The sequence below is a fragment of the Gimesia sp. genome (assembly GCF_040219335.1).
In the GTDB taxonomy this organism is placed as follows: domain Bacteria; phylum Planctomycetota; class Planctomycetia; order Planctomycetales; family Planctomycetaceae; genus Gimesia.
In genome coordinates, this window is record NZ_JAVJSQ010000026.1 from 1 (window position 1) to 115,343 (window position 115,343).

Here is a 115,343-nt window from a genome sequence, read left to right on the forward strand (position 1 = left end):
GCCTGCCTGATGCGCTACAGATTGGCTCAATAATTTTAAATTGACCTGAATCGTTCTGTGACCATCCCGAAGGACAATCACATAACATTCTGGCATCCACTCTTAAAATTTGGGGCCACCAACCATTTTGTCAAAGATCATTCATCAAAGCTGTCAGCTCTTAAGTGTCCATTTTTCATCGACAATTAAGTGCCTGAACTTCAATGGGGACGCGGAGTTTATCGTGGATTTTCAGAACTGTCAACGGAGTGGCAAAAGTTTTTTTAATATTGTTCGAATTCAAGAATTCCATTCGTAGCCCTGCGATTTTTAAACGGTTACGGTACTATCTGGTAATCAACTTTGATGCGTTCAGAGACCTTTTGGATTTTAGGAATTTTCATGACTCAGTCTGTTATTGGATCACATAAGTTCGACCTCGACACTCCTGTACTCTGCATCGACCTGGATATTATGGAATCAAATATTCAGAAGATGTCCGACTATATTCTCAGCCGCGGCAAGACCTGGCGGCCCCATGAAAAATGTCATAAAACCCCCGCCATTGCCCTCGCCCAGATGGAAGCCGGTGCCATCGGCGTGACCTGCGCCAAGGTCTCCGAAGCCGAAGTCATGGCTGCCGCCGGCGTCAAAGACATCCTCATCGCCAACATGATTGTCGGCAAAACCAAATGGGAACGCGTCGTCTCTCTCTGTCGTCATGCCCGCCCCATCATCGCCTGCGACCACTTCGCTCAGATCGAACCGCTGGCGAAAATGTGTGCCGATGCCGGCGTCGTCTGCCGCATGATGCCTGAAGTGAATATCGGCCTCAACCGCGTCGGCTCACGTCCAGGGCAGGACACTCTCGACCTCGCCATGGCCATCGATAAACTCGCAGGTGTCGAACTCGCCGGCATCATGGGCTATGAAGGGCACCTGCTGCAGGTTCAGGATCCGGAAGAAAAACAACAGAAAATCGAAGAAGCGATGCGAACGCTCGTCGGCTGTAAAACCGCCATCGAAGCCAAAGGCATTCAATGCGAAATCGTCAGTGCCGGCGGTACCGGTTCCTACCAGATCACCTCGAACTGCGAAGGCATCACCGAACTGCAGGCAGGCGGCGGCATCTTTGCGGACCCGATGTACGTCAACAAATGCAGCCTGACCGGCCTCGACTACTCCTTAAGCGTCCTGGCGACCGTCGTCAGTCGCCCGGAAAAGGGACGCATGGTGCTCGACTGTGGTCGTAAGACAATGCACCCCGACTTCCAGCTTCCCCTGGTCAAAGCCTGGCCGGACGCCGAAGTCACCGCGCTGAGTGCAGAACACTGTGCCGTCAACCTGGGACCCGAATCACAGGACCTCAAGATTGGCGACAAGATCGAGCTGATCCCCGGCTACGCCGACTTCACCACGATCCTGCACGAAAACTTCTACGGTTTCCGCAACGATCGCCTCGAAGTCGTCTGGCCGATCCAGGGGCGGGGCAAAATTCAGTAAGTTCCCCACCTGACCAACATGATCTAAATCTGAGCCTCGCACCGTCGAGGCTCAGTGGATCATGGTCTGCAGGTGCCTGACCACATAGATCAGCACCGCCCCTCCGAGGAAGGCCAGATTACAGAAGGTCGAGGTGACCGCCGCTTTCTTCAGCGTCGCGGGTAACACGAGCGCGAACAGAAACGTACCAGTCAGAATCATTCCCGGACAAAGTATGGCCTGCTCGACAACGTGGGGTACGTCCCATTTCTGCACATGCCAGATGATATTCAGAAAGAAGACCCCCGCCATATTGAACAGCGAGAGAAAGCCCATGATGGAAAATGCTTTCATTCGCGATGGTTTCTCAATCGGGTCGTCTACGATCAGCCCGTTCGTCTTGTCTACGTAGGCCCGCAGCAGCATCCCTCCAACGCCCCCCCAGATCAGGATGGCCAGGAAGATATTGACGAGAAAGCGTTCCATAAAATCTGCTACCTGTTATGTAAAACTCATTTCTTTCCTGTCCCCGGCAAGCATCACTGCAGAAATGCGTCTGGCTCCATGCTTGCGCCGCAGAACAGTTCAGCACCTTTTTCAGAATACAAAAACACACTGAATAAAAACACATTTCCGGTGTGCATTTTCAGGGAATGCCGGTAGTATTTCAGTAAAGAGAACGGTTCAGACAAAACTCCACAGTCGGCCCCTGCCCGCTCGTGATTCCCCTTGCACATCCAGTAAAGGAACTCGAAATTGAATCAGCCTGACGCTGATCATCAGCTCGAATACGCACGCCAGATGCTGCTGTTGAATCCCCTGGAAGAAGCCGATCAGATTCTGCACCGGCGGCTGCGCCTGATCAAACCAGCAACCTCAAAACAACAATTCGCGGCCGAACCTGACTCAGATCTCACACAGAAAGAGCGGGTCAGCGAACAACTTGACAAGCTGAGAAGTTCGTTCTGGTCATTCGATGACAGAAAACTTCAGCAACGACTCAATGCCATCGACACCAGACCATTTCCCCAACTGGCGATCTTTCACAGCAAACTCAAATCCGTTGCAGAATGCAGGCCCCTGTTCCAACAACTCAAAGCGCACCCCCGTTGTTTCCCGGAGTTTTATGACAAGTTCTGTAAACTGGTTATTGCCCCACCCGCCAAAGCGGTCGCGCTCCGCATGAAATTCCTCGAAGAATCCCGCCGCGGACTGTTGAGCCCCCGCTTCCCCAAGCCCAAAAAATACCGTCAGCTGGCTCAGATCATCAAAAAAGAGTTTCCCCAACTATACGAGCTGGAGAAAGTCTGGATCAATCAGCTGCTGGCCAAACGGAATCGGATTTCGACGCTGGACAACTTCTTCTGGTCAGTCAACAAAGTGGCCTATGGAATCACCTATCTGTTTGTGATGTTAATCCTGGGATTCATCATCGTTTATGCAGCAGACTTTCTCAGCATGCTTTTGAGTTTTCTCGGCTGAGCCTAACCTTGCAGAGGAGCCGAATATGAGTGGCCCCGATGAGCCACAATGGGAATTATTGCCTGACCGACCGGAAGATTTTTTCGGTCTGGAGGGAGATTACGATGTCCTCGATCTGAAACGGAAATACAATTCCTTTATTCGGAAATTCAAACCGGAAAAATTCCCGGAGGAATTCCAGAAAATCCGCGCCGCGTTCGAATCCCTGAACGACGCCCTCCGCTATGGCGAGCCCCTGCCGAGTTCACAACACCTGCAGTTTGACTGGTCCAGTGATACGGAACAGTCCGATTCCGAACTTCAGACAGAGTTGACAGGCTCACCCGCTGCAGATCCGCTCTACAATTCGTCCAGCGAAGCAACTGATAAAGGCCAGAAAACAGGTCTGCTGGAGCGACTCAAAGACGAACCGATCGACGTGCTGTATGCGGAATTGAAACAGCAGACCTCAAAATCTCCCTACGATTATTACGCGCTGGCCGTCTTTGCGGATCTGCTGCCCGAGACGAAAGGTAATTTTGCAGGCTGGATCCTGGAAGGCCTCAAGGTTCACCAGGAAGAGCCCGGACTGTTCGAATTACTGAAACAGTACTTCTCTCAGGAAATTCCACTGAAGGAACTCGCGTCCCTGTTGCTCAAAACGTCCCGCATCGTCAACTCAGACCGCTTTTATTATCTGACCGAAAAAGGCTGGGATCGCTTGATCCGCAACGCGCCTTTCAAGATTTTTCGCAAGACACTCTCCAGCTGCGAAGCAAATTTACGCGACCATCGTGTCGACAACCTGCTGGTCTTCTATCTGCACATTCTGAAACCGGCCATCTGGAAAGCCAGTCAGAAGTGGATCGACCAGATCTTTGCTGAAGTCGACTCCCACTACGATGAACTGCCTTACTGGCTGGAACGCGAATATTACCTGCTGGACCTGCTCCGTCAGTACCGTGAGCAGCGGGACACGTTTATCCAGGAGAGTGCCATCCGCGAGACCATCGACAGGGCCATCAGAAATTACAGTGTGCTTCCCGAAAGCGAAGCCGATCTGGCCTTCCTCGAATGCCAGCTTCTGCTGATCTCCTATGAAGACGATCTCCTGACGGAATTCCCCAAGCTGGACAAACAGCTGCTCAATCTGCGAATCCTCTGGGAACTCATCGCCGATGATGTCTATGAGCGCGTGGAAGTCTATGTTGAATATAGCGAGAGTGAGCAGAGAGACTCGCAAATTCAGAAACTGGCCGATCAACTGTTTCACGAAAATTATGGCCGTCGCTATCAGAACATCACCGAAATGACATCAACCACATACGTCCTGCTGTTTCTGGCTTCGATCATTTCCATTATCTATCTGATCTTTCGGATGTTTTCCTCTTTCTGGTCCTCGCTGCTCTACATCGGCCTCATCGTACTGACCAACTTTATTTTCTTTATCCTCGCGGCCCTCTCCTCAAACTGGCTCAGAGACCGCTACTATCGCGCCGGCTGGCGGTTTGAGATCATGCGTTTCTTCCAGACCTGCTGGCTCCCCCTGGATGAAGTCGCCGAGGGCCTGGAAGCCCTGAACGGCACCAAAAAAGACGATATCGAATACGAAGAACTGGACGAAATCGCCAACCTCATGCGGCTCGACCCTGGGCTGTTTATCTACGTCACAGCCCAGCGATTACTGCATGCGAGTCACTGAACGTCATCTCCTGGAACACCGCTGTAAACGCTCTGGCTGAAGCCGCGAAATCAGTGTTTTTTAATTCAATTCACTCGAAATACTGTGAAAAAACTTTTTCCCTTGGCACTTCTCACACATCCCGATAACATAAACGTGCGCTGATGTTTAATGTTTCCCTCCCACCGGAGTCAGAAGTCCATGAGTTTTCGCCAATCCCAGACAGGCTGCTCAGAGTTCCGGAAGTCTTTGAATCTGCAGCGACGTGATTTTCTCAAAGCCGGCGGACTCGGGCTGACCGGTTTGACGCTCGCAGGACTGTTAGAGCACGAAGCACACGCTGGACCGGCAGCGAAGACGGAAAACTCGGTCATCATTCTCTGGATGCGGGGTGGTCCTTCACAACATGAAACCTGGGATCCCAAACCCCTGGCTCCCGCCGATTACCGCGGCGCGTTCGGCGCGATTAAAACCTCGGTCCCCGGTATTGAGATTGTCGATCTGATGCCCCGCTGTGCCAGCATCATGGACAAGTGGTCGATCATTCGCAGCCTGCACCATTCCAACGCCGGACATTCCGCCGGTGACCAGATCCTGTTTACCGGCTATCCCCCCGGAACGGATCCCACCACCAACGTCCATCCCAGCTGTGGCGCCGTGGTCTCAGAGCAACTGGGGCACCTGACTCCTGAGCTCCCTCCCTATGTCATGATCCCCCGCCAGGTACCGGGCACTGATTCCGCCTACCTGGGTGTCGCACACAAACCCTTCGAAACCCTGGCCGACCCGGCTAACGCAGGTCCTTTCACCCTGCAAAACTTCTCGCTGGTCGAAGGCATGAGTCAGAATCGTTTTTCCCGCCGCAAGGATTTACTGAAAGGGTTCGACCAGTTCCGCACCGACCTGGACCGCTCCGGTCAACTGGATGCGATCAATGAGTTCCAACAGCAGGCGTTCGGCATCCTGAGTTCCGACAAAGCCCGCAAGGCCTTTGACCTGGACGCAGAACGGGACAGTACCCGCGACCGCTATGGCTTCACAGCCCGTTACGATCCGATGGATCCCCGGCGCTGCAGTGCGAGTGCCTTCTCACAACGGCTCCTGCTGGGACGCCGCCTGGTGGAAGCTGGAGTGCGTCTGGTCACTGTCGACTGCCGCTGGTGGGATACGCACGTTGAAGGTTTTGACTCGATGAAGAACGGCTTCCTCCCCCGCTGGGATCAGGCCTATTCGGCGTTGATCGAAGACCTCGATCAGCGGGGACTGCTGGAATCGACACTCGTCATCGCCTGGGGCGAATTCGGACGCACCCCGCGGGTCAATAAGAATTCGGGCCGCGACCATTATCCGAATGTGTTCAGCGCCGCAATCGCCGGCGGCCCCGTCAAAGGGGGACGCGTCGTTGGCTCTTCCGATTCGAAAGGGGCTTTCCCCAAGGACAACCCGAAAACACCCCAGGACGTCCTCGCCACGATTTACCAGCACCTGGGCGTCAACACCGAGAAACACTACCTGGATCATTCCGGACGCCCGATAGTGACGCTCCCCTTCGGTGAGCCGTTACACGAGCTGGCATGAACATAAATAACAGACAGGTTACTCGTCGTCCACGCGTTTAATCAACGCGTTGTAGTCTTTCATGCAGCGTTTCACCAGATCCTTGAGTTCCTGAAACTCGGCCTGGTTAGCCTGCGAAGAATTGAGCAGAGGCTGCATCCAGCCCTGCATCAGGTCGAACTGCGTTTCCAGCACATTCAACAATGAGCGGGGAATCTTATTGACCACGGTAATCCGGTCGTCGGGTTCCACAGCCGGTTTCTCAGCAGCCGCCTGCTGTGTTTCACGAGTCTGCAGTGACTTCTCAAACAGTGTCGTCACATCTTTCGTCCCCGAGCTCAGAGCTGCCTGGATGGCGCGCAGGCTCTCGGAGAGATTCTGGAACCGTTCCGCGAATTCGCGGGCATATTGATCCAGGTTAGTCTCTGTTTTCTCTTCTGTCAGTCTGCCGATGCCGGCGTTCATGGCTTCGCGGATATCCTGTAGTCCTTCGCCTACATTCGCCAACTGTAGAATCGCCTGTGCCATGCGATCTTCACCGCCCACACTCTTTAACTGCTGATTCTTACGGAATGACTTTTTGATGTCGTTCCAGCGCTGCAGCTCGGCTTCCTTCAGGATGCCCATCAGTTCCTTGAACTTCAACAGGTTGGCTTCAGTATCCGAGGTCAGGGTCTGGGCATCGTTTTCGTAGTTGGAAACAATCAGCGTTTCCAGTTCCCTGTCATTCATCACCGCAAATACCTTCTCAGCAATGCGGTTCATGTTTCGGTAGGACCCCTGCAGTTTGAACGCCGGTTCGGTCCGGTATTCGTCTGACTGGGCCGCCGAGCGGATGTATTCGCGGTTCACACTCAAAATCACATCGCGAACCCGAATCAGTTTCTTCATCGTGGAAACCATCTCGTTCAGTTCTTCGACGGAATAGTTGCCTTCCAGGTCGCCGCGTTCGCCGGTTCCATCTTCGGCCATCTGAATGATCGTGTAAATGTCTTTCTGACTGCGTGACGTGAGCGGATTCAAAACCGGGTTGGAGGTAATACAGTTTTCCAGGTAGCTCATTTCGAACGCATCCGCGTGTTCGCCAATCACTTCACCCAGGTTATAAATGTCGGCCCGGTTTGAAAGCATGTCGGGGATCTGGAACTTTTCCCCACTCTCGGTATACGGGTTCCCAGCCATGACGACCGCTACTTTGCGTCCCCGCAGGTCGTAGGTCCGTGTCTCCCCTTCGTAGACCCCTTCGATCTTCCGCTGGGCGTCACACAGAGAGATGAATTTCTGCAGGAATTCGGGATTACAGTGCTGAATATCGTCCAGGTAGATCATCACGTTGTCGCCCATTTCCAGCGACAGGTTCAGCTTCTTCACTTCTTCCCGGGCCCCCGCATTCGGTGCGGATGCGGGATCGAGCGAAGTCACCTGGTGCCCCAGGGCCGGCCCGTTGATCTTCATGAAGATGATCCCCAGGCGATTGGCGATGTATTCCATCAGCGTGGTCTTACCATAACCCGGCGGAGACACCAGCATCAGCAGTCCCATCCGGTCGGTTCGTTTATTCTCGCCCGCTTCCCCCATCTGCTTGGCCAGGTTATCGCCAATCACAGGCAGATAAACTTCATCCAGGAGACGGTTCCGGACAAACGAAGTCAGCACCCGCGGACGAAACTCTTCCAGTCGCATCGCATGCCGGGCTTCGTCGACGATTTCTTTCTTGAGCGTGACATAGGATTCGAAGCGGGGCACTTTCACCTGCTGGAATTCATTCAACCGCTGCATGAACCGGTTATAGTGCAGGTGATATTCGCCCTGCTGAATCCGGGCATGCGAACCCGAGAGCCCACTGATCTGATCGGTCACCCGGGCATCGATCAGTCGCTGACGATCCAGTTTGCCCGCCAGCAGCAGTAAGGCAATTTCATCCCGGTAATCTCTGTCTTCATCGGAATTCAGATGATCCAGGTAAGCGCCGACCCAGTCCCGGGCCAGCAGAAACCAGTTCAGCGGATTGGCATGAGTCGCTTCGAGACTCTCCTGGAATCGTTCCAGTGCGTTATTGTGTTTTAAGTACTTCTCAAATTCCTGGAACAGCTCTCCCGCCCGCTGACTGACCACGAATTGATTGCCGTGCACGAGTTCCTGGAACAGGTACTCTGCAGACTCGGGAACCAGCGCCGGTTCGAAACAATGCAATCGTTGTACGAACTCCGTCAGCTGTTGTTGAAGTTCGCTGATATAGTACTGCTGTTTTCCGGTCTGTGGGAAGACCTGCATGATGCGACCAAAACCAGAGAGCTGCGATTCAAACAGCGTTTTCAGCTCCGGGGCACAGAAGTAATTCCAATAGAGATTAGACAGAGATCGGGCCGCAGGCTGGTATCGCAACAGTCCCAGGGCCGGCTTAATCTTGAGTAGCGATTTGACGAGCAGCAGCGCATCCTGATCGTGCACTCCCTTCACGTAGCCTTCGCTGTAGCGGGGCCCCATAAACTTCTGAATGAATGCCAGCAGTTCTTCATCGGTCAGTTTCACCACCGATTCCAGCGATGTTTCCGGATCGGAATCCAGTGAATTCAACAGCGTATAGGCCAGGTATTCAACGCGATAAACGTCCCTGTTTTCGGAGACCAGTTCCTGGTTCCAGACATCACGGGTCGCCAACAGCCGTTCGTCTTCAATTTCAGAAAAGAAATTAGTCCCCGTCAGATGCAGTTGCAGCACATCGTCCCGCATGACCGTGGTCAGATCCAGGGCCTGACGATTGACGGTAAAATTACGATTGCCCAGCCGGATGATATTTTCGCCATCAACAAACAGTTCCTGCTTGTCTTTCAACTGCCGGACCGCGTCTTCGCGAATACTCTTCAATCGGCTCTGGATGTCGTCGACCTTGACCGTGTCTTCCAGCTCACCCAGTTGCCGTACGATATCCCGCACTTTGTCGATCATCAGATCCGAGGCAAAGTAACCGTTGATCTCGTTGATCGATTCGAGCTGCTCTGCCCGACTGCGAATGCCGGTCAGAATCCGTTCGGCCGATTTCGTCAGCGAATTGGCCCGTTTATTTCGGCTTTCCACAATCGCCAGTTTGCGCGATTCAAACGCCGCGTAGATCTCTTCCCGCTTCTCTGTCAACTGCTCGACGAACTCATCGAATTCAGCGAACCGGCCTTCCAGCTCTTCAACCTGAATCATCAGTTTCGTCAGGAAGTCATCACACTTCTCGGGGGAATCACTGACATCCAGGTAGTTAACGACTCCCTGGTTCAGCAGCTTGATCTGGGCATTGAACTCAGCGACGCCTTCGACCGACATCAGATCCTTGATGCGATTCTTCAGCGCAGCCCGACTCTGATTGATGCGTGAGAAATTGGCAGAGATATTGTCGATGATCGCAGTCCGCTGCGTGGTGTCTTCCACTTTCAGATTACTGACAATATCGATCAGCATCTCCAGCTCACCGGAACTGGCTTCGATCTCTTCTTCCACCTTCCGCGCGTCGGCTACTTTCTCGACCGTTTTAATCTTCTCGGAGGCAGCAGAGATCCGGTCGGCGTACGGTTTCAGGGCATCTTTTCGCAGCAGGAACTCAACACAGCGTCCAGCCAGTTTTTCGGTTCGTTCGCTGACTTTCGCTTCCAGTTGATCGACCAGCGTCACATCGACATACCGCAAATCTCGCAGGGAGATGACATCCCCCCGCAGACTCCGCAGGCTGGCCAGGCTCTGTACGAAATCATCGATCTGATCGAACCGGCGATGATCGATGGCGACCAGGGTTTCGCGGGTCTGCGTCTCGACTTCGGCGGTCTTCTTCCTGGTATTCTGCCTGAGCTGCAGCACCTTTTCATACTCGGTGACCGCAGCTTCCGCCGCTTTCTTGATTTCCAGGACCACTTCACCCAGGGCATACGTATCCTGATGATTGATCCAGAAATAGGAATCCAGCACGTCCGTTGACTGTTTCACCAGATCGACATACAGATTTTCGTAAGCATCTCTGCGGTAAATCAGCCCAAGGAGTTCATGGCACTCTGCCATCCCGCGGACAATGTCCTTATTGCCGATTTTATTGAGATAGGAATCGGTCTTGTGGGGAACTTCAAAAGATTCGCTGACGTAGGGCGTTTTCCAAAGCTGAATCGTGTGATGTTTCTGTGGCTCTCCCTGTCCCGAGAAACAGATCAGCTCGCCCCCTTCGAACAGCGTAAACCCATGGCAGATCATCGGGGTATCAAGTTTCTGTTCGATCACATTGTACTGCAGAAGCACGTGCACACCCTGTTCGGGCTGATAGAAGACGTAGAGAAAGTCTTCCCCGTTCGGTGCCGCGATCCGTTCCTGGTAGAGCATGTCCTGCAGGTCGGTTTCAAACGTTTTCGAATCCCCATTCTGCAGATAATAGCCGTTGGAAAACACGAGGCCATGATCATCGGGCAGCAGAATACAGGCATCCTTGATCGAATCCAGCCGCCGGGCCTGCTGCAGCTTTTCATTGTAAATGAAATAACGGAATTTCGATTCTTTGTAAGGACGAATCTTGAGCAGAATCAGTGAGCCGATCAATGCATAGAAAATCTCGGCATCATCGAGCGTCTGATCCGGGTCATCCACGGGTTCCGCGTAGATACCCTCACCGGTATCGGTGTTGTTCTCGATCTTGATGGTCAGGTCGCCGCCAATGGTCTCCACAAACAGACGGTCATCAATCGAGATATGAGGATGCACGCCCGAATAATGCAGATCGCGGTGTGTCCGCACCCACTCGAATTCCTGCTGGGGTGGATACTGCACTTCGTGATCGCTGCGGTTATCCACGTAGACCAGTTGATCTTCCTGGAAGGCCCATTTAAATGTTTTAAAATCGCGGGCTCCCTGCCCCACCTTGAACAGCATGTATAAAAAAGGTCCTTTGACAAAAAACTTGGCAAAGGTCGCATTCTTATAGTAGCGGTAGATGTCCTTGAAATCTTTTTCGAACGCTGGGTCCTGAATCAGATCCAGGGGGAGGTTGTGATAAGTTCCGTCTTTGAATTCGTAGACTGAAAACACATCACTCAGCTGGATTTCTGTTTTCAGCCCGAAACGCACATTGTAGCCAAACAGAAACCGGTTCCCGACCGCCAGCATATCACGGGGCACGCAGTTGTGCTCGGTCGTAATCCGATCGCTGCCCAGCAAGCGGGTTTCAATCGAACCAAAGACTTCCTTGCGACGTTCATTCAGTTGCGACAGGCGGGACTGCAGTTCCTTACCACGACTCTGCAGACGGTTCTGAATGATTTCATACGTACTGCTCTCCAGCGCAATGGCGTCCGCATTGTCGGCTGCAGTCTCGGATGTATGATTTTCTGAATCCGCCATTTGTTCGTGAATCCCGTGGCTCACTGTTTCAGTTGATTGAGTGAAGCATCCGTCTGAGGTAACTGTCTGCTCTCACGGCCGGTTCAACCGGGCACAGGAGAGCAGACCAGACCTCTTATCCGTCCAGCTAGAGCATGACTCGCAGCTCTATTTTACGATTGCACCTTGGCTTTCATAAAGGAGGACACTTTCTGGTCGGAGATTCCGAGATTTTTGACGGTTGCCAGCAGGCGGTTCAGGGTCGAACGGTCTTCATCGCTCTCGGCCTGAACGAGCAGCTGTGAGATCAAAGCGGCAATCGACAGGTTCTTGGCATCTTCGAAGGACATGCCAAACCGGGAGATAAAGGTCTGGAGCTGGTCTTCAAAGTAGTCCGGATTTCCGTTGAAGAACGTGTTCTTGATATCCGTCAGGGTTTCGCTGTTGTGCACGAAACGATCGATGGATTTACCACTCTTGATCGAATCCACAATCTTATCGAAGAAGGTGGTTTCGCCACCCACGATGTCGATCCGGGCCGATTTGAGTGCCTCGCCGACAATACCGGCCTGAGCCTCGGCGATCTCCTGCTGAGCCGAAATCGCTGCCAGTTCGATATCTTTTTCCTTGTTGATTTTGATCTTGAATTCTTCGTGATCGCGGCCGACTTCGTCGAAGAGCTTCATCGCATTGGCTTTCTCTTCGATACCATTGGCTTCTGAGCTGAACTTCAGCTTCATCACGTTCGCTTCCGCGGTTCCGGTCTTTTCGGTCGCTTCGGCTTTGGCCATCATCACGTTGGCTTCGGCCTGACCGGTCTTCTCGGTGGCGGTTGCCTTGGCAATCATGACCTGGGCATCGGCCAGACCTTCTGCGGCACCGTCGGCCGTTTTGGCTTCCGCCATGACTTTGATCGCATCCGATTTCTTTTCGGTTGCCGTCTTTTCGGCTTCGGCTTCGATGACCATTTTTTCGGCCAGCAGTTCGGCAGATGACTTCTGTGCTTCGGCCGCTTTGACTTCCTTGACCAGGTTTTCCTGAGCTTCCATTTCCGCTTTGGTCACGGTGACCTGTTTCAAACGGTCTGCAGTCGCGAATTCGTGCGTATCCTTGATGCGTTCTTCTTCTTCGACCACGGCTCGTTCGACAATCACCCGCTCGCGGATCACTTCCTGAATGTTCCGTTTTTCTACTTCAATCGCTTTATCTTTCTCGATATCAGCAATGCCGACAACCCGTTCACGTTCCGTGACTTCCAGCAAGCGATCTTTTTCAACCCGTTCGGTCTCAACCGCGTCGGTCCGTTCTTTATTCTTCTGAGCCACAATGATCTGGCGAAGTTTGTTTTCTTCAGCGATCGACAGTTCTTCGTCGGTGCGAATCCGCGCGGATTCCGCTTTCAGACGCTCTTGATGTTCTACCTGTCGAGCTTCGGCTTCTTCACGAGCCGTCAACGATGCGATTTCCCGCTTCTGTTTCTCAACCGCTTCGACCCGCTGACGTTCCAGTTCCAGAATCGTTTCCTGGGCTTCCACGTCCTGCTTCTTGATCGTCTTTTCTTTTTCCCGCGTAATATTGTTCGACAGCACGTGTTCCCGGGCGGTGAGGTCGGTAATCTTCTTGATCCCTTCCGCATCCAGAATGTTGGTCGGGCTCAACTTCTCAAGCGGTGTCTGTTCCAGGAAGTCGATCGCACAGTCATCCAGAATGTACCCGTTCAGATCGGTGCCGATGATTTTGAGGATTTCTTCCTTGAACTTGTCCCGCTCGTTGTAGAGCTCAACAAAGTCAAAATGCTTACCGACCGTCTTCAAAGCTTCTGAGAACTTGGCATCAAACAGTTCAATCAGGGCATCCCGGCTGGAAGCACGTTTACAACCCAGTGATTGCGCCACGTTGCGAATGTCATTCGAAGTATTGTTGACTCTCACGAAGAAAGCCACTTCGATATCAGCCCGGATATTATCCCGACAAATCAGCCCCGCTTCCCCTTTGCGGGCAATTTCGATCCGCTTGACCGAGAGGTCCATCTGGTCGGCACGGTGCAGGATCGGAATGACAAAGATCCCTTCCCCGTTGGCAACTTTAAGGTTCCCGACCCCGGTTCGTACCAGAGCCTCTTCCGGTCCAACCTTGCGATAGAAACGGGAAAGTGCCATCGCAAAACCAGCCAGCACGACCCCGATCACGACAATTGCGGTGACAATGGACCCACTGAATAAATCGACCCCCAACAGTTGAGCTGTGGGTAACTGAAGTACCGATATGGACATGTTCTTAGGACTCCTGGTTAATTTTAACGACGTAAAAGGCCTGTGTTTCCTGGTTATAATCCGTCAGACGCACCAGATCTCCCTTCTGGATTGTTTCGTCTTCCGAACGAATATGCAGCTTGAGAGGGGCTCCTTCCGTCTCCAGTTCGGCCTGGCCGAACTTCTCTGTGACCGAACTGCTGGTCACACGACATGATTTGCCTAACAATGTTTCGATTTGATTGGGGGGAGTAAACTGAAAATATCCCTTGAATGGCTGCGTAATCAACTTTGTAACCACCAGACTGATCCCCAGATTTCTCAGGAACAGCGGGAGATAGTCCATCGCAGATTGAATCTCGACCCCGGCATCGAAGTTGATGGAGAGCATCCACATACTGAGCGAGAAAATACTCATCCAGACCATGACGGGCACTTCACCGAGATTCAGGAACTTCAAACCGATGAAGCCAAAATCCAGTATGGACGGGCCATGACCGCCGACTTCAAAGTCCAGATCAAAATCCAGCAGATCAAAGTCCAACACCCCGATAATCACAAACAGCCAATACAGCACGCAGATGGCGACCAGTACCGTTGCCGGCAGGGTGGGCCAGTTCAGAGCTGCGTGCAGTAATTCAGTCACGGCGGGCTTTCAGCTTTAAAGGATATAAAATCAGCTCACACCTCCCGGACAGCAGGGAAGTGCGAAATCCTCACGTACCTCGCTGGAAAGAGAATCCAACGAGTATGGTTCTTTCAGTATGAACCATAAATCAGATTTGGCAGACTAAAGAACGTAAAAATCAGTCCAGGGATCACGAAAACCGGGCAATCCGGCAGATTTTTTCCCGATAGAGGAATCGCGCCTAAAAAGGGAGTTGTTCAGCACACACCCCCTGTAGGGAAATCAGAATCAAAAACGGGGAAATCTTCTGTGAAGAAATAAAAACGACTCAAGTAATGACTCCTCGCCTCCGAAGTGCACCGCGCATGAAAAAACCACCTGTTGCAACGATTCTGTGCAACAGGTGGTTCAACAGGATTATGCTGATTGCCAGCAGGGAGCAGGCTTAGCCTTCCATCTGCTGTAATTCGATTGGCGGAGCACCCATGATGTGGTAACCCGAATCGACATGGTGATTCTCACCGGAAACACCACTCGAGAGATCGCTCAACAGGTACATGCCTGCTTTGCCGACGTCATCCGGGGTAATGTTCTTCCGCAGGGGTGACATGGTGGAGTAGAGCTTCATCATCACATCGAACTCACCCACGGCTGAGGAGCTGAGTGTTTTCAGCGGACCAGCGCTCAGGCTGTTCACGCGAATGCCTTCAGGGCCCAGTTCATTCGCCAGGTACATTACGGTGTTTTCCAGTGCAGACTTGCAGATCCCCATGACGTTGTAACCGGGAATCACTTTCTCACCGCCGAGGTAGCTCAACGTGAGCATGCTGCCGCCCGGCTTGAGAATTTCGCGGGCACGACGGGCAATGGTGATCAGGCTGTAAACGCTGATTTCCATCGAGAGCTTGAATCCATCCCGGCTGACGTTATAAACCGGTCCCTTGAGGTCGTCCATGGGAGCATAGGCGATTGAGTGCAGCAGAAAATCAATTTGTCCGTACTCAGCCTTAACCTTTTCGAACACCTTATCCAGGTCTTCTTCCTTGGTCACATCGCAGGGAATCATGATCTCTGCCCCACGTGGCTCTACCAGCTTCCTCAGCCGACGCTCCATACGGGGACGCTCGGGGTCTTTATCGGGAAGGTGTGTGAAAGCCATCTCGGCTCCCTCATCATACAGCTTCTCTGTAATCGCCCAGGCGATGGAATGGTCATTCGCAATGCCAAATACAAGACCTTTTTTACCTTCAAAAAGCCCCATGCTGTGATACTCCGTAAATTTTTAAAAATCCAGATAGATTGAAGTGACGGGGATATTCAATCTGCTACTGTAAATTGCGTCTTAATACAGCGTATAAACTATTCGAATTGCCGCCAATAGAAAAGCCAAAGGCGGCCTGTTGTTCGTGAAAACAACAAACCGCCTTGAATCTAAGGAGTATCAATTTCAGATCAGAGCTGGTTTATTCCAGTGCTCCGACCATGCTGGAGGATTCCTGTTCTGACTGAACACCCTCTTCTGTCTGATTTTCCTCATCTTCCTTATTGGGGAAGATGGCATCCACGAACCCACGCAGGTGCGCACTTCGCGTCTGGTGCTGCAGTTTCCGCAGGGCCTTGGATTCGATCTGACGGATACGTTCGCGGGTCACCTTGAAGATACGACCGGTTTCTTCGAGGGTGTAGCTGTAACCGTCACCCAGACCATAACGCAGACGAATGATTTCCCGTTCGCGATAGGTCAGACTTTTAAGCACGTGCTCGATTTTGTCTTTGAGCATTTCCCGCATTGCGGCGTCGGCAGGTGAAGATTCGTGTCCGTCTTCCAGGAAATCGCCGAAGCTGCTGTCTTCGCTTTCTCCGACGGGTGTATCCAGACTGATCGGATGCTTCCAGGTCTTCATGATCCGCTCGGTCTCTTCCACACCCAGTCCGACGGAATCAGCCAGTTCTTCCATGGTCGGTTCGCGACCGGTTTCCTGGCGAATCTGTTCGCTGCGGGCTTTGAGGGTCGAGATGCTCTGGAACATGTGGACGGGAATACGAATCGTCCGGGCATGGTCCGCAACGGCACGGGTAATTGCCTGACGAATCCACCAGGTAGCGTAAGTTGAGAACTTATAACCACGGCGGTATTCGTATTTCTCAACGCCCCGCATCAGGCCGGCATTTCCTTCCTGGATCAGATCCAGGAAGCTCAGGCCACGGTTACGATATTTCTTGGCGATCGAAACAACCAGTCGCAGGTTACCGCCGGAAAGTTGCTGTTTCGCTTCCGTCCAGTCATCGAAGCGACGTTTGATTTCACGTGAACGACTCTGAAAGTCATCGGACGATTCAACAACCATGGTTGTCAGTTCTGCCAGTTCGCGTTCCAGCAGACGTGTGTCCGTTGTCTTGTGACGCAGTTGCCGAAAGTCTTCCAGCTGTTCCTGTACTTCACGCATCCGACCGGCAATCTGGTGAATACGTTTCAGGACAGGCTGTAGACGCTGAGTTCGCAGACAGAGTTCTTCACAGAGGGTCGCCATTTTCTGGCGACGAATTCTCATGCGTCTGCGAATTTCGCGCTGTTCGACTTTGCCGGCTTCACCCGATTCGAGTTTTTCAAAATCGTCGCGATTTTTCTCCATTAACGCCTGCAAAGTGGCGATATTAAAAGGCATCCGGCCCATGATCTGATCTTTGGTGGCATCCTCAGTATCAGAAGTTCGCAGTGTGCGTTCGAAGGGCAGTTCACCCGCGTAAACTTTCTCCAGAGTATCGATGGCAATCTTCAGTGCAAAGTCAGATTCGAGCACAGTGCGGCGGAACCGCTTGCGCGTAATCTCGATTTTCTTTGCCAGAAAAATTTCACGCGAACGACTCAACAGAGGAATGTTACCCATCTGGCTGAGATACATGCGAATGGGATCGCGTGAAGAGAGAGAAGTATCAGCCTCCACCATCGACGAACTGGAATCGTCGTCATCGTCTGAATTGGCTGAGGCTTCCGGGTCCGTTTCGGCAGATGTATCCATGGCAGATACTTCTTCCTCATCGATATCTGCATTCGGATCATCAATCAGGTCCAGGGCACGCTCTTCCAGACCGACGACGATGTACTCGATCAGAGACGGATCGCCACCTTCATCAGGCAGGAACGTATGAACCTGTTGAAATGTTAGAAAACCTTGTTCTTCCGCTTCCTGAAATAATGAATTCAGATTGGCATCGAAACGGTGCACGGGTCACTCCCTTTATTATGTATTATCAAATCTGTCGGTCACACGTCCGTGCGTAACCACGGCGTTTTTGTTTATGAGAATAAAAGGGAAGCCTGATATGAAGCGTCAAAGCTGACCATCTGACATCCCTTTTCCTGTTGTTATATCTGTATTAATCGAGCGGACATGTTCTAATTCCACTCTACTCATACCTGTCTGCTTCCTATAGAGTCAGACAGTGAAATAATCATAAAACTCATCAAAACCTGAAGACGTTCTCTGAGCCCGGCGAAATAGTCCTTCAGTAACATCAACTGCGAGGAGAAAGGCTCAATGCAGAACCTGGTCTTTTGAGGTAGATTGGGCGTCGCGTAGAACAAACTGCCGCTGGCATTGCTCAAATACGCACTCGTGCTCTTAGTCGGAGCATCCGGTTCGCCAACATCATTCTTCAAGAGGGTTCTCTCCCAAGGCATCCTTACAACTCCCGAGAACCTGAAAAAGCCAATAAGCCTCCAGCTCATATAGCCCCATACTACCACAACTTTCTGTAACGTCTACGGAAATCCCCATCACGAATTAAAAAATTGTAAAAAACCTCTCAAGCTTTACCTGTCAATAACTTACGACTAAATCCTGCCTGCACTTGCAGAGCCAGACCCACCTCCGTCCACAGGCATGTTCATGGGATTTAAATCTCAATTGTGCAGCAATTTAAGGGCTCCACACCGAGACAGCTTCCCCAAGACGTTCCCTCGCATACTGTTATTTTCACACCATACCCTAAATAGTCAATCCCCCGATTTAGATCCTCTGCTGAACATTTAGGGGATCTTCCAGCTTTGACAGTTTTTCTGAAACCGACCCGACAGTTCTGGAGATGTCCTCCGGGAAACAATTGGTCTTGATTGAACTTATACCCGGGCTTGATATACTGGTTGTCGAGGCGTTTTCAATACATTGTTTAAAAACAATTGAGGCGGGTAACCGCCGGACCAGAGCCTTCGTTTACGTGATAGCTACCCTTTACTGTAAATTTATTGGCTGTAGATGAGAAAGTGAAATCAGTTCAAATGAGTGCAGACACAGAGAAAACATCAAACGAAGCTGTCAAGGGTCTCAAAGGAATCATTGCAGCCGACAGTTCCATCTGTTTAGTCAACGGTACTGAAGGGAAGCTGCTGTATCGTGGTTACAACATCGATGACCTGGCGGAAAACGCAACCTTCGAGGAAGTTTCATTCCTGCTGCTGAATGGCGAACTTCCTAACGAATCTCAACTGGCAGACTACCAGAACGAGTTGAAGAAACATCGCAGCATCCCCGCAGAACTGATCGACACCCTGAAGAACTTGCCAGAGTCAGCACCACCAATGGCGCTGCTGCGGTCACTGACCTCTCTGGCTGGTGTTTACGATCCGGATGCCGAAGAAGAGTCTTACGAAAAACGGTTGGAGATCTCGATCAAACTGATTTCTCAAATCCCCACAATGGTTGCCGCCATCCATCGGATTCGCAAAGGCCTGGAGCCTGTTGAACCCGATTCCAGTCTCTGCCACGCGGGCAACTTCATGTATATGCTCAACGGTGAGAAACCGAGCGAAGACGCCACCCGCGCCATGGACCTGATTCTCACCCTGCACGCAGAACACGGTTTGAACGCCAGTACGTTCACCAGCCGGGTGATCATCGCCACACTCCCCGATATTTACTCCGCAATCACCGGAGCCATCGGTGCTCTGAAAGGGAAACTGCACGGCGGTGCCAACACCGAAGTTCTCAAGACCCTGTTCGAAATCGGTTCCCTTGAGAACATTACTCCCTACATCAAGAATGTGCGGGAAAACAAAGGCAAATTCATGGGCTTTGGCCACGCGGTTTACCAGGTGGAAGACCCGCGTGCCAAGCACCTCAAAGAATTGTCTCGTCGACTGGGAGAAGAGACCGGCGAACCCAAGTGGTACGAAATGTCGATCGAAATGGAAAAGCAGGTCTACGCGGAAATCAAGCGGAACTGCAACGTCGACTTCTACTCGGCCAGCCTGCAGCACTACATGGGCATCCCCGGCGATCTCTTCACCTGTATCTTCGCATCCAGCCGGATCGCGGGATGGTGTGCTCACATTCTGGAACAGCTGGATGGCAATAAAATCATCCGCCCCAAGGCGAACTACATCGGCTACGAAGAACGTTCTTACGTTCCGGTCAGCCAGCGTTAAAACGACGTTTTCAACTCGCACTCCAAAAACCCCGGCCAGCTTGCCGGGGTTTTTTCTGCATTTTGTAACTACACAACCAAACGCTTAATCAGTTCAATCTGGCGACAGAAATCAGTCAGGGAGCCCGCAATGCCAAATGCCAGCCGAAGTGTCCGATTTCAGATCCGGTGCCTGTGCCTGCTGCTTGTCCTGTCTGGCTGGCATATCACAGCAGAATGCGGCGTAATCTATGTCGACAATCGCGCGGGCAATAATTCCTTTAACGGCATCGCCCTCAAAACGACCAATGGCAAGAACGGCCCCGTCAAAACGATCCAGCGGGCCCTCGAATATGCCCGCCCCGGAGACAAGATCATTCTGGTCAACAACGAGCAGCCTTACCAGGAAGCATTGACGCTGTCCGGCAAACGGCATAGCGGGCTGGGTAAGGAAAAATTCACGATCCTCGGGAATGGGGCTACCATCAGCGGAGCCATCCCGGTCCCGCAAAATGGCTGGCGCAAGCTCGACAACGGGCTCTGGAAAGTCACTCCCTATCGCAAAGGCTATTTTAATCTGTATCTGAATGGAAAACCGGTGCCCGAATTTGAACCAGCCGCGGGTGAAACATTGAAACTCTCAGAGATCCCCGCAGGGAAATGGGCGGTTCACCATGGATCCATCATCTATCGCGAACAGAAAAACCAGCAGCCGTGGATGGAATCCTTCTCATTGGCCGGAAAATCAGTTGGGCTCTCGCTGATCGATGTTTCGGGAGTACAGATTTCAGACGTGACGTTTGAAAATTTCCGCCTGGATGGCATCAATGTTCATGATCGCTGCAAAGAAATCGTCCTGGATAAAGTCACCTGCACCGGAAACGGACGCTGTGGATTGTCCGTCAATGGGACCAGCCAGGTCGAAGTCATCGATTCCAAACTGATCGACAACCGCGTAGAAGACCTGCTCATCACAGAACAGGGTGTAGCCAATGTGAAGCAGACACAACTGGGCAAAGAAGTAGAAGTGAAACCCTGAGCTTCGCTTCACCCCCCCGATTCTGCAATCGTCTAGCGTTCGCCGTCCTGCCCTTCCAGATCTTCGAGCTCTTTCTCCGCTTCCCGCTCGGCATCGCTCAGCTTCAGGCCAGTCCGATTCGAGTAATACAGGCCTACCAGTGTCACGGGTATATACTGCACCAGGTGATAGTAAATGGAAGCGGCAAATGCTTTCGCTTCAGGCACGCCAAACGGTTGCAGACTGATCTTGAAACAGAACTGAACCACTCCGAAAAAACCAGGCGTCGCGGGGACAGTCACCCCGAATGCAGTTACTCCCAGCACCACAAAAGCCGCCAGGGGAGTAATCTCGATCTGGAAACTCCAGAGTGCCACCAGAATACTCAGACCATTGATAAACCACTGTGCAAATGAGGTCCAGATGATCCCAAATGCCAGTCGCCCGCTTTTCATCGAAGCCATTCCCTCCGCTCCCGCACGCATCATTTCCAATACGAGGTGCGTCAGTTTTTCAGGCAGAAAGGGAATCAGACTGAACAGTTTCTGAAACAGGCGAATCACTGCTTCCGTCCAGATCAGATACGCGGCCAGCACCAGGATGATCACAGGCATAATACCTGCCAGAAACAGGCTTGCTGTCTGATAATCTTTCGAAAGACCAGGTGCGAAATAAATACCGCACCAGAGGTAACAGAGAATCGCCACAATATCGAACAACCGCTCCAGAACCACGGTTGAGAGTACGGTTGTTTTGGGAATCTGAAACTGCCGCCCAAGGACATAGACTCGCAAAAACTCACCCAGATGCGCAGGCAGAATGTTATTCCCCATGAAGCCAATCATCATCGCCGGGGCCACTTCGGAGATCTTCAACTTCCGGACCGGTTCCAGCAGCATCCGCCAGCGATAGGCTTTCAACCAGAAGAAGAGAAACAGCAAGCCCAGCATCACGGGCAGCGTCCAGTAATTTGCCTGGCGGAAACTTTCTTTAATCTGCTGCAGATTGACTCCCCAGAGTGCCGCCACCAGGCAGGCAATCGTGATGATGACACCCAGCATCAGCTTGATCAGTTTCGATTTATTAATGGGAATCTCTCCAAAACACAGTCAGCGAACAAAGCAGAATACTTCAACAGAATGGAAAATCTTTTATCGCATCAACTTTATTTTTCAAAGGGGAATCCATTCGGCCGTGGCATCCACAGCATATTTAGAACTCCATGTTTATCTATTTTCACAGAGATCGCACTGCTGACGCAGGAATTTTTTACAATGTTCCTACCTTTAGGTTAAAACCTCTTGCCAACTTAATAAGAGAATTTTATCCTTCTTTCCTCTTCGCACGTATTGGCATACTTTCCCAATCTCAAATTGCGTGCAGGGACTCTACCCCATAAAGATTCCAGTTCGGATTTACAGGAATATTTTATCAAGGGATTGAACGTAAGGAGCTCATGGATGAGCGTTTTAAAAATCTATTACCCCGAAGAAACTACCACCGAAACCCCCGTCACACAGACAGAATCTCAACCAACGATTCTGCCATTCCGTCGGGCACTTAACCGTCAGCCTCGGTTCGAACGACAGACTGACTGGGTTCTGAACCGCGCACGAATCCTGTTTCAAAATCAGCAGTGCCCGGCATGCAACAGTTCCTCAGTTGAGAAACTGGAACTGAGAGACGGCTTGCTCAACCGCAGGAACCGGATGATTCCGGGAACGTCTACGGTTGTAGGCTTCCGTTGTGAATGCTGTGATACGGAATGGCCCGCCTGAAACAGCTGCGATCCTTTCCAGGATAACGGTAGTTCGAGGACTTACATCACAGAGAAGTAGTTTTCGACAGCAAAGTCGAATGCCTCCGCGCTGAGTTTGCGCGGCAGTTCCTTGTAGGTGCAGAAGTTCTTGACCTGCAACAGGAGGTCGCGCGGCTGACAGGCGCGGAACGGTCGATCTACGGCCTTGTAATGCGTATCGACCAGGTGCTGGTAAGCCTCCTCGTCAAACTGGAAGCCCATGATCGGCGCCATCAACTCAAACAAGGCCCGGAATTCCTCCTCGGAGGGATCGAGGGCCTCGATTTTGTAAGGAATACGACGCAGAAACGCAGCGTCGACCAGATCCTTCGGCTCCAGGTTCGTTGAAAAGATAATCAACTGGTCGAAGGGCACCTGAATCTTTTTCCCGCTGGGCAGGTTCAGGAAGTCGTAGCGTTTTTCCAGCGGAACAATCCAGCGGTTGAGTAACTCATCCACGGGCATCCGCTGACGTCCAAAGTCGTCGATCACAAACGTCCCGCAGTTACTCTTCAACTGCAGAGGGGCTTCACAGATCTTGGTCTGCTGATTCTGCGTAATTTCCAGTTCCTTCATGGTGAGTTCCCCCCCGGCGATCACCGTAGGACGCACAATCTGCACCCACCGCTGATCAATGCCGGACAGGTCAAACAACCCCTCGGCTGTCTCTTCCTGAACAACCTCTTCGTGCAGTCCCGGGTCGAAAATTCGTATGATATCCCCATCGATGCCCAGGCAGCGGGGAATCCAGATCGTTGAACCAAAGGCTTTGGTAATTCGCTCTGCAATACTCGTCTTCCCGTTCCCTGCTTCACCGAAGAGGAACATCCCCCGGCCCGAGTTGACGGCAGGCCCCAGGCGATCCAGCATCTTGGGATTAATAATCAGATCGGAAAAGGCTTCTTTCAGATCCGCTTGTGTGGCTTCCTGCTTGGCGATACTCTGCAGTTCCATCGCCTTAAGGTAGTCTTTAAAACAGACGGGGGCCGCTCCGAAATAGGTACACTCCTGCGCATACCGTCGTGCGCGTTCCCGACCGAGTTCGGTAATCATGAATTCATAGTCGCCCATCTCGGCAGTACTGCCATAGGCAACCAGTTGATCCTGCTTGGCACGTTTCAGAATGGCATCCACAATTCCAAAGGGCAACTTGACCTGCTTGCAGATCTGGCGTCCCGTTTGAGTCCCTTTCGCCAGCAGATACTTGAGGATCAATCTCTCGATTTCATCCTGGGTCAATCCGGTATCTTCCAGCGTTTCCGGACACTGAGGAACGAATTTCCCCTGCGATTCTTCGGCACTCCCTTTCAGCAGGGACTGTACGCGATTAAACAACTGGCTCAGATGCTGATCCTTGCCAATCACCCGCATGGGTTCGCTTAATTCGGGAAGTGCAGAGGTCGACACCCCATCGGCGTCGTCTTCAGCATACGAGTCCGAATCGTCAGAAACCTCCGCGGCAGCCAGCTCCAGCATGCTCAAAGAGGCCAGAAGCTCTTCGGTATTCACCGTATTCGATGCGGTTTTCCCTGTGGCTTCTTTTTCATCATGATGGGATTGAAGATTGGACACGTCGGAAGTAGTTTCATGAGCTGACATATTCGGTTCACATTCCATCTAATGCGTTGAATGGAAAAGCCGCATCATCCGGTCGTATCTTTTCCGGCCAGGCCCGCTTTGATGTAAGTGAGAGGAAGTGCAACCTGCTTTCACACGCTGCAACGCAAACATAGCTCGGGTAATGTGAGAGTCAAATTTGTTTTTCAACTCTGATTGATCATCGCCCGCTTCAGGCAAATTGACTTGATCCACCACGGTTTGGTCCCCCCCATCTCATCAGTGACCAGAAGTTCCCTGCAACAGCTGGACCGATCGCAGGAGTTGCACCAGTTAATCATCAAAATAGTCAATACCCTGTTTATTTTTCTAAACAGCCAGGCGAACACACAGGGAAAATTTGACTTGGTACCCCCTCGACCTAGATTCCCTCTGTAAGAGTATTCTCTTGCAGACAGGCAACTTCCATCTCTTCTTACTTGAACTGGATGCTTCTATGTGTGGAATTGCGGGCTTCATCCGCACTGATCGACGCCCCGTCGAACAGGCAGAACTGAAAAAAATGATTGCCACTCTGAATCACCGCGGTCCTGATGCCTCAGGCACACAGGTCTCGGATTCAGTCGGACTCGCCCACAGTCGACTCAGCATTGTCGACCTGGCCGGTGGCCTGCAGCCCATGCAGACTCCCGATGGCATGCTCAGCGTCACATTCAACGGAGAGATTTTCAACCACATCGAACTGCGTGCCCAGCTTCAGCAGAAAGGCTACCAGTTCCAGACCCACTCCGATACAGAAGTCATCCTGCTGATGTACGCCGAATATGGTCCTGAATGCGTACATCACTTTAACGGACAGTGGGCCTTCGCAATCCATGATCGACGCAAACAGGAAGTCTTTCTGTCCCGCGACTGGATGGGAATCCGACCACTGGTCTATACGCAGACTCCCAGTCGCTTTTGCTTTGCCTCAGAAATCAAAGCCCTGTTTGCCCTGCCGGATGTCGAACGACGCGTCGATCACACAGCATTGAACCAGCTGTTTACCTTCTGGTCTCCTCTGCCTCCCCGTACATTTTTTGCCGGTGTCTCTGAACTGCCCCCCGGTCATTCCATGATCGTGAAAGACGGTAACGTCAAAATCTGGCAATACTGGAATCTCGACTATTCACCCAACGAAGACAACCGCTCACTGGACGACTGGGCAGACGAACTGCGGTCGCTGCTGATCAACGCCACCCAGCTCCGGCTGCGGGCTGATGTGTCCGTCGGCGCCTACCTGAGCGGCGGACTCGACTCATCAATCACAGCCGCCATCATTCGCAATTACACCAACGCCCCGCTGAACACCTTCTCGGTCAACTTCAATGACAAAGATTTTGACGAAAGCCAGTTCCAGCAGGAAATGATCACCGAACTGGGCACCGACCATCAGACAGTCTGCTGCTCTTATGACGATATCGGACGCATCTTCCCGACGGTAATTCAGCACACAGAAAAACCGGTTTTACGCACAGCACCTGCCCCCATGTTTCTCCTGTCGAAACTGGTCCGGGAAAGTCAGTTCAAAGTCGTCATGACGGGAGAGGGTGCCGATGAAGTCTTCGGTGGCTACGACCTGTTTAAAGAAACAAAAATCCGTCGCTTCTGGAGTCGGCAACCGGATTCCAAAATCCGTCCGCTGCTGCTCAAGCGTCTCTACCCTTACATGAAAAATCTGCAGGCCCAGTCCCCCGACTACCTGAAGGCGTTCTTCAAGATTCGTGAAGACGAACTCGACAGCCCCTTCTTCTCGCATCTCCCGCGCTGGGACCTGACAGCCAAACTCAAAACATTCTTCAGTGATGACCTCAAACAGGAACTGCAAACACAGGATCCACCGGCTGAGTTCCAGCAACAGCTGCCCGCTCAGTTTTCGGAGTGGCCTTCCTTCTGTCAGGCACAGTACCTGGAAGCCATCAATCTGATGCCCGGTTATATTCTGTCTTCCCAGGGAGACCGGATGGCGATGGGCAATTCAGTCGAAGGCAGGTTCCCGTTCCTGGATTACCGGGTGGTCGAGTTCGCTTCCCGCGTTCCCGTACGCTTCAAGATGAACGGTCTCAACGAAAAATTCCTGCTGAAATACGCCTTGAGAGACCTGATTCCCGACAGCATACGCCAACGTCCCAAACAACCGTATCGTGCTCCGGACGCACACAGCTTCATCGACTCAAACAGCCAGCGGGCACGGTTTGCTTATGTCAACGAACTGCTGTCACCGGAACGCCTGGAGGCGCATGGACTGTTCCAGCCCACCGCAGTCCAGCGACTGGTCAAAAAGATGGAACAGGGACGCGCCATCGGCACGCGAGACAACATGGCTCTGGTCGGAATCCTTTCGACCCAGATTCTGGTCGAACAGATGATCAACGGCCAGACAGTCACAGCCGGAAAAGAAACAACAGCTCCCGCCACCATTACGAGTTAACACAATCCCTTAATAACATCTCCACTCAGTACAGCTAAGAGGTTAATAACATGAATCCCATTCAATCAGAGATCCGTAACTTTGTCGCCGAAAACTTCCTGTTCGGAGAAGATCCGGAATCTTTGCAGAACGACGACTCATTCCTGGAAACAGGCATCATCGATTCCACAGGCGTGCTCGAACTGGTTGCCTTTATCGAAGACCAGTATCACGTTGAAGTCGATGACGATGAACTTGTCCCGGAAAACCTGGACTCCATCAATCGTCTGATCGATTTCATCGACTCCAAAATCAAAGAACTGGCCTAATTTCAAAGGAGCGGGCTGTTGTTACTACAATCATTTCTGGAACAGAGCGCCAGTCATCATCCTGACAAAGTCGCCTTGATCATCAATCAGTCGCGGTACACCTACCGGGAACTGGAACAGCAGAGCAACCGGCTGGCACATGCCCTGCTGGAACGGGGGCTGCAAAGAGGAGACCGGGTGGCCATCCATCTGGAAAACTCACTCGAAGCCGTCGTCGCGATCTTTGCGACCATCAAAGCGGGTGGTGTGTTCGTAATGGTCAATCCCACTACGAAAATCGATAAGCTGACCTACGTGCTCAACAACTGCCGGGCCAGCGTACTGATCATCCCCGGGAAGAAACGGACCTCGATCCTCGAACATTCCGATCTGCTGCCACACCTGAAAACCGTGGTGACCGTGGGTCCTGCCACCGGACATCCGGAGCAGTCCGATCTGCAGATGCCCCGCTTCGCCGAGTGGGATCAACTGCAGTCTGATTTCGCGGACCAGAATACCCCGCCACACATCCAGACGATCAGCATCGATCTGGCGGCCCTGGTCTACACCTCAGGCTCAACCGGAAATCCCAAGGGGGTCATGCTGACTCATTTAAACATGACTTCAGCCGCCCGCTCGATTACCACCTACCTGATGAATGTCCCCGAAGACATCATCCTCAATGTACTCCCGCTGTCGTTCGACTACGGTCTGTATCAGCTGCTGATGGCATTCCGCGTCGGTGCGACACTGGTTCTCGAAAAATCCTTTACCTATCCACATGCAGTGCTGCAGAAGATCATTGATGAAAAAGTGACCGGATTTCCGCTGGTCCCGACGATGTCTGCCATTCTGCTGAAAATGGATCTCTCCAAGTATGACTTCTCGCAGCTGCGCTATATCACCAACACCGGTGCCGCGCTGCCCACAGAGCATATCCTGACATTCCGCAAACGGCTGCCTCACCTGCAGATCTTCTCGATGTACGGTCTGACCGAGTGCAAGCGGGTTTCGTATCTGCCCCTCGATCAGGTCGATATCAGAACCGGTTCGGTGGGTATCGCCATGCCGGACACGGAAGTCTTCATCGTCGACGACGAAGGTCATCGCCTGCCCCCCGAACATGTCGGCGAACTGGTAGTACGTGGTGCCAATGTCATGAAAGGTTACTGGGAAGCCCCCGAACGTACCGCCGAACGTCTGAAAGCGGGAGAACTGCCGGGAGAAATGTTCCTGTATACCGGCGACCTGTTCCGCATGGACCGCGCAGGCTACCTGTACTTCGTAGGCCGACGAGATGACATCATTAAAAGTCGCGGTGAAAAAGTCAGCCCGAAGGAAGTGGAAAATGTACTGTTTGCCCATCCGGCAATTTCGGAAGCCGCCATCGTGGGTGATCCCGATCCAGTCCTGGGACAATCAATCCGTGCCATCGTCACCATGATGCCCGGAGAGGAACTGACCGAAAAAGAGGTCCTTTCCTACTGTCGCAAGCACCTGGAAGATTTCATGGTTCCACAGAAAGTGGAATTCCGTGACGAGCTTCCGAAATCACCCAACGGCAAAGTCGATAAAAAACAGCTGGCTCTGCCCTGATACGGCGATCCACAAAGCGATTTCATACACAATACATACTTATTACCAACGCCTGCTGAATCGTTCTCAGTGGGCAACAGGAGAACCATAAATGTCGACCACAACTTCCACCCGTACTTTCAGTCCTGCTTTGTTAGATCTCGATTGTGCTGCAGAAACCGAACGCATCGTCCGCTGGATGCAGGAAACTGTCCGCAAAGATATGCGTAAAAAAGGCGCCGTTCTGGGTCTTTCCGGAGGGATCGACAGCAGCGTCGTGACCGCACTTTGTGTCCACGCCTTCGGTTCTGACCGGGTGCTGGGAATCATGATGCCCGAACACGACACAAAAGACGAAAGCCTGATCTACGGCCAGTTACTCGCCGATCATTACCATGTCGAGTCACTCGTCGAAAACATCTCCCCCATGCTGCAGGGAGCGGGCTGTTACGAACGCCGTGATGCTGCTATCAAAAAGGTCATCCCGGAATACGAACCTCACTGGAAATCCAAAATCGTGCTGCCCGACCTGCTCCAGGAAGGGGGCTACCGTGTCTTTTCCGTAGTCGTGCAGACTCCGGACGGGGAACTGATCAAGAAACGACTCCCTCTCTCGGCCTATCAGACCATTGTCGCAGCAACGAACTTCAAACAGCGCTGTCGAAAAATGATGGAATACTATCATGCAGACCGCCTGAACTACGCAGTGCCGGGTACACCGAATCGCCTCGAATACGACCAAGGCTTCTTCGTCAAAAACGGCGATGGTGCTGCAGACCTGAAACCGATCGCGCACCTTTACAAGACGCAGGTCTATCAGCTGGCAGCTTACCTGAATGTTCCGGAACTGATCCAGATGCGTCCTCCGACTACCGACACCTATTCTCTGGAACAGTCCCAGGAAGAATTCTTCTTTGCCGTCTCTTACGACAAACTGGACTGCTGCCTGTATGGCTTAAACCACGGTTATTCCGCAGCCGAAGTGGCAGAAGGCATCGGACTGCCCGCTGAACAGGTTGCACTGGTTTACAGCGACATCGAATCAAAACGCAAAGCAGGTCATTACCTGCACATGTCACCACAATTGATTGAACGTGTCGCTAACTGAGACCGTTGCTGGAGAGGCAACTGTGATGGAAAGGATATGGGGTATGAGTAAAAAAGAACTGCTGGCCAGAGCGCTCGACTGGACAGGAATGAATCTGCTCGCGCGAAATACGCCAGTCTGGAATGGTCTGGTTGTTCTGAATTACCATCGAATTGGAGACAGGCAGAACTCACTGTTCGATCACGATCTCTGGAGTGCATCTGCAGAAGATTTTGAACAACAAGTGCGATTCCTGACTCTGAATTTCGATCTGATCCGCATTCAGGATCTGGACCATATCTGGAAAAGCCCGCGAGGACGATACGTCCTCATTACATTCGATGATGGATACCTCGATAATTATGAATGGGCCTTTCCCCTGCTCCGTGCCTACAATTCACCAGCCACGTTTTTCCTGACCACCGGCTTTCTGGACGAGCGCAAGATCGCCTGGTGGGACGAAATCTCCTGGATGGTTCGCAGCTCGTCACAGAGCAATTTGAAACTGGCCCCCTGGAGTGAGCAGCAACTCTCTCTGGAACCTACTCAGCAATGTCAGACGATTAAAATACTCTTACAGATCTACAAGGGGCTGTCCGGGGAACAGACAGAGGACTTTATGACTGCCCTCGCAGACGCGACCGGCACCGGTCGCTGTCCCGCAGAAATCGCAGATCGGGTCTGGATGGACTGGGACATGATCCGCGAAATGAGTGAAGCGGGCATGGATATCGGCGGTCATACCGTCAATCACCCCATCCTGGCCAATCATCCGGAAGAAACTCAGAAATTCGAAGTCCAACACTGCAAGCAGCGCATCGAAACCGAACTCAATCAGTCGATCTCGGCGTTCAGTTATCCCGTGGGTGCCCAAAATTCGTTTGACCATCTCACGCGCAACTGTCTGGAGGAATCCGGATATCGCTGGGGATTCAGCTATTACGGCGGTTACTCGTCCCTGGGTGAGCATGATCCCTGGGACCTGCCTCGCATCGCCATTGAATCCGAAAATCCCGCGGCCCTGTTCCGGTCGTCGGTCTCTTTCCCGCAGGTCTTCAGCCAGAAGAAGGTGTACACTAACACAGACACCAATCCTGCAGTCTCAGCCGAATAATTCGACTCAGGGGGACTGTTTCTGATATTTTCTCAGAATTTGTGATCCGTCTCCCCAGTTGGTTGACGATTCCTTAAGAATTTGCGATAACAACGGACCGCTTTGCAGGTTGTGGTACGCGCGACTACGTGCTGTTTCCCACAATTTCAACTGCTCTATCTGGTTTGATTTACCTGATATTCAGCCGCTAAGCTGTTATACAGGAATAGTTTATTTCGATCAAACCCTAATAATATTTCTTTGCCGTGTGTTACTGGAACCAAGCGGCAGCTGATGATTAATGTGGGAGAAAGACTGAATGGGTCGTTACACAGGACCAAAAGGACGGGTTAACCGCCGTTTAGGAGCTTTGGTTTTCGAAGACGCAGGTGCAACACGTGCACTGGACCAGCGGAGCATGCCGCCGGGAATGTCACAGCGTCGGCGGAAGCCCTCAAACTACGGTCTCGCATTAATCGAAAAGCAGAAGATCAAATTCTACTACGGTCTGCGTGAACGTCAGCTGCGTCGGTACTTCGACAAAGCCAAACGCACCAAAGGCAACACCGGGGAAGCTCTGCTGATCCTCTGCGAGCGTCGTCTCGACAATGTTGTCTGTCGGGCTGGATTTGCTCAGACTCGTCCGCAGGCGCGTCAGGGTATCGTTCACTCACACTTCCAGCTGAACGGCCAGACGGTTAACAAGCCTTCTATCTGGGTCAAACCAGGTGATGTTATTACCGTCCGCAACCGTCCCAACCTGAAGAAACTCTACGGCGAACTGGTTGAATCCGGTCGCCCCGGATGTGCCTGGTTGTCTCTGGACAAAAAAGAGCTGGCAGCAACCGTTGTCACAGCTCCCGGTTCAGAAGATGTCAGCCTGCCGGTTGACGTGGGTCAGGTCGTGGCGTTGATCTCTCGCTAAAGATCAATTCGAGTACAATTCAACACTCCGAAAAATCGTTCTGGTTTTTCGGAGTGTTTTTATTTACATTCGTTATAAAATCCCCTTCAGGGGTGAGAATTCTGTTGGAACACGTTATTGTGATTAACAGAATTGTTTTAATACTTGATGTACTACCCGCCGTGATCGCAACGACCTTCTACGGCCTTGAGAGAGAGAGGCATAACTATGGCAACGGACCGTCGAAAAGCCGTCCTGTTGTTTGGTGCTCCTGGAGTTGGTAAAGGAACTCAGGGGAGAATTTTAGGTCAGATCCCGGGCTTTTTCCATCTCTCCAGTGGAGACGTCTTTCGCTCGATCGATATCGAGTCTCCCGAAGGTCAGGAAATTTATAAATACAGTTCGCGCGGCGAACTGGTTCCTGATGAACTCAGTATCCGCATCTGGAAACAGGGACTCGATGCCCGGGCTACCCTCTCCATGTATAAGCCTCGTAAAGACATCCTCATCCTGGATGGAATTCCTCGAAATGTGGAACAGGCGAAAATCCTGGAACAATACATCGATGTACTCAAGGTGCTCCACTTAACCTGTAGTGACGAAGAAGAGATGATCCACCGCATCCGGCACCGCGCGATCCGCGAGAACCGGGCCGACGATGCCAACGAAAGTGTCATCCGTCGTCGCTTCGAAGTCTATCGTGAAGAATCAGCACAGGTTCTCAGCTGTTATCCAGAAGATATCGTCGCACACATCGATGCGATTGGTTCTCCTGCCGGCGTCTTACTCGCCTGCCTCGAACAGCTCGTCCCCGTGCAGGATGCTCACTTCCGGGGTGAACACACTTCCTGAGTCAGAAAGAATCGTACCCGCCAGTAAATAAATCAGATTAGACAGAAAGGCGCGCTCATGGCCGGTTTGAACTGGGGTTTTTCTTTACTGCGAACGAAACTCTCAAATACCGGCTGGGCCCTGCTGCTCTGCCTGATCACATTGCTGAGCCTGTCGCCCGCAAAAGCACAGGCGCGGCCGGCCCGCCAGCATCCGAACTTTGTGATCATCTTTACCGACGATCAGGGCTACCAGGATGTCGGCGTCTTCGGCTCCCCGAACATTAAAACTCCCAATCTTGACCAGATGGCCCAGGAGGGAGTTCGCTTTACCGACTTCTACGCTGCCCAGGCCGTCTGTTCCGCCTCACGGGTTGCCCTGCTCACCGGATGTTATCCCAATCGCGTCGGCATTCGCGGCGCACTGGGACCACAGTCCAAGATCGGCATCAACTCAGAAGAAACCACAATCGCGGAAGTCGTCAAGCCACAAGGCTACGCCACCGCAATCTACGGCAAATGGCACCTGGGACATCTCCCCGAATTCCTGCCAACCCGCCACGGCTTCGACGAGTATTTCGGACTCCCCTACTCAAACGATATGTGGCCGTTCCACCCGACAGCGGGAAAGCGGTTCCCTGACCTGCCCCTGATCGAAAATGAAACCGTCATCAACCCCAAAGTGACCGGCAAAGAACAGGCTCAGCTCACGACCTGGTACACGGAACGTGCCGTCTCGTTTATCAACAAACACCATGACCAGCCCTTCTTCCTGTACGTCCCGCAGTCCATGCCTCACGTGCCCCTGTATGTCAGCGACAAGTTCAAAGGCAAATCAGAACAGGGCCTGTATGGCGACGTGATCATGGAAATCGACTGGTCCGTCGGCCAGATCCGTCAGGCACTCAAAGAAAACGGCATCGCAGAAAACACCCTGGTGATCTTCACCTCCGATAACGGTCCCTGGCTCTCCTATGGAGACCATGCTGGCTCGGCGCTCCCCCTGCGGGAAGGTAAAGGCACCGCCTGGGATGGCGGCCAACGCGAACCCTGCATCATGGCCTGGCCCGGACAGATTCCGGCAGGCACTGTCTGTCACGAGATGGCAATGACCATCGATCTTCTGCCCACCATCGCCTACCTCTCCGGCGGCAAGGTGCCTCAAGACCGCATCATCGACGGCAAAAACATCTGGCCCCTCATGAGTGGAGAATCAGGAGCTAAATCCCCCCACGAGGTGCTCTACTTCTACTGGGGCGATCACCTGAATGCGGTTCGCAGCGGCAAATGGAAACTGCACTTCCCGCATCCTTACCGCAGCCTGAAAGACAAACCCGGCTCCGGCGGTACACCCGGCCCCTACATTCAGAAGAAAACCGGCCTGGCACTCTATAACCTGAAAGACGACATCAGCGAAAGCAAAAACGTCGCTGATCAGCATCCTGAAGTCGTCAAACGCCTCACTGCTCTGGGAGAACAGGCCCGCGAAGACCTCGGCGACTCCGGCACAAAACGCAAAGGCAAAAACAACCGCCAGCCCGGCCGGGTTGATTGAAGATAGTTCCAGAGATCATTTCAGATCTTTGGCGTGAGGAAAATACTCTCGATAGAGATCGGTCAGCTCTTTCTGATCGCTGCTCCACAATGGACGATACACCTCACCCCGATAACCGGTCCAGACATAGCCGGGCCGAAACGCTTTGCAATACTTTGGTCTCCCCAGTTGCTCATAGCGTGCTTCAGTGAAGACGCATTCAAGCCCCAGCCTACTCTCTCCCGGATCTCCCAACGGTTCCAGCCAGTCTTCCAGTTCCCATCCACCAATAAAAGTGGCCTCCCAGGCCACACGTGCAAACTGAAAATCAGGTCCCTGCTGCAAATGACGATAGAGCCTCACCCCAGCCTCTGTACATTCAATTGCATCTGTGACCGTTCTCACTGCACAGTCACTTAATTGCCGAGACCATAAGCTGCAGGCATACACGCCCTCAATATCTTCTGGCGAAAACTGCCAGTGGGTCGTTTTACCCGTCTGTAGCTCAAAGGTGAGCCCTTCGAAATGGGACTTGATCTCCCCTAGTTCTTCCGGCGTGTGGCACTCGACGTAAAGATCAAAGATGATGGCCAAAAATCAGTTCCGCAATCGATAAAGATATGTCACCAAGATGACACTTGAATTAACTAAGAGAAATCTTAATTTTCAGACATCTCGGCTTCAATCACATTTTTCGCGAAGCTCTCGTAAGCAGCTCCCATCTCTTTCGCCAGCGAATCAGGAAAGACATGAAACTCACCAGCTTGTAAAGCAGCAACCACTCCATCGGCCACCAGTTCCGGAGGCTCGGCGATTTCATCAAAGCCGGCAGTATGCCCCATATCCGTGGCGATCGGTCCCGGATGCACGCTGACGACCAGGGTCCCCTGCTCCTTCAACTGGTCTTTCAAACCCTGAGTAACCGCATACGCAGCAGCCTTGGAGGCACAGTAAGTCGTGAATTCAGGAAATGTTTTTATGGATGCTACGGAATTCAGCTGCACCAGCGCGCCGCCCCCATTGGCTTTCAGTACCGGAGCGAATGCCTGTGCGACACGGATCAAACCGTAAACGTTGGCATTCATTTCGAATTCAAGTGATTCCAGTGCATTCTCAGACAGAGCGGAAGCCGTTTTCAACACCCCCGCATTATTCACGACCAGTGAGACATCACTGGCAGTCTGGGCCGCAGTCTTGATCGTTTCCGGTTTCGTCAGATCCAGCTCCAGGGGAACCACCTTATCCCCATATGCCTCGGTCAACCCGGAAACCGAAGCCGGATCACGCACCGCAGCATAGACTTTCGCCGCACCAGCTTTCAGTAATGCTTCCAGAATCGCTTTCCCAATCCCCCGATTCGCACCGGTTACCAGTCCCACCTGACCACTGATCTCATAGCCCATCTCAGATCCCTTTTTTAAAACAGAAATTTCTCCCACTGGCATCACCAGCAGTCGTCCAGGAGCGTCACACGCATTCTACGCCGCGGTTTCGCTGAGACAAGACTTGAGTTCGAGGACAGGAAGATTGCTGTATCGTACATGAAATATCTCATATAGGACTGCATCGACAGTTAGAAGTCCGTTCCCCCCTCACTTCCAGAACTGCCACCACTTCTTTGTCAGTCGGCGTTCACAGCGCTTGCAGATCGTCAGCGGCCGGCCTTCTACGGTAATCATCACTCCCTGCTCATAGTCCTTCCCACAGATGGCGCAGCTCGACAGATCGGGGCCCGTCGTTTCGACCGATTCGAAGTCTTCTACCATCGGTCCGCCCTGACGCAGGTGCGCGATATACTTCAACTCGCTGAGTGCGATTTCGCTTTCGGGGTCCAGTTCCAGCGAAGCATGAAAGGCGGCTTCCGCATCATCCAGTTTCCCCATTTCAATCAATACGAATCCCCGCCCGCGACGTGCCATTGCCAGTTCAGCCTGACTGACATGCGGTCCGGTCTCCACCACCTGATCATACAATGCGAGGGCCCCCTCTTTATTCCCGAGGTGAATCAGCGCCTGCGCCTTCTCGAACAGAAACTTCGGATTCTCCGGCTCCAGGCTGCGCCCCTTGTCGAGATACTCTATCGCCTGGGCATACTGCTGCTGTTTCACACACAGGAACCCCAGGTAGTAATAAGCCCGCGGATAGGCATTCCCGATCCACTTCACCGCCCGCTCCGTTCCCTGGTCCTGCATCCAGCTCACGTATTGCATGAACTCATTCATGCTCCAGAACTTGATCGCCACTCCCTCCCCGTCTGCCTCTTCATTTTCATAGGTCTCCGGCGTATTGGCAATCACTTCCTGAAGCAGCCGCTCCCCCTGTTGCAGCTTACCCGCCGTCAACGCTTCCAGAGCCGCTTCAACTTTAGTCACGTCCTCTATTTCGACTTCACTTGCCACTGGCTCAGCCTCAATTCATGCTAAGTAAAAACACATTACTCATTGTATTGGATTATGACTGTGATCGACGGACATCCACACCGCCAGATCACGAAATGTCTGTAATTCGGGCGGTAAGGGATCGGAATGGTGATGGTACAGGCAATACAACTTCCAGCACGCATAGAGAGAAACACACGGCGCTAATAGATAAAGAATGTTGGCTGTGGCAATTGAAAGCGGGATACCAATTAGAAATCCCAGTACAGCCAGCAGACACCCCGACAGGAACAGGGAATCCCATTTTCTGGAAATGTCGGGAATCTTCTGCCTGTTACGCCAGCAGAGTTCACTCCAGAATTGATCCAGAGTATCTCCTCGAAAGGCGTCAATGATTCTGGTCGAAGGTGTGATCTGACAGGCAGTTGGAACAAGCAGGTTCGACAACTCAGTAATCCCGTAAAAAGCGCCAGCAGGTCCACACTCACGATCGATCACCTGCACAGGTTGAAATGAGATATAGGTTGTACGTTCTGCAATAAAATCGACCAGTTTCCGGAATGTCAGATACTGTCCTACCTGCTCAACCCATTCTGCCTCGGTTCGATAATGTGAGCCGACACCAAATAGTTGTTCCCACACCTCAGGGGCACAGTTAATCTGAAAGACTCGTTCAAAACGAAATCTGAAATCGGTGAAATCAATATCGTCCCAGACTTTGACTGCTTTAAAATACAGATCAATTCTGAGATCAATATCTTGGACCGGATCAGGTGCTTCATCATCATCCAGACCGTACATATCCACCAGCAGCTCTGCGATAAGTGGCATAATCTCTTTTTCAGTATATCGCATTTCCTGCATCACCGTCCCCTTTCCGGATGCAACACTGTAATGACAGCGAACACAGCTGTTTTCCTGCCTCCAGCATAAGACATCTGCATCCTACCTGACAGAATATCTTTCCTTTTCCTCTCCGAATCTTCATTTTTTGTTTTCCTGCTGGGAATGACATTGCACAATATGAAGATTTGATGCAGGTTTCGTGCAGGCACCTCTGCTGACTTGAGGTTCTCAAAACCGAAACCCAAAATGTCCTCAGAATTTAGATTCTGGACGGAATCATCTTTAAGAGACTTCTGGTTCTTCATAGAAGGTCTGACACGACATGGCTCGAAACGTGACTTCACTGCTGCGAATGCTACTGCTGCTGGTTCTGATTTCAGGAACATGGTCTGCTTCCTCCCGCGCCTGCACGACCGCTGTCATCAGTGGCAAAGCAACCGCTGACGGCCGACCACTGCTCTGGAAAAACCGGGACACCTCAAATATCCATAATGAAGTGGTCCTCTTCAAAGAGGGTCCGCTCCGCGCCATCGCCGTGGTCAATGCAGGCAGCCGAAAATCCGCATTCATGGGCGTCAACGAAGCCGGCTTCTGCCTGGAAAACTCGTTGAGCAAAGATCTCGGTACTCCCGGTAAAAAGTCTGGCATGGGCAATGGACGTTTCATCAAACATGCCCTGGAAACCTGTGAAACAGTCGAGGACTTCCGCAAACTGCTCGACGAAACCAACAAAACGGGCCGTCGCACTGTTGCCAACTTTGGTGTCATTGATGCCCGGGGTGGAGCTGCTCTCTTCGAAACCGGACCCGACAGCTACGCAATGTTTGACGCCAACGATCCCCAGACAGCCCCCAACGGCTACATCGTACGCTCAAACTTCGCCACCACCGCCCAGGGACTGCCGGCCCTTCCCGAGCAGCGTCATCTGGGAAAGATTTACTCCGCCGAACGCTATTCCCAGGCGTGCTCCCGACTCGAACAACAGCGGGGAGCTGGCATCACCGTGGAGTACCTGCTCCGCAACCTGACACGCGACCTGTCCAACCAGCAAGGCACTCCTCACCCCGGCACCGTCAACGGTACCCAGGGAAAGCTGCCTGAAATCATCCAGACCGCAAACACCATCAGCCGATCCACCACCGTGTCTGCAGCCGTCTTTCATGGCGTCAAACCCGGAGAAAATCCCGGCCTGACAACCATGTGGACCATTCTGGGCAATCCCAGTTTTTCACTGGCCGTTCCCTGTTGGGTCGATATGAAACAGGTCGCGGACCCGCTGGAAGATCGCAAGGGAGCCGAGTTGGGAGAGATCGCGATTTCCCTGCGTGCCTGGAGTAAATCAGCCGAGGGTGACGGCATCGACACCCAGGCCCTCCCCGGTATCTGGGAAGACCTCTGGAAAACAGAAGACAAAATCCTCAAGCTCACGCAAGTTTTTCAGACCAGCCGCAGACAGCACGGCTATTCACAAGGGGCCGTCACCCGCTTTCATCAGAAGATGGCGACACTCGCCATGCAGGCGATGCAACAGGAACTGCAGGAAATGAAGCAGGCCGCGATCGACCTGCCTGCTCCTCCGCCTCCCCGGTTCGCACCGGTCAAGAAAACAATCGTGATCCCCTGAACCATCTGACGAAACCAAGGATAGCTTCCATGCGTTCTACTATTAAATTCCGTTGTGCGAATTTCTTCATCCTGTGTCTGGCCTGTCTGCCGATCACAGTTCAGGCAGAAGAACAGACAGCTGAAACGAAACTGGTTCGTGTTGCCGTGTTTGACTATCCGGACAAGGAATCAAACGGCCCGCGTAATCTGAAACAGTTCCTCACGCCGGCCAATGGTTTCAAGTATCAGGTCGTCCGGCCTGCCAAAATTCGCAGCGGCGTACTCAAAGACTTCGACGTCCTCATCATGCCCGGCGGCAGTGGCAGTAAACAGTCGAAAGCCCTGGCACCAGAAGGTCGCAAAGCCGTCCGCCAGTTTGTCCAGAACGGCGGTGGTTATGTGGGGATCTGCGCCGGGGCCTACCTCGCCTCATCGCATTACCAATGGTCGCTGGGAGTGATCAATGCCCGCGTCTGGGATCGTCAGCACTGGGCCCGCGGCGCTGAAACCGTTGAAATCGGTCTGACACCCGCCGGACAACAGGTCCTCGCCCGCGGTCCGAAAAGTTACAAAGTACGCTACCAGAACGGGCCACTGCTGGTCCCCGACAACCAGCAGCACCTCCCGGGCTACGAAGTTCTGGCGCGTTTCGAAACTGAAGTCGCCCGCAACGGCGCCCCCGCCGGTGCAATGGTGGGCACTCATGCCATCATCCGTTCCAAATACGGTGCCGGCCGTGTGATCTGTTACAGTCCTCACCCGGAAGCTCAGGATGGTCCGAAATCACTGGTCGCCTCTGGAGTCTACTGGGCAGCCCAGGTGGACTGAACGATTCCCCCGCTCAGCTAAAGTGAGACTTCATAAATCCCAGCGGGAATACCAGACCCGATTCTGCACAGGATCCAGCAGCAGGATCTCTCCATTGTTCCAGGAGTTCTTTGCCCGCTGTCGTGCGGCGTAGCGAACCTCTGGAGAATCCAACAGGCTTTCTATCTGCGACGCTTCGATCGGGCCCGCAGCTTCAGTTTCCAGAACGGGAGCACTCATCTCCGAGACCCCGAATCCAAATAACCGGGGAATCTCAGCTGGCACCGGTCCCTGTTGCCAGTCAGTTTCTCCCCACGGGGTAGGTTGCTTTAACCAGTGTAATATGGTCTCCGCATCGGTATCGAAGACCAGGTAGTATTCACCATCCCCCAGGAATTCGAGCCTCACTTCACCCGCAGAGACAACCCGGGCCAACCCCGGCCAGTCGAAACCGGTATAGTGCTTAAAGTCACTTTCCGGGTCGTTCACTTCAGAGTAGTGTGGCTCTTGTGAAAATTTCGCAGGAGGCAACAGGAACAGAGCCGCCAGCAACCCCACAGGCACGCCCACAAACAGGACCGCCAGCACTAACAACAGGATGACATACCGCTTTCGCAGAGGGATGTCCGGATCCGCGGAGGCGTCCACATCACTGGGAACATCTTTAGTATCACCAGCAATACGAAACTCCTCCGGAATCCCATTCATCGACAGACTCCTGTTGAGGCAGGATCAGCTCTTCCCTTACTTCACCCGCACCAGCTTCATCAGTCGGCCGGAAACGTTCCAGTCCTGCACGTAGAGATTGCCCTCTTTGTCCCAGTAGGAACCGTGAGTACCGCTGAAGATGCCTTCGCGCCACTGATCCTGAGGGACGTTGAAGTTGCGATGTGTTTTCGGATCTTCGTTGTTACCCAGTACGGCGATGATGGTGTTGGTCTTGTCCAGAATGACCAGCCGGCCGTGCAGGTCCGGAACCGAAACGTAATCTCCCTGGATCGCGACTGAAGTCGGCATGCCCAGTCCGGTGATTACTTCTTCGATGTAGTTCCCATCCAGATCATAATGCACCAGGCGGCCCTTGGGCTGATGGTTACGGTCGCAGATCAACAGGCGGGGCGGATTGTATCGCGTATCCAACGTCATCCCGTGTGCAGTGTTGAATTCCTTCAAGCCGTTCCCCTTCTTACCGAAGTGGGATTTGTATTTACCATCTTTATCAAACTTGAAGATGTAATTACTGGCGTAACCGTCTGAGAGAATAATGTCTCCATTGGGGGCGACGGTAATCGCGGTCGGGGCAAACTTCTTGAGGTTCAGTTCGGACTCTTTCGGGAAAGGCAGTTTGAGAACGATGTCTCCCGTCTCGGCGTGAAACTTGATCCCTTCCCCGGCCACGTTGCGGGCACCGTAAATGAATTCCCCTTCGGGCTCATCCCGGATTTCGATATCGTGAATGTTAGAGTACTCATCTCCCAGAAAACGGCGTACCACTTTCCCGTCGGGCGAGAAGACGAACACGCCCAGCCTGGCACTCGTGTAGATATTTCCCTCTTTGTCGACAACCACGCCGCCATGGGTGGGTCCCAAAACGGAACGCCCCTGTTCGTCAAACCCCCAGCCGGGCACCGTATCAAAAGTCATGATACCGCTGCCCATCCGTACCGGTTCGACCTTCTCCGCCGCCATCACCGGCACTGCCAGACAACAGACCACAGCTACCGCAATTGAACGCAAGCACTTCTTCATCATCCGGATTCCTGTCCATAAAATATTCAGATTAATAAGTCAGTCGAAATAAGACGTTCCCCTGTTCAGAGGCGAACCATTCCAGTATCCGCGGACCATCAATTGATTGCAACCTGCACATCAAAAAACCTGCATACGTGACATTCCCACGCGTCAGGCAACGCGTCAAACAACTGTTATTTAACAAGTTAGAACTTTTCTCATTTTTCCTGTAACAGTTTTTCCCAATTCACGCTGAGTAAGTCAGACAGGCATGGGACCTGTCAAACAAAAAAACACAATCGTGGAATCTGATACGAAACCAAGGGAACAGGACAATGAAACGCTTCACACTCAGTTTGGTGATATTGGGCATGGTTATGGGAACAATGGCTCTGGACGTTTACGCCGGTGGTAGAGGACGCTCAGGTGGTAACTTTGGCAAATCCCGCGGTAACTTCTCTGGTTCAAAAAGAAACTTCCAGTCGTCTTCTTCAAAGAGAAACTTCCAGTCATCTTCGTTCAAGAAAAAGTTCAACTCGCCGAGCATGAAGTCGACTCCCAAATTCAATCACAATTTTTCCAACAAACAAATCAACCACAACAAGTTTTCTAACGTGCATTCGAAAAATACGCACTTCAAGCCGCATACCAACATGAAACAGATTCAGCCCATCAAGAAAGTGCATTCTGGTTTCAATCATAAGAAACCGGGCAGTGGCTTTACACGCCCCAACCAGAAGCCCTTCAATGGCAAGAACACACTGAAGCCCAAGCCATTCCCCAAACCCATCGATCCCGGATTCGGTAATGGCCAATCTGGCAAGAAACCTTTCGATAACATCAAACCTCGTCCCCGTCCCAGTAAACCGTTCCCCGGCAAACCAATTCTCCCTAAACCAGGTAAAGGACATGGACCGCATGGCGGAAAGCTCGCTGGTAAACATCATGGTCACCACAATGGACACCATCACGGTCACAACCACTGGCACAACCATCGTCCTCGCTTCTCCTGGTGGTGGTACAACTACTGCACACCACTGCGAAACTGCGTGCCCGGCAACTACCAGTACTGCAACTACGTGTATCCAACTTGTGACTATGTCGCCCCCAGCGGAGTGGTTGTGGAAGACGTTCGCTGGTTCCTCGGTTTGAAAGGAATGATGCTGCCCGGCAAAGGGATTGGTGTGGAAACAGTCGCAGAAAATTCACCTGCCGCTGCTGTTGGCCTGCAACCGGGAATGGTGATCACGAAGTGTAACGGTGTTGTCATCACCGACAACGAAGTCTTCGGCCAGGTCATCGCTCAGTCAGGTGGCGTACTGGAAATGGAACTGCTGGAATCCATCGAAGGCGAGCCCCTCCAGGCAACCGTTCAGATGACCCAGTTGCCCGCAGCCAGCTTCTAGGAGTAAGCAATACATGACACTGCAGGCAACCCGTAAAACGTCCGATGAGGTGTGAACCTTGTCGGGCGTTTTTTTGTCTTGTACGATTAGTCGCGAACTTCTTTCAACAGCTCAACTTCCGGGACCGACACTCCATGCTTCGTGAACTAACCGCCTCAGATCAACAGCTCATTCTGGACTATACTTACCAGCACGAACTGGAAAACATGTTCGTGATCGGCAGCTTTGAATTCTCTGACAATCCCTTCGAGTTCAACACTTATTTGGGCTATTTCGAAAATGATGTAATGACGGGGCTGGGCGTCTACTTTGGCCTCTGGGATGACATCACACTGCACGCTGAGAGTTCCACTGTCATCGATACCTTTGTCGATGAGTTCGTGAAACAGAACCGGCCTGTGAAATATGTCGTCGCCTTCCAGCGGCATGCACTCCCGACCCTCGACCGTCTCCAGCAGCATGGCATCACCCCCATCAAAGTTCGGGAGCAGACCCTGTACCTGCTGGAGCAGGAGAATTTCCATGACTGTTCTACAGGAGCAGAAGTCCAGGGGACGTCAGGCGACATAGACGGCATCATTCGCCTGGGAAACATCATGGATGATCAGCCCCCAGACAGAGTGGTGCCTGAAAACGAGCGGGCGCGCATTGTCCCCGAGTATGAATGGCTACTGAAACAGGCAGGTGAGATCATCGCTAAAGCCAATGTACACGGGCTATCTCGACACTACGCCCAGGTAGGCGGCGTGATGACACATCCCGCCCATCAGGGAAAAGGCTACGCGAAACAGACCGTCAGCGCCACCTGCAGACACTGGTTCGCCCGGGGCAAACAACTCACCCTGTTCGTCAACAACGATAACACCCCCGCCATTCGAGCCTACACCAGACTCGGATTCCAGCCAATCGGGGAATACATTCATGCAGAATTTGCTTGAAGTATCCGATCAGCGCGGTTCATCAACTGTCTGGGAATTCACCTGTTTTCAACATGCGCAGCTGAAAACAGGCATTGTTGAACTCTGCTCCTTCCAGCCGGGCCCCTTGAAAAGAAGTGTCGCTCAGCACGCTTCCGACAAACCTGGCACCGCGTAAATCGGTATAAGAGAAGTCAGAGCCCTTTAGCTCCGAGTCCCAGAAATCAGCACCTCGCAGTGACGCCCGCTGAAACGAGAGCTTCACATAAGCGTTGCGGAGCACCAGACCATTCAGAGTACAACCCGCCAGTATTCCACTTTCGTCGGTCTCAATCCGGCTGCCATTGAAAACACGTTCTCCCGCCTGATAACGTTCCAGCAACTCTTCTGCGGAGCGGGCCGGTCGAATGCGACGCTGGGCAATCTCATAGGCAGTCAGCAGTCGCGAGGCGATCACCTTGTCCCTCTCAGGATCAGGCGGACTGATCCACAGCGAGTTTTCCTGAATTCGCAGCAGATGCTCTGCAACGCGCCGTTCATCCGCCCCTCTCTTGAGTAATTGGAGAAGCACAACATCGTACCTGGAATACTCACTGAAGGCGGCTTCATCTGCATTCACACCCAGCGGGTCCCACTCACGAAACAAAATGTCATGCACCAGACGAACCAGATGAGAGTCAACGTTCATGATGGTTCTCTAAATACAGGAGCAGGAACTATTCAGAATATTTATACTTCAGAATCCCACGACGGATTAACTCATCGATACTTTTCACCAATCTACCGTCTGTCAATCGCACGAGATCTTCATTGTCATTGATTGGTAAAAAGTCTCTGTTCGAACTCAGAATTCTCTGATTGTGAATATGCACCAGTTTTTCAAAAGGAACTTTGGGATAGTATGCATTTTCACCTCCCGGATCTGAATAACACATAAATCGACCGTTACTGGTTGTGATATCACCAGGAGGGTCTGAAATAAATGTAAAAATAAAATTGGGCCGCCGTGTTACACGACCGTCATGATAATCAATAATAAAAGATACTGCTGAATTTCCATTCTTATGACGTGAAAGCAAACAGACTCCCGTTTGTCTTAGTTCTTTTAAACTGGAACCAGAGATGACACCAGACAGAAGGGGATCCACAAAGTCATACCTGAATAACAGGTTCAGTTCTTCAGAAATTGCAGCACGATATTTTTCAGGTACCTGATTCAACTCAATTTGATTAGTTCGAACAGAGCGAAAGACGGGAAAGGGTTTTCTATTCAGTCGCTTTAAATTGAGCTTAAGCAAAATCCAGTAAATAACAGCTTTGGGAATATTCGGATGCCACATTCCAATATATTCTCGCAAACAATATCGCTCGTAGTGCTGTTCATAAAAATGCATTCGATTTGTTTCCCAGACAGAATTTACTACTATCTGATTACCGCCGTCATTCAAACCAGGTCTTACAGTTTATCATAATCAGAAAAATCACTGTCTCCAGTTGAAAATCATCTCTCCAATGAATCGGTTATATTTCATCAATTGCTGAAATTCCTCAAAAAAAAGACTAACGCCACATTCCTTCACTTCCTGACATGCACAATCTCATCATCGACACCCCACTGGGGGAAATCAATTTTTTCGTCTTTGGCGTCACACCAGGGGTGCAGGTGCAGCTTGATCAGGTGCCGCTCTCACCCCGGTTGCCGGCTGGGATGTCGCTAGAAAACTGCCTCGGTATTCTGCTGCATATTAACTGTCGCGAACCGGTAGAAGACCTGATTTTCGAATGCCGACTGCGGGGCCATGAGTACAACTCCTGCTCTTATGAAGGGGGCCAGCATCTGTTTGCAATGTCTTGGGAGAATGCTCAGACGCAGCTTATGATCGGCACTGAAGATGAAGAGTCCCTCAATGCCCGTCTGCCGGAAGATCAGAAATATGAATTCTGCCCGCTGGGACATGACGAAAAAGGGATCTCGCTGACACTGCCTGACCTGGAAAAAGGGAGCCGATGCAGTTTCCACTTCATTGTCGCCTGGCAGGATTTCCCCGCAGCAGATTCGGGAGCCTGCTGGTACGCCGTCGACGTCAGACACGCGGATCTTTGGAAAGCGTTCAACCATTCTTGAACTCAGAGAGACTTATTAAGAATGAATCGCCCAACGACTACTGCACCTTGCCTCCCTGCTCAAAAAAGACGTCTAATACAATTTTCATCTGCTCCCTCTGAGCGGCAGAGACTGTAAACTTCTGCCCCGGAACGCTCGCGTGATGGACTGTCACATTATCCGATGAGATGATATCCCGCAGCAGTTTCAACTGCTGCTGATTCACAGGCGCGTCATACCATTTCCAGCCTTGGCTGGCTCTTTTCAATTTGATTTCCCACTTAGCGAATCCCGTTTCTTCCAGTTGCAACAGACCAGCTTCATTGAGAAATGCAGGAGTTCTGTGAGATACAACCGATTTTCTGACGATCTCCTGCTGCTCTGGCGTGAGCCCCGTGTAAAGAGCTCGAATCGCCTTTCGCGATTGATCTGTCAGTTGCCTCGAATTTCGGCCTGAGATACTCGCTGGATTCGCCAACTGTTCCTGACGACGCAGGAGACGCTGATGGTTTTGTTCGACTCGCATCAGCTCGGCATTGATCCGTTCCATCGCGGCAATCTGTTTTAATCGCTCTTTATTCCGTTCCTGGTATGCTTTGTCGGTCCGCTTTTCATCGAATTTAAAATCTTTGAATTCGCGCTCATACGCTTCTTCTGCAACCCGGAATTCCTCTTTGATTTTCCGCTGACCTTCTTCAGACAGCAACAGTTGCAGTTCAACCTGAATCGGCTCCCACTCCGGACTTTTCGATCGCCGAAAAATACTCGGTTTGTGATCTCTGTCAAAGCCACCCTCGGTCTCGAAAGCAGTTTGACCATCTTCGGTCGCGATGATGAATGTTCCGCCGACTGTCTTACCTGGAAGTAATTGAGCCATTCTCAGATGGAGTTGAGCGGGACGTGAATTCGTTTCCGTAAAGTAGAGCTGGAAATTATCCGGAGCAAAAATCGTAGCCGGAGATTCCCGATGGCTGACTTTGACCACAGGCAGCAGCTCGGAATCGAGACCTGGAGTTTTCCTCAATTTCAGTCTGAGTGCCGCTTCATCTGAGATCGCAGGCAGCACGACGGAGATTCGATTCCATCGATTTTCCTCCCGTCGGATAATGCCCAGTTTCAACTCATCCTGACTGGTGATCCGACTGAGTTTCTTATCTCCCGCGCGGGGAGCACGCAGGTGGCTTCCGTTGACTATATGAATCAGATCATTTTCCTGAAGTCCTGCCATCGAGGCTCGTGATTTGTCCGCAACGGTCCTCACAATCAAAGCATTACTGGTGCGTGACGGAAAAATTGGAATCGGCTGATTCGATTCACGAAGCGACTTGATATATTCAAAGACTTCAACTGTCTCAAACCCCATCTCGTACTGTTTAACAGGCGGTTGTGCTTGAACCTGAGACGACAGCAGAAACAAAACCACAAAACCACAAAGCACTCTCATCCGATCGACCTCGATTCAACAGATAGCCCAAAGCGAGTGAAATCTAACCTTAAATCCACACTCGCCCACCATATGATCGCATGAACACAAAATCAACCCAGGCATAAAAAAACAGTCCCTGAGGACTGCTTTTTTATTTTCTGTTTCCACAGTGGCGGCTTTACAGCTTCCACCCCTCCTCTAAAACGGTGCCCTTCGGTACGACAATAATGCCGTCGCGAATCATCACATCGCTCTGGTCAAAGTCAGTCTCAGTATGACCGTTGAGTTCAATGCGGGCGCCTTTGCCGACGCGGCAGTTCTTGTCCACAATCGCGCCGTCAATATAGGCACCATCACCAATGCCGATCGGCGGACGGTCGTCCTGATCCAGTTCTTTACACTGGTCCTGGTAGTAGTCGGCCCCCATAATGACCGAGTTGCGAATGGTCACATTCTTACCAATCCGACACCGCAGGCCAATGACGCTGTTTTCAATCACAGAGCCTTCATCAATCTCACAACCATCGGCGATCAGGCTGCGGGTGATCTGTGTTCCTTCGCAGCGCGTCGGGGGCAGGAAGCGGGGACGTGAGTAAATCGGCGCCTTCTCCACGACGAAATCAAATGGCGGCTGGGGATGGGCCAGAGCCAGGTTCGCTTCGTAGAAAGAACGGATCGTCCCGATATCTTCCCAGTAACCGTCGAACAGGTGCGCGTGCACTTTGTGAGTCCGGATGGACATCGGAAAGATTTCTTTACCGAAATCTTCGTAATCGGTCGCCTTCAACAGATCAACGAGCAGATCGCGATTGAACAGATAAATGCCCATGCTGGCCAGGCAGTCCCGACCACGGCTTTCGATGCCCTGCTGATCAATCCACTCGGGAGAAGTCCGCACCATCGACAGGTCTTCTTCGGTCTGTGGTTTTTCCAGGAAGCCTTTCACGCGGCCCGTGTCATCAACCCGCATGATCCCAAACGCCGAGGCCTGTTCGCTGGAGAGTGGCACCGTCGCGATCGAAACGTCGGCCTTGGACTCGATATGATTGGTCAACATTTCCGAATAGTCCATGCGATACAACTGATCGCCGGAGAGAATCAGCACGTAATCGATGTCCGACTGTTCGATACAGCGGATGTTCTTACGGACTGCATCTGCTGTTCCCTGGTACCAGTCGGTTCCTTCCATCGTCTGCTGGGCTGCCAGAATTTCGACAAAACCGCCGCCGAAGGAATCAAATTTATATGTCTGTCGGATGTGACGGTGCAGACTGACCGAGTTAAACTGCGTGAGCAGATAGATACGATTCAGTTCACTGTTGATACAGTTTGAGATCGGAATATCGATCAAGCGATACTTGCCGGCCAGGGGAACAGCGGGTTTGGAACGGAGCTGTGTAAGTGGAAACAGACGAGTTCCTTTGCCCCCTCCCAGGATGAGGCTGACAACATTTTTCATGGATTAACCTGATTCTAGTGCGTTGCGCACACTCTAGACGAATGACACTCTCTTTTATAAGCAAACTTAATGAACGGCTTGCCTCTCAGTGACACTGTATTGTATTTAGTTCATGTTACTGAGATTCTACCCTGCAAACCAGTTGAGAATGAACTGTACTCTCACAGCTCTGGAAAAATTCCGATTCGGGTTCAAATCTGTATTGATCAGCGAATATAGGAGAAACTCAGTCTGTGAACCGCTTCTACAGGCGGTTAAGATAGTAGTGATTTTCCGACCTGAATTCATACAAATTTCATCCGCAGCATCCCGCCGCTCACCCCAAGGAGTGTTACTTTGTTTCCTGCCCACTGTCTGCAACTCCCGTTTCGTTTACGTCTCCTGCTGGCCTGTTCGGTCAGTCTGATTCCCTTTCTGAACCCTCACAAAGCTTTCAGCGAGACACCCTATACACCTGCGATTGCCGAGGCATCGCAGGAAGGGGAACAGGCAATTTCGGGCTTTCGCGTTCCTGAAGGAATGCATGTCAGCCTGTTTGCTGCGGAACCGCTGATGGCCAATCCGGTCGCCTTCTGCATTGATGAACAGGGACGTTTTTACGTAGCAGAAACCTACCGGCAGTCTAAGGGTGTGGAAGACAACCGGAGTCATATGGACTGGTTGCATGATGACCTCTCCGCAGAAACCGTGGCCGACCGCGTCGCTTACTTCAAGAAGCATCTCAAGGAAAACGTCAAAGACTACACGCTCGAACACGATCGGATCCGCCTGGTCGAGGATCGGGATCACGACGGCAAAGCCGACCATGCCAGCGTCTTCGCGGACGGCTTCAATAACATTGAAGACGGCACCGGGGCCGGCGTACTGGCCCGCGGTGGATACGTCTATTACACGTGCATTCCCCATCTCTGGCGTCTCAAAGACACGGCCGGTGAAGGGAAAGCCACCCTGCGGGAAAAACTGAGCAGCGGTTACGGGGTCAGGGTCGCCTTCCGCGGACACGACCTGCACGGACTCAAGCTCGGTCCCGACGGTCGGCTCTACTTCAGCATCGGCGACCGGGGTTACAATATCAAAACCAAAGAAGGCAAACACCTGTTTCGCCCTGATACGGGAGCCGTCTTCCGCTGCAACCTGGACGGGACCGAGCTCGAAGAATTCGCTTATGGTCTGCGTAACCCGCAGGAACTGGCGTTTGACGATTACGGCAACCTGTTCACGGGCGACAACAACTCAGATAGCGGCGACAAGGCCCGCTGGGTCTATGTTGTCGAAGGGGGAGATACCGGCTGGCGGATGTACTACCAGTACCTGGCCGACCGTGGCCCTTTCAATCGGGAAAAGATCTGGCACCCCGCTCACGAAGGTCAGCCGGCTTACATGGTTCCCCCGATCGTAAATTTGTCTGACGGTCCTTCCGGACTGGTCCACTACCCGGGAGTGGGTCTCTCTGATCGTTATAAAGGTCACTTCTTCCTGGCCGACTTTCGGGGTACGCCCTCACGCAGCGGTATCCGTTCGTTTGCCGTCAAACCGAAGGGAGCTTCATTTGAGCTGACCGACTCCCACGAATTTATCTGGCAGATCCTGGCGACCGACGTCGACTTTGGCTATGACGGCAGTATGTATGTCTCTGACTGGGTCAACGGCTGGAACGGACTGGGCAAAGGCCGCATCTATCAGTTCACTGATACCAAACATGCAGGGGAAGCGAAAAAAGTTCACTCTGCAGAACTCATGAAAGCAGGCTTTTCAGAACGTTCCACTGAGGAACTGGTCGGTCTGCTCGCGCATCCGGATCAGCGAATCCGCATGGAAGCCCAGTTTGCCCTGGTCAATCGGAGTGCCCTGGACTCTCTACAGAAGGTTGCCCTGAATGGGAAAGATCTGTTTGCCCGCCTGCATGCCATCTGGGGCATCGGACAGTTGGGGCGTCAGACAAGTTCTGCAGTCGCCGGCATTCAAAGTCTGCTCAACGATCAGGACAGCGAAGTCAGAGCTCAGGCTGCCAAAGTGATCGGGGAAGCCGGATTTACTTCTGCAACTCCGACCCTGATTGAACTGCTCAAAGATTCGAATGCCCGCGTACAATACTTCGCTGCAGTTGCCCTGGGGCACTTTAAGTCACAGGCGGCTGTTCCTGCATTGTTCGAGTTGCTCAAACAGAATAACAATGCCGACCCGATGCTGCGTCACTCGGCGATTCTGGCACTGTCCCGCATCGGGGCTGCAGACCAGTTAGTTGCCGCGGCCAACAACGAATCGGCGGCAGTTCGCCTGGCTGCGATTGTCGCTCTGCGTCGTCTGCAGCGTAAGGAAGTTGGTCTGTTCCTGCAGGATTCCGATCCCCAGGTCGTGCTCGAAGCGGCCCGGGCGATTAACGATGCTCCCATTCCGGCAGCGGTACCAGATCTCGCAGCTGTTTCCCTGAGTCATGATATGGCTGATCCCCTACTCCGCCGGGTGATGAATGCGAACTTCCGACTGGGAGGTGCTGAAAACGCTGCCCTCGTGGCAAAGATCGCCGCCGATAAAAATGTCCCTGAAACGCTCCGCCTGGAAGCGATTCAAGAACTGAGCCAGTGGAATGAGCCGGAGCCCCTGGATCGGGTTCTTGGACGCTGGCAGCCCATCGAAAACCGGCAACCGGTCGAACTGGCGGAAATCGTCGGTCCCATCGTCCCCAACCTGTTCAGCAGCTCGGAGAAGATCAAGGAAGCAGGCACCGGACTGGCAGCGAAATATGGTATCAAGGAAGCCGCCCCCATGCTGGCTAAAATGGTGGAAGATGCGAAACGTCCCGTTGATGTGCGCGTCGCATCGCTCAAGGCTCTGGACAAACTCGGCTACCCGGGAATCTCAGAGATCGCGAAAACCGCAATACGGGACAAGCATGCCGCATTGAGGGTCGCAGGTCGCAATGTACTGGCTCGCCACGAACCAGAAGCCGCCCTGCAGCCCCTGGAACAGGCCATTGAATCGGGACAAACGTCAGAAAAACAGGGCGCCATCGCCACCCTGGCTGAAATGCAGATCCCGGAAGCGACTACCATCCTGACCAAATGGATGCAGCGACTGGTCATGCAGGAGGTTCCCGCGGAAATCCAACTGGATCTGCTCAAGGCAGCCGCACAGAAGAAATCTCCCGAACTGGACCGACTCCGTGATCAGTTTGAAGCACAGCGTCCCGAAGGAGATGCGTTAGCGAACTATCTCGAATCGCTGTCCGGCGGAAATGCCGCCCGGGGACGTGAAATCTTTTTTGGTCGTAGCGACACATCCTGTCGGCGCTGCCATCAAATCCGCAATAACGGCGGCGAAGTCGGCCCCGATCTTTCGGGAATCGGCCGTGATAAAGACCGCCGTTATCTGCTCGAAGCAATCGTCGCACCGAACAAAGCGATCGCGAAAGGATTCGAAACTGCCGTGCTGGCTTTGCTGGACGGCAAGGTGGTCGTCGGTATCATCCGCAATGAAACCGATGATACCCTGGAGGTTATGGATGCCAAAGGGACCGTGATTCGTGTTCCCAAGGACGAAATCGACGAACGGGCGACCGGGAAATCGGCAATGCCTGAAGAAATCGTCAAGCAGCTCAGTAAAGACGATCTGCGGGACCTCGTTGAATTTCTCATTCAACAGAAACAGAAACCAAAAGGTCCATCGGCTAAGCACGAAGGCTGATCTGGTTGTTTTTGAAGAATATTATTTCTAAAATCGGCTCCTTGTTTTACAAAGGGTAGCCGGTTAAAATGAGAACATACGAAACAGAGAAACAAGCCTCTGTCATGTTGATTCAAAATCGTGAGTTGACCCTACAAATATTTCTAGGGGGACCCACGAGATTCGGCCGCGTGTAAATCCGGTATATCCGGCTCACACAACCCGAGTTATCAGGTTCCCACTTTGCAATCACGGGTTCTAATAACACCCGCGAACGAATCACTTGGCGGAGGTTTTTTACATGGGCTTGTTCGATCAGCAGGAATCGCAGCACCTCGAAAAGGCGAAACCGCTGGCAGCCCGCATGCGTCCGCGCTCCCTGGAAGAGTTTGTCGGACAGCAGCATTTTCTGGGCGAGGGAAAACTTCTGCGACGCATCCTCGCCGCCGACCGGATTGGCTCGCTCATCTTCTTCGGCTCCCCCGGCACCGGTAAAACCTCTCTCGCAGAATTAATTGCCCGTCAATCCAACCGCCGCTTTGAAGCACTGAATGCCGCCTCTGCTGGCATCAAGGAAGTCCGGGCCGCCCTGGACCGGGCCCGCGATGAACTGGCCTCGGGGGGCAAGCAGACCATTCTCTTCATTGATGAGCTACATCACTTCAGCAAAGTTCAGCAGGACGTCTTGTTACCGGATGTGGAATCGGGGGTTGTCTCCCTGATCGGTGCGACGACTTCGAACCCGTTTTTCTCGCTCGTCTCGGCTCTCATCAGTCGCAGTCAGATCTTTGAATTCCAGGCACTGACAGCAGACGAAATCCGTACGCTGATGCACCGGGCCCTGCAGGATGAAAAACGGGGACTGGCCCGCTACAGCGTTGAAGTCGAAGCCGAGGCTCTCGACTTTCTGATTGAAGTCTGCGATGGAGATGCCCGACGCTCTCTGAATGCACTGGAAATCGGGGTCCTCTCCCTCTACGGTCAGGATCGAGTATTCGATCTGGAAGTCGCCCAGGAATCGATTCAGAAAAAAGCGATTCAATACGACCAGGATGGCGATGCTCACTATGATTCCGCTTCTGCCTTGATTAAAAGTATGCGCGGCAGTGATCCGGACGCCGCCCTGTACTGGCTGGCCCGTATGATTGAAGCGGGCGAAGACCCGCGTTTCCTGGCCCGCCGCATCGTGATCGCTGCCTCGGAAGACGTAGGCAATGCAGACCCGATGGCACTCCTGATCGCGAATTCCGCCTTTGCGGCGGTCGAGAAGATCGGCATGCCCGAAGGTCGGATCCTGCTGGCACAGGCGGTGACCTATATTGCCACTGCACCGAAATCGAATGCTTCCTATGTCGCCATTGATGAAGCACTCTCTGATGTGCGAAACAAGTCCCTGCTGCCTGTCCCCGTGCATTTGAAAGACACGCATTACCGCGGGGCCAGTCAACTGGGACACGGCGAAGGTTACCAGTACGCCCATGCTTCAGAAGAGGGCTGGGTCGACCAGGATTACCTGGGCGTGGAACGCGAATACTATCGCCCCGTCGAGCGCGGCTTTGAAGCCACAATCCGCAAGCGGCTGGAGGTCTTCAAGGAACGGCGCGAAAAAAAATCAGGAACGGATGATAACAACCGTTCCTGATCCCCCTCGTTGCATCTCGTCAGTCAAAGCCGGACCGTGCTGATTCAGCACAGTGGCTGCTGTTTCAGACCGACGATTGTGATCGCCCGGGCGACTTCCCGTTCCTGCAGCAACCCTTCCAGGTTGGGCATGAAGTCAACCGACATGTACCATTGCATCAACACGTCGAACATGGGTTCAATTTCTTCTTCCTGAATCCCAAATTCTTCTTTCATCGGCAGAGCCTCTTCAGGAGACATGTCCTGGAACTGGCTGATCAGCAGAAAATCGCCTTCGTTAGACAGATTCAGGTGCAGATTGCGAACTTCCGATGAAAGGAAATGATCAATGGCGATATGCACGTCAAGTGGTCCCCCCTCAAGGTAACGACGTGCTTCGTCAGGTTGTTCGTCGATGATGCGGGCAGCCGTTTCACAGACTGCGTATACAACGCTTTCATCAACGAGGTCGCCTTCCACGTTTTCACTGGCCAGATGCTTGGCCCAGGTGACTGACAGCAGATCCAGTTGCACGTGTGGCGGCACACTTCTCAGGAACGGGACCTCAGTCAGATATCCGAATGATTCGAACGGATCGTCTCCAACCTGCTTTGCCAGAGCAATGCGTTCCAGAGTGTCCATGAATGCAATCCGGAAGGCGATGTAGCTCAGAAAAGTCTGTGGCAGGATGTCTTTTGAAATTGTAAGCATGATGATAATCGCTTGGCAAAAGTGGGTAGATCTCAGATGCTTCATACAGTCTTTAATCAAAGTTGGTGAGACCGTCATGAAATCAGAATCACGCGGTCACTGACAGGTATTACTTTGCCAGAGCAGTATCCCAAACACAATAAAAAAGTTTTCAATTTACAGCGAAAAACGCTGGATTGATTCAAGTGCATGACTCTCTGTCAGTACTATAAAACAGGGCCCAATTTACTCATCAAGCCTGATTTCATGCATCTCGCGTAACCGGTATTCTGGCTCCGATTGTTATAACCGTTACAGTCCTCTGGAACGGCTACCAGTTATACATATCAGCACAATTTTGAAGCGGGTTTATACCGGTTATGACTTCAGATGTGATTCAGAGACGAGGCCTGCGACAGCACTCGGCAACACTTTCATCCAGCGTCCGGGCAACGGGCTCCCAATGATAGCGAAGACAGATTTTTTTCAGCCGCTCCCACATGTCTGTGTTTACCAGGTCCGATTGCAGCAGTTGTGAATACTCCACGACCTTCTCAACCAGAACTGCAGTCGAACCGTCATAGAAACATTCGGGAGCCTCAGCAAATATCTCAGGGTAAGAGAGACGGTCCGGCAGCACAGGCAGACAACCGGCTTCGACCGCTTCCAGGATCGAAATCCCGAAGAATTCATGCCAGGCGGTTGAGATCACAATATCCGACGCCTGCAGGGCACGCTGATAGTCGGATCGAGTTTCGAGAAAGCCCCAATGATCGATCCGGTCTGCAAATTGTGATTTCAATTCCAGAAAGCAGTCGGGGATTTCCGGAGTGGACTGGCCCAGTACGCTCAGTCGGAAATCAACACCATGCGCATCCAGTTGCGTTATCGCGTCACAGAACTGCTCCGGATTCTTATCATATTCCCAGCGGGCCACCCACAGAATCTGAAGCAAACCAGACTTTCGTTTCCGGGTATTTTCTGTCAGCGATGAGATTCCCGGAGGTCGCACGGACGACTTTTGCTGCAGTGGTTTCAGCACGTCTACCGAAGCATAGTCCGGCATATGTTGCAGGAACTCAGCGGAACCCTGAAAAAACTCCCGTCGATGAAAATCGGAATTGAACCAGAGTGCGTCCGCGGAAATAGCGGATTTCAGATTGATAAATCCGTAGGTCAGATCACGAACTTCGTTTTCAGGAACCGGATACGTCCACTGGTTCTCATGAAAATAGACGATGCGGGGCAAGTCCGTAATCTCTTTACGGACCAGCCCCAGAAACGTCGTCAGATCGAACATGTCGGTCACAAACAGCACATCCCAGCGGGCGCCGGATGCGAAGCGCTGCTCAACCTCGGTAGCGAGGGTTAAAGCAGCGTGCTGCATTCTCCACTTCCAGTGCCGCGGAGGTAATGTCAGGACAGTGAATTCATGGCAACTATGCGAGACCCAATGCTGCAGGAAATCACGATGACTCCCACCATGATACGCATTGATTGCCAGTATTCGCATTAAACCCTGCTTACGTCTTCGTACTCAAGCTGATGTTCTGTGTTCGACTGCCGGCTTTCCAGTTCCTGAATCCGCAGAATGGCGTCATTGAAGGTCGCCAGGCAGTTCTCTTCAGACACCTTTTCGATGACCTTCAAGCGGTTCAAGGTTCGCTCCACCTGGGGGCGTAAACCGGTAAAGAACACGGTTGCCCCCTGGTCATGCGCTTTGTCGATGATATCTTCCAGGAGATACGCCCCCGACATATCCACCATGGGCACCCGTGCCATGCGGACGATCAGATACTTGTAATCGACCAGCGCTGAGGAAGTCCGGTAGATTGTATCAGAAACACCAAAGAACAGCGGACCATCCAGTCGCAGTTTGAGAACTTTTTCTTTGAGGTCCTCCGGCATGGAGACATCAGCGGGCAGTGGCCGGCTGATTTCATTCAGATTGACCACATTCTGCTCATATGCTTGCCCCAGTTCCTGCACAATCCGCACAAAAGCGATCGTAATACCGACTCCCATCGCCACGAGCAGGTCGACCGAGATCGTCAGAATCAAAACTGCCCAGAAGCAGATCGAATCCGTAAACGGCATACGATGCAGGACCGGCAGCACCCGGTAGTCAATAATATCCATGCCGACTTTCAACAGGATTCCTGCCAGACAGGCCATGGGGATGTAACTGGCATAAGGCGCCAGCCCGAGCATGAGTGCCAGCAGCACCAGGCCATGCGTGATCGAAGCCAGGCCGGTCTTTCCGCCACACTTGATATTCGCCACGGTCCGCATGGTAGCGGTTGCAGTGGTCACGCCCCCGACAATCCCGCAGCCCATGTTGGCAATTCCCTGACCGAAGATTTCCCGGTCGCTGTTATGCCGTTCGTTGGTCATATTATCTGCCACCAGACAGGTCAGCAGCGAGTCAAAAATACACAGTCCGGCCAGAGCGAACGCGCCGCCGACCATATCACCAAAACGGGAGAAATCGGGCCAGTAGAGATGAGGCACGCCTACCGGCATCGAAGCGATATATTCTATGTCCTTGAATTGCAGCAGATGCGCAAGGCTGGTTCCCACGATCAGCCCCATCAACGGGGCAGGCAGCCACTGTTTCTTAGTCAGTCGCGGCCAGATGAGAATCGTCGCAAATGTCGCCAGGGACACAATCAGGGCATGCGGCTTTTCGTGCATGATGTCATACGGAATCTGTTTGATGGCACTCATCACGGAATTGGGAGTAGCAAAACCGAGCATGGGTGGAATCTCAAGCAGGATGATGATCACGCCGATCCCGCACATGAATCCGGAGACAACCGAATAAGGAGTGTAATAAATAAACCGTCCAATCTTCATCAATGCCAGAGCAACACAAATCAGACCGCTCAGAAAGACCATTGACATCGCAAAGACAATATCGGGTTCTCCACTGGCCAGTTTGGTTGCCGCGATAATCGCAGCCAGCTGAACGACTTTGGGCCCCGTTGGACCACTGACTCCGGTGTTGGATCCACCGAAGATACCGACCAGAATCCCGCCGCAGATTGCGGCCCACATCCCGGCTTCCGCGCCCAGCCCGGAAGCGACCCCGAACGCCAGCGCCAGCGGCATCGCGATAACCGCCACCGTGATCCCCGCCAGAATGTCGTTGGGGACGTTGGTGTGCATCACTTTAATATTATGCCAGGGGTTAAATTCGTTGAGATAGCTTTTAAGGTTGAACCTGGATTGATCGTATTGATTTTGCGACATTGAATGAATCCATGACCGATAGACCTGAATCATTACAGCTCAGGCGGAGTGAACTTGAAGATATCCTCTATCCCGGGAACAACAACCAGACTGGTTATGTACCAAAACGGAATTGATTGCGCGCAGCAGACTCAACATTGGGACACAGGAGTAACTTTAGTGAGCGCGACGGAGAATATCGAAAAAACAGGCGTGAACTCAGCTAAGCGCTGGCGGCCCCCGCGAAACATGAGTTTCGTCTCGATCGGATTCGTTGATGTGAAATTCAACATCAAAGAGGGGTGAGCACAAGTGGGAAACTTCAATGAGCAGTTCCACATCCTGGATCAGCGGTTCTTCTTCACCGGATTCTTCGTTTTCTTCAAACTCAAATTCAGAGCAGAACCAGTCCTGATTCTCACCTTCAGACTGCACAAGAGCAGGTCCGCCCAGAAACAATACGATGTCGAGTGCAACAATGGCACAGCAGAGAAACATCAGGGCGTGGCGGGCAGTCTGAAACATGCATCAAAGGTATTTTACCCGATTCGATTTGTCAATTATTTCTTGACAAATTTATCTGAATTCAGGGAAGCCCCCGCAGGGTAATAAAGTTCAGAATTTAACCCTAAGTGCTTTGCGAGTCATGATTAAATCACATTTTCCTCGGTCTGTGGTATTCACATTCACCTCTTATCATGTGAGAATATGAATAACTTCAACAAAATGTAACCTATATTAAAGTGTGGTCTTATAGAGAAAGCTTAACGATCATGCTTAATTAAGTGTGATCCGGGAGCCCGATAACTCGACACGACCCACCTGCCCGCTGAATTCCAAAACATAATCATTTTACAGGACCTAGTGTCCTGATGCTCGAAAGCTTGAGGGACGGATGAACTTTTTCAATTTATCTCGATTGTCGAAATACACCCTGATCCTGACCATCATGGCCGCTGGTTTCAACCAGTTTGCTGCCCCGGCTGACGCCCAGCTGAAAGAAGAACTCTGCGACTGCTCGCCGGAGTTGACTGTATTGCTGCGGGTAAACGACGTCCGACGCACCGCAGATCTGGTCAAGAAAGCGGGTGGAAAAATTGTCTACGACCCTAACCTGGGAATCGGCAATGATATCCCCTTCCTGGTGGTCAACCTCCCCCCGAGCAAATTGAACGACAAGAAGTTTATTGATTCTCTGAAGCTCCCCTCAGGAGTCATGGAAGAGATTCTGCCTCATAAAAACACACCTCAGGGTGTACTGGAACCAACGTCGGAACAGCCCAAGGTCCCTGAACTGCAGGAAGTCCCTGAAGCCGACTTCGATTCCCTCTATGTCCCGCTGGACGACATCAAAGTCCCCGCACTGCGGAAACGCGTCGCCGGTAAAGGTCTGGGCGAGGGTACGATTGTAGCGATCATTGATACCGGCATCGATACGAGCCACCCCGTCTTTCAGGATCGCGTGATCTTCTGGGATGATGCCACCCGCGAAGGTCGTTCTCCCCTGAACCGCGTCCGTCAACTGGATGGCAAATTTGAAATCGCAGACCGTAAATTCGTCGCCCTGCCGGAGCTGATCAAAGAAAATGAAACGGTCTTCTTCGGTTATATTGATGAAAAGAAGCTCGGTTTTCAGCAGGGAGACCTCTGGACTACCCTGGGTCGTGAAGGGGTTGATATCAACCGTAACGGCACCAAGGATGACAAAATGCTGGTTGTTGTCGGAATGATCCCTAACCCCATCCTGAAAAAAATCGAAGAGGAAAAGAAGGCAGAAGCAGAAAAACGAGCCAAAGACCCCGAAGCCCCCGCGGTCGCCCGTAAGCCGGATCCGACCATCCATGACCTACCCAAAGAGTACGCACTGGCATTCGTCGACGTGGACATGGACGGCAAATTCACTGGGGAAGAAGCAAAAACAGCAATTATCGATTTCAACACCGCCCGTAAAATGCAGAAAGACGGGTTGAAAGTGCCTTACCAGAGTATGCTGGAATTTCCGTCACGTACGAAACGGATCGCCTATCCGCTGTTATTCCGTCCTGATTCCAAAAAGCAGATCACTGAAATTACCGTGGCCTTCGATCAGCAGTCACACGGAACCCATGTGGCCGGTATCGTTGCCGGTAGCGGACTCCAGATTGAAGGAGCCGCCCCAAAAGCAGAACTGATGGCAATCAAGGTCTGTTCGGGACGCAGTTGTACCGACCAGGCAATCCTGCGGGGCATCATCTCGGCCTTCTTTAATCCACAAGGGTATGTCCCCGACGTGGTCAACATTTCCCTGGGTAGTCATGAAGGTTATCTGAAGCGTCCCTTGAGCATCCTGTTGCAGGACCTCTCGGCGAAATTCGGAACCACCTTCTTTGTATCCGCCTCAAATGATGGCCCCGGCTATCGTACGATTAACGGTCTGGGAGGCTCCAGCCCTGCTGTATTTGTGGGTGCCCATGTGTCGGCCAACACTCTGATGGAACATTATCGCCTGGCCGATGGTGTCAAAGCGCCCGAACACGGTCTGCTTTACTTTTCCTCATTAGGACCTTCCTACACAGGTGAAATGCGACCTAACGTCGTAGCCCCTGGTTCAGCCCTGTCTTCGACACCGTTGAACTCGGATGGTTCCAGCATGTTCAACGGGACCAGTATGTCGTCTCCCATTGCCGCCGGTGCCGCTGCAGCCATGCTCTCTCTGATCAAGGCTGACAAAGAATATGCAGAGGTGCTGGAACGACAGCAGAAGAAAATTGAGTCTATCCGTAAGAAATCATCTGACAGTCGCTATTCCCTGACTTCGCTTGCGTTGAGCATGCGTATCGCACTGGAAAATACAGCGCAGCGGATGACTGGATTTACTTATGCTCAGCAGGGAGCCGGCTTGATCGATATCGATAAAGCCTATACCGAATTCCTGCGACTGGCGAAAGAGACCCTGGATCCCAAGAAACAGTCTGCGGAATTCAGTATCAATCATTATTCCAAATTCAACCGTCTGTACGACCGGGCCAATAACATCGCCGCTCACAAGCGGGTCGACCTGGACTTGAATATTGACGGGGAAGTTTCCGATCAGGGAAGCCTGTTACTGAAGAACACGCCCGCCATCGTGAAGCTGGAAAAAGTTGAAATCCAGGATACCGACGGTTCCGTCGTGACTCTGGACGTCAAAAAAGACAAAGAAAAAATCCCGTTCTCAATTGCCCTGCCCGGTAAGGAAGAGGCACTGGGGAACCAGATTACCCTGGTTCTTTCCAACAGCAGTAAATCATTTTTCTACAGTACCCGTAAACGCCACCTGATGGAGCGTGGAAAAACCTACCTGGCTTACTACACCGTCACTCAGCATGGCGAACGGGAATTCAGCTTCCTGGATGTGGTTCACAAACCGATCGAACTCTCAGACCTCGAAACCGAAGTCAGCCTGCCCGGACTGGGCCTGCGTGACTCCGATCGCCAGGCTGCCTTTGTCGTTCCTCAGAAAACCATTACTGCAGGCGCCTATCACCGCTACCCGATTGCAGTCACTCGGCGGGACAGCAGTCTGACCGTCATGCTGGGCTTTGAAGCCAACAGCTCTGGTCGTCTGCTCGTGAGCGTATTCAACCCGGATGGAGACGAGATCGGCTACCGTGTGATTCAACAGACCTCGCAGTTGGGGGGGGACCGTTCTAACGCCACCCTGACCGTCTCCACCAAGGAAGAAGGCATCCACGAGGTGCTCGTGAGTACCTTCAGTGGTAACTGGTTGAACGAATCCAAATACGATCTGCTCATCGAAGCACAACGCTTCCGTGCCTCGTCCGACGAACTCTCACTGTCGACCGTCGATTCCGGCAAAGAATCAGAAAAACTGATTACCTACTCCAACTCGTCCAATCAGGTACGCAGCATGTCCGCCAGCCTGGGCAGCCTGACCCGTGTCGTTCCCCAGGATCATTTTCCAATCATGGCCAACTACCGTACGTTCCGGAAACTCGAAATTCCCGAGTGGAGACCGGAGAGTGGTGAGAGCCAGACCACAACGGTTCGACTGACCTTCCCTTCCGACGAAAAAAAAACAAAGGGCTTCAGTGGCCGTATCGATCACCGACTGTACAAAAAAGGTCCGGACGGGAAGATGGTTGAAGCCCACAAAGGTTCGTTCTACGGACGCGGAAAATCCTTCAGCAATATTCCCCGTCCCGAACCGGGCAAACCCTACGAAACGCTGTATGCCGCCGTGGATACCTACTTCACGGTTCCCTACGACGAAGGACTGAAGGACAGCCAGAGCACCATTACCCTGGAAGCTCTCTTCCCGAGTATCCCTGTCAAAATGGAAGGCTCGATCAATCTCAACATCCTGACTGTCGGACGCCCTGATGTTTACATCCTTAAGGTCACAGGTCCTCAGAAACTGATTGACGCCTCTGCTGCCAAAACGGATCCCAGCAGTTCCTCACAGGCGACACTGGAGATTCCCACCAAAATCAATGGTATCTCCAAGATCAAAGTGACCCTGCCTGTGACGGTGACCCCGGATGTCAAATCGAGTCTGGCGAAACAGATCATTCGCTCTTACATCAGTGTCTCGACCAGTGATGATCGGATCTCAGATTACATACCGATTGAAATCTCGCAGTAGTCTGCTGACTGAAAATCAGAATCGAGAAAGACAGGCAACAGCATGCAGGGGCAGCGTCCCAAAATCGGTGAGAGCAAGTCGATCACCTTTGAAGTCACTCCCGAATTGACGATCACTTTCGGCGGTGGAGATACAGAAATTTCCGTACTCTCCACCCCGTCGCTGATTTGGTTTCTGGAGCAGGCTGCGTTACAATTTCTGGAGCCCTGGCTGGAACCGGACTCTTTGAGCGTCGGCACCCATGTGGATATCGAGCATCTGGCTCCCACTCCACCAGGCGAGCAGGTGCAGTGCACCGCACGGCTCATCTATCAGGACGGTCCGGTGTATCGCTTCAATGTAGAAGCGTTTGCAGGTGGTGACAAGATCGCCAGCGGCCTGCATTCCCGCCGCATCGTACGTCTGAGCCAGTTGGCAAAACGCTTACGAAAACAATAACTCCTCCAGAAAGCAGTAACATGATTTTTGTGATCGCAGATATCGAAATCGCGGAAGGCAAACAGGCCGCCTTCCTGGAAGCCTTCCACAAGCTGGTTCCCCTGGTCCACGCGGAAGATGGTTGCATCGAATACGGACCAGCAGTGGATGAAGACACCGACATCCCGGTTCAGGTGAAGAACGGCAGTCAGATTGTGACCGTCATGGAGAAATGGGAAAGCGTCGATGCCCTCAAGGCACACCTCGCCGCTCCCCACATGCTGACCTACCGCGAACAGGTCGCAGACCTGGTCAAAGGGACCACGATCAAAGTCTTGAAGCCGGCTTAATCAGACTCAGGGTTTCGGAGCTACAAGGGGAAGTCCTACTTCCTCTGGCTCCGTCTGCCCCGCAGGTGCTTCCGGTTGTTCCGGAATCAACTTGCCCGTCAGCTGATACAGGTAAAAGCGGATCATCGGTCGATACGGCGTGTCCGGCGCGTCATCAATGATCTCCTCAAACAAAGCCCTTGCCTGCTCCGGTTGCCCCGCTTCAATTTCACAGCGGGCCATGTTCAACTTCAACGGCGTCTGCTGCTGGGCCAGTCCATACTGATAGTTGATTACCGAGACCGCATGCTGAGTGGGCCAGAAACTGTTGGTGGGAGGTTGAACCAGAGGCAGTGTCTGCAACACACCTGCAATCCGGGCCTCTTCGTGCTCTCGAATCTCCTGTCGCCAGAGATCAAAGCATCCACGGTAGTTTCCATTTCCCAGACTGGTGAATGCGGCTTGGGCCCGCCAGGGAATCTGGGGCTGATTCTGTGCATCACGCTGTAACTGCGACACCTGATTCGCGGCTGCTTCAGACTGACCGACTTCCATCAGAATCGTCGCCTGCAGATTCTGCGCGAGGGGATTCTGCTTCACATAGACCGGGTCATCCAGGTATTGCTGTGCCAGCAGGACAAATCCGTTCTGGTAAGCCTGGCTCGCCAGCTGTAACCGATCGCCGCCCTTTTCTTCCAGCTGCGCCAGTTCCTCAGAAATCTGATTGATCTGCCCTTGCAGTTTCTGAACGTGTTCTGAATAGGCACGCAGACGGGCAAAGGCTTCATCGTCCATCTGTTCCTGACCTTCTACCATTTCCAGGTAGGCTTTCAGTTCCCGATGCGCGAGATCGACTTTCCGCATATTGGAATAGATCTCAAACAGCAGCATATGAGTGGGAGCAAAGTCTGGTTCAATAATCAATGACTGGTGGTAGGCATGCAGGATCTGGAAGTAACGCATGCGGTCAATTCCGACCTGTTGTCGTTGCTGACCATTGGCGCCGGGGGGAATCAGCAGTTGTGCTTCCAGTCGCGCCAGATAACTGTAGGCACTTCCCAGGATGCGGTAGGCTTCCGCACTGTTTGGATTTTCGATCAACCCACGATTGGCCAGTTGAATCGCCAGGATTGCAAAGCTGGATGTTAATTCATGATTCCCACCTGCCTGGGACATGAGCCCCAGATAATGACGTGCGGTCTGCACATCGTTCTCCAGACTGACTGTTTGAGGCAGCAGGTAGCGACTGTAAATCGACTGCGGGCGTGCCCAGTCACTGCGAATTTCAGGAAAGTCTTTCTGTTGCTGAAATGCGAGCTCTTTGAAGTTCAGCTTATGGGATGCCAGGAATTCGACTGTCTTTTCATTTTCGGTATCGGTGCGATAAAAGACGGCTGTCGCCGCATTAAGGCTGGTCAATTGCCAGTCCGGCGTGGTCAGCAGATCGAAGAAGGTACGATAGTCCGGGTTCATTCCCGACAATCGCGGCAACACGTGTGTCACGTGATAATGATTAAAAGTGGCTTTCCAGATCTCAGGCTTACCGCTTCCCTGCTGCTCCTTACGCTCCGAGCGGAGCGCCCGGCGCGTTGTGTCGTGCAAGGCAATCAGGTCGGATTCTCCGGTTCCAGTAAACAGAGCCAGACGATTATCGACGAAGGATTTCTGATCCAGCCAGATCAACAGGTCGCCCTGCTCCAGCACGAAATGGAAAGGACGGTCATCTAGAGACTCTTCCAGGGCAGTACGATAGCCGTCAATCGTCCGACTCAGTGAAGGGCTGAGCCCCAGGCCGATGGCATGTCGTGTAACTCCCTGTCCCTGGAAACGTCCGCACACGACCAGGTAAGCCAGGGCGAAAAACGTCAGCACAGTCAGAGCGCGGCCGCCCCGTGAAAACAGCAGCTCCGACGTCTCAACACTGTATGTCTGCCGGAAGTTATCGCGATACCACAACTGGAAATTACGGTTCGCAAAGATGGCACACAACACACTTGTGACCACCAGTTCGTGACTGGCCAGTACAGAGAATCCGCAGAAGCCCAGAAAGACAAACAACTGTCCCCAGCTCATGCGCGACTGATTCAACACGAAACTCACCAGTGTCAGCAGCATCAGAATAAACGCTGCAACGGCATAATGATTGAGCGAGCTCCAGAACTGGGGAGAGGTCATCGGGAAATACCCCAACTCTTCCGGTCGCAACTGCCCCTGGAACATGGACTGCATGATGGGATAATCGACTGAGTAATAGCTCAGACCTGCCGTCAGTGAATGCCAGCCGGTCGGATTCAACAGCGTCGCAACGAGGCTGCCTCCCAGCACCATCCACAAGGCTTTGTAATCGGTATCATCATTAAGCACTGAGCGATCCAGCATCGCTGCCACGGTTTCTCCCAGGGCATATAACAACAGCAGTGCAATACCCAAGATCACACGGGAATCCATATTGGCCCAGACAAGAAACAGCGGGACCAGAGCCCAGAGTGCGCGGGGGGAATTCTGCTTCTGCCACGCCGACAGAAAATACAGGGTCAACACAACGCCCAGTATCGTAATGATCTCCGGCGTAACCGTGAGTTGTGGAAAACAGGCAATCAGAGCCAGCACCGCGAGTATCGAGCCCCACCAGGTGGAAATCTCCCGCTCACTCTGCCGGACAATGAAATAAAACGTCACTCCGACTAACAGGACTTTCAGGAGCGTTAAACCAGCCCCCCCCAGTACGCCATAGACGGCGGAGAGTGACAGGTCAAACAACCAGCCGTTGTTGTGCCAGGGACGATCAGTGGCCGTATAGGAGAAAACATCATTCGCGGGTGGCCAGAAGCCGTGGCTGGCCAGATACTGTCCCGTTTTGACATGCACCAGGGTCTGGGTATCCGTGATATAGGTCGCTGCAAACAGACAGGCAAGCAGAATCGCTGCCCAACGCAACATGAAGTCGCCCCGGATCGCTTCGTCTTCGACCAGTTCCGGGGTCAATGGTTCCCACTCGGGCAGACCTTCTTCCACAGGATCCTGGGAATTTTCCACATCAGTCTGACCAGCCTCCCCGGCGGGTGTTTCTTCCGAATCCTCTGGGCCCTGATTCTGATCAGCAGCGTGCTCGGAAGGGGCGGGAGTATTGTCTTCAAGCAAATCTTTGTCTGGTTGATCGTTCACGTAAATTCTCTGGATCTGAAACGGGAATAGAAACAAACAGCGAACCACACGCCGAGATCAGATGGGGCGGGTCTGTACAGACCCAGACTGCTTCGGACAGCACGATAATCCTGTCCGGGGATGGAATCATGTACTCGGTCTAACTTACCCTGTATTCCTGACAAATAAACCCGAAATCGGTCTAAATCCAGTAATAATCAGGATCTAAATCAGGTCCGCCCCTCTGCAGGGAGACCTTGTCCGTTTGCAAAGCCACCCTGCTTTACTACGAGTTCTGAACTGACCGCGTTTGTTCCAAAGTGGAAGATTTAACCGATCCGCTCTTTTCCGACCCAGGGACGGAGCACTTCTGGAATCAGAACGGAGCCGTCTGCCTGTTGGTTGTTTTCCAGCACCGCGATAATCGCCCGGGCAATTGAGACCGCGGTCCCGTTCAGCGTGTGAACAAATTCGGTCCCTTTCTGGCCACTGGATTTGCAGCGGGTCCCGAGTCGGCGAGACTGATAGTCGGTACAGTTCGAGGCAGAAGTTACTTCGCCGTAGTCACCGGCATCGCCTCGACCGGGCATCCAGGCCTCCAGGTCGTATTTACGATAAGCGGGTGCCCCCAGATCGCCGGTGCAGGTATCGACCACGCGATAATGCAGGCCCAGTCCCTGGAAGATCTCTTCCTCGATCCGCACGATCTCTTCATGCATCGCGTCAGAAGCTGCATTAGTCGGCTCGGTGAAAGCAAACATTTCGACCTTGGTAAACTGGTGCACGCGATAGATACCACGTGTCGCTTTACCGTGTGCGCCCGCTTCAGTTCGGAAACAGTGTGACAGCCCGGCAACTTTGCGGGGTAACGTTTCGCGATCCAGAATCTGATCTTTTTGCGAGCCCCCCAGAGTAATTTCTGCAGTCGCTACCAGACTGAGGTCGGTGTTTTCGACAGAGTAAATCTGGGTTTCATCGCCGCGGGGATTAAAGCCAATCCCTTCCAGAATCTCTTTCCGCGCCAGGTCCGGCGTGCTGTGCAGAATAAATCCTTCCTGCACCAGCTTCTGCATGGCATACTGGCAGAGGGCCATTTCCAGCAGAACCGCCTCATTTTTCAGGTAGTAGAAGCCGTGGCCCGCTACCCGCGTCCCCGCTTCGAAATCGATCAGATCATGTTTTTCCGCCAGGGCTACGTGATCCCGGGGGGTAAAGTCAAAGGCGGGTTTCTCACCCCATAACCGCACAACGGTGTTCGCCTTGTCCTCTTTCCCAATGGGGACATCCGGGTGGGCCAGGTTGGGGACCCGTGCCTGCTCGGTTCGCAGTTCGGTTTCGACTTCCCGCAGTTCGATATCGATGGCAGAAACCTGCTCGCGGAGCTCTTTGCCCTTGGCAATCAGAGACTGCTTCTCATCGTTGTCTGCGGCTTTCGGAATCTGGGAAGAGACCGATTTCTGTTCCTGACGAACCTGATCGCCCTGAACAATCAGCTCCCGGCGACGCTGATCCAGTTCGGTCAGCCGTGCCAGATCGACTTCAATTCCCCGATTACGACAATTCTCAAGAATCGCTTCCTGATTCTCGCAGATGAACTGCAAATCCAACATAAGAAATCAATTACCCCGTCAGAGTCCTGAAATAAGTCAAATTCCGATACGTACGGTCTCTCTCCTGAAATAGAGATCGCATCATATCTCATGACAAAATTATTGTCCAAGGGTAACGCTTTTTCGATCCGAAAAATGAAGATTCAGCCCGATTTAGAGTCAGTCCTCGGGACATCTCAGAACGAATATACCCGTTGTAGCGGTTTCAGAGAGCATTCCCTGACAAATCAGGTTCCACTGTCTTGCGCTGCATCGTAGACGACTTTTCCGTCCAGAACCGTCAGCAGGGGTTTGATCTGCTTGATCTCTTCCTCAGGACAGGTCAGATAGTCCCGATCCAGTACGACCAGGTCAGCCAGCTTGTCCGGTTCCAGCGTCCCCTTTTTATCCTCTTCAAAACTGATGAAGGCGGCATCGCTGGTCATGCAGCGGAGCGCCTCTTCCCGGCTCAGTTTCTGCTGAGGTCCGTAAACGTCCCCATATATATCACGCCGACTGACCGCGATATACAACGCCAGGAACGGATTAAAGGCGTTCATCGAATGATCCGGATCAAAGCCGTTCATGTGATCGCTGTTGATCGCCACAGGCACACCGGCATCCACAAACATTTTGAGACCCATGAAACGGTTCACCCACGACGGACCATAAATCTGATTGATGGCATCGGCGTCGCGATAGAACAGGTAGGTCTGAGTATCGTAACAGACACCGAGGTTGTGCGAACGCTTGACTGATTCATTCGAGGGGAAGTAGGCATGCGTGATACAGAACCGACGCCCCTTGACGGGCAGCCGCTGATTCACCTCTTCCAGAGCAGAGAGAATTTCATTCACACTCCCGTCCCCGGTCGCGTGACAACACATCTGCCAGCCCAGTTTCTGTCCCTCTTCAAAGATTTCCGCCATCAGCTCACGCGAATAAGCCAGGTCTCCCCGATAGTCGGGATCTTCGAGTACATAAAACTTGATTCGCTTTTCTCCGTAAGGTTCAGAAAGCCGGGTACTCCCCCAATGAATCCCGCCATCTACGGAGATCTTCAGCGGGCCTACGCGGACCCAGTCGTCTCCATCTCCCGTAATCAGCCCCAGTTTCTTTGTGAACTCCTGCACCGCTTCGGCACTGCGCAGCTGTTCGCGAATCGTCATCGTCATCCGCACGGTCAGCTCATTCTGCTCCTTCAACAACTCATATTCCCGATACTCGTCGACGCGCGAGCCCCGCTCCAGGATACTGGTAATCCCGACTGAATTATAAATCGCATGCAGTTTCTTTAAGGCTTCCCGCGTCGCTTCGGGAGGAACGGTTTCCCGCGGAATCAGTTTGCTGATCGCACCGCCGCCTCCTTCCATCATTAAAGGTTTGCCTGCTTCATCGAAAATGATTTTGGCTCCCGCGAGCGTGTCTCCCTCTTTGCGAATGCCGATCAATTCGAACCCGCGGGTGTTCAACACATTCTTACGGGCGATATTCATATAAACCGGATGCGTACTAGAGGCCGCATCCAGTTCTGCCGGGGTGGGTCGACGACGTTCCTTCAGCCGCGTAATATCGGTGCGGGGAACGGTGATCCAGCGTCCCGGGGGCACCTCTTTGACTTTTCCCCGGATCCAGGCCTGAATCTCTGCAACGGAATTCAATTCCTGATACGGTTGAATCAACTCTCCGCGGGCCGCTCGCAGAGCATGGACGTGTGACTCAATCAATCCGGGAATCACAGTCTTACCGTCCAGGAAGACCACCTTCGTCTGCTCCCCCTGAAAGGGCTTCATCTCAGCATTACTGCCTACCGCCAGGATTTTTCCGTCGCGAATGGCAATTGCTGCTGCGATCTTTGATTTGGAGTCGAGCGTGATGATTTTCCCGTTTTTAAAGATCAGCGTCGCTGTCTCAGCGGAGACCAGCGATGCAAACAGGCAGACAAACAGAATCAGGCAGGTGGAACGAAAGCAGTTCCGGAACAGGACAGACATAAGCACTCCAGCGGGATGAGATCAGGCGGGTTACCAGCAAGGTTCAGCCCCCATTCCATCAACGGTGACTGATCTATACAGTGTAACCGGCCTCGCGCATCAGGAGCAACAATCCCGGAACGGTTTTCAGCGTAATCCCGCACACCTTCACAGGCCGTTAAAAAACAATCTCCTGCGAGTGTTGTTCGAGATGATGGGAACCATCTGCAAACGTCACTGCAGGAGAGATATAACTGAAAATAAATGCGAGTTGCCTGACCGCTGTCACCTCAGATCAGGGATTGATCTGTCCCGGAAAGGGCTGCGGGCTTTTTACGTGGTAGCGTGCATATTCATAACGTCGATACAGCCCGGGCTGATATTCGTTGTTGCAATGCTTACCCCGGTACTGATGGTAAGAATAGAGGGGCCAGGGATACGTACTGCCTTTGGCCTGTTTTCCCCGGCTGGTTTCCTGGCACAGTTCACAAAACGAGAGAAACATCCGCCCTCCGCCTGCCTGGGCGTTCTGGACAGAAAGACCTGTTCCCCAAATCCCCAGTAGAACTGCTGATACAAATAACTTTTTCTGGAATCCGTTCATCATCTCTCCCATCCATTGGACCGCACGTTGCCAGGATATCTGCAATATTCGCCATACTACTCATCGGATCAGGAGCGCGGGCAAGATGAGAGCGTGCAGCCGGGATCGAATTCAGAGTGGATTTCCCGCTCGAATTCTACGGATGATTCCAGTTTTAACGGTTATTCCTGACGCTCAGGCCAGGCCGCGGGCCTGTTTTTTGAAGGCGATGATGTCATCCAGGATCGCATCCAGTTTCACGCTTGGTTTGCGTCCCAGTGTCTGCTCCAGTCGCCCCAGGTCGGGAATCCGGCGGCGGACATCTTCGAAGTCTTCATTATAGGCCTTGTTATAAGGCAGGTAATCGACTTTAACACTCGGGTTAACCTTAGCGATGATCGCTTCGGCCAGACCTTTGATCGAAACCGGCTCATCACCGCCGATGTTATAAACCTGTCCGGAAGCGGAATCCAGATTGGTCAGATCGACCACGCAGTCCACGATTTCGGAAACGTGTCCAAAGCAGCGGATCTGGGATCCATCATCAAAGACAACAACCGGACCGCCGTCCAATGCCTGATCGATGAAGCGGGGAATCACCATTCCGTATTGTCCCACCTGTCGGGGACCCACCACATTGAAAAAGCGGCCGATCCGCACATCCAGCCCGTATTTCTGGTGATAGGCCAAGGCCAGAAATTCGTCGATGGCCTTCGAAGCTCCATAAGCCCAGCGGGGCCGTGTCGTCGGACCGAAATGTAAATCGTCTTCTTCAGTCCAGCGTTCTTTGGGGTTTTTGCCGTAAACTTCACTGGTGGAAGCCAGGAAAAATTTCTGTCCTCCCTGCACGGCGTGTCGCAGCAGCACTTCAGTCGGATAAATATTGGTCTCAATCGTACGTACCGGGTTATCTGCGACCAGTTTCACCCCGACGGCTGCCGCCATGTGATAAATTGTGTCAACGCCCTGCACCATTTCTGCCATCAGTACGGGGTCGGTAATCGACCCGGTCCGGAAGGTAAACTGGGGATGGTCGATAATCGCATCCAGGTTTTTCAAGAACCCGGTCGAGAGATCATCTACGGCTGTAACCTGTTGTCCCTGCTGAATTAATTGTTCACAGAGGTGACTGCCAATAAAGCCGGCCCCACCGGTAACGAGGCAATGAGACATAACGAACTTCTTTCTCGAGATAAGGAAAAAACCGCAGAACGGATAAATTCGGGCCAATGTCAGCGAAGGCTTAAAACAGTTTACACGCTAGAGTTGCATTTCGCTACGAACCTGCCATAATACGTGCGTGTCATTAAGAATGACGCAACAAAAACATCGGATTTTCCGATGTATATTGAAAATCCGGGCGATTAGCTCAGTTGGCTAGAGCATCTCGTTTACACCGAGAGGGTCGGGGGTTCGAGTCCCTCATCGCCCACTTTCAGCAGGAATCTGTTGATCCAAACATAGAAAGCCCCTGTTTTACCAGTTAAAACAGGGGCTTTCTCTATTGGATGTCATCATTGCAGGATCTGAACAGCCTGTTTCACTTGAACAATGTTCAGATCTCAAGCCAGCAATCGTTGCACGACAGTCCCTTCCACATCGGTCAACCGGAAGTCGCGGCCCTGGAAGCGGTAAGTCAGTTCTTCGTGATTCAGGCCGAACAGATGTAGAATCGTGGCGTGCAGGTCGTGGACGTGGATCGGATCTTTGGCGACGCCCCAGCCGATTTCGTCGGTCTCACCGATTGTCTGGCCCCCTTTAATACCGCCTCCCGCCATCCACATGCTGAAGGAATAAGGATGATGGTCGCGGCCGGTGACTTTCTTGAAATTGACCCGATTTTCTCCCAACGGCGTGCGGCCGAATTCGCCTCCCCAGACAACCAGGGTCTCGTCCAGCAGGCCACGGCGTTTGAGATCCTTGAGCAGAGCCGCAACTGGCTGATCGGAAATTTGAGTATAACGCTCCAACCCGCTGTCGAGTGAACTGTGATGATCCCAGGTGGAGAGGAACAGCGTCACGAAACGCACGCCCCGTTCGACCATCCGCCGTGCCAGCAGACAGTTGCGGGCGTAAGAACCGAGGAAACCGGCGGTCCCACTTTTTGATGCCTCGTCACGGGTCACACCGTATTCTTCGAGTGTCGTTTTCGTCTCGCCCGAAAGATCGAGCAGTTCCGGCGCGGTCTGCTGCATGCGGAATGCGAGCTCATATGCATTGATTCGGCTGGCAATTTCCGGATTCCCCACCTGCTCGAACCGCAGACCGTTTAATTCATTGATCGCCTGCAGGCTCCGCATTTGTGCGGCGGAAGAAACCTGTTGAGGTGTCTCCAGATTCAGAACCGGGCTTCCCTGATTCCGAAAGAGTGTCCCCGCGTATTGCGACGGGAGAAAACCGCTGGACCAGCTTGAGGCACCACCCGGCAGGCCGCGTCCCAACGTCGCCAGCACCACGTAGCCTGGCAGGTTTGAGGATTCGCTCCCCAGTCCATAGTTGAGCCACGAGCCCAGTGTGGGGCGTCCCTGCAGATCGGATCCGGTGAGCATCATCAGCTGGCCGGGCAGGTGATTGAACTGCTCACAGTGCATGGAACGGATCATGGCGATGTCGTCCACGCAGGTACTCAGGTGGGGCAGCAGATCGGAAAGCTCCATGCCGCACTCACCATAACGCTTGAACGTGCGCGGGCTCCCCATCAGGCGCGCGGCCTCTTTCTGAATGAAAGCAAACTTAATGTCTTTGAGCATCGAATCGGGCATCGGCTGACCATCGAGTTCATTCAGCTTCGGCTTGGGGTCGAACAGATCCATCTGGCTCGGTCCTCCTTCCATGAACAGATAGATGCAGCGTTTGGCCTTGGGGGCAAAGTGAGCCTGCGGTGTGGAATTTTCGGAAGCGAGCAGGCCTTCCTCTTTCAGCAGTGAAGCCAGGGCCAGCGTTCCCAGACCACTGGCACCGGTGGCAAAGAACCGCCGCCGATTCAGCAGCGACTGCTCAGAATGTGACTGTGGTGGAAACGGCATGATCAGTCTCTCGTAATAAATTCATCCAGGTTCATAATGATGCGGGCCAGCTGGACCATCGCGGTCTCTGCTGGTTTCTGTGGTGGTTTTGCACCAGCTTGTTTCGCTTCCGCCAGATGTAGCAGATCGCTCCAGGCGGACTGCAGGGCGACCGCTTCCGGCTCACCGGCAGGACGCGACAGACAGCGCAGATACATTTCCTGAATCGCCGCGGAAATGTTGTCGGCGTGTTTCTCCTGCATCTGTTTTCCCAGTACTTCAGCACACTCGAAAAACATCGGACTATTGAGCAGAGTCAAAGCCTGCAGCGGTGTATTGGAACGTTCGCGACGACTGCAGGAGACGGTCGCATCCGGTGCATCGAACGTCATCAGCATCGGGAACGGCACCGTCCGTTTGAAAACAATATACATCCCCCGTCGATAACGGGCACTCCCCTGAGTAGCGGGCCATTTAACGCTCCGCCCCACATCGGTCACGAAGGCAGGCAGTGGTGGACGAATTCCCTTACGACCGATGGTTCGATCCAGCAGACCACTGGCGGTCAGATGAATATCGCGAACGATTTCCGCTTCGACGCGAAAGCTGTTCTGTCTCCAGAAGAGCAGGTTATTAACATCCTGAGGTACGTCACGTGCATTGGCGGCGGACGACATCTGATAGGCTGAAGACATCACAATCAGTTTGATCATCGCTTTGCGGCTCCAGTCGCGTTGTCTGTATTCGGAGGCGAGCCAGTCCAGCAGCAGCGGATGAGTGGGTGTTGCTCCTTTAGTGCCAAAGTCGTTCGGCGTTGACACGATGCCCCGTCCGAACAGATGCTGCCAGATGCGGTTCACCGCCACCCGTGCGGTTAATGGGTTCTCTTCCCGGAAGAGCCAGTTTGCCAGATCGAGTCGATCGGGCGCGGGCTGACGCGACTGCAGATCCGGCAGTACAGAGGGCGTTCCCGGACTGACCTTGTCTCCCGGACGATTATAAACGCCGCGAACATGCACGAACGTTTCGCGACGGTCTTTAGTCCGTTCCGTGAAAATCGGGGCACGCGTAGAGGGAGCCTGCGGCCGGGAGGAGAGGAGTTTCCCCAGCCTGGCTGAGAGCTTGTCCCACCCCTCTTTTTTCGTCTGATAAAACGGTTCCAGCTTTTTCAAATCGGATGAGCGTTTATAGCCCTTCAGAATCTTATCGATTTCCGTGCGCTGTTTTTCGTTGAGGTCTGCCTTTTCGTAAGTCTTGATTTCCTGCTGGCAGCGACCGTAATCGGGTTGCCAGTCAGCGAGAGCCTGCTGGTATTCCTGTTTTTCCCAGTCCCGCGTGACCTTGACCGTGGTCTCATCCGCATTGTTAAAGAAAGAATACAGCTGGTAAAATTCGTTCTGCGAAATGGGATCGTGTTTGTGATCGTGACACTCAGCACAGCCGAGAGTCAGTCCCAACCAGACCATGCCGGTCGTATTGACACGGTCGACGATCTCTTTAGTGCGGTAGAGTTCGAGATCGACGCCGGCTTCTGTGTTTTTCAGAGTATTACGATGAAAGCCAGTCGCCACCTTTTGCGAAACGGTCGACTTTTCAAACAAATCACCGGCTAACTGTTCTTTGGAGAACTGATCGAAGGGCAGATCCTGATTGATCGCATCGATGACCCACTCCCGATAAACCCAGACGTGCGGTCGTATGCTGTCGCCCAGGTAACCGGAACTGTCCGCATAGCGGGCCATGTCCAGCCAGTAGCGTCCCCAGCGTTCACCAAAATGGGGTGAGGCCAGCAGTTTGTCTACGAGTTTTTCGTAGCTCTGAGGATCGGTATCTGCCACAAAGGCTTCGACTTCGTCAGGCGCAGGCAGCAAGCCCACCAGATCCAGATACAGGCGGCGGATCAACGTCCGTCGATCTGCAGGAGGAGCTGGCTGGACACCGGCGGCTTGCAGTCGCGAAGCAATAAAAGCATCTATCGAGTTGCGAAGCGGGAAATGATCCGTCGATTTTACGTCCACGGGAACCGCTGGTTGACTCAGCGGAGCAAGCGACCACAGGAGCGGCGCTTCCAGCTCCAGTTTTTCCGGCCAGACAGCGCCCTCTTTGATCCAGCGACGAAGGATTGACTGCTCCTGTTCAGAGAGCGGAGGTGCCTCGCGGGGCATCTCGGCAACTCCGTTACTGGGAGTGATCAGATCCAGCAGGTAGCTCGCGTCCGGATCTCCAGGATCCACGATCTCCCCACTTTCGCCCCCGTGTAATGTTGCGTCCAGGGAATGCAGCGAAAGTTCCCCCTGTCGAACCCGTCTGTTATGGCAGACCAGGCAGTGCTGTTCCAGGATAGGTGCCACATCACGACGAAAGTCAACCGGCTCTGCAGCGCAGAACTGATTGCCAGCCATCAGGCACAGTCCACTCAGCAGAATGATCAGTGTGGTCCGAATTCTCGAATCAGTCATAAATCGACGATCTTTCGGGTTGCTCGCGGGAGGCTGGGATCGTGAGGCAGGATAAACACATCGGTGAGAGACCATTCTAACCCGGGTCACTCACCTGAAACAACCCCCTTATGGGCTACGTCCCACAGGGGGGACAGACTGCTGGTTACGAGTCTTCTTTTTTCAACTGGGCAAACAGTTCGAGCAACATGTTTACAATTTTGGTACTGGCGTCTTTTTCTACATAATTGGTTCCCAGCCAGGTTTCATAGCCCCCCAGCCGATGCTGCTCGGGTGTGGGCAGATAACCGAACGAACCATTGGCCAGTTCGATGGTAAATGTGGGCTGGAAGGGGCTGCGTTCTTTGAGCTCCAGACCGGTTTCAGTAAACGTTTCAAAAGGAATTGCACAGATTCCCAGTGAGCCGATCCGCATCACCTGCAGAGGGACTTCGATCTGGTCCGGCGCTTCCATGATTTTGGCAATCCGCTCTGCATAGATTTCTTCCCGTCGATGCTTTGCCCGGTTCCCGTCCCCAGCTTCGGATTTGATTTTCTCGAAGTGTGCCAGCATCTCCGGCGTTGGTTTGCGGAGTTTCAGAGGCAGTTTCGCAGCAGCGGCTCCCAGCGGGACCCAGTTATGATATTTGATGGTCTGCTGTGCTTCATAGACGCGGCTGGCCACCTTCTCAGCGACTTCCTGCATTTTTTCATAACGCTGGTAACGCTTGCCCCCCTTCTCGGTGAAATTGATGTTGTTCACATCACCACTGGTGCCGTTGGATAAAATACCGACAAAAGGTGGCGACTGATCCTGGGCCCCCAGTTTCTGTTCAATGTATTTCGCAAAGTAGCCGAAGTAATCAGCCGAGACATCACCGGACTGCACGCCGCCTACATAGTGCAGCGAGTAATTTGCCAGCAGAGCGATGGGGCGTCCCTTTTGACTTTGGATCGAAATAAAGCTGACCTGCGGGTCAGTCGGACCAGCCGGACGATCCAGGGCTTTATTTCCCCGCGGAGGATTCATGCGGACGCGATCCAGGCCACCAAAGGGATTGGTCAGCAGTGAAGTGTCATTTACATACCAACGACGGTTGAAGACTTCTGACGGCTCATCGACCTGTCCCCAGCCAATTCGTGCCGGCTCCAGTTGATACAGGGCACGACGCACGCCATCCGAGATCCGGCTGGCCAGGAATTTCTGATACTCGGTGAATTCGGTTTCCCGCAGCACTTTGGAAGGCCCCCGAGCCGTAGTAGCGGAATGCGTGTGCGTTGAAGCCATCAGCAGCTGTGATTTGGGAATGCTGGTATGTTTATGAACCTGCTCTTTCGCCAGATCGAAGACCGATTCCGGAATCCCGACGTTATCGCAGAGCACAATCGCCAGCTTGACCTTACCGTTATCGAGCACAATGCAGCGGGCGTGCAGTTCGTCGTGAATGCGTTTGGCGGGTATCGGTTTCCAGCCTCCCACAATCAGTTCGCCTAAGGGGGGAGTGATATTACTGGTGGCCGCTCCTGCCAGTAAGACAGGCTGTTTCTCTTCGGCTTGCGTTTTAACACACAAAGTCAGCGCCAGGGTAATGCAGATTGTTATTGGCAAGATGCGATACAGGTTCGAAAACATTTCCAGACTTCCTCTCAGATTCAATTCATCAGATGTGACGCTTTCTGCAGATTCCGCTGCAGACCGAGTTCATTCTAACCATCAACCGGCATTGATGCCAGAAGGAAGACCAGTTCAAAGCTGAGTCTGTTTCCGGCTGAACTGTTTTCGACAAAGATCGTCCCTCTTACAGGCCGTAGCTGAAATGGTTTTGATCCGTTAGAATCGAATGTGCGTTCCGATTCAGGACCGGTTCCGAATCGGAACATACGCCTTGATCCAAAGATTTGAAAGCCCATGAAATCAATACTGCGACTTCCTGACGTGATCCCTGGTTTCCAGGTTTACCTGTCACTTGCCAGCAACTGCTCTTCAACGGAGAGGAGTGTCGCCTGATGAACTCTGCAGACCACACCTCACCCGCCTGGTATCTGCTTGATGACAATGCTGCGGCAGACCGACTGCATTCCCCTGAGCAGGGATTGACTTCTGCGGAGGTCGAATCCCGCCAGGTCGAGTACGGTCTGAATGAACTCGTTGAAAAACAACGAAAATCAATCTGGATGATGTTTCTGGACCAGTTCAAAGATTTCATGATTCTGGTCCTGATCGCGGCTGCAGTCGTTTCCGGGATCATCGGCGAGCCAGCCGATACGATCGCCATCACCGTGATTGTATTACTGAATGCGATCCTCGGGTTCGTACAGGAATATCGGGCCGAAAAAGCAATGGCGGCACTGAAGAAGATGGCCGCCCCTTCCGCCAATGTGATGCGCGGAGGAAAAATCACAACGCTGCCGGTCAATCAACTGGTTCCTGGAGACCGCGTCATGCTTGAAGCGGGGAACATTGTCCCTGCCGATATGAGACTGACGGAAGCGGTCCAACTGCAGATCGATGAAGCAGCTTTGACTGGGGAATCACTGGCGGTAGAGAAACAGACCGGCCAGCTTAGCGAAGAGGAACTTCCTCTCGGTGATCGAAAAAATCTTGCTTTTAAAGGAACACTGATTACCAAAGGTCACGGCCAGGGAATCGTCACTGAAACCGGCATGCAGACCCAACTGGGACAAATCGCTGCACTGCTTCAGGACCAGGATCAGGGGCGCACACCGCTCCAGAAACGACTGGCGACGTTCGGTCAGAAACTGGCTTATGCCATATTCGCGATCTGTATCATCGTGTTTGTCGCAGGTCTCTTACGCGGTGAACCACCCTTGCTGATGCTGCTGACCGCAATCTCGCTGGCAGTCGCCGCTATCCCCGAAGCACTGCCTGCGGTGATCACGATTTCGCTGGCACTGGGTGCACGCAAGCTGGTCAAGCAGCAGGCACTGATTCGCAAACTCCCCGCGGTAGAGACCCTGGGATCGGTCTCATATATCTGTACTGACAAGACAGGAACCCTCACCCAGAACCGGATGACGGTCGAGCAGGTTTACCTTGACAGTCAGATCCGCTCTACGGATGAACTCCCAAAAACAGAATCTGGTTCTACAACCAGCCAAAGTCTCGCTGACAAACCGCACGCGGAATTACTACTCTCTGCCCTGTCACTCTGTAACGACACACGACTGGACGGCGAGGACGAAGTTGTCGGTGATCCAACAGAAACGGCACTCTTTGAACTCGCCCGGGAAAAAGGATTCCTGCGGGATGCGCTGGAATCCGCTTTTCCCCGCCTGGCTGAAATTCCTTTCGATGCGGAACGCAAACTGATGACGACTTTTCATCCCTGGAGCGATGGAAAAGTCGTATCGATTACCAAGGGGGCTGCAGAAGAGATCGTGGCCCGAGCAACACACCTCCAAGTGAAAGAGGGACTGACTGACATCGACCAGAGCCAGGTGATGCAGCATACCGAACAGATCGCCGGCGAGGGATTAAGAACACTTGGCTTCGCTTTGCGGATCTGGGACGCGGTTCCAGAGTCACTGATCCCGGAAGAGATTGAAGCGGACCTGACCCTGGTGGGGCTGGTCGGCATGCTGGATCCTCCCCGTCCGGAAGCAGCCGAGTCGGTCGCCCTCTGTCAGACTGCAGGCATCCATCCTGTGATGATCACCGGAGACCACCCGCTGACCGCAGCAGTCATCGCCCGACGGGTGGGAATCATTGATGAAGAGGAAACGGAATCGGTCATCACCGGAAAGGAACTTCAACCGCTTACACTTGAAGAGCTGGAAGCACGGGTGGAGAAAATTCGGGTTTATGCACGCGTTTCACCGCAACAGAAACTGAAGATCGTGCAGGCCTTACAGAATCGCGGTCATTTTGTAGCCATGACTGGAGACGGCGTTAATGATGCACCGGCCTTGAAACGCGCCGACATCGGAGTCGCAATGGGCATCACCGGCACAGATGTCTCCAAGGAAGCAGCCCACATGATTCTGCTGGACGATAATTTTTCTACGATCGTCAAAACGGTCAGAGAAGGACGGCGGATCTTTGACAACATTCGCAAATTTATCAAGTACACGATGACCAGCAACCTGGGTGAAATCTGGACGATCTTTCTGGCTCCCCTGCTCGGCCTGCCGATTCCGCTGCTGCCGATTCATATTCTGTGGATTAACCTGGTAACCGATGGTATTCCCGGCCTGGCTTTGACGGCAGAGCCTGGTGAAAAAAATCTGATGCAACGGTCACCCCGTCATCCCCAGGAAAGCATTTTTGCCCACGGACTGGGCGCGCATATCATCTGGGTCGGATTATTGATGGGAGCGGTTTCGCTGTTTACGCAAGCCTGGTTTATCGATCGCAGCCCGGAACACTGGCAGACAATGGTTTTTACTGTCCTCTGTCTGAGTCAGATGGGCCATGTGCTGGCAATTCGCTCAGAACGGGAATCGTTCTTTTCGCAGGGACCGTTATCGAACAAGCCACTATTTGGTGCCGTTCTGCTGACATTCACTTTGCAGATGGCCACGATTTATATTCCGATTTTGAACGAGGTCTTCAAGACCGCCCCCTTGACGGCGGCAGAGCTGGGCATCACACTTGCGCTCTCTTCAATTGTGTTCATCGCCGTGGAAGTAGAAAAAACATTCAAGCGAAAAAAGAGCTCGCACTGAAAACGAAAGAATGAAATTTCCACACGAATACGAAGCAAAAGAATCCTCTGATACGTTCTAGTTTCCGGTCTGATTAATCCAGGTTTCACCGGGTACGGTGGTGGAACAGACAATGAACGTCTTGCACAAACTTCGGTAGCTGGCACAGTGACCTACAATGGAACACCCGTTGAAGGAGCGAGCATTGCTTTTGTTCCCGTTGATCAGTCGAACGGACGCAATGCCAACGGTCTGTCGAACGCGGAAGGTCTGTTTCAGATGGGGACATTCGAAGGCACTGATGGTGTCGTGCCTGGCAATTACCAGGTCATGATCACGAAATTTGAAACATCCGAAACTCCAGAAGCACTACCGGAAGATGATCCCAATTACGATCCGAATCCCAAACCGCAACCTCCGCCTGAAAATCTGCTGCCGGAAAAATACGCGTCTGCCGACAACTCAGGCCTGACCGTCACCGTCGAGGATGGTAATGAAATTACTGATCTCAAATTTGATCTGCAGGATTAGGTTACTGTTTCAGCCTGAGCGCTCATTCTCCTGCTTTGTGAACCACTATAATGTAAGTGCGAATTTGCATCCCCAGTTCACCCGTGTATACTGACAGAACCACCCCAGATGAACACGCGGCTAGCGTGTATCGTTCGCTGAGGCAATTACTGTAAGGAGCACGGGAATGAGTCTGTTCAGGGTTACCGGCAAGGGGTCACAATTCATATCAACGCGATCACTGTATTCACTCTTCGCGATCGTACTCTTATCGCTTTGGGGATCTGCATTACAGTCAGCAGAACCTCAAAGCATTCAGGGAAGTTCTCCAGTCCAACTGGCATTGAAACCTGAACTCGGCTCAGCCGATAAGACAAAACAGCAGTCAGAGAAAAAACGACCTCCGCAGGTAGAAATTCTACAGACTATAGAGGATGGTGGAGGCTATGGAGCAGAACTGCATCGAGTCAGCATTTCGGGAACTGCACGCACTTTTGACGGTACACCACTGAAAAATGCAACCATTTATGTGGGGTCGGCAGCCAGACGCATGCCGGGCGGCTTTGAAATGTTGCGTGGCCAGACGCAAACTGACGCAACGGGTCATTACGAACTGAAAGAAATTCAACTCCTCGTAAATCGTGAACGTCCCAATCCGATTCCGAAACCTGCAGAAGGCAGATTCGAGATCTTCGGTACCTGCGATGGATACGGTTTCACCTGGCATGAGACCTGTTTTTACCGTCCCGACATCCGCCCCCAGGGAACCAAACTGGGCGATAAAAATGCGCGTGTTACAGAGAATGCGTTTTATCTGGATGAACCGTTGATTGTCGATCTGATGTTTGACCGCCCTGCTCTGCTCAAAGGCCGCATCACCGATAAACAGGGGCACCCACTCGCCAATGCCAAAGTACAACTGGGGCGTATTGACAGTCAACGAAATCCAACAGGCTGGGGCGTGCGCTCATGCCGTTTTCTGGGAAATGACAACCAGCCGATCAAAGACCCCTTCAGTTTCTCCAGCATCCGTGTTCTGCCCGCAGAATTTCGAGAAACACACACCGATGCAGAAGGTTTCTACGAATTCAAACAACTCCGTCGTGATACCAGTTATCTTACGCGAATCGACCCTGGCCCCACTTTTGATCCCTGGCAATCCACTATAGTCACCTCTCCTGCAGAGAAGGCAAACAACAAACGTCGGGGAGCGGTAGGCTACTCGGGAGAATTGAACCGGGAGTTTTTCGCGCCCCGCAATGTAACAGTACAAGTAGTGCAAGAGCAGACTGAGCAGCCGGTCGCTGGCGTGTTGGTGACAGCGCGATCTATCGGTCCCATTCGTCGCGCCAGGATTCAAGCCCGATCGGACAGCCGGGGTAATGCCCGTCTGCAACTGGTGCCCGGCGAATACAAATTAATCATTGAGCCCCAACCGGATCAGCCATTTTATTTTCAGAGCGAACAGTTTTTCGTAAAAGAGCAGCACGGCCCTGTTCAGCATACGGTTAAATTGAGACCAGCGGCGACTGTCATCTTAAAAGTCGTCGATGCGCAGACTGGCCAGCCGATTCCCGGAGTGCGGTTTAACTATGAATCTCCCGATTCCAGCGATCCCCGGCCTGTTTCCACTCAGTCGGTCTATGTCGATTATCCAAAAACAAACACGGCCGGGGAGATCCAGGCTTTCATGACACCCGGCCAGCGACGGTTCGTCGTAGCAGAACCATTAACGCTGGCACAGGCCGAGGGGAGCCGGGGCGAATTAATCAAACTACCCGCTGGCGAAGTGACCACAGTCGAATTCAAACTGAGCCAGCCGCAATTCGTCGATGCCGAATCGTTCAGAGAAGAGGTCAAACCGAATCCCGACTCAATCTATCCACCCGAATTACAGCTGAAATGGCACAGGCAGTCAGAGCTATTGCGAGGTTCCACAATGCGGGTAACGGCGCAATTGATGCTGGGACGACAACCCGGCCTGGATACGCAAGGCCTGCTGAAAGACCTGCGTGCACTGGATTCCTACCAGATACCTGATATCGACGCGTTGCTTAAAAAACACGGCGGAGAAATCAAGCGGGGAGGCCGAACGATCATGACTTCGACCGGTCAATACCACAAAGAAGAACGCCTGTATGAATGGCGCAAGCATCACCATGATGCACAGGGGAGACTCCTGCCCGACAGTATCTCATTCCGGGATGGATGGGAGACATTAACGTATGATGTTTCCAATAATCAGGCCTCGGTGTACCGGAGAAATTTTTTACATATCCATACGCCTAATGACTTCACGGACTGGCCTACCCTGCGTTTCCAGCGTCCAGCCCCTGAAGACCGGCCCAGGCCCGAAGTGGAAATCGAACAGTCAGGGCGACGCACGATCTACACCACTCAGACGGATTCGGAAAGCCGGGGACAGAAATTAACTTATCTCCAAAGACGTGTTTTTGACCGGGACACCGGTTTCATTTTTGAAAGTTACCTGAAAGAACCAACAAAGGGCCTGGAGCACGCCTCTCTGTATTTCGCGCCACAACAACTGGCCAATGGTCTGATCTTGCCGCGATTCTTTATCAGTTGGCGACGCTATCAGGGCAAACTGAATTTAGTAAACGTCTTTGAAATTGAAAAAGTCGAACTCTTCGACCAGTCACCCCCCGATGCGTTTGCCGTAGCGATACCTCCGGGAGCGGTCTTAGTCGACTCCCGTCACATTTCTCCGGAGGCTTCCAGGACCAGACCAGGCCGTCCCTACACGACGACCTTGAGAGGCCCGGTCACAGATTTTGCCGCATATCTGCAGCGTCATCCCCGGCACACCCCGAAGCTCGAACAGCAGGTGCACTACGGCAGGCCAGCTCCTGAAATCAAACCGGCCCGCTGGATGACGCGCGAAGGTGTCTCCTCTCCGCCGAATACGAAAGGCAAGGTCGTGCTGATTGATTTCTGGGGAACCCACTGTGGCCCCTGTATCTCACAGTTGCCAGAAGTTCGGACCGCCGCCCGTTACTACGCAGACCAGCCGTTCGTGTTAATTGGCATGCACGACAGCCATACCAGCGTTGCGGAATTGCAGGAGTTCGCACAAAAAGAAGAGATCGACTTCCAGTTGGCCATCGACCGTCCTTCGACCCGCAAAGGATTCTTTGGTGAAACCATTCGCAATTTCAACGTACGCGGAATTCCCTCGGCAGCCGTCATCGATCAACAGGGAAACGTGGCGTACGTGGGGTACTTCAGTGAAGCTTTGAAGACAGTCGATCGCCTGTTGAAAGAGAAAAAGTGACTCCATAATCCCCCCTGCATCACTGTCTCCATTGCGCACATGGATATTCTGTGCTCACAGTTTCTCTGCGTCTTCTGTTCAAACGCTCCCTCTCAGTCGACCTGATTTTAGACCGAATGTCCGTTTTTGCCCGAATTGAGTCGTAAACGTAAGTCGAATGGACTTCATTTTTTACGCGGTTTGACTATAAAATCAGTAGTCACGCGTTCCACGGGCTTTCACTTAAGAATTCAACTAAGACAGACAAATCCAACCTGAACCGGCTCAGCCTGTTCCAGGAAGGGAGAAGGATAAATGAACGACTCACAGCCGCTCAGCGAATCGACACATATCGAACTGCCTGACGTCTGGGATCAGCTGGATGAGATCGTCAAAGCTGGTGAATCCGCAGCGGCGATCAACTTTCTGAATGCGCTGCCCCCTGGGGAAGAAGCGCGTATTCTGGCACAGCTCTCCCTTGATGAACAGCAGGCGTTTTTGAAACTGCTGGATGGCGAACATGCCGCCTGGTTGATGGAGACGCTGCCAGAACTGCAGGCAGCACAGTTGCTCTCGTCCCTGTCGCCTGAACAGGCCGCTCATATTGTTGATGAAATGAACAGTGACGAGCAGGTCGACCTCCTGGATCAACTACCCGAGGAACAATCGGAAAAGATTCTGAAAGTCATGAATCCGGAAGAAGCGGAAAACGTCCGCTTCCTTTCGAAATATACCAGTCTCTGTGCCGGCGGTCTGATGATCACCGAGCTGCTCTCCTTTGAAGAGTCGCAAACGGTTGACGATGTGGTATCCGACCTCCGTCAGAATGCCGAACGATACGCCGAATATAATGTGCAGTACATTTACGTCATCAATCAGGACCTGCAACTGGTCGGTGTACTACGCCTGCGGGACCTGCTGATGGCGCCACCAGGTAAACGTCTTTCCAACCTGATGATTCCCAGCCCACTCTGTGTGCCTGACTCCACGAGTCTGCAGGAGTTACAGCACTTCTTTGATTCACACCCGCTGTTCGGTCTGCCAGTTGTCGACGAAGCCAATGTACTGGTCGGCGTCGTCCGACGGGAAGATGTGGAAGAGGCTGGGGAAGAACAGGCCGGTAAGACCTTTCTGCGATTTGCAGGGATTATGGGTGGGGAAGAACTCCGCAGTCTGCCACTCAAGATTCGCAGTGCCCGGCGTCTGTCATGGTTGAGCATCAACATTGTGCTGAATATTGTTGCCGCCAGTGTGATTGCCATGTATGAAGATACACTTTCCAGTGTCATCGCTCTGGCAGTGTTCCTGCCGATTGTTTCCGACATGAGTGGCTGCACAGGTAACCAGGCGATCGCGGTAAGTACGCGAGAACTGGTCCTGGGTGTGATTCGACCGCGCGACTGGATATACGTATTCAAAAAAGAATTCGCATTAGGTATGGTCAACGGCCTGGCCCTCGGGTTGCTGTTGGGCATCGTCGCCTATATCTGGAAAGGGAATGCTTATCTGGGCCTGGTAATCGGTGGCGCCCTGGCCGCGAACACCCTCATGGCAGTCTGTCTGGGTGCCCTGATTCCGATGGTTCTCAAAGGATTCAAACTCGACCCCGCCCTGGCCTCAGGTCCGATCCTGACTACCATCACCGACATGTGCGGATTCTTCCTGGTGCTCTCTTTAGCCCAGGCATTTCTGCCTTTGCTGACGTGAGAATCAGCATAAATCGACAACTTCAAGAGGCGAGAAACAACAGGCTGCTTCATAATCAGTAGAATCGCTTTATCTGGTATATCCCGGCCTGCATTCAGAGGAATTTCCACAGTTTCATTTCGCCTGCGCCCCCACTGCCGGTTTATGATCGGTGTCTTACAACACAGTTGCTGTCGCTGTGTTTCCCGATTGAGATAAGGCTCCCGGCCTGTCCTGCTCTTTCAAACCTGTAGTGCCATGAACAACAAAGTACAATCAAAAAACAGGGGAGCCCGTTACGCGATCATTGTCATCCTGTTCTGCTTTGCTGGTCTGGCAGCGGCCCGCTTGAATCAACTCTACTTCTTTTATCCGGATAGTGCCGACTATGTCCTGATGTCGCGGGGACTGGTGAATCATCTGGCGTATGAGCAGTTCGATTTTCCCGACTCTCCACCATTTACCCTGCGCCCCCCCGGCATGTCCCTGCTGTTGATTCCCGCTGCCTTAATCGCCCCCTACCATGCGATCCTGGCCAAAGTGACTGTCATTCTGTTCGGAACCCTTCTACTGGTGCTGTTCTACGCTTACCTCTGCAAACTTGAAGATACAACCTGCTCATCAACTACAGAAAGCGGCCCCGCGCGACGCTGGCCAGTGCTGTGCATGGTACTGCTCCTGGCGACTAACCCCTACTTCCTGCTCTTCTCAACGCTTATCATGAGCGAAATCCCTTTCATGGCATTGAGCCTGGGAATCCTCTATTTAATCGCCAGCGAGAACGAACAGAATCGCAAACGGAATCTGATTCTGTTGACCGGCCTGTTCCTGTTCCTCCCTCTGCTGCGGACCATTGGTATCGCACTGACACTGGCACTCGGGACGTGGGCAATCACCAGTCGGCAGCGCTGGCGCTATCTGATTCCGGTAGCTGGTTCGCTGGTCACTCTGGGACTTTGGATGCTGCGCAATCGCTCGTTGAACTCTGACCTTTACAGTTCCCTGATCCTGAACAATCTGCGGTCCGCTGGTCCCGTTGGTACTGTTATCTCTATGATCAATCGCAGTCTGACTCACTTTCAAAGTCTGTGCGAAACATTAATCCCTAACATGCCAGGGGCAACTCCCGCGTACGAACGCTACCTGCTGGATGGGCTGACGTTTCTGCCTGGACCGCTATGGCTGTACTCGTTAATAAGCCTGCTGGTACTGGCCGTTTCCATCTATGGGATGTTCCAGCTACGAAATCGGGGCGGCCTGCTCTGTCTGCCGTACCTCGTCTTCACGTTTGCGATTCTCTCTGTCTGGCCCTGGATGCAACCCCGGTTTGTTCTGCCACTGCTGCCTGTCATCCTCGCTTTTGTGCCTGCAGGACTGAGAGCGTTACTCAGTCGAATTACCAATTCCAACCCTGCTATTCGAAAGACGCTGGTCTGTCTGATTTTACTTCCTGCGATGGCCCTCCTCTGCGTTCAGACATATACCGATGCGCGGCTGGTGACAACCAATGTGCAGCTGCTGCGCAACGGCGAAACGTTTTATCAGACGCAGTACCCCTCGAGCCACTTCAGTAATTTTGTTGCCGCCGGCAACTGGATCAGAGAACAAACGCCACCTGAAACCAGATTTCTGACCAGGCGCAACGATCTCGCAACATCGGGACACCGCTTCCAGAAACTCGTCTATTTTGAAAAGACCAGCCCGGAACAGTTGCATGAGCAGATTCAATCGCTGGGCGCGCAATATATTGTCTGTTTCGATGAAAATACCATCGACGGTTTTCCCCGGCATCTGTTAAACGACGATCTGGTTTATCGTCTGACTCCCGTTTATGACGAACAGGGAGTCGTTATAATCAAAATCGAACCGAATTATGAGGGAACCATTCGTGAGGGCTACTGGCAGGAAACCGCAGGGCTGAATCGGGCCCGAATGATTCTGGAAAAGTTTCCGCAGCGGTTGTCAGCGCAGGTTTCTTATCTCAAACAGTTGCTGGAAGCGGAGCAATATAAAGAGGGCATTGATTTTGTTAAGCAACTGGGAACCGTGCAGGACGTTCACCTGACGAACTTTCTGGGCTGGGCCTATGTAGGGGATCGTCAGTTCCAGCAGGCACTGACAGAATTCACCAAAGCCAGCCAGATGCCAGGCCACGTCGCGCTACGCGGCAGTATTCAGCGCGGCATAAAACTCTGTGAGCAACAACTGTCGAATAAAGCCGTGAATACAAAACCGAATTCAGTGGAGACTCCCCAGCGAAATCTGCAGATCGCCCAGGCATTCTGGAAACTGACGTTTTATCGGAAGACGCAGCGGTACGCCCAAAAAGTGCTTGAGTCTCAGAACGCCGATAAGCAAACGAGTGACAAGGCACGTCTTATTCTGGCACGGTTTGATCTGATCAACGGACAACCAGAGCAGGCTTCCGCACAACTCAAACAGATTCAGGATCACGAAAACAAGGAATACCAGAGCTTATCCGAGCGACTTGAGCTGGAGAAGATGCTGGCCGAACTGAAACCAGATCAGCAAGAGGCGGTTTTGAAACTGGCTTCAATTTACCAGTCAGAGGGAATTCCCGGCAAAGCGCTTACTCTCCTGAGCAAAGCCCATGAGTTGATGCCTGCTGATCAAGCGATTCTTCAACGCCTGGCAGAACTGCAGCTGTTTTATCAGCTGCTCCCCGAAGCGGAGGCCACTTATCTGAAACTGAAACAGTTTTCCCCTGCGGATGGCGATGTGGACGCGGCTTTGAAAAAGATCGCCGATTTGAAGCAGGTTCCGCAGTTCTGAATCGATCGCAGAAGCAGAACGCAAGTCAGAGAGACTGGCAGAAAAAAGAAGAGCCGCCGAGGAGAGTCGAACTCCTGACCTACGCATTACGAATGCGTTGCTCTGCCAACTGAGCTACGGCGGCGTTTTGTTCCCGGTGCTTATGCATCTTGATACATCAGGCGTCCATCAGGTTCGCCCGGCGGGAATCGATTCAGCAGTCAGGTGGAGAATATTTCTCACTGCTGCTCTGCGGTAGCATACCCCCTTTTTATGGCTTGTGAAAGGATTCTGCCCCGATTTCAGCGCTGAAAAATCGATTTCCCGCCTCTGTCTGACTGCTGAATCAAGGGTAAGAATTTCTGCTGCACTGACGAAAACAGGGGGGATGTCGCTTCTGACTGTTGTACGGGTTCCGGAGACTCTTCAGATCTACCGGCGTTTATGCTTGCTGAATTGACGATGGTTGACCACAATCGAAGAAGAAATACCTGCCCTGAAAATCCAACCGGAGATAGCCCATGCGAAAACTGGCCCCTGCCTGCCTGTGGATGATTTTATGCCTCGTTCTCTGTCCTGCCTTGTTCGCGCAGGAAGCCCCGCCACTCAAATTTGAAAAAGGGGTCACTGAAAAACATGTCATGATCCCCATGCGGGATGGCGTCAAGCTCTCCGCCTACCTCTATATTCCTCAGGGTAAAGGCCCCTGGCCGGTTTTGATGGAACAGCGCTACGCCAGCCTGAGAGGCAAGGGGTCGCGGCTCTCATTCGCGGAAATGGCCGGACATGATTATGTGGTCTGTGCAGTCAACTACCGGGGTTCCCAGCAATCTGAAGGCACCTGGGTCGGCTACCGGGACCTGCAATGGGGTGAAAAGCAGGATGGCTACGATGTCGTTGAATGGCTGGCTAAACAACCCTGGTCGACTGGCAAGATCGGTACGTTCGGCAGCTCCCAGGGGGGCTATGCACAGAACTATCTGGCAGTGACACAACCGCCCCATCTGGTCTGTCAGTTCATGATCGATACGGGGCTCAGTCTGTATCATGAGGGTTATTTCATTGGTGGTGCAGCAAAACCAAATCGATTCAAGGGTATGGATGCTGTCTGCCGCGTGGCTGCTCACAACCGGGCTCTGATGGAAGAATGGTTTTCGCATCCCGATTACGACGAATACTGGCAGGCAGAAGACTGTACCCTGCATTTTGATAAGATGAACGTCCCCTGCTTTACTGTAGGCAGCTGGTACGACTTTATGTGCGTCGGCTCGATCCAGAGCTACATTGGACGCCAGCATAAAGGGGGACCGAATTCCCGCGGTCATCAGAAACTGTATATCGGGCCCTGGTTGCACGGCCGGTTCAATAAGGTCAATAAAGTCGGCGACATGCTCTACCCGGAGAATGCGAACTTCGACATGATGGCCGAGATGATCCGCTGGTTCGATCACTACCTGAAGGGAAAGCGGAACGAGATCGAAATTGATCCCAATGTCCGTTACTACGTGATGGGAGCGGTCGGTGAGCCGGGGGCACCAGGTAATGTCTGGCGGTCGACCAACGACTGGCCGGTACCCGTCGAAGAAACTCCTTACTACCTGCACCAAGATGGCAAACTGTCGACCTCTCAGCCGACGTCAGCAGACTCGTTTACCCAGTTGATTGCAGATCCATTGAACCCGGAAAAAATTGAAGGCCGGGGCTTCCCCGGTGCCCGCGATGCCCGTGTTGTTGAAGAGCAGGAAAATGTACTGACCTTCACGACCGACACACTGACCGAAGCTGTCGAATGGACCGGAAATGTGAAGGCTGAGCTGCTGGTCTCATCCTCGGCCAAAGATACCGACTTCATTGTCCGCGTCAGCGATGTCTATCCGGACGGGCGTTCGATTCTGATCATTGATATGATCCGTCGCGCCCGCTACCGGGATGGTTTCGAACAACAGAAATTCATGGAACCGGGAGAGGTTTACAAGGTCGGCTTCAATGTGGGCTGGCTGAGTCAGATCTTCAACAAAGGGCATAAAATTCGGGTGACCGTCTGTTCGACAGGAGCCCCATTCTATGAGCCGAACCCCAATACGGGAGAGCCGATTACAATCGAGTTTCCCGAGAAAGTGGTCGTCGCCAAAAACAAAATTCATCACAGCAGCGGACAGGCATCTCGTATTCTGGCACCTGTGAAACCTTGAGTTGTTGTGGCCGTACGCGACCGTCTTCATCCGTTTTGAACCAACTCAGAATCAAAAATCAGTTCAGGATAAAAAGTGAGGTAATCATGCAACAGAATCGAATTAAGCGACGCAGCCTGCTGGCAGGTATTTTGGTAACTGTTGTTGCCCTGGGACTGGGCCAGCCCGTGACCGCAGCAGAGCAGCAGAGTCAGGAATACTATGAACTGCGAACCTACCGCATTGCGAATGAGCAGAATCAGCAGGTGGTCAGTGACTACCTGGAACAGGCCCTGTTGCCGGCGCTGAATCGCGCGGGGATCAAGAAGGTGGGCGTGTTCAAAGAAATCGATGCCAAAGATGACTATTCCCTCTACATGCTGATTCCCTTTCAATCCCTGAATCAGCTGGCCAGCCTGAATGATAAACTGGAGACTGACAAAGCCTATCACGCAGCAGCCGCATCCTACTTCGCTATTCCTAAAAAAGATGCCCCCTACAGTCGGATTGAAAGTCGCCTGATGAAAGCCTTTAAAGGGATGCCGAATCTGGAAACCCCGAAAGGAAAAGGCCCCAACCTATTCGAACTGCGGACCTACGAAAGTCACAATGCGAATCTGGCCCGGCTGAAAGTAGATATGTTCAACTCGGGCGAGATTGACATCATGCGAGACGTACTGCTCGCTCCGGTTTTCTACGGCGAGATGCTGATCGGCGATGATGTACCCAACCTGACCTATATGCTTTCCGCCCCAAACCGGGAGGCACATGACAAACACTGGGAAGGATTCCGCAAGCATCCCGAGTGGGACCGTATGAAAAAGATGGACAAATACAAGGGAACTGTATCCAAGATCACAAACTGGTATCTGGAACCACTGCCTTACTCCGAGATCCAGTAAGAGAGCATCTGACAGTGTCCGCTTGACTATCAGATCCCAACTGACAGCCATCGACAGAGGTAGGGGCATTTTCGAATTCAGTCAAAATGACACGTCGCATCTGGTCGTCCAGGCAGTCGTCGCTATAATCGATATAAGTTGTTTTATCATATGGTGATAGTATAAGTTTGAACCATGGACATCCTTGTCAATCTGGCGAAACCCGGTGGGTTGGGATCACCATTTTCAAATGGATACCGTAAATATCCTGAAACGAGGTTAGATTCTGGTTCAGATTCCGTCTATTCTAGTGCATGTGAGTTAGACGAGTGTTGTTAATCTGGTAAGAGAAGCCAGTCCATTAACACTCTCCAATCGACTTAGATAATCCCTCTTCTAACGTATTGGAATTTGCATGCCTGATAAGCAGGCCAATAACTGGTCGGCAGAGATTGAGGCGGTCTATTTGCGTGAAGGACGAGAACTTTGGGCTTTATTATATGCCCAGTGTTCCGATTCGGATCGCGCATATGACGCGCTGCAGGAGGCATTCGTGCGTTTACATAGCCAAGAAGTAGAGTCAATTCGAAATATCCGGGCCTGGGTTTTGACTGTTGCTCAAAACTGGTTGCGTGACTATGCACGAAGGCAGAATCATGCAGCTAAGCCCGCAGATTTTTTGGACAATATTGTGGGAAAACCTGCAGACCCGTCAGAGGATCTGCAGAGAAATGAGACTAACAGCCGAATCCGGCTAGCACTTCAACAACTTCGATCCGAGGACCGCGAGGTTCTCGTACTTCGTTATGCACTAGGATGGTCATCAAAACGAATGTCAATTGCTCTGAATACATCAACTTCAGCAATCGACATGAGGCTTTCTCGCGCCAGAAAGCGCCTTTGTGAAGAGTTGGAAAAAGTGGGGATTGATCATGAAACCGTATGACACTTCAGGAATGCTCGAGAATGAAGATGAGCTGGAGAGTGTTCTGCGCGAATATTTCCAGCAGGAAATGCCTCCTGAATTGCAGGAGTTATCTGAACTCACCGACGAGGAATTTGAAGCTCACTACCGAAAGTTGCGAGCAGAAGAAAACTCTGTCCCCGTGGCACAGGAACCTGCTTCTCGTCGTGGCTTTCAATTGGGATTGCTGGTATCTGCTCTCTCGATCTGCCTCATGGCGGGACTGGCCAGCCTCTTTATGCAGAGGACTCCCGATGAGTCAGGACTGACAAGTCAGCCGACTGCTGAACCGACCATACAACCCGAAATTGAAAAACCCATCGTCGCAACTATTCCAGAGATTGAGCCGGATACGCTGGCAGTTCTGGATCAGGGAGAGACTCCCCTGGAGATGACCCCTGAAGTAAATGACAACATCAAAGAATCGATTGATATCACACTTTATAATACGGAACTCGGTCCGGTAGAACAGCGAACTGAATTGTCCTGGACAAACATCACTGTTGAAAATCCGGAAACTGGTTCTCACGTCAAGATGTCAATGCCTGAGCTCACCATTGATTTTGTGCCTGTCAACAAAGCCGGTCTGTCACTGATTGGTGATGAAATTGAGAGCCACGAGCAGCAGTAACAACTGTTGCGATCAATGAGCTGATAAAGCGGAATAAGTAGGAATTTAACGGGCCACAAAAAGGATGTTCGCAGCCGGGCCGGAATTTTAGTATTTTCCGGCACGAGGAAGGTCTTTTTTGAAACAAATCCAAGGCATTACAATGAAACAGTTTCGATGGTTCTTTTTGAGCGGGCTGATTACGTCTCTGATTGCCATTCAGACATCCGTAGCTGATGAGACTCCCCTGCAGGCACCAAAACCAGGGCAACCTCAATCTCTGCAGCAAAACCCTACCCTGAACCCAGCGCCGTCTACGTCAACAGACGCCGCTGGTCCGCAGGGAAAGTTCCGGGTTACTACGCGATCAACCGGCGAGACCGAAATGCGGAACTTCGTGGGTGTCGTCACGGAACCGATCCCAGCTTACCTGGAAGCCCAACTGCACGACATGCTGACAGCAGGACAGGGAATCGGTATCAAGATGGTTGTGCCAGATTCTCCTGCCCAGCAGGCAGGTCTCAAACCATTTGATGTTCTAACGAGCTACAACGGCAAAGCCATCACCTCATCTGATATTCTAAGGAAGTTTGTCCTCGATTCAGACAAAGGTGAGACCATCCAGCTGGAAATCATCCGCGCGTCCAGAAAACAGACGGTTGAACTGACCCTGACTCAGAAACTGTTTCGATACTACAAGTTTCAGGTCACCCCTCTCGGTCAGAAACCGCAAATGGCGGACAGCAACCAGAACAAAAAAACCCCAAAACCAGATACCGGCAAAGATGCACCCATTGCAGCCCGTTCCACGGAAACGGATCCACTCGGAAGAAAAGAGCCACTGAATTTCAGCACTCCAACCACAATCAGCACCCACAACCTTTGTCTGCTGTTTGTAGGTAAAGCCAAAGGGGATTATTCTGTCGAAGTCAATTACCAGGATGAGACCGAGACTCTGCAGTCTTATCAATTCACTGGCAATCCCCGGGAAATCACAGAGCAGATTGTCGACCTGCCTGAAAACGTGCAGTTAATCATCAATGAACGCCTGAAAGAGCTGAAGCTGGCACTGCAGGGCAAAGCCAGTTTTCGGTTGCAGATCAAACCACATATGCAGGGGAAGGATCGCTTTACCCGCGTACTTTTGAGCCGGGCGACAAAAGAGAAGTCGGTTCGCATGGTTGAACTGGACCATCCGCTGGGAAACAGACCGAGCCTGAATGTCAATCAGATTCTGGGAAATCAGGTCTTCACGAATGAACTGGAACAACTGACACCAGCGATCCAGGAACAGATTCGCACCATGCTGCATCGCATCCGGATTCCCACCATCCGGGTCCATGCAGACAGCCCGATCTAAGCTGATTAGAAACAACAGGAACAAACAATTCAGGCAGCTGATTCCATAGGGAACCGGCTGCCTGTTTTTGATTGTTTGTAGTCGCAGTTGATCTTATAGAAAACCGCGACGTCGCTGGCTGCTGTACCGCTGCAGCGAATCTTCGATGATCGGAAACGCTTCCGAGGCTGCCTGAAATTCTTCGACCTCAACCGTCTTGCCTTCCAGCATTTTGTAATCCTGGAAGAATCGTCTGAGCATGGCCAGACGATGTGGTGGTAGTTCAGAAGCATCAGTATAGGGATTGTATTCCGGATCATTCACGGCGACCGCCAGAATTTTATGGTCTGGTTTGCCGCTGTCGATCATGGTCATCACCCCGATAGCCCGGGCATCCAGAATTGTCAGGGGGTCTACCGGTTCCTGACAGAGTACCAGAACGTCCAAAGGGTCGTCGTCTTCAGCCAGAGTCTGGGGAATGAACCCATAGTTGGCGGGATAATGGACTGCTGAGTAGAGCATCCGGTCCAGCCTGAGCAGGCCCGTGCCTTTGTCTAACTCATATTTCACTTTGGAAAAAGTAGGAATTTCAATAACGGCCGTGAAATCGCGAGGCAGGTTTTGCCCCGGAGTCACATCGTGCCAACAGTGGGTCACTGCTATTCTCCTGAATGATGGCTGAATAGTATCAAGAATCAGCTGAAGTTGCGCAACATCAACTAATTCACTTTAAAGAGTTCCACTTTGAAATGAAGAGTGGCATTACCGGGAATCACTGGTGGAGCACCAGCGGCACCATAACCCAGTTCCGGCGGAATGACCAGTTCGACCTCTCCCCCTTCACCGATGAGCTGAAGACCTTCGGTCCAACCAGAAATCACACCGTTCAGAGGGAATGAAATTGTCTCTCCCCGTTTGTAGGAGCTGTCAAATTCGGTACCATCTTCCAGAGTGCCCCGATAATGAACGGTCACCTGATCCTGAGGACCGGGCCTGGTGTCATTTCCCTCACGCACGATACGATACTTGAGTCCGGAGGCGGTTGTTGAATATCCGGGGTTTGCTTCGTCTGCCACGGCTACTTCCATTTCTGTTTGCTGATTGTCTGCTGGACTGACTTGCGCTGAGGCTGCCGGGGGATCAACCTGTTCTCCCTGGCGAACATAGTTACTACAGCCAGTGGCTGTCAGGCAGATCAGACTGCATCCCAATAAAAATCGTGTTTTTTTCATAGGTTGATTACCTTTGTATCAGGCAAATAATAATACTGCGGGCCTATTCACAGAATTGCCTCTGAGCGATAACATAACGGATAGGACTATCGGTTGCACCACCAAGCTGTCCTAGTTTAGTGGACTTCAGAAAAGATTATGGGATTCTGATGTCTGCCGGCAATCCGGGCACTGATTCTGAAGTTGCAGGAGATATCGATCCTGCGTCCGCGCTCTCATTCGTTTCTGGCAGGTCATTCCCCGAAAAAGACCACCATTTCAGTACGAAAACCTTGGAAGATGATTGACCAGATAGAGATTCGCCCTGCTAAACATGAGGATATCACCCCGCTCTCCGAATTCATTGTCCCTTTCGTAGAGCAAGGCAAGATTCTGCCACGGACCTCAGAAGAACTGGATGAACTGGTTGAAACCGGATTTGTGGCGATCGAAGCAGGTACTGAGATAGTTGGATTTGCTTCCCTGGAAATCTACTCTCGTAAACTGGCAGAAATCCGCAGTCTGGTAGTCGCAGATCACCGTCAGGGAATTGGAGTAGGGAAAAAGCTGGTCTCCGCATGTGTTGATCGCGCACGACAGCGGAATATCCTGGAAGTCATGGCAGTGACGTCTTCAGACGTATTCTTCCGAAGCTGCGGGTTTGATTTCACATTGCCTGGTGAGAAAAAAGCGCTGTTCATCCAGCCGCATCCGACAGAATAAACCTCCAATCAGCGTTTCCCGTTTTTCACGACTGATGCTTTGACAATGTAATCCAGTCGAGGGAATTCGCGTTTCAGGTAGGCATTACCTTCAAGCTGAAGTCGTGCCTGCGAGGGACCGCGTCCTCGAGGCGCAGCCTCACCGTAGCCGTTATACAGGGTATCCACAACGCGCATACCTTCCGGGGAAATATAACCAAAGGGTGCGAACCCCATCTGATCCAGCCGCCGGTTATCCTGAAAATTGATGAAGAGCTGAGTGGTTCTGGAATTGGGCGCTCCCGTTTTCGCGAAAGTCACATAGCCCCGCAAATTGGATTTGGCAACTGGATCATCCTGAATTGTCTGATCCCGCCACTTGGCCTGTGTATCAGGATCGCCGTTGATACCCACCTGGGCCATAAAGCCTTCAATGACCCTGAAGAAAGCACACTGGTTGTAAAAGCCTGAGTTTACCAGCTCATAGAAACGGTCTGCTCCGTGGGGACTCCACCTGCGTTGCACATCGATGTAAAATGTCCCTTTGGTGGTCTCCATCTTCACCTGATAGGTTGCTGGTGCCTCCGCCAGGCAACTCGAAGCGCCCAGCATTACCGTAGCTGCCATTATCCAGACCAATGTGAATAAGATTTTCATCGCAACATCCCTCTTGCTTGTCTCTGTGAAATTGCAGGGTCTCTCACGCCTCATTGAAGCGTTCAGTCTAATCAATTTACCGCAGATTTCACAAGAGGGTTTCGAAAGGCAGCTTCCAACACAACTACTGGAGTTGAACTGCGATTAATAGAAAAAAGCCGCCGCGAATCAGGGGGGGAGAATTCGCGACGGCCAGAGCCCGGGGCTGCTGACGATCAGCCCCTCTGCAGATCCCGCGATCTGCAATTTCCAGGAATCGCCCGATTTCTCAGGCGATTCCTATTTCCTTTTAATATCCGAGGAGAGCTTCCTCTTCTTCTTCCTGAATGATGATTCGTGGTGTGACCATCATCATCAGGCTTTCGGTTTCACGACCAACCCCGGTGTTCTTGAACAGTCGGCTGACATACGGCAGCTTGTTCAGGATCGGGACACCAGCCATGCTGCGTCCTTCGCGGAGTCGTTTGACGCCACCCAGGAGAACAGTACCACCATCGGGCACACTCACAGTTGTGGTGACAGTCACCTGTTCCACCACAGGCTGCTGAATGGTTGTGGTTCCCAGACCACCGCCACCATTCTGGCCCTGCTGGCCTTGCTGGCCCTGTTGGCCCTGTTGACCTGTCTGGCCGCCAGCACCACCACCGCCACCGATACCACCGATACCACCCAGGCCGGCACCAACCCCGTTTCCGAAGTTACCACCACCCTGTTGACCGAGTTGACCACCCTGCTGGCCTTGTTGCCCCTGCTGACCCTGCTGGCCACCAGTGGTTCCACCCTGGAAGGAGAAGGTAAAGACGTCGGTCACGTTGGTGAAGTTCGGGTTCACTGAGAGTCGCACATAACGGCGGTCTGCGGAGATCACAGCTGACACAGTCAGTGAGACCCCTTCAGGAATGTTCGCGATGATCGGCGTGAATCCGACTGAGAAGTTACCCACGGTGGGCACCAGGCTGATCACGAAGGGTCGCGATACGTTACTGGTCACAAAGGCGACCTGACCGTTAAACAGTGTTACTTTCGGAGCGAACATCAGGTTCGATCGTTCATCTGCCTGAGCGGCGTTGATGAAGAAGAAGGCTTCGATGTCACTCAGAATTGCCAGACCCACGTTCACACCAGCGTTCGCATTGAAGCTGCCGAACTCAGGTACACCGATTTCGAATGATCCCTGACGGAACTGCACATCCAGGTCTGGAGTGAAGGATTCCGGAGAGTCCATACCGACAATCGTACCTTTCTTGGGCCAGTTGTCGAAGTTAAGCAGGGTTCGTGAAGGTGGGTTACTGAAGGGAGCAACACCCTGGCCACCAGTCTGACCACTCGTCGTAGTCTGTCCCTGCTGACCACCCTGGCCGCCCTGGTTATTATTGTTACCACCGCCGCCACCGCCGTTCTGGTTTCCACCCAGCAGGTCGACCTGACCGAAGGCAGGAACCGGGTTGCCGTTGTTGTCAACGGTTGGACCGCCGACGGTATCAGCTACGTTGAAGTCAAAGTCGACACCAATTCGCTCGAAGAAGCGATCGGAGACGGTTACAAAGCGGACTTCAATGGTGACCTGCAGGTCCTGCAGACGTCGCAGCTGTTCCAGCAGGTTGGCGATTTCATCATGTACCTTCTGTGTCTGACGAATCACCAGACTCAGAGTCGTTTCAAACGGACGCACGCTGCCTGCCCCACCGATTTCTTCCCAGGAATCGGGCTCGACAGTGGAGACAATCAGTTCGGTCAGTGAATCGAAGTCAATGTTGGATCCACCACCGGCAACCTTGGCAGTCGGAGCATTACCGGACCAGGGATTGGCACCGGGAACACCACCAATCAGCGGATCAGCAACCTGGAAGTTACCGGGAGTCGACTGGTTACCGCCGATACCGGATCCAAAGCTGACTGCACCCATCTGACTGTAAGGGTTGCTGGCCATGCTGCCGTTTGCAGCGAAGTTAGGAATGGGAACCACCAGGTCAGCCACAGGGTAGGTCATTGTTTTCAATGTACCCTGCTGACGAATACGGCTGGTGATCTTCAATACTTCGTTATCAATTGTGTAAGACAGGTTCAGCGGTTCCAGGAGCAGGTTCAGGGCACTCCGCAGTTTGATGCCGTTCACGTTGATCGTGACGGGTGCGTCGGTGGTAACCCCTTCCTCTTCCAGTCCCAGGCTGTCCAGGAAGATGTTAATCCCGGTCAGTGCCTGAATCTTGTTCATCACATTCGACAGCGGCTCGCCTTCGAATGCGAGGTTCACCGGACGATCCAGGCTCTCCTCGATCTGAATTTCGCGTTCCGTTTTCTGGTTGTGATTCTTAGCGTGATATTTTTCACGACGTTTGGTTAATTCAGCCCACTCTTTGGCATCCTTTCCAAACTTGATATCGGGTGTGTAGGCATCAGCCAGTGCTTCTTCTACATCGTTCAGCTGATTCCAGACATTCTGTTCTTTACGATCACGCATGGAGTTGTTGGATTCTTCGCGACGCAGGAAGCGAGATTTCCATTCCATGGTGACGGTAACAGGGTTCTGCGGATCCAGATCTTTGGCCTGTTTAGCAACCACTTCTGCTTCCGCATAGCGTCGCTGATCGATCAGTTCGTTGAACTTCTCTACCAGGTCGGCCAGTTCCTGTTCGACACGAATCTTATTTTTGATACGTCGGTTGATATACTCTTCAACCTCTTCGTTCTTCTTCTTCAGTTCTTCCAGTGGAGCAACCTGCTTGCGGAAAGAGTCGATTGAAGTACGAGTACGCTGCAGCGAGCCGATCAGTGCCTGAGTCGATTTCTGATTCAGGCTGGAGTTTTCGACTTTAGCCATAGCCTGGTCGATAATTCCCAGAGCTTCGGTCGGAGCAGATTCCCGCATTCTTTCAGCTTTGAAGATGGCATTCAGAACTTCTGAACGAAGTCGGCTGAATTCGATCGCCTGTTTCTGTTCAACCAGATCAATGTTGCTGGGCTGATCAGAGGCGGCTCCCGGTACATCGGTTGAGGTCTGGCTGGCAACCTGACGAATCTTGTCAGTTCGTGAAGGAGCCAGTTCTCGGACTGCATCCTGCAACTGCTGTGCACGATGAGTGTCAAGTTTTTCACCAGACTGGTAAGCAGCCAGGAATGCCTGATAAGCGGCACCACGGTCGCCTTCGGACAGTCGCTGCATACCAAGGTTATAGAGTTCCAGAGCAGAGGCACCGGGATGAATCACAGCGATCTCGCTGGCGACATTCTTCTTGGGGGAAACCTGAGCTGTTTGAGTGCTCATGCTGGTTTCCAGATCACGCAGAATGGTCTGAGGACTATCCTCACCCGGTTTGAACTCGGCCCCCACTCTCAGAGCTTCCTGAGCGTTCATGCGGGCAGAGTCAAATCGACCGGCTTTCAGATCTGTACGAGCCTGAGCCACCAGTTTCTGAGAAAACTGTTTTTTACGTTCCTGTTCTGCAGCGTACATTTCTTCCTGTGAGAGTCCGCCAGGCTGTCCAGCCATTTTACGGATGTCTGCCAGGACCTGCTCGGGACGATCTTCGAACAGGCTGTAAGCTGTATCAATTTCCTGTGCCGCTTCCGCCTTCTGACGAGCATCCTGCACCCGACCTTTGGACAGGTCTTCGCGTGCGGAAGAGAGCAGACGACGAGCGTATTCACCATTCGCTTTTCCGTCAGCACTGGTGTTACCAGGATTGAGACGGGTATCGGAAGCAGTTCCGACACGACGGATAAAGTCTTCCGGAGATTCGGTATCAGGTGTGAACTTCAGATCCAGGGTCTGAGCGAGTTTCTGAGCAGATGACGCCAGCATCAGTGCTTCATCTTTATCTCCCTGCTGCAGAGCCAGTTTAGCCTGTTCCATCAGACGGTTCACCCGAGGACGAACAGCGTCCTGATTCTGTTGCAGACCTTTCATACCAGAGATGGTCGCTGCCTCATCGGAAATCCGATCGATGGCTGCCAGTACCAGTTCCGGACGGTCATCAAACAGGTCATAAGAAACTTTCATCTGCTCAACCTGAGCCACTTTCTGGCGTGCGCCAGCGAAGTCCCGTTTCTTGATATCCAGACGAGCCTGTCTCAGCAGTTCATTAGCCTGAGCTTTCGAGTCACCCTGTCCTGCGTTGGCAGCAGCCATCTGAGCACGGTTGACTTCGGTAGAAGCCAGCTGTCCTGCAGACTGAGCACGCTTGATCTCATCCAGGATGAGTTCCGGACGTTCATCAAACAGACGATAGGCAACATCCAGTTGGCTGGCCTGCTGGGCCAGTTCGCGAGCGGAATTCAGATTACCTGAGTTAAGTTCGGCCCGAGCCTGTTTGAGCAGTCGAGTTGCCTGATCTTTGCTGGAGGAACCAGAGTCAGACTGAGCGACCTGCATCGAAGGTTTAGACTGACCTGCGAAGATTTTCGCACCCGTCTTACGTTCGATTTCAGCCAGGATATGTTGAGGGCGTTCTTCAAACAGTTTATAAGCAACATCATAATCTTTAGCCTGCAGGGCAAGAGTGCGGGCATCATCATAGTTTCCGGATTTCAAAGCTGAGCGTGCCTGTTTCAGCAATACAACAGCCTGTTCCTTCTCGGACAGTTTGCGAGTCTGTGTTCCATCGAACGGGTTGGCCCCCGGGTTACCGAAGGGATTGCTTTCAGCAGCTTCTTCTACTGCAGCCACCTGCATCACACCAGAACCGGTTTCGGTAAAACCGCCGGCCTGCTGGATTGGTGAGCCTTTCTGCAGTCGCTGCTCCGCGCGAGCGATATCAGCCAGAACCTGTTCAGGACGTGGATCGAACGGACCGTACTCCAGTTTCAGAGCCGCTGCCTGGCCGGCTTTACGTCGGGCCTTGGCAAACTCGTTTAACTTGAGGTCTTCACGAGCGGACTGTAGTAACTGGCGGGCCAGCTGCTTCTTTTCTTCCAGGGATTTCCCTTGGGCATTTGAATAGCCTGTGGAAAATTCGGAATCAGGAGCAGGAGACTGTGCCCGGACTACCTGTTTGCGTTGAGGAGCGGCAGCTCGTGAACGGGCCCTTCCCAGGTACTCGTTCATTTTGCGAAACTCTGCCTGAGACAAACGTCCGGGAGAGACAGAAGCTTTTTCCAGAGCTTCTACCGCCTCGGAGAATTGTCCCCGCTCATAGTATTGAGTCCCCAGACTCAGATAGTAACGAGCTGAGCGTTGTTGACGCCCAGAAACCGACTGACCGTTACTCTCGACATCAGCAGCGACCTTCCTGGTCGTGTTGCCAAGATTGGCCAGCCACATCGACGCTGCAATCAACGTCGTACAGGCCAGTACTCCAAATGCCTTGCCCAATGTAGGTCCCTCCTTCAAGCCAGAACACCAACTTTGATTATGATTGTTTTGAGGAGTCATCATGACTTCCAACTCGCTATCTAATATGGGTAGGATTTTAGTCCGAAATACGAATTTCGTACCATACGAATTTCGTACATCAATTCTGGGATTTTATTAACAGAAATACGTTTTGTTATGAAAGGTGTGCCCGGAGGCAATCTGAAAACAAACGACTGTAGTTGAGATGAATCGTGATTTGATTTTTTGAGAGTAGAGAGAAGTGTGTGCGGTTAATAATCGATTTCCGCAGATCAGGTCAATATGTTTATGACAATATTTGCAAAAAAGTTTGTACGGTTTTCAAAAAAGTTTTTGAGTCTGTATTTCATGACTTTTGTCTTCATCAGAAGTTCATATTTCATTTTGAATCCGATGTTGCATTTGCAGGTTTTACATCGTCTTCGCGTTCAATTTCAAACTTCGATTCGATAATGGCTTTGGCATACAGTTTATCCAGAATGTCTTTGGTCGCTTTCATTCGAGATTCTGTAATCATGGTCTGTTCCAGTTTTCCCTGAACATCAGCAAAGGGAACATGCCCTGCTTCTTTACGACCATTGACCTTTACGATTTGAAAAGAGCTTTCTGTTTCGAATACCTGGCTGACTTCACCCACTGGCAGTGAAAACAGCGCTTCTTCAATTTCTGCCTCTGCCAGGCTGCCCCGTCGGGTCCAGCCCCAGGATCCGTTCTTATCGGAACGAGTTCCATCAGAGTATTGTTTTGCGATCTCTCCAAAGTCGGCACCGGACTGCAGTTTGTGAATGACTTCATCCAGTACAGCGATGGCTTTGTCCTTGCCGCCGTGCTTGGAGTAAGTAATCCGGATCCGTTGCCACTGCACTTTGGCGGGGACTTCGTAGTCTTTGATACGGGATCGATACCGGGCCAGAACTTCTTCCCGGCTGAATTGATCTTTCGCTTTGGCTTTGACAGCCATGAACTGCACAGCGGACTGCTGCTTCATGAACAGGTCTTTTTCAAAAATCAGACTGCGGCCTTGAGAATTGAGCTTTTCTTCCAGCTCCTGTGGAGAGTTAACTCCCATCTGCTTCTGCATTTCAGGAACCCGCTGATCGTTAAATGCTGTTTCCAGGTGCTGATTCAGCTGATCGAGTTGCTCTTTCTTGAGCGTGCTTTTCATTTCGTGCAGCAGAAGTAGCCGTTCGACATGGCCTTTCAAGTCACGCTTGACGAGTGCCTGTCGTAGCTTTTTGTAATCTTCCGGGTCCATCCGCTGTTCGGCCTGCAGTAACTGGAATTCGTAGACGCCCAGAATATCCGATACGAACAGGGGCAATCCATTGACGATAGCCACAACCGTACTGTCGCGAAGTTCTTCTACATCTTCCCCAGCCGGGCTGACAGAGATTTCCTCGGAGGTAGTCGACGCGGTGACGATCGGTGTTTCGAAAGGGTTGTCGGATTCTGAAAAATCACCTTCGATCAGTTCATTTCGTTCCTGTTTGTGCCGGGCAACTGCAGTCTCTTCGAGTTTCTGCTGCTTGAGAGCGGATTCCAGGCGCGGCGGTGGTGGTCCCAGCACGGGGTTATCTACTTTGGGAGTAGTTTCACACCCGAATAAGCCAGGCAATGCCAGTATCAGAAAATAGATTTGCGCGTGGCGCATCAAGAGCATCCTGCAGTTGATGAACGAACTAATTAATTGGGAATTTGAGAGACAACGTAGTTTCAGATGTTGTCAGCAGCCCGGTTTACATGGGAAATGTAAGGAAGGGAGATTGGACTTCGACACCATCTCAATCATCCCTCTGTGACTGGAATTGAGCTTCTCGATTGCCCAATCCTGAAGCCATTCAGGACGACGAGGCGAGATTATATGCCGGATCGAAACTTTGTTGCAATACCGATTTGAGCTCTAGCATTATAGACTCAACGGCATCTGCCTGTGCTGGCAGCGGGATGTAGGCAGATTTATGATCCACGATTCTCACCGGGATGCGTTTCTTATTACTTTTCGCCAGAGCGAGGATATGATTTTTATCGCGATACCCCAGAACGGCGAAGTGATCTTCCAGATGTATGCTGTCGATCTGCCAGCGCTGACACAAAATCTGTATTTCTTTCAACGCAACAAAAGTGTGTGCTGGTTCGGGGATAGCTCCAAATCGATCCTGCATTTCCTCTTCCAGAGCAGCCAGCTCTTCCAGACTTCGAACCGCAGAAAGTTTGCGGTAAAACTCAATTTTAATTCGCCCGGGAGGGATGTAATCGGAGGGCAGATATGCGGTCACCGGCAGATCAATGGCGACGTGATGATGCTCGCGGAGGGGCTCATTTTTGAGTTTTTTACAGGCTTTTTCCAGAAGCTGGCAATAAAGTTCGTAACCGACGGCGGCAATATGTCCGCTCTGCTCCGTTCCCAGGATATTACCTGCCCCTCGAATCTCGAGGTCCCGCATGGCAATTTTAAACCCTGCTCCCAACTCGCTGTATTCTTCAATCGCCTTTAATCGCTTGGCTGCGATGGGCGTCAGAATCTGACCATCACGCAGCAGCAGGTAGCAGTAAGCCCGATGGTGCGAGCGACCGACGCGTCCCCGCAACTGATGCAGGTCAGACAGGCCATAGTTTCCTGCATCATGGATAAAGATGGTGTTGGCATTGGGAATGTCCAATCCACTTTCCACAATCGTGGTGCAGACAAAAATGTCGACTCGGCCAGACACGAAATCGAGCATGGCTGCTTCCAGCTCTGATTCTTTCATCTGACCATGGCCGATTCCGATACTCGCTTCCGGAACAATCTGCTGAAGCCGATCCGCGTATTTCTGCAAATCGTGAACCCGGTTATGTACGAAATAAACCTGTCCGTTACGGTTCAATTCCCGTACGATCGCATGCCGGAGAAGCTCTTCATCGAAGCGGGAAATACGGGTTTCAATGGGGACCCGATCCCGTGGTGCTGTGGTCAGATTGGAGATATCCCGAATCCCCAACAACGACATATGCAGGGTCCGCGGAACAGGTGTTGCGCTCAAAGTCAAAACGTCAATCTGCAATCGCAGATGCTTGAGCATCTCTTTTGCTTCCACACCGAACCGCTGCTCTTCATCGATGATCAGCAACCCTAAATCTTTGAACTTGATATCTTTCTGAATCAAGCGATGCGTGCCGATCACCAGGTCGACACTGCCACTGGCCATCCCTTCCAGAATTGCCCGCTGCTCTGCTTTGGTCTTGAACCGCGAGAGCCCCGCGACTGTAATCGGATAATCCGCCATGCGCTCACTGAAGGTGCGCGTATGCTGTTCAGCAAGCACCGTTGTGGGAACCAGCATCGCCACCTGTCGGCCGGCATCAATGGCTTTAAAAGCGGCACGAATGGCGACTTCTGTTTTCCCATAGCCGACGTCCCCACAAATCAGGCGGTCCATGGGTTGAGGACGTTCCATGTCGTGTCGCACATCGCTGATCGCATGTAACTGATCACTGGTTTCGTTGTAGGGAAATGACGCTTCAAACTCTTTCTGCCAGTGACTGTCTGGTGGATAAGCAATGCCCGGCTGCGCCGACCGCATTGCCTGCAGCCGGAGCATGTCGCTGGCCATATCTCGCACAGCCTGGGCTGCTTTTTCTTTTTTGCTGGCCCAGCCGCGCGTTCCCAGTTTGGAGAGTTGGGGAACATGTTTTCCACCGCCGATATATTTCTGTACGAGATGGACCAGTGAAACAGGCACATACATCTGGACTTTTTCACGAAATTCCAGTGAGAGATGCTCTTCGCGGCAACCATCTTTCTCCAGCAGTTCCAGTCCTTTGAAGCGGGCAATACCGTGCGTCAAATGCACGACAAAATCGCCTACATTCAGATCCAGAAAGCTGTCGATGGCCCGGCTTTCCACCTTGCGTTTGCGGGGTTTATGGCGAATGTCGGCGCGACCAAACAGCTCATGGTCGCTCAGTACGACGAGGTGTTCGGGAACGATTCGAAATCCCAGCGCCAGATTACCAATGCTGGTTGTGACTCTTTCCGAGATATCCAGATCCGACTCATTCAGCAATTCCCGTAGTCGGTCCTGTTCTCCCTGGTTATGACAGCAAACCACAATGCGGTCCTGTGGACCGGTAATCGAAGCCAGTTCTTCGATCATTTCCGATTTGGCACGTGTGAAGCGTTCAATCGATTCAATCTGCAAATGACAGGAGATCTCCATCGATTCTGCAGAAATCGGGGCGATCGTGACAGTCGGAAAGTCGGTACAACGGGACATGGTTGCCGGGACGCTGAACAGACCACGGGGATTGTCCAGTCGATCCAGGTACCGTTTTCCCTCTTCGATCAACTCGGGGAGTTCGATCAGCACGATACAGGTATCTTGAGGAAGATTATCCAGCAGGCTCTCGGACGCTGTTTCCGCCGAGTCCCGTGCTTCCGTACGTCGTGAGACTGTCTGCCCGCTGTCCGGCGCAATCAGGGTGAGATCGATCTGCTGACAGGTCTCAACGGTCCGCTGTGTCTCGACATCAAACTGTCGGATTGAGTCGATCTCGTCGCCAAACAGTTCAATACGGATCGGTAGTTGAGCGTCGGGAGAATAAATATCCAGGATCCCGCCATGCATACTGAATTCGCCGGGCAGTTCGATCGCCGTGGTGCGCTCGAAGCCCCGCTCCATGAGCCAGCTCATGAACGACTCGGTCTCGATTTCGTCTCCCACACGGAGGGTCCGCGTGGCAGCTTCACGTGCTTTACGACCAGGAACCGGCTGTAACAGGGCGGGAAAGGAGGTAACAAAGACCTGCTGCCGATCTTCAGTAGCAGACTCCAGTTGCAGTAACTGACTGAGAACCCTCAGGCGGGCCCCAAAAACGGCATCAGCCACATCATGTTCGTCGGGGAGTGTCTCCCAGGCAGGAAAGATATCCGGCACCTCTCCCAGAAAACTGGCCAGATCTCCTGTGAATTCATCTATTTCCGCGAGTCGGGGCAACACGACCAGCAACGGTGATTTTAATGAAGTGGCGACCGCTGCGGTGGTCAGCGCGCACGATCCCCCCCAGGCTCCGTCAATTGTCCCGCTCTGGCCGGCCTTGAGAGCCTGCATGACAGCAGAAAATCCATCACTGCGTGCCAGTATCGGGACCAGATCCTGCATCGACTGAATCGGACTGTCGACTGGTTTGATCATATTCGCAGTTATTTTAGCAGGCCGGAGCAGATTGTCACGTGCGGCCCCTGAAAAACACGCTCAGCACTCGATTTCCGTCTTCAGCCGCGTGACTTCAAACTCTGTCAGAGTTAGGATAGAATCACCCGCCAGACCAGCCCGGTCGTGATCAAATCAATAGACAATTCGGGGGCTGTCGTCTTGATTCGATTCTGGATGAAGGAATTACCGTGTCAGAAAGCTTAGATGTTAACGTCGCCCTGGGCCCCCGCAGTTATCATATTTCGGTGGTCAGCCATCAGTTTGACCGGTTTGCAGAGACACTGGAAACCTGGATGAGCCAGAGTCCAGCCTATCATACTGCGATTCAGGAAGGGCATAAGACGGCATTTATTGTCACGGATCGGAACCTCTCGAAACTCCATACTCCCCATATCGAAAAAAGTCTGACTGCCCAAGGCTGGAAATGGGAAACCGCGATCATCGAACCGGGTGAAAAATCAAAGTCACTGCCCGTGATTTCTGAACTGTACGACCGTCTGGTGGCAATGAAAGCTGATCGCCAGACCGTGCTGATTGCTGTCGGGGGAGGCGTCACTGGAGATGCCGGTGGGTTTGTCGCAGCGACTTACGTCCGAGGTCTGCCGTTCGTGCAGGTGCCGACGTCTTTGCTGGCTCATGTCGACAGTTCTGTAGGTGGCAAAGTGGGCGTCAATCATTCGCAGGCCAAAAACCTGATTGGTGCCTTCTACCAGCCTGTGGGAGTCTTTATCGATACGTCTACGCTCGAAACGCTGCCGGAACGCGATTATCGCAGTGGACTGGCTGAGGTGGTCAAGTATGGTGTCATCCTGGATGCCAAATTCTTTCACTACCTGGAAGAGAATGTCACCGGTCTGAATGAACGCGATCCGGAAGTACTGAGAAATATCATCGCCCGCAGCTGCGAACTCAAGGCCGAGGTCGTAGAGCAGGATGAGCATGAACGTACAGGCTTGAGAGCCATTCTGAACTACGGGCACACGTTTGCCCACGCCTTCGAAGCATTATGCGGCTATGGTGAGCTCATGCATGGCGAGGCAGTGGCAATCGGCATGATCTACGCCAGCACCCTTGCGGAAAAACTGGATCTGATTTCGAAGCATGATACGGAACGTCAGATTCACCTGCTCTCTGCTCTGGGATTGCCCGTGCAACTCCCTGAGGGAGTTTCCCTGAGTGCTGATGACATCATTGATCGAATGAAACTCGATAAAAAAACGGTCGGTGGAAAACTGCGATTCGTATTGCCCACCTGCCTGGGGCGCGTGGAAGTCTTTAAAGAAATCCAGGAAGCACTTGTGCGCGAAGTCCTCGCCGAACTGGAGCACTCTGCTACAGCGACAGATGATTTTCAGATTTAATCGAGAGAAGCTTCTGTCGGAGAGAATCCACCTGCAGTGATTTACCTCACAGTGTAAAACACGGCTCTTTTCTATCCGTTTGTGAACTGATGTTTTTCGACATATATATCCGATTTATCAGTCAGCAACCTGCATAGCCGACAAAATCATCACAGAAACGCTCAGTGTTTCTACGCATTTCGAATAATCCACGCTGATCCTGAAAATCAAGAACTAGGTTTGAAATTAGACCAGTTTATTTTTCATTTCAACCGGTTCTCGGGCTTTTTACCTCATCAGTGATCTTCTGCAGGGGCATTTGAAGCCCCCATCCCGGTAAGGATCTCTCCAAAATGACGAATTCAAGTTCAGCTGAGACTACAGGTACCTGGCGTTTGATCCAACCAGAACAGGTTCTGGACATGGCAGTCAACGATGTTGAATTCCTGACCGAACTGATTGATCTGTTTGTGGCCCTGGCCCCGGAACAGATGCAGGACATCCGTCAGGCGATTGACAGTAATGATGCAGGTCTGCTCGCGGAAGTCGCCCACGCCTACAAGGGAACTGTCGGAAACTACACTCAAACCGGTCCTTATCCACTGCTGCAGTCACTGGAAAATGACGGCAAGTCGGCAGACCTCCAGGCGAGCCAGAGCAAGTTTCAAACAATGGAACAAGAGATCAATGCCCTACTGACCGAATTAGAGACCTTAAAAACTGAGGTCAATCAGTCCCTGTAATAGAATTTCAGTTGAGACCAAACCCACCTAGAAGGGTGTACCGCCATGAAAGTTTTAGTCGTTGACGACGTTGGATACACGTGTCACTTCCATACCCGTTTGATTGAACAGTTCGGATACTCAGTCTGTTCAGCCACATCGGGGTTCGAAGCCTTAAAAATGCTGAAAACGGATAACGATATTAATATCGTGATTACAGATCTGATGATGCGCGGCATGGACGGTGTCGATCTTTATATGGAGGCCCAGCATCTGGAACGGTTCACCGATGAAGGCCCCCTCGATCCTCCACAGTTCATCCTGATGACGGCACTCCGTATGGAAAAGAATTCGCAGGATAAAGATGTCATGCGTCTTAAGCTGGCTGACGAACTGGGGATTTCCAAAATCATGTTTAAGCCACTTGATCAGGAAGAACTCAAACAGTCTTTACACGAAATGGCAATGGGCGTGCCCCAGATTTCGTCGTCAGATAAAGCAATCGACCTGTATACTCCCACCCAGAGCGTCAAAGATGTGGTACAGGGCATTATCAACTCCCGTAATTCCGGAGCTGCTGAGCAGTTTATGGAATGCCTGAACGAAGAAGTCTCTTCGTTACAAGACTTTCTGTCCAAACTGCAAACCGTTGAATCATAAAGACTTACTAATCGACACCCCACACAACACATCAAAAGTTATCGATTTGTGTCAGGAGGGATTTGACTGCATTCGTATTGGACCTATAGTTCCAAGAGAGTGAAGGCGTATACAAACACTTTTCATCAAACTGACTGAAATTCAGAACTTAATGAATGTCCCCTCAGTCGTAAGATTTTCTCAAGTGAGTGTAAGTGATGAGTCTGATAAGCCTGGAACAATATAGTGAAAAACAGAACCGTGCCATCAATCGCGTTCTGGACACCCTGGATCGCCTTGACGCGCGAACCAGCGCTCATTATTCAGAAAAGCGGGCGCACGAACGCAAGAATTTCCGCGGGTTGGTCTGGTTGTCGATTCCGGATGGCACTCAGGAATTCGAACAGGCAATGACTAAAGTCTGGTCCCGTTCGATCTCCCAGTCGGGACTCTCGTTTATCTACCCGATGCGCATCTATGAGACCCAGGTTCGCGTTGGAGTTCCCGTGGGCACTGATCAGGTAACCTGGTTCCGAGCTGAAATCGTTCGCCAGAAGGAAGTCGAAGAAGAGCACTTTTGGGAATACGGCGTCCGCTTCCTGGGAAAAGTCATTGCCTGAGTGCATTCCCGTCATGCCTGGCGCTGTTGAATTCGCGTTCTCTACCGGTATGATAATCGTCTGAGCCCGAGAGCCCCCAGATATCGCTCTCGTCTACTGAGAACAGCATGAGGACAGGCCGGTAATGGACGACCTGAATGTGATCATTCACGATAATTACACCCGTATTCAAAACCGCATCGCTGCGGCTTGTCTACGCGCACAGCGCGATCCTAAGTCCGTCAGGCTGGTAGCTGTTACCAAGTACGCCCGGTTAGAGTGGGTTCAGGCACTGGTGGAACTGGGATGCCGGGATCTGGGTGAAAGCCGCACTCCCCAGTTGGAAGAGCGGGCCAGCCTCCTCTCACCCGAACTACGCTGGCACTTCATAGGCCCTTTACAGCGGAATAAGGTCAGACGTACGATTCCACACTGCAGCCTGATTCATTCGGTTGATTCGCTGAAATTGCTGCAGTCCATTGATCGGATCGCTGGTGAATCAGAGTTAAAGTCAGAAGTTCTGATCGAAGTCAATCTCGCAGGCGAAGCAAGCAAAAAAGGATTTTCCCGGGAATCTTTGACTGCAGAATGGGAGTCTCTCTGTCAGATCTCGCATGTAAAGATTGCAGGACTGATGACGATGGCTCCGCATGTCGAAGACCCGGAACGGGCTCGTCCGGTCTTTCGTGAGTTACGCGAACTCCGCGACAAGTTGCAGCAATATTCACCGGAGCATGTCTCGCTCCAGGAACTTTCGATGGGCATGAGTGGCGATTTTGAAACGGGCATCGAAGAAGGTGCAACCCTGGTACGAGTTGGCAGTGCCCTGTATGAGGGGCTGGAGTCCTCTGATTAAAGAATGAGTGTTCATCGTGACATCATCCCTGAACCTGGAATCTGACGGCTCCTCAGTACTGCTGCCGGTACGGGCACAACCGAAAGCCAGCCGGAATCAGATCGAGGGGGTGCACGATGGTCGACTTAAAGTCAGCGTCACCCAGGCCCCGGAAAAAGGAAAAGCGAATAAAGCTCTGCTCAAAGTGTTACAGAATGGACTCCAACTGAAACGATCTCAGATTGAGCTCATCAAAGGGGACACCGCCGGGTTGAAGGTCTTTCGTGTCTCTGACCTGACTCCCGCAGAGCTTCAGCACAGGATTGATACCGCTTTGGGAATCTCCGACTGAGACTGGAACTCTTTATTGTTCACCCTGCCCCGTCTGAAAGAATTCTCTCCGCTCAGTCGGAATTGGAAACCATTGATTGCAGCCAATGGAACCGGCACATATAATCAGCAGAAGCTTACGTGTCTTACCTGAATATCTGCGTCCCGCTTGCCCGAACCACCCACACCCGGAAAGCCGGGAGTGACCCAGACTAATTTCCCCCCTTTGTCTTTAAGATCACACAAAAGGATTAATTGACTATGAGCTTCTCGATGCCCATTCGTCTGTTCCTGGGAGCTTTACTCGTTGGTGGACTGACCATGTCTGCCCATGCTCTGGAACCGACCAAACTCTCTGACTCCTGGGAGCAGTGGCGCGGTCCGAATCGCCAGAACCATTCGTCGGACACCGGTCTCCTGCAGGACTGGAATGCCACGCCCCCCAAACTCATCTGGACAGCGACAGGTCTGGGAAAAGGGTATGCCGGAGTTTCCATTAAGGACAACCGCCTGTTTACCACAGGAAATCTGCCCGAGGGTCAAGCCGTCATCGCCGTTAATATTGATGACGGCAAAATTCTCTGGAAAACCAATCTGCTCGAGCTGAATCCGGAACACGGTTATCCGGGAGCCCGTTGTACTCCTGCCATTGATGGCGACCGTCTGTATGCCATCACCTCCAATGGAGCCATTTCCTGCCTGAGCGTCGCTGACGGCGAAGTCATCTGGACGAAAAACTTCGAGGACGAATGGGATGGTAAAATGATGTCTAAATGGGGGTTCTCTGAATCCCCCCTGGTCGACGGGGACTGGGTCCTCTGCACACCGGGCGGAAAAGACGCCATGATGGTTGCCCTGGACAAAACGACGGGGCGGGAAATCTGGCGAACTTCTGTTTCCGATCTGGGCGACAAAGGAAAGGATGGAGCCGGCTACTCTTCCATCGTGATCTCCAACGCTGGTGGCGTCAAGCAGTATGTACAGCTCACCGGTCGCGGTGTGATTGGCGTACGTGCCAGCGACGGCAAACTGCTCTGGAACTACAATCCGGTTGCCAACGGTGTCGCCAACATTCCGACCCCCATCGTTTCCGGCGATTATGTATTCTGTTCCACCGGTTATGGTACAGGCAGTGCCCTGCTCAAGCTCTCCAAAGAGGGAGATGGTATCAAAGCGGAAGAAGTTTACTTCCTGGATCCCAAGACTATGCAGAATCACCATGGTGGTATGGTCCTCTACAAGGATCATATTTATTGTGGCCACGGTCACAACAATGGCTTCCCCCTCTGCCTCGACCTGAAAACCGGCAAAGTTGCCTGGGGTGGCAAAATCCGGGGTGAAGGTTCCGGATCCGCTGCAGTGGTCTTCGCAGATGGCAATTTGATCTATCGCTACCAGAGTGGCGAAGTCGCTCTGATTGAAGCCAATCCCAAAGAATATGTTCTCAAAGGAAGCTTCAAGGCAGATCAGGTGCTGGGCAAAGCCTGGGCACACCCGGTCGTCTGTGGCGGCAAACTCTACCTGCGGGATCAGGATGTGCTGATGTGCTATGACCTGAGAAAACAGAACTGAGTTCGTCAGTCAACTAAAAAAGAAAAGCTCTGCCAGATCAGACTGGCAGAGCTTTTTGCATATCAAGACAGGTCATCAAGATCATCGCCCGAAAACCAGCTTCGAAGTGACAGCGGTCAACCTGAACTGTTTTTGAACTTACTCAGATCGATTTTACCGTTACCTTCGACGGGCAGCTTCCCGTTGGGACAATAACGTGAACGAGCCACGCTGGAAGCAATATTGTAAGTGTAGACGGCATCCTGACGAATCAGGAAAATCACGGTCCCTTTCGGCTGAGCACCGATTTTATCGAGCATCTCCACGAACGGCAGGCTTTTGCGGAGGTCGTCGCGACGGACATGTAGATCCTTGGAGGGACCGTCCAGGACAACAATTCCGTTTTTCGTACATTCGATAAAGGTCGGGTTCAGATCAACGCCACTTCCACCCGGCTGAATCCTGACTTCGGCAGCGACCGGGTTTTCCCGTTTATCCAGTTCCTTCTTGAGCTTATCAATTTCTTCCTGGAGCTTCCTGGGATCGTCCTTAATTTCTTCGATCCGCTTTTCCAGACGATTGGCTTCGGCCAGCAGCTTTACTTTCTCTTCCGGCTTGATGTCAGAAGGCAGTTTCTGTTTTTCCTGTTTGAGCTTCTTCAACTCTTCCAGTGCCAGCATCAACTGGCGATTCAGTTTCGATAAATCTGCGACCTCAGTCTCGACCTCTTCCAGCTCCGACTCTTTCTCTTTGATCTCCTTAATGTTCTCTTCGTATTCTTCTACGCGTTTCCAGGAGTCATCCTGCTGATCCATCTGGCTGAGCGCCATGGCGGTAATCATCAGCGTCAGCACACCAATCACGCAGGCAAGAATACTCAGAAACGGGAAGAGAGAGACCGTTTCTTCATCACTTTTCTTTCGTCTCGCCACGTTATCTTACTTTCTTTGAATTCCCAAACAGTCCCCAGCGCTTGCGGGGGGCTTCTACCTGCTGAATCAGAACCTGTTTCTCTCCCAGGTTGGTCAGCACGGTATTCAGTCCATTCAGTCCCTGCTGAACACCATTGAAAGACTGGGTCAGCACACCGGCGGCTTCGGCCATCTCGGTTGCTTCACCATTCATCTGCTCCAGATGTGAGGTGTGAGCAGCCTGCAGCTCGGTCATCTTCCCTTCAACCGTTTCCAGTTGCTTGACAACTTCCTGAACCTGCGAAAGCTGCTCTTCCTGCTGTGCACGGATTTTTTCGTCGATCTTGTCCCAGGATTTCATCACCGATTGAGACAGCGTTTCACCAATGCCCTCCAGCTTTTCTATCCATGTCTTCAACTCGGCATGGTGATTGGCCATCGCTTTATCGATGGTTCGCTGAATGAGGCGACGATGATCTTTCTCGTCTCCTCCGCCGCCACCATGCTCGCTTTCCTTGAGTCGCTTC

The 115,343-nt window shown here is 52.3% G+C and carries 81 protein-coding genes and 2 tRNA genes (1 of these 83 running past the window's edge); 44 read left to right on the forward strand and 39 right to left on the reverse strand.

All coding sequences use genetic code 11. The features are described from left to right. The first annotated feature begins 381 nt into the window (after positions 1 to 381). Positions 382 to 1,482 (forward strand): DSD1 family PLP-dependent enzyme, encoded by a 1,101-nt coding sequence (locus RID21_RS20025; RefSeq protein ID WP_350191921.1) that lies wholly within the window; start codon positions 382 to 384, stop codon positions 1,480 to 1,482. Positions 1,483 to 1,533: 51 nt separating this feature from the next. On the opposite strand, the gene RID21_RS20030 is transcribed toward RID21_RS20025, so the two are convergent. Beyond that, entirely contained in the window at positions 1,534 to 1,947 is a 414-nt protein-coding gene (locus RID21_RS20030) for a hypothetical protein (protein WP_350191923.1), read from the reverse strand. Positions 1,948 to 2,217: 270 nt separating this feature from the next. Here RID21_RS20030 and RID21_RS20035 point away from each other — a divergent pair, with 270 nt between their 5' ends. From RID21_RS20035 to RID21_RS20045, 3 genes are all read left to right on the forward strand, one after another. After that, positions 2,218 to 2,943, forward strand: coding sequence for a hypothetical protein (locus RID21_RS20035; RefSeq protein WP_350191925.1), 726 nt, complete (start codon positions 2,218 to 2,220; stop codon positions 2,941 to 2,943). A gap of 25 nt (positions 2,944 to 2,968) precedes the next feature. Further along, positions 2,969 to 4,624 (forward strand): hypothetical protein, encoded by a 1,656-nt coding sequence (locus tag RID21_RS20040; protein ID WP_350191927.1) that lies wholly within the window; start codon positions 2,969 to 2,971, stop codon positions 4,622 to 4,624. A gap of 180 nt (positions 4,625 to 4,804) precedes the next feature. Then, on the forward strand, positions 4,805 to 6,181 hold the full coding sequence (locus RID21_RS20045) for a DUF1501 domain-containing protein (protein ID WP_350191929.1): 1,377 nt from the start codon (positions 4,805 to 4,807) through the stop codon (positions 6,179 to 6,181). A gap of 18 nt (positions 6,182 to 6,199) precedes the next feature. On the opposite strand, the gene RID21_RS20050 is transcribed toward RID21_RS20045, so the two are convergent. The 5 genes from RID21_RS20050 to RID21_RS20070 all read right to left on the reverse strand — a co-directional run bounded on the left by RID21_RS20050 (position 6,200) and on the right by RID21_RS20070 (position 17,610). Continuing rightward, the gene (locus RID21_RS20050) at positions 6,200 to 11,524 is read right to left on the reverse strand and encodes a DNA repair ATPase (protein WP_350191931.1); all 5,325 of its coding nucleotides are present in this window, start codon (positions 11,522 to 11,524) and stop codon (positions 6,200 to 6,202) included. 152 nt (positions 11,525 to 11,676) lie between these two features. Continuing rightward, positions 11,677 to 13,776, reverse strand: a complete 2,100-nt coding sequence (locus RID21_RS20055; protein WP_350191933.1) for a flotillin family protein — start codon at positions 13,774 to 13,776, stop codon at positions 11,677 to 11,679. A 4-nt stretch (positions 13,777 to 13,780) separates the two neighbouring features. After that, on the reverse strand, positions 13,781 to 14,401 hold the full coding sequence (locus RID21_RS20060; protein WP_350191935.1) for a hypothetical protein: 621 nt from the start codon (positions 14,399 to 14,401) through the stop codon (positions 13,781 to 13,783). A gap of 427 nt (positions 14,402 to 14,828) precedes the next feature. Then, a complete protein-coding gene (locus RID21_RS20065) occupies positions 14,829 to 15,644 on the reverse strand; it encodes an enoyl-ACP reductase FabI (protein WP_145189988.1) in 816 nt (271 codons plus the stop codon). Between the two features lie 202 nt (positions 15,645 to 15,846). Beyond that, positions 15,847 to 17,610 (reverse strand): sigma-70 family RNA polymerase sigma factor, encoded by a 1,764-nt coding sequence (locus RID21_RS20070; RefSeq protein ID WP_350191937.1) that lies wholly within the window; start codon positions 17,608 to 17,610, stop codon positions 15,847 to 15,849. Positions 17,611 to 18,662: 1,052 nt separating this feature from the next. Here RID21_RS20070 and RID21_RS20075 point away from each other — a divergent pair. Together RID21_RS20075 and RID21_RS20080 are read left to right on the forward strand one after the other, a co-directional pair. Beyond that, positions 18,663 to 19,808: a citrate synthase gene (locus RID21_RS20075; RefSeq protein ID WP_350191939.1), complete on the forward strand. Its 1,146-nt coding sequence runs from the start codon at positions 18,663 to 18,665 to the stop codon at positions 19,806 to 19,808. Positions 19,809 to 19,937: 129 nt separating this feature from the next. After that, on the forward strand, positions 19,938 to 20,825 hold the full coding sequence (locus tag RID21_RS20080; RefSeq protein WP_350191941.1) for a right-handed parallel beta-helix repeat-containing protein: 888 nt from the start codon (positions 19,938 to 19,940) through the stop codon (positions 20,823 to 20,825). A 32-nt stretch (positions 20,826 to 20,857) separates the two neighbouring features. Here the strand turns inward: RID21_RS20080 and RID21_RS20085 are convergent, their stop codons facing one another. Then, positions 20,858 to 21,865, reverse strand: coding sequence for a lysylphosphatidylglycerol synthase transmembrane domain-containing protein (locus RID21_RS20085; RefSeq protein WP_350191943.1), 1,008 nt, complete (start codon positions 21,863 to 21,865; stop codon positions 20,858 to 20,860). Between the two features lie 399 nt (positions 21,866 to 22,264). Between RID21_RS20085 and RID21_RS20090 the strand changes: the two genes are divergently transcribed. Beyond that, entirely contained in the window at positions 22,265 to 22,582 is a 318-nt protein-coding gene (locus tag RID21_RS20090; protein ID WP_145043047.1) for a hypothetical protein, read from the forward strand. Positions 22,583 to 22,623: 41 nt separating this feature from the next. Here the strand turns inward: RID21_RS20090 and RID21_RS20095 are convergent, their stop codons facing one another. Next, positions 22,624 to 24,174, reverse strand: coding sequence for a DUF8689 domain-containing protein (locus RID21_RS20095; RefSeq protein ID WP_350191945.1), 1,551 nt, complete (start codon positions 24,172 to 24,174; stop codon positions 22,624 to 22,626). A 481-nt stretch (positions 24,175 to 24,655) separates the two neighbouring features. On the opposite strand from RID21_RS20095, the gene asnB reads away from it, so the two are divergent. The 8 genes from asnB (at position 24,656) to RID21_RS20135 (ending at position 33,960) form a co-directional block, all read left to right on the forward strand. Continuing rightward, entirely contained in the window at positions 24,656 to 26,629 is a 1,974-nt protein-coding gene (asnB, locus tag RID21_RS20100) for an asparagine synthase (glutamine-hydrolyzing) (RefSeq protein WP_350191947.1), read from the forward strand. A gap of 50 nt (positions 26,630 to 26,679) precedes the next feature. Continuing rightward, complete coding sequence (locus RID21_RS20105; protein ID WP_350191949.1) at positions 26,680 to 26,937, forward strand: acyl carrier protein; 258 nt, start codon at positions 26,680 to 26,682, stop codon at positions 26,935 to 26,937. Between the two features lie 18 nt (positions 26,938 to 26,955). Continuing rightward, on the forward strand, positions 26,956 to 28,512 hold the full coding sequence (locus tag RID21_RS20110; protein WP_350191951.1) for a class I adenylate-forming enzyme family protein: 1,557 nt from the start codon (positions 26,956 to 26,958) through the stop codon (positions 28,510 to 28,512). Between the two features lie 91 nt (positions 28,513 to 28,603). Then, positions 28,604 to 29,599: an NAD(+) synthase gene (gene nadE, locus RID21_RS20115; RefSeq protein WP_350191953.1), complete on the forward strand. Its 996-nt coding sequence runs from the start codon at positions 28,604 to 28,606 to the stop codon at positions 29,597 to 29,599. 43 nt (positions 29,600 to 29,642) lie between these two features. Further along, positions 29,643 to 30,692 carry a polysaccharide deacetylase family protein gene (locus RID21_RS20120; RefSeq protein WP_350191955.1) on the forward strand — a complete coding sequence of 350 codons (1,050 nt, stop codon included), beginning with the start codon at positions 29,643 to 29,645 and terminating at the stop codon, positions 30,690 to 30,692. 298 nt (positions 30,693 to 30,990) lie between these two features. Further along, the gene (gene rpsD, locus RID21_RS20125) at positions 30,991 to 31,596 is read left to right on the forward strand and encodes a 30S ribosomal protein S4 (RefSeq protein WP_145043061.1); all 606 of its coding nucleotides are present in this window, start codon (positions 30,991 to 30,993) and stop codon (positions 31,594 to 31,596) included. A 207-nt stretch (positions 31,597 to 31,803) separates the two neighbouring features. Next, the gene (locus RID21_RS20130; RefSeq protein WP_350191957.1) at positions 31,804 to 32,427 is read left to right on the forward strand and encodes an adenylate kinase family protein; all 624 of its coding nucleotides are present in this window, start codon (positions 31,804 to 31,806) and stop codon (positions 32,425 to 32,427) included. Between the two features lie 57 nt (positions 32,428 to 32,484). Then, on the forward strand, positions 32,485 to 33,960 hold the full coding sequence (locus tag RID21_RS20135) for a sulfatase family protein (RefSeq protein WP_350191959.1): 1,476 nt from the start codon (positions 32,485 to 32,487) through the stop codon (positions 33,958 to 33,960). A gap of 15 nt (positions 33,961 to 33,975) precedes the next feature. On the opposite strand, the gene RID21_RS20140 is transcribed toward RID21_RS20135, so the two are convergent. The 4 genes from RID21_RS20140 to RID21_RS20155 all read right to left on the reverse strand — a co-directional run bounded on the left by RID21_RS20140 (position 33,976) and on the right by RID21_RS20155 (position 37,172). After that, on the reverse strand, positions 33,976 to 34,533 hold the full coding sequence (locus tag RID21_RS20140) for a hypothetical protein (RefSeq protein WP_145190026.1): 558 nt from the start codon (positions 34,531 to 34,533) through the stop codon (positions 33,976 to 33,978). Between the two features lie 65 nt (positions 34,534 to 34,598). Then, on the reverse strand, positions 34,599 to 35,342 hold the full coding sequence (locus RID21_RS20145) for an SDR family oxidoreductase (RefSeq protein WP_350191961.1): 744 nt from the start codon (positions 35,340 to 35,342) through the stop codon (positions 34,599 to 34,601). Positions 35,343 to 35,531: 189 nt separating this feature from the next. Then, entirely contained in the window at positions 35,532 to 36,338 is an 807-nt protein-coding gene (locus tag RID21_RS20150; protein WP_350191963.1) for a tetratricopeptide repeat protein, read from the reverse strand. Between the two features lie 39 nt (positions 36,339 to 36,377). After that, positions 36,378 to 37,172, reverse strand: a complete 795-nt coding sequence (locus RID21_RS20155) for a hypothetical protein (protein WP_350191965.1) — start codon at positions 37,170 to 37,172, stop codon at positions 36,378 to 36,380. Between the two features lie 313 nt (positions 37,173 to 37,485). On the opposite strand from RID21_RS20155, the gene RID21_RS20160 reads away from it, so the two are divergent. Together RID21_RS20160 and RID21_RS20165 are read left to right on the forward strand one after the other, a co-directional pair. Next, positions 37,486 to 38,787 carry a carcinine hydrolase/isopenicillin-N N-acyltransferase family protein gene (locus RID21_RS20160; protein ID WP_350191967.1) on the forward strand — a complete coding sequence of 434 codons (1,302 nt, stop codon included), beginning with the start codon at positions 37,486 to 37,488 and terminating at the stop codon, positions 38,785 to 38,787. Between the two features lie 29 nt (positions 38,788 to 38,816). Beyond that, positions 38,817 to 39,596 (forward strand): BPL-N domain-containing protein, encoded by a 780-nt coding sequence (locus RID21_RS20165; RefSeq protein ID WP_350191969.1) that lies wholly within the window; start codon positions 38,817 to 38,819, stop codon positions 39,594 to 39,596. Positions 39,597 to 39,626: 30 nt separating this feature from the next. Here the strand turns inward: RID21_RS20165 and RID21_RS20170 are convergent, their stop codons facing one another. Then, positions 39,627 to 40,283, reverse strand: a complete 657-nt coding sequence (locus RID21_RS20170) for a hypothetical protein (RefSeq protein WP_350191971.1) — start codon at positions 40,281 to 40,283, stop codon at positions 39,627 to 39,629. Positions 40,284 to 40,319: 36 nt separating this feature from the next. Then, on the reverse strand, positions 40,320 to 41,324 hold the full coding sequence (locus RID21_RS20175; RefSeq protein WP_350191973.1) for a 6-bladed beta-propeller: 1,005 nt from the start codon (positions 41,322 to 41,324) through the stop codon (positions 40,320 to 40,322). Positions 41,325 to 41,641: 317 nt separating this feature from the next. Here RID21_RS20175 and RID21_RS20180 point away from each other — a divergent pair, with 317 nt between their 5' ends. Together RID21_RS20180 and RID21_RS20185 are read left to right on the forward strand one after the other, a co-directional pair. Further along, positions 41,642 to 42,712, forward strand: coding sequence for a serine protease family protein (locus tag RID21_RS20180; RefSeq protein ID WP_350191975.1), 1,071 nt, complete (start codon positions 41,642 to 41,644; stop codon positions 42,710 to 42,712). Between the two features lie 134 nt (positions 42,713 to 42,846). After that, positions 42,847 to 43,650: a GNAT family N-acetyltransferase gene (locus RID21_RS20185; protein ID WP_350191977.1), complete on the forward strand. Its 804-nt coding sequence runs from the start codon at positions 42,847 to 42,849 to the stop codon at positions 43,648 to 43,650. Positions 43,651 to 43,672: 22 nt separating this feature from the next. On the opposite strand, the gene RID21_RS20190 is transcribed toward RID21_RS20185, so the two are convergent. Beyond that, positions 43,673 to 44,317 carry a pentapeptide repeat-containing protein gene (locus RID21_RS20190; RefSeq protein ID WP_350191979.1) on the reverse strand — a complete coding sequence of 215 codons (645 nt, stop codon included), beginning with the start codon at positions 44,315 to 44,317 and terminating at the stop codon, positions 43,673 to 43,675. A gap of 28 nt (positions 44,318 to 44,345) precedes the next feature. Next, positions 44,346 to 45,023: a hypothetical protein gene (locus RID21_RS20195; protein WP_350191981.1), complete on the reverse strand. Its 678-nt coding sequence runs from the start codon at positions 45,021 to 45,023 to the stop codon at positions 44,346 to 44,348. Positions 45,024 to 45,217: 194 nt separating this feature from the next. On the opposite strand from RID21_RS20195, the gene RID21_RS20200 reads away from it, so the two are divergent. Continuing rightward, positions 45,218 to 45,754, forward strand: coding sequence for a hypothetical protein (locus tag RID21_RS20200; protein ID WP_350191983.1), 537 nt, complete (start codon positions 45,218 to 45,220; stop codon positions 45,752 to 45,754). Between the two features lie 37 nt (positions 45,755 to 45,791). On the opposite strand, the gene RID21_RS20205 is transcribed toward RID21_RS20200, so the two are convergent. Together RID21_RS20205 and RID21_RS20210 are read right to left on the reverse strand one after the other, a co-directional pair. Beyond that, positions 45,792 to 46,961, reverse strand: a complete 1,170-nt coding sequence (locus RID21_RS20205) for a hypothetical protein (RefSeq protein ID WP_350191985.1) — start codon at positions 46,959 to 46,961, stop codon at positions 45,792 to 45,794. A 376-nt stretch (positions 46,962 to 47,337) separates the two neighbouring features. Continuing rightward, complete coding sequence (locus RID21_RS20210; protein WP_350191987.1) at positions 47,338 to 48,618, reverse strand: glucose-1-phosphate adenylyltransferase; 1,281 nt, start codon at positions 48,616 to 48,618, stop codon at positions 47,338 to 47,340. Between the two features lie 336 nt (positions 48,619 to 48,954). Here RID21_RS20210 and RID21_RS20215 point away from each other — a divergent pair, with 336 nt between their 5' ends. Together RID21_RS20215 and RID21_RS20220 are read left to right on the forward strand one after the other, a co-directional pair. Beyond that, positions 48,955 to 52,302, forward strand: a complete 3,348-nt coding sequence (locus RID21_RS20215; protein WP_350191989.1) for a PVC-type heme-binding CxxCH protein — start codon at positions 48,955 to 48,957, stop codon at positions 52,300 to 52,302. Positions 52,303 to 52,582: 280 nt separating this feature from the next. Continuing rightward, positions 52,583 to 53,923, forward strand: a complete 1,341-nt coding sequence (locus RID21_RS20220) for a replication-associated recombination protein A (RefSeq protein ID WP_350191991.1) — start codon at positions 52,583 to 52,585, stop codon at positions 53,921 to 53,923. A 44-nt stretch (positions 53,924 to 53,967) separates the two neighbouring features. On the opposite strand, the gene RID21_RS20225 is transcribed toward RID21_RS20220, so the two are convergent. The 4 genes from RID21_RS20225 to RID21_RS20240 form a co-directional block, all read right to left on the reverse strand. Then, on the reverse strand, positions 53,968 to 54,612 hold the full coding sequence (locus tag RID21_RS20225; protein ID WP_145043104.1) for a hypothetical protein: 645 nt from the start codon (positions 54,610 to 54,612) through the stop codon (positions 53,968 to 53,970). 376 nt (positions 54,613 to 54,988) lie between these two features. Further along, positions 54,989 to 56,104 (reverse strand): tRNA-queuosine alpha-mannosyltransferase domain-containing protein, encoded by a 1,116-nt coding sequence (locus tag RID21_RS20230; RefSeq protein ID WP_350191993.1) that lies wholly within the window; start codon positions 56,102 to 56,104, stop codon positions 54,989 to 54,991. Next, positions 56,104 to 57,843 (reverse strand): SulP family inorganic anion transporter, encoded by a 1,740-nt coding sequence (locus tag RID21_RS20235; RefSeq protein WP_350191995.1) that lies wholly within the window; start codon positions 57,841 to 57,843, stop codon positions 56,104 to 56,106. The genes RID21_RS20230 and RID21_RS20235 overlap by 1 nt, the downstream gene beginning before the upstream one ends. A 198-nt stretch (positions 57,844 to 58,041) precedes the next feature. Further along, a complete protein-coding gene (locus tag RID21_RS20240; RefSeq protein WP_350191997.1) occupies positions 58,042 to 58,347 on the reverse strand; it encodes a hypothetical protein in 306 nt (101 codons plus the stop codon). A 370-nt stretch (positions 58,348 to 58,717) separates the two neighbouring features. Here RID21_RS20240 and RID21_RS20245 point away from each other — a divergent pair, with 370 nt between their 5' ends. From RID21_RS20245 to RID21_RS20255, 3 genes are read left to right on the forward strand one after another with little or no spacing between them, the layout of a single operon-like run. Next, entirely contained in the window at positions 58,718 to 62,446 is a 3,729-nt protein-coding gene (locus tag RID21_RS20245; protein WP_350191999.1) for a S8 family serine peptidase, read from the forward strand. Positions 62,447 to 62,488: 42 nt separating this feature from the next. After that, on the forward strand, positions 62,489 to 62,884 hold the full coding sequence (locus RID21_RS20250; protein WP_350192001.1) for a thioesterase family protein: 396 nt from the start codon (positions 62,489 to 62,491) through the stop codon (positions 62,882 to 62,884). A gap of 20 nt (positions 62,885 to 62,904) precedes the next feature. Next, on the forward strand, positions 62,905 to 63,213 hold the full coding sequence (locus RID21_RS20255; RefSeq protein ID WP_155365763.1) for a putative quinol monooxygenase: 309 nt from the start codon (positions 62,905 to 62,907) through the stop codon (positions 63,211 to 63,213). A gap of 6 nt (positions 63,214 to 63,219) precedes the next feature. Here the strand turns inward: RID21_RS20255 and RID21_RS20260 are convergent, their stop codons facing one another. The 5 genes from RID21_RS20260 to RID21_RS20280 all read right to left on the reverse strand — a co-directional run bounded on the left by RID21_RS20260 (position 63,220) and on the right by RID21_RS20280 (position 71,654). Next, on the reverse strand, positions 63,220 to 66,357 hold the full coding sequence (locus tag RID21_RS20260) for a tetratricopeptide repeat protein (RefSeq protein WP_350192003.1): 3,138 nt from the start codon (positions 66,355 to 66,357) through the stop codon (positions 63,220 to 63,222). 308 nt (positions 66,358 to 66,665) lie between these two features. Next, positions 66,666 to 67,946, reverse strand: coding sequence for a serine--tRNA ligase (serS, locus tag RID21_RS20265; RefSeq protein ID WP_350192005.1), 1,281 nt, complete (start codon positions 67,944 to 67,946; stop codon positions 66,666 to 66,668). Positions 67,947 to 68,173: 227 nt separating this feature from the next. Further along, entirely contained in the window at positions 68,174 to 69,919 is a 1,746-nt protein-coding gene (locus tag RID21_RS20270; RefSeq protein ID WP_350192007.1) for an amidohydrolase, read from the reverse strand. Between the two features lie 274 nt (positions 69,920 to 70,193). Further along, entirely contained in the window at positions 70,194 to 70,403 is a 210-nt protein-coding gene (locus RID21_RS20275) for a hypothetical protein (RefSeq protein WP_145043124.1), read from the reverse strand. 273 nt (positions 70,404 to 70,676) lie between these two features. Next, complete coding sequence (locus RID21_RS20280; protein ID WP_350192009.1) at positions 70,677 to 71,654, reverse strand: NAD-dependent epimerase/dehydratase family protein; 978 nt, start codon at positions 71,652 to 71,654, stop codon at positions 70,677 to 70,679. Positions 71,655 to 71,839: 185 nt separating this feature from the next. Between RID21_RS20280 and RID21_RS20285 the strand changes: the two genes are divergently transcribed. Beyond that, positions 71,840 to 71,913, forward strand: a tRNA-Val gene (locus tag RID21_RS20285). Between the two features lie 130 nt (positions 71,914 to 72,043). On the opposite strand, the gene RID21_RS20290 is transcribed toward RID21_RS20285, so the two are convergent. The 3 genes from RID21_RS20290 to RID21_RS20300 form a co-directional block, all read right to left on the reverse strand. Beyond that, the gene (locus tag RID21_RS20290; RefSeq protein WP_350192011.1) at positions 72,044 to 73,507 is read right to left on the reverse strand and encodes a DUF1501 domain-containing protein; all 1,464 of its coding nucleotides are present in this window, start codon (positions 73,505 to 73,507) and stop codon (positions 72,044 to 72,046) included. 2 nt (positions 73,508 to 73,509) lie between these two features. Then, a complete protein-coding gene (locus RID21_RS20295; RefSeq protein ID WP_350192013.1) occupies positions 73,510 to 75,945 on the reverse strand; it encodes a PSD1 and planctomycete cytochrome C domain-containing protein in 2,436 nt (811 codons plus the stop codon). Positions 75,946 to 76,090: 145 nt separating this feature from the next. Then, positions 76,091 to 77,557 carry a neutral/alkaline non-lysosomal ceramidase N-terminal domain-containing protein gene (locus tag RID21_RS20300; protein ID WP_350192015.1) on the reverse strand — a complete coding sequence of 489 codons (1,467 nt, stop codon included), beginning with the start codon at positions 77,555 to 77,557 and terminating at the stop codon, positions 76,091 to 76,093. A 374-nt stretch (positions 77,558 to 77,931) separates the two neighbouring features. Between RID21_RS20300 and RID21_RS20305 the strand changes: the two genes are divergently transcribed. From RID21_RS20305 to RID21_RS20325, 5 genes are all read left to right on the forward strand, one after another. Then, positions 77,932 to 80,610, forward strand: coding sequence for a cation-translocating P-type ATPase (locus tag RID21_RS20305; protein WP_350192017.1), 2,679 nt, complete (start codon positions 77,932 to 77,934; stop codon positions 80,608 to 80,610). A 147-nt stretch (positions 80,611 to 80,757) separates the two neighbouring features. Next, complete coding sequence (locus tag RID21_RS20310) at positions 80,758 to 81,120, forward strand: hypothetical protein (RefSeq protein ID WP_350192020.1); 363 nt, start codon at positions 80,758 to 80,760, stop codon at positions 81,118 to 81,120. Positions 81,121 to 81,286: 166 nt separating this feature from the next. Further along, positions 81,287 to 84,391: a redoxin family protein gene (locus RID21_RS20315; RefSeq protein WP_350192022.1), complete on the forward strand. Its 3,105-nt coding sequence runs from the start codon at positions 81,287 to 81,289 to the stop codon at positions 84,389 to 84,391. Positions 84,392 to 84,685: 294 nt separating this feature from the next. Beyond that, complete coding sequence (gene mgtE / locus RID21_RS20320) at positions 84,686 to 86,077, forward strand: magnesium transporter (RefSeq protein ID WP_350192024.1); 1,392 nt, start codon at positions 84,686 to 84,688, stop codon at positions 86,075 to 86,077. A gap of 237 nt (positions 86,078 to 86,314) precedes the next feature. Continuing rightward, positions 86,315 to 88,849: a hypothetical protein gene (locus tag RID21_RS20325; protein WP_350192026.1), complete on the forward strand. Its 2,535-nt coding sequence runs from the start codon at positions 86,315 to 86,317 to the stop codon at positions 88,847 to 88,849. Positions 88,850 to 88,900: 51 nt separating this feature from the next. Here the strand turns inward: RID21_RS20325 and RID21_RS20330 are convergent. Continuing rightward, positions 88,901 to 88,973, reverse strand: a tRNA-Thr gene (locus tag RID21_RS20330). 376 nt (positions 88,974 to 89,349) lie between these two features. Between RID21_RS20330 and RID21_RS20335 the strand changes: the two genes are divergently transcribed. The 5 genes from RID21_RS20335 to RID21_RS20355 all read left to right on the forward strand — a co-directional run bounded on the left by RID21_RS20335 (position 89,350) and on the right by RID21_RS20355 (position 94,814). Further along, complete coding sequence (locus tag RID21_RS20335) at positions 89,350 to 91,020, forward strand: CocE/NonD family hydrolase (protein WP_350192028.1); 1,671 nt, start codon at positions 89,350 to 89,352, stop codon at positions 91,018 to 91,020. Positions 91,021 to 91,106: 86 nt separating this feature from the next. Further along, positions 91,107 to 91,901, forward strand: coding sequence for an NIPSNAP family protein (locus RID21_RS20340; protein WP_350192030.1), 795 nt, complete (start codon positions 91,107 to 91,109; stop codon positions 91,899 to 91,901). A gap of 394 nt (positions 91,902 to 92,295) precedes the next feature. Beyond that, the gene (locus RID21_RS20345; RefSeq protein ID WP_350192032.1) at positions 92,296 to 92,826 is read left to right on the forward strand and encodes an RNA polymerase sigma factor; all 531 of its coding nucleotides are present in this window, start codon (positions 92,296 to 92,298) and stop codon (positions 92,824 to 92,826) included. Then, positions 92,813 to 93,475 carry a hypothetical protein gene (locus tag RID21_RS20350; RefSeq protein ID WP_350192034.1) on the forward strand — a complete coding sequence of 221 codons (663 nt, stop codon included), beginning with the start codon at positions 92,813 to 92,815 and terminating at the stop codon, positions 93,473 to 93,475. The genes RID21_RS20345 and RID21_RS20350 overlap by 14 nt, the downstream gene beginning before the upstream one ends. Before the next feature lie 142 nt (positions 93,476 to 93,617). Continuing rightward, positions 93,618 to 94,814: a PDZ domain-containing protein gene (locus tag RID21_RS20355; protein ID WP_350192036.1), complete on the forward strand. Its 1,197-nt coding sequence runs from the start codon at positions 93,618 to 93,620 to the stop codon at positions 94,812 to 94,814. A gap of 93 nt (positions 94,815 to 94,907) precedes the next feature. Here the strand turns inward: RID21_RS20355 and RID21_RS20360 are convergent, their stop codons facing one another. Both RID21_RS20360 and RID21_RS20365 read right to left on the reverse strand, forming a co-directional pair. Then, a complete protein-coding gene (locus RID21_RS20360) occupies positions 94,908 to 95,450 on the reverse strand; it encodes an inorganic diphosphatase (protein WP_145043160.1) in 543 nt (180 codons plus the stop codon). Between the two features lie 62 nt (positions 95,451 to 95,512). Next, entirely contained in the window at positions 95,513 to 96,025 is a 513-nt protein-coding gene (locus RID21_RS20365) for an FKBP-type peptidyl-prolyl cis-trans isomerase (RefSeq protein WP_502892625.1), read from the reverse strand. Positions 96,026 to 96,304: 279 nt separating this feature from the next. Here RID21_RS20365 and RID21_RS20370 point away from each other — a divergent pair, with 279 nt between their 5' ends. Further along, positions 96,305 to 96,727, forward strand: a complete 423-nt coding sequence (locus RID21_RS20370) for a GNAT family N-acetyltransferase (protein ID WP_350192038.1) — start codon at positions 96,305 to 96,307, stop codon at positions 96,725 to 96,727. 8 nt (positions 96,728 to 96,735) lie between these two features. Here RID21_RS20370 and RID21_RS20375 read toward each other — a convergent pair whose 3' ends face one another. The 4 genes from RID21_RS20375 to mfd all read right to left on the reverse strand — a co-directional run bounded on the left by RID21_RS20375 (position 96,736) and on the right by mfd (position 107,868). Further along, entirely contained in the window at positions 96,736 to 97,362 is a 627-nt protein-coding gene (locus tag RID21_RS20375) for a peptidylprolyl isomerase (protein WP_350192040.1), read from the reverse strand. Between the two features lie 289 nt (positions 97,363 to 97,651). After that, a complete protein-coding gene (locus RID21_RS20380; RefSeq protein ID WP_350192042.1) occupies positions 97,652 to 102,673 on the reverse strand; it encodes a secretin GspD/PilQ domain-containing protein in 5,022 nt (1,673 codons plus the stop codon). Positions 102,674 to 103,073: 400 nt separating this feature from the next. After that, positions 103,074 to 104,345 carry a peptidylprolyl isomerase gene (locus RID21_RS20385; protein WP_350192044.1) on the reverse strand — a complete coding sequence of 424 codons (1,272 nt, stop codon included), beginning with the start codon at positions 104,343 to 104,345 and terminating at the stop codon, positions 103,074 to 103,076. 187 nt (positions 104,346 to 104,532) lie between these two features. Next, complete coding sequence (mfd, locus tag RID21_RS20390) at positions 104,533 to 107,868, reverse strand: transcription-repair coupling factor (protein ID WP_350192046.1); 3,336 nt, start codon at positions 107,866 to 107,868, stop codon at positions 104,533 to 104,535. Between the two features lie 209 nt (positions 107,869 to 108,077). On the opposite strand from mfd, the gene aroB reads away from it, so the two are divergent. From aroB to RID21_RS20425, 7 genes are all read left to right on the forward strand, one after another. Next, on the forward strand, positions 108,078 to 109,250 hold the full coding sequence (gene aroB, locus RID21_RS20395) for a 3-dehydroquinate synthase (protein WP_145442476.1): 1,173 nt from the start codon (positions 108,078 to 108,080) through the stop codon (positions 109,248 to 109,250). Positions 109,251 to 109,582: 332 nt separating this feature from the next. After that, positions 109,583 to 109,972, forward strand: a complete 390-nt coding sequence (locus RID21_RS20400) for an Hpt domain-containing protein (RefSeq protein WP_350192048.1) — start codon at positions 109,583 to 109,585, stop codon at positions 109,970 to 109,972. A gap of 45 nt (positions 109,973 to 110,017) precedes the next feature. Beyond that, positions 110,018 to 110,611, forward strand: coding sequence for a response regulator (locus tag RID21_RS20405; protein WP_350192050.1), 594 nt, complete (start codon positions 110,018 to 110,020; stop codon positions 110,609 to 110,611). 197 nt (positions 110,612 to 110,808) lie between these two features. Further along, entirely contained in the window at positions 110,809 to 111,210 is a 402-nt protein-coding gene (locus RID21_RS20410) for a PilZ domain-containing protein (RefSeq protein WP_350192052.1), read from the forward strand. 124 nt (positions 111,211 to 111,334) lie between these two features. Next, a complete protein-coding gene (locus RID21_RS20415) occupies positions 111,335 to 112,045 on the forward strand; it encodes a YggS family pyridoxal phosphate-dependent enzyme (protein WP_350192054.1) in 711 nt (236 codons plus the stop codon). Positions 112,046 to 112,061: 16 nt separating this feature from the next. Next, positions 112,062 to 112,376 (forward strand): DUF167 domain-containing protein, encoded by a 315-nt coding sequence (locus tag RID21_RS20420; protein ID WP_350192056.1) that lies wholly within the window; start codon positions 112,062 to 112,064, stop codon positions 112,374 to 112,376. Between the two features lie 239 nt (positions 112,377 to 112,615). Then, entirely contained in the window at positions 112,616 to 113,926 is a 1,311-nt protein-coding gene (locus RID21_RS20425; protein ID WP_350192058.1) for a PQQ-binding-like beta-propeller repeat protein, read from the forward strand. Between the two features lie 116 nt (positions 113,927 to 114,042). Here the strand turns inward: RID21_RS20425 and RID21_RS20430 are convergent, their stop codons facing one another. Next, positions 114,043 to 114,837, reverse strand: coding sequence for a hypothetical protein (locus tag RID21_RS20430; RefSeq protein ID WP_350192060.1), 795 nt, complete (start codon positions 114,835 to 114,837; stop codon positions 114,043 to 114,045). A gap of 1 nt (position 114,838) precedes the next feature. Continuing rightward, on the reverse strand, positions 114,839 to 115,343 hold the end of the coding sequence (locus RID21_RS20435; protein ID WP_350192062.1) for a MotA/TolQ/ExbB proton channel family protein. Its footprint extends 956 nt past the window's final position; only the last 505 of its 1,461 coding nucleotides appear in the window; its start codon lies off the right edge, out of view; it ends in the stop codon at positions 114,839 to 114,841.

Coding starts and splice junctions, on each gene's coding strand:
- mfd (WP_350192046.1), bottom strand. CDS start 107,868: ATGATCAAACCAGTCGACAGTCCGATTCAGTCGATGCAGGATCTGGTC.
- RID21_RS20220 (WP_350191991.1), top strand. CDS start 52,583: ATGGGCTTGTTCGATCAGCAGGAATCGCAGCACCTCGAAAAGGCGAAA.
- RID21_RS20055 (WP_350191933.1), bottom strand. CDS start 13,776: ATGTCCATATCGGTACTTCAGTTACCCACAGCTCAACTGTTGGGGGTC.
- RID21_RS20365 (WP_502892625.1), bottom strand. CDS start 96,025: ATGAAAAAAACACGATTTTTATTGGGATGCAGTCTGATCTGCCTGACA.
- RID21_RS20120 (WP_350191955.1), top strand. CDS start 29,643: ATGAGTAAAAAAGAACTGCTGGCCAGAGCGCTCGACTGGACAGGAATG.
- RID21_RS20025 (WP_350191921.1), top strand. CDS start 382: ATGACTCAGTCTGTTATTGGATCACATAAGTTCGACCTCGACACTCCT.
- RID21_RS20280 (WP_350192009.1), bottom strand. CDS start 71,654: ATGTCTCATTGCCTCGTTACCGGTGGGGCCGGCTTTATTGGCAGTCAC.
- RID21_RS20305 (WP_350192017.1), top strand. CDS start 77,932: ATGAACTCTGCAGACCACACCTCACCCGCCTGGTATCTGCTTGATGAC.
- RID21_RS20190 (WP_350191979.1), bottom strand. CDS start 44,317: ATGAACGTTGACTCTCATCTGGTTCGTCTGGTGCATGACATTTTGTTT.
- RID21_RS20355 (WP_350192036.1), top strand. CDS start 93,618: ATGAAACAGTTTCGATGGTTCTTTTTGAGCGGGCTGATTACGTCTCTG.
- RID21_RS20385 (WP_350192044.1), bottom strand. CDS start 104,345: ATGCGCCACGCGCAAATCTATTTTCTGATACTGGCATTGCCTGGCTTA.
- RID21_RS20165 (WP_350191969.1), top strand. CDS start 38,817: ATGCGTTCTACTATTAAATTCCGTTGTGCGAATTTCTTCATCCTGTGT.
- RID21_RS20080 (WP_350191941.1), top strand. CDS start 19,938: ATGCCAAATGCCAGCCGAAGTGTCCGATTTCAGATCCGGTGCCTGTGC.
- RID21_RS20195 (WP_350191981.1), bottom strand. CDS start 45,023: ATGCATTTTTATGAACAGCACTACGAGCGATATTGTTTGCGAGAATAT.
- RID21_RS20105 (WP_350191949.1), top strand. CDS start 26,680: ATGAATCCCATTCAATCAGAGATCCGTAACTTTGTCGCCGAAAACTTC.
- RID21_RS20275 (WP_145043124.1), bottom strand. CDS start 70,403: ATGTTTCTCTCGTTTTGTGAACTGTGCCAGGAAACCAGCCGGGGAAAA.
- RID21_RS20030 (WP_350191923.1), bottom strand. CDS start 1,947: ATGGAACGCTTTCTCGTCAATATCTTCCTGGCCATCCTGATCTGGGGG.
- mgtE (WP_350192024.1), top strand. CDS start 84,686: ATGAACGACTCACAGCCGCTCAGCGAATCGACACATATCGAACTGCCT.
- RID21_RS20415 (WP_350192054.1), top strand. CDS start 111,335: ATGGACGACCTGAATGTGATCATTCACGATAATTACACCCGTATTCAA.
- RID21_RS20160 (WP_350191967.1), top strand. CDS start 37,486: ATGGCTCGAAACGTGACTTCACTGCTGCGAATGCTACTGCTGCTGGTT.
- RID21_RS20175 (WP_350191973.1), bottom strand. CDS start 41,324: ATGAAGAAGTGCTTGCGTTCAATTGCGGTAGCTGTGGTCTGTTGTCTG.
- RID21_RS20155 (WP_350191965.1), bottom strand. CDS start 37,172: ATGCGATATACTGAAAAAGAGATTATGCCACTTATCGCAGAGCTGCTG.
- RID21_RS20295 (WP_350192013.1), bottom strand. CDS start 75,945: ATGACTGATTCGAGAATTCGGACCACACTGATCATTCTGCTGAGTGGA.
- RID21_RS20375 (WP_350192040.1), bottom strand. CDS start 97,362: ATGAAAATCTTATTCACATTGGTCTGGATAATGGCAGCTACGGTAATG.
- RID21_RS20130 (WP_350191957.1), top strand. CDS start 31,804: ATGGCAACGGACCGTCGAAAAGCCGTCCTGTTGTTTGGTGCTCCTGGA.
- RID21_RS20240 (WP_350191997.1), bottom strand. CDS start 58,347: ATGTTTCAGACTGCCCGCCACGCCCTGATGTTTCTCTGCTGTGCCATT.
- RID21_RS20050 (WP_350191931.1), bottom strand. CDS start 11,524: ATGGCGGATTCAGAAAATCATACATCCGAGACTGCAGCCGACAATGCG.
- RID21_RS20075 (WP_350191939.1), top strand. CDS start 18,663: ATGAGTGCAGACACAGAGAAAACATCAAACGAAGCTGTCAAGGGTCTC.
- RID21_RS20345 (WP_350192032.1), top strand. CDS start 92,296: ATGCCTGATAAGCAGGCCAATAACTGGTCGGCAGAGATTGAGGCGGTC.
- RID21_RS20350 (WP_350192034.1), top strand. CDS start 92,813: ATGAAACCGTATGACACTTCAGGAATGCTCGAGAATGAAGATGAGCTG.
- RID21_RS20185 (WP_350191977.1), top strand. CDS start 42,847: ATGCTTCGTGAACTAACCGCCTCAGATCAACAGCTCATTCTGGACTAT.
- RID21_RS20400 (WP_350192048.1), top strand. CDS start 109,583: ATGACGAATTCAAGTTCAGCTGAGACTACAGGTACCTGGCGTTTGATC.
- RID21_RS20250 (WP_350192001.1), top strand. CDS start 62,489: ATGCAGGGGCAGCGTCCCAAAATCGGTGAGAGCAAGTCGATCACCTTT.
- nadE (WP_350191953.1), top strand. CDS start 28,604: ATGTCGACCACAACTTCCACCCGTACTTTCAGTCCTGCTTTGTTAGAT.
- RID21_RS20300 (WP_350192015.1), bottom strand. CDS start 77,557: ATGTTTTCGAACCTGTATCGCATCTTGCCAATAACAATCTGCATTACC.
- RID21_RS20315 (WP_350192022.1), top strand. CDS start 81,287: ATGAGTCTGTTCAGGGTTACCGGCAAGGGGTCACAATTCATATCAACG.
- RID21_RS20325 (WP_350192026.1), top strand. CDS start 86,315: ATGAACAACAAAGTACAATCAAAAAACAGGGGAGCCCGTTACGCGATC.
- RID21_RS20205 (WP_350191985.1), bottom strand. CDS start 46,961: ATGGCAGGACTTCAGGAAAATGATCTGATTCATATAGTCAACGGAAGC.
- RID21_RS20230 (WP_350191993.1), bottom strand. CDS start 56,104: ATGCGAATACTGGCAATCAATGCGTATCATGGTGGGAGTCATCGTGAT.
- RID21_RS20425 (WP_350192058.1), top strand. CDS start 112,616: ATGAGCTTCTCGATGCCCATTCGTCTGTTCCTGGGAGCTTTACTCGTT.
- RID21_RS20090 (WP_145043047.1), top strand. CDS start 22,265: ATGAGCGTTTTAAAAATCTATTACCCCGAAGAAACTACCACCGAAACC.
- RID21_RS20145 (WP_350191961.1), bottom strand. CDS start 35,342: ATGGGCTATGAGATCAGTGGTCAGGTGGGACTGGTAACCGGTGCGAAT.
- RID21_RS20340 (WP_350192030.1), top strand. CDS start 91,107: ATGCAACAGAATCGAATTAAGCGACGCAGCCTGCTGGCAGGTATTTTG.
- RID21_RS20135 (WP_350191959.1), top strand. CDS start 32,485: ATGGCCGGTTTGAACTGGGGTTTTTCTTTACTGCGAACGAAACTCTCA.
- RID21_RS20210 (WP_350191987.1), bottom strand. CDS start 48,618: ATGAAAAATGTTGTCAGCCTCATCCTGGGAGGGGGCAAAGGAACTCGT.
- RID21_RS20040 (WP_350191927.1), top strand. CDS start 2,969: ATGAGTGGCCCCGATGAGCCACAATGGGAATTATTGCCTGACCGACCG.
- RID21_RS20180 (WP_350191975.1), top strand. CDS start 41,642: ATGAAACGCTTCACACTCAGTTTGGTGATATTGGGCATGGTTATGGGA.
- RID21_RS20370 (WP_350192038.1), top strand. CDS start 96,305: ATGATTGACCAGATAGAGATTCGCCCTGCTAAACATGAGGATATCACC.
- RID21_RS20335 (WP_350192028.1), top strand. CDS start 89,350: ATGCGAAAACTGGCCCCTGCCTGCCTGTGGATGATTTTATGCCTCGTT.
- RID21_RS20085 (WP_350191943.1), bottom strand. CDS start 21,865: ATGCTGGGTGTCATCATCACGATTGCCTGCCTGGTGGCGGCACTCTGG.
- serS (WP_350192005.1), bottom strand. CDS start 67,946: ATGTTGGATTTGCAGTTCATCTGCGAGAATCAGGAAGCGATTCTTGAG.
- RID21_RS20235 (WP_350191995.1), bottom strand. CDS start 57,843: ATGTCGCAAAATCAATACGATCAATCCAGGTTCAACCTTAAAAGCTAT.
- RID21_RS20245 (WP_350191999.1), top strand. CDS start 58,718: ATGAACTTTTTCAATTTATCTCGATTGTCGAAATACACCCTGATCCTG.
- RID21_RS20290 (WP_350192011.1), bottom strand. CDS start 73,507: ATGCCGTTTCCACCACAGTCACATTCTGAGCAGTCGCTGCTGAATCGG.
- RID21_RS20405 (WP_350192050.1), top strand. CDS start 110,018: ATGAAAGTTTTAGTCGTTGACGACGTTGGATACACGTGTCACTTCCAT.
- RID21_RS20410 (WP_350192052.1), top strand. CDS start 110,809: ATGAGTCTGATAAGCCTGGAACAATATAGTGAAAAACAGAACCGTGCC.
- RID21_RS20045 (WP_350191929.1), top strand. CDS start 4,805: ATGAGTTTTCGCCAATCCCAGACAGGCTGCTCAGAGTTCCGGAAGTCT.
- RID21_RS20200 (WP_350191983.1), top strand. CDS start 45,218: ATGCACAATCTCATCATCGACACCCCACTGGGGGAAATCAATTTTTTC.
- RID21_RS20065 (WP_145189988.1), bottom strand. CDS start 15,644: ATGGGGCTTTTTGAAGGTAAAAAAGGTCTTGTATTTGGCATTGCGAAT.
- RID21_RS20170 (WP_350191971.1), bottom strand. CDS start 40,283: ATGAATGGGATTCCGGAGGAGTTTCGTATTGCTGGTGATACTAAAGAT.
- RID21_RS20270 (WP_350192007.1), bottom strand. CDS start 69,919: ATGTCTGTCCTGTTCCGGAACTGCTTTCGTTCCACCTGCCTGATTCTG.
- RID21_RS20255 (WP_155365763.1), top strand. CDS start 62,905: ATGATTTTTGTGATCGCAGATATCGAAATCGCGGAAGGCAAACAGGCC.
- rpsD (WP_145043061.1), top strand. CDS start 30,991: ATGGGTCGTTACACAGGACCAAAAGGACGGGTTAACCGCCGTTTAGGA.
- asnB (WP_350191947.1), top strand. CDS start 24,656: ATGTGTGGAATTGCGGGCTTCATCCGCACTGATCGACGCCCCGTCGAA.
- RID21_RS20225 (WP_145043104.1), bottom strand. CDS start 54,612: ATGCTTACAATTTCAAAAGACATCCTGCCACAGACTTTTCTGAGCTAC.